95 protein-coding genes and 1 riboswitch (1 of these 96 only partly in view) are annotated in these 114,675 nt (G+C 72.3%); of the genes, 35 read left to right on the top strand and 60 right to left on the bottom strand.

All coding sequences use genetic code 11. From position 1 onward, the window contains the following. Positions 1-168 precede the first annotated feature (168 nt). Both purH and purN read right to left on the bottom strand, forming a co-directional pair. Positions 169-1,800 (bottom strand): bifunctional phosphoribosylaminoimidazolecarboxamide formyltransferase/IMP cyclohydrolase, encoded by a 1,632-nt coding sequence (gene purH / locus ACFYXC_RS11020; protein WP_388914321.1) that lies wholly within the window; start codon positions 1,798-1,800, stop codon positions 169-171. Further along, positions 1,797-2,426 carry a phosphoribosylglycinamide formyltransferase gene (gene purN / locus ACFYXC_RS11025; protein WP_388914317.1) on the bottom strand — a complete coding sequence of 210 codons (630 nt, stop codon included), beginning with the start codon at positions 2,424-2,426 and terminating at the stop codon, positions 1,797-1,799. Before purN ends, purH begins: the two co-directional genes overlap by 4 nt. Positions 2,427-2,775: 349 nt before the next feature. Between purN and ACFYXC_RS11030 the strand changes: the two genes are divergently transcribed. Further along, a complete protein-coding gene (locus tag ACFYXC_RS11030; RefSeq protein WP_389549429.1) occupies positions 2,776-3,672 on the top strand; it encodes a hypothetical protein in 897 nt (298 codons plus the stop codon). Between the two features lie 87 nt (positions 3,673-3,759). Here ACFYXC_RS11030 and ACFYXC_RS11035 read toward each other — a convergent pair whose 3' ends face one another. Further along, on the bottom strand, positions 3,760-5,808 hold the full coding sequence (locus ACFYXC_RS11035) for a DUF6350 family protein (RefSeq protein WP_389549432.1): 2,049 nt from the start codon (positions 5,806-5,808) through the stop codon (positions 3,760-3,762). 97 nt (positions 5,809-5,905) lie between these two features. On the opposite strand from ACFYXC_RS11035, the gene ACFYXC_RS11040 reads away from it, so the two are divergent. Continuing rightward, the gene (locus ACFYXC_RS11040; RefSeq protein WP_389549435.1) at positions 5,906-6,850 is read left to right on the top strand and encodes a sigma factor-like helix-turn-helix DNA-binding protein; all 945 of its coding nucleotides are present in this window, start codon (positions 5,906-5,908) and stop codon (positions 6,848-6,850) included. Positions 6,851-6,940: 90 nt separating this feature from the next. On the opposite strand, the gene sucD is transcribed toward ACFYXC_RS11040, so the two are convergent. The 6 genes from sucD to ACFYXC_RS11070 form a co-directional block, all read right to left on the bottom strand. Then, entirely contained in the window at positions 6,941-7,825 is an 885-nt protein-coding gene (gene sucD / locus ACFYXC_RS11045) for a succinate--CoA ligase subunit alpha (RefSeq protein WP_221347825.1), read from the bottom strand. Positions 7,826-7,846: 21 nt separating this feature from the next. Then, positions 7,847-9,025: an ADP-forming succinate--CoA ligase subunit beta gene (gene sucC, locus ACFYXC_RS11050; protein WP_388914304.1), complete on the bottom strand. Its 1,179-nt coding sequence runs from the start codon at positions 9,023-9,025 to the stop codon at positions 7,847-7,849. A 740-nt stretch (positions 9,026-9,765) separates the two neighbouring features. Next, positions 9,766-10,686: a hypothetical protein gene (locus tag ACFYXC_RS11055; RefSeq protein WP_389549439.1), complete on the bottom strand. Its 921-nt coding sequence runs from the start codon at positions 10,684-10,686 to the stop codon at positions 9,766-9,768. A 365-nt stretch (positions 10,687-11,051) separates the two neighbouring features. Next, positions 11,052-12,305 (bottom strand): vWA domain-containing protein, encoded by a 1,254-nt coding sequence (locus ACFYXC_RS11060; RefSeq protein WP_389549442.1) that lies wholly within the window; start codon positions 12,303-12,305, stop codon positions 11,052-11,054. Then, positions 12,305-14,779, bottom strand: coding sequence for a DUF5682 family protein (locus ACFYXC_RS11065; RefSeq protein ID WP_389549445.1), 2,475 nt, complete (start codon positions 14,777-14,779; stop codon positions 12,305-12,307). Before ACFYXC_RS11065 ends, ACFYXC_RS11060 begins: the two co-directional genes overlap by 1 nt. Continuing rightward, complete coding sequence (locus ACFYXC_RS11070; protein ID WP_388914292.1) at positions 14,776-15,951, bottom strand: AAA family ATPase; 1,176 nt, start codon at positions 15,949-15,951, stop codon at positions 14,776-14,778. The genes ACFYXC_RS11065 and ACFYXC_RS11070 overlap by 4 nt, the downstream gene beginning before the upstream one ends. A gap of 134 nt (positions 15,952-16,085) precedes the next feature. Here ACFYXC_RS11070 and ACFYXC_RS11075 point away from each other — a divergent pair, with 134 nt between their 5' ends. Beyond that, positions 16,086-17,438 (top strand): SWIM zinc finger family protein, encoded by a 1,353-nt coding sequence (locus tag ACFYXC_RS11075; RefSeq protein WP_389549448.1) that lies wholly within the window; start codon positions 16,086-16,088, stop codon positions 17,436-17,438. 61 nt (positions 17,439-17,499) lie between these two features. Next, positions 17,500-19,122, top strand: coding sequence for a DUF5691 domain-containing protein (locus ACFYXC_RS11080; RefSeq protein ID WP_389549450.1), 1,623 nt, complete (start codon positions 17,500-17,502; stop codon positions 19,120-19,122). A 334-nt stretch (positions 19,123-19,456) separates the two neighbouring features. Here ACFYXC_RS11080 and ACFYXC_RS11085 read toward each other — a convergent pair whose 3' ends face one another. Continuing rightward, the gene (locus tag ACFYXC_RS11085; protein WP_389549453.1) at positions 19,457-19,867 is read right to left on the bottom strand and encodes a cobalamin B12-binding domain-containing protein; all 411 of its coding nucleotides are present in this window, start codon (positions 19,865-19,867) and stop codon (positions 19,457-19,459) included. Between the two features lie 410 nt (positions 19,868-20,277). On the opposite strand from ACFYXC_RS11085, the gene ACFYXC_RS11090 reads away from it, so the two are divergent. Both ACFYXC_RS11090 and ACFYXC_RS11095 read left to right on the top strand, forming a co-directional pair. Beyond that, on the top strand, positions 20,278-21,216 hold the full coding sequence (locus ACFYXC_RS11090) for an esterase/lipase family protein (RefSeq protein WP_389549456.1): 939 nt from the start codon (positions 20,278-20,280) through the stop codon (positions 21,214-21,216). Between the two features lie 332 nt (positions 21,217-21,548). Then, positions 21,549-23,207 carry a M23 family metallopeptidase gene (locus ACFYXC_RS11095; protein WP_389549458.1) on the top strand — a complete coding sequence of 553 codons (1,659 nt, stop codon included), beginning with the start codon at positions 21,549-21,551 and terminating at the stop codon, positions 23,205-23,207. A 75-nt stretch (positions 23,208-23,282) separates the two neighbouring features. On the opposite strand, the gene pcrA is transcribed toward ACFYXC_RS11095, so the two are convergent. Then, complete coding sequence (gene pcrA, locus ACFYXC_RS11100) at positions 23,283-25,817, bottom strand: DNA helicase PcrA (protein WP_389549460.1); 2,535 nt, start codon at positions 25,815-25,817, stop codon at positions 23,283-23,285. A gap of 346 nt (positions 25,818-26,163) precedes the next feature. Further along, positions 26,164-26,337, top strand: a riboswitch (cyclic di-AMP (ydaO/yuaA leader). A gap of 6 nt (positions 26,338-26,343) precedes the next feature. Here pcrA and ACFYXC_RS11105 point away from each other — a divergent pair. Continuing rightward, on the top strand, positions 26,344-27,504 hold the full coding sequence (locus ACFYXC_RS11105) for an NlpC/P60 family protein (RefSeq protein ID WP_389549463.1): 1,161 nt from the start codon (positions 26,344-26,346) through the stop codon (positions 27,502-27,504). Positions 27,505-27,534: 30 nt separating this feature from the next. On the opposite strand, the gene ACFYXC_RS11110 is transcribed toward ACFYXC_RS11105, so the two are convergent. Next, a complete protein-coding gene (locus ACFYXC_RS11110; RefSeq protein ID WP_388914269.1) occupies positions 27,535-27,888 on the bottom strand; it encodes a hypothetical protein in 354 nt (117 codons plus the stop codon). A 433-nt stretch (positions 27,889-28,321) separates the two neighbouring features. Between ACFYXC_RS11110 and ACFYXC_RS11115 the strand changes: the two genes are divergently transcribed. Beyond that, positions 28,322-29,383, top strand: a complete 1,062-nt coding sequence (locus ACFYXC_RS11115; protein WP_389550024.1) for an NlpC/P60 family protein — start codon at positions 28,322-28,324, stop codon at positions 29,381-29,383. 38 nt (positions 29,384-29,421) lie between these two features. Here the strand turns inward: ACFYXC_RS11115 and ACFYXC_RS11120 are convergent, their stop codons facing one another. Both ACFYXC_RS11120 and ACFYXC_RS11125 read right to left on the bottom strand, forming a co-directional pair. Next, positions 29,422-30,174, bottom strand: a complete 753-nt coding sequence (locus tag ACFYXC_RS11120) for a LuxR C-terminal-related transcriptional regulator (RefSeq protein ID WP_389549467.1) — start codon at positions 30,172-30,174, stop codon at positions 29,422-29,424. Further along, complete coding sequence (locus ACFYXC_RS11125) at positions 30,171-31,454, bottom strand: PspC domain-containing protein (RefSeq protein ID WP_388914263.1); 1,284 nt, start codon at positions 31,452-31,454, stop codon at positions 30,171-30,173. The genes ACFYXC_RS11120 and ACFYXC_RS11125 overlap by 4 nt, the downstream gene beginning before the upstream one ends. A gap of 245 nt (positions 31,455-31,699) precedes the next feature. Between ACFYXC_RS11125 and ACFYXC_RS11130 the strand changes: the two genes are divergently transcribed. Together ACFYXC_RS11130 and ACFYXC_RS11135 are read left to right on the top strand one after the other, a co-directional pair. Continuing rightward, entirely contained in the window at positions 31,700-33,148 is a 1,449-nt protein-coding gene (locus tag ACFYXC_RS11130; protein WP_389549471.1) for a PspC domain-containing protein, read from the top strand. Beyond that, positions 33,135-33,383, top strand: a complete 249-nt coding sequence (locus ACFYXC_RS11135; RefSeq protein ID WP_389549473.1) for a hypothetical protein — start codon at positions 33,135-33,137, stop codon at positions 33,381-33,383. The genes ACFYXC_RS11130 and ACFYXC_RS11135 overlap by 14 nt, the downstream gene beginning before the upstream one ends. A 681-nt stretch (positions 33,384-34,064) precedes the next feature. Here ACFYXC_RS11135 and ACFYXC_RS11140 read toward each other — a convergent pair. Then, positions 34,065-34,598, bottom strand: coding sequence for a DoxX family protein (locus ACFYXC_RS11140; protein WP_389549476.1), 534 nt, complete (start codon positions 34,596-34,598; stop codon positions 34,065-34,067). Positions 34,599-34,799: 201 nt separating this feature from the next. Beyond that, a complete protein-coding gene (locus tag ACFYXC_RS11145; protein WP_389549479.1) occupies positions 34,800-36,101 on the bottom strand; it encodes a hypothetical protein in 1,302 nt (433 codons plus the stop codon). A gap of 198 nt (positions 36,102-36,299) precedes the next feature. Here ACFYXC_RS11145 and ACFYXC_RS11150 point away from each other — a divergent pair, with 198 nt between their 5' ends. After that, a complete protein-coding gene (locus tag ACFYXC_RS11150; RefSeq protein ID WP_389549482.1) occupies positions 36,300-37,265 on the top strand; it encodes a DUF4429 domain-containing protein in 966 nt (321 codons plus the stop codon). Positions 37,266-37,350: 85 nt separating this feature from the next. Here the strand turns inward: ACFYXC_RS11150 and ACFYXC_RS11155 are convergent, their stop codons facing one another. Then, a complete protein-coding gene (locus tag ACFYXC_RS11155; protein WP_388914245.1) occupies positions 37,351-38,145 on the bottom strand; it encodes a class II aldolase/adducin family protein in 795 nt (264 codons plus the stop codon). Between the two features lie 263 nt (positions 38,146-38,408). On the opposite strand from ACFYXC_RS11155, the gene ACFYXC_RS11160 reads away from it, so the two are divergent. Continuing rightward, positions 38,409-39,002, top strand: a complete 594-nt coding sequence (locus tag ACFYXC_RS11160; RefSeq protein WP_389549485.1) for a hypothetical protein — start codon at positions 38,409-38,411, stop codon at positions 39,000-39,002. Between the two features lie 56 nt (positions 39,003-39,058). Then, entirely contained in the window at positions 39,059-39,541 is a 483-nt protein-coding gene (locus tag ACFYXC_RS11165; RefSeq protein ID WP_389549488.1) for a pyridoxamine 5'-phosphate oxidase family protein, read from the top strand. Positions 39,542-39,609: 68 nt separating this feature from the next. Here the strand turns inward: ACFYXC_RS11165 and guaA are convergent, their stop codons facing one another. Then, complete coding sequence (gene guaA / locus ACFYXC_RS11170; protein WP_389549491.1) at positions 39,610-41,190, bottom strand: glutamine-hydrolyzing GMP synthase; 1,581 nt, start codon at positions 41,188-41,190, stop codon at positions 39,610-39,612. A gap of 523 nt (positions 41,191-41,713) precedes the next feature. Between guaA and ACFYXC_RS11175 the strand changes: the two genes are divergently transcribed. Beyond that, the gene (locus tag ACFYXC_RS11175) at positions 41,714-42,001 is read left to right on the top strand and encodes a chorismate mutase (RefSeq protein WP_388914232.1); all 288 of its coding nucleotides are present in this window, start codon (positions 41,714-41,716) and stop codon (positions 41,999-42,001) included. A 692-nt stretch (positions 42,002-42,693) separates the two neighbouring features. Here ACFYXC_RS11175 and ACFYXC_RS11180 read toward each other — a convergent pair. The 3 genes from ACFYXC_RS11180 to ACFYXC_RS11190 all read right to left on the bottom strand — a co-directional run bounded on the left by ACFYXC_RS11180 (position 42,694) and on the right by ACFYXC_RS11190 (position 45,342). Beyond that, complete coding sequence (locus ACFYXC_RS11180) at positions 42,694-43,542, bottom strand: hypothetical protein (RefSeq protein ID WP_389549495.1); 849 nt, start codon at positions 43,540-43,542, stop codon at positions 42,694-42,696. 8 nt (positions 43,543-43,550) lie between these two features. Continuing rightward, complete coding sequence (locus ACFYXC_RS11185) at positions 43,551-44,765, bottom strand: hypothetical protein (RefSeq protein ID WP_389549498.1); 1,215 nt, start codon at positions 44,763-44,765, stop codon at positions 43,551-43,553. Positions 44,766-44,856: 91 nt separating this feature from the next. Continuing rightward, positions 44,857-45,342, bottom strand: a complete 486-nt coding sequence (locus ACFYXC_RS11190; protein WP_389549501.1) for a hypothetical protein — start codon at positions 45,340-45,342, stop codon at positions 44,857-44,859. Here ACFYXC_RS11190 and ACFYXC_RS11195 point away from each other — a divergent pair. Then, a complete protein-coding gene (locus ACFYXC_RS11195; RefSeq protein WP_389549504.1) occupies positions 45,311-45,973 on the top strand; it encodes an LPXTG cell wall anchor domain-containing protein in 663 nt (220 codons plus the stop codon). The two genes, ACFYXC_RS11190 and ACFYXC_RS11195, sit on opposite strands and share 32 nt — an antisense overlap. Before the next feature lie 226 nt (positions 45,974-46,199). Here ACFYXC_RS11195 and ACFYXC_RS11200 read toward each other — a convergent pair whose 3' ends face one another. From ACFYXC_RS11200 to ACFYXC_RS11215, 4 genes are all read right to left on the bottom strand, one after another. Then, a complete protein-coding gene (locus tag ACFYXC_RS11200; protein ID WP_389549507.1) occupies positions 46,200-47,978 on the bottom strand; it encodes a GMC oxidoreductase in 1,779 nt (592 codons plus the stop codon). 98 nt (positions 47,979-48,076) lie between these two features. Beyond that, positions 48,077-49,702, bottom strand: coding sequence for a succinic semialdehyde dehydrogenase (locus ACFYXC_RS11205; RefSeq protein WP_389549510.1), 1,626 nt, complete (start codon positions 49,700-49,702; stop codon positions 48,077-48,079). Between the two features lie 158 nt (positions 49,703-49,860). Continuing rightward, positions 49,861-50,007 (bottom strand): hypothetical protein, encoded by a 147-nt coding sequence (locus ACFYXC_RS11210; protein WP_389549513.1) that lies wholly within the window; start codon positions 50,005-50,007, stop codon positions 49,861-49,863. Positions 50,008-50,427: 420 nt separating this feature from the next. Beyond that, positions 50,428-51,843 (bottom strand): diacylglycerol/lipid kinase family protein, encoded by a 1,416-nt coding sequence (locus ACFYXC_RS11215; RefSeq protein WP_389549515.1) that lies wholly within the window; start codon positions 51,841-51,843, stop codon positions 50,428-50,430. 124 nt (positions 51,844-51,967) lie between these two features. Here ACFYXC_RS11215 and ACFYXC_RS11220 point away from each other — a divergent pair, with 124 nt between their 5' ends. Continuing rightward, a complete protein-coding gene (locus ACFYXC_RS11220) occupies positions 51,968-52,801 on the top strand; it encodes a hypothetical protein (RefSeq protein WP_389549518.1) in 834 nt (277 codons plus the stop codon). Positions 52,802-52,859: 58 nt separating this feature from the next. Here the strand turns inward: ACFYXC_RS11220 and ACFYXC_RS11225 are convergent, their stop codons facing one another. From ACFYXC_RS11225 to ACFYXC_RS11250, 6 genes are all read right to left on the bottom strand, one after another. Next, a complete protein-coding gene (locus ACFYXC_RS11225) occupies positions 52,860-54,575 on the bottom strand; it encodes a serine/threonine-protein kinase (protein ID WP_389549521.1) in 1,716 nt (571 codons plus the stop codon). A 187-nt stretch (positions 54,576-54,762) separates the two neighbouring features. Continuing rightward, on the bottom strand, positions 54,763-56,385 hold the full coding sequence (locus tag ACFYXC_RS11230; RefSeq protein ID WP_389549524.1) for a protein kinase: 1,623 nt from the start codon (positions 56,383-56,385) through the stop codon (positions 54,763-54,765). A gap of 195 nt (positions 56,386-56,580) precedes the next feature. Then, complete coding sequence (locus tag ACFYXC_RS11235; protein WP_389549527.1) at positions 56,581-58,326, bottom strand: serine/threonine-protein kinase; 1,746 nt, start codon at positions 58,324-58,326, stop codon at positions 56,581-56,583. A 241-nt stretch (positions 58,327-58,567) separates the two neighbouring features. Beyond that, positions 58,568-61,366 carry a protein kinase gene (locus tag ACFYXC_RS11240; RefSeq protein ID WP_389549530.1) on the bottom strand — a complete coding sequence of 933 codons (2,799 nt, stop codon included), beginning with the start codon at positions 61,364-61,366 and terminating at the stop codon, positions 58,568-58,570. A 153-nt stretch (positions 61,367-61,519) separates the two neighbouring features. Continuing rightward, the gene (locus ACFYXC_RS11245) at positions 61,520-63,721 is read right to left on the bottom strand and encodes a serine/threonine-protein kinase (RefSeq protein ID WP_389549533.1); all 2,202 of its coding nucleotides are present in this window, start codon (positions 63,719-63,721) and stop codon (positions 61,520-61,522) included. A gap of 345 nt (positions 63,722-64,066) precedes the next feature. Further along, entirely contained in the window at positions 64,067-65,773 is a 1,707-nt protein-coding gene (locus ACFYXC_RS11250) for a glycerol-3-phosphate dehydrogenase/oxidase (RefSeq protein ID WP_388918622.1), read from the bottom strand. A 271-nt stretch (positions 65,774-66,044) separates the two neighbouring features. Here ACFYXC_RS11250 and ACFYXC_RS11255 point away from each other — a divergent pair, with 271 nt between their 5' ends. After that, positions 66,045-67,250, top strand: a complete 1,206-nt coding sequence (locus ACFYXC_RS11255; RefSeq protein ID WP_388918625.1) for a nucleotide sugar dehydrogenase — start codon at positions 66,045-66,047, stop codon at positions 67,248-67,250. Positions 67,251-67,521: 271 nt separating this feature from the next. On the opposite strand, the gene ACFYXC_RS11260 is transcribed toward ACFYXC_RS11255, so the two are convergent. The 4 genes from ACFYXC_RS11260 to ACFYXC_RS11275 form a co-directional block, all read right to left on the bottom strand. Beyond that, positions 67,522-68,646, bottom strand: coding sequence for a GuaB3 family IMP dehydrogenase-related protein (locus ACFYXC_RS11260; RefSeq protein WP_389549537.1), 1,125 nt, complete (start codon positions 68,644-68,646; stop codon positions 67,522-67,524). Between the two features lie 122 nt (positions 68,647-68,768). Beyond that, positions 68,769-70,274, bottom strand: a complete 1,506-nt coding sequence (guaB, locus tag ACFYXC_RS11265) for an IMP dehydrogenase (protein ID WP_389549540.1) — start codon at positions 70,272-70,274, stop codon at positions 68,769-68,771. 189 nt (positions 70,275-70,463) lie between these two features. Further along, the gene (locus tag ACFYXC_RS11270; RefSeq protein ID WP_388918632.1) at positions 70,464-71,051 is read right to left on the bottom strand and encodes a sigma-70 family RNA polymerase sigma factor; all 588 of its coding nucleotides are present in this window, start codon (positions 71,049-71,051) and stop codon (positions 70,464-70,466) included. A 271-nt stretch (positions 71,052-71,322) separates the two neighbouring features. Then, on the bottom strand, positions 71,323-71,934 hold the full coding sequence (locus ACFYXC_RS11275; protein ID WP_003948568.1) for a response regulator transcription factor: 612 nt from the start codon (positions 71,932-71,934) through the stop codon (positions 71,323-71,325). 380 nt (positions 71,935-72,314) lie between these two features. On the opposite strand from ACFYXC_RS11275, the gene ACFYXC_RS11280 reads away from it, so the two are divergent. After that, the gene (locus ACFYXC_RS11280) at positions 72,315-72,638 is read left to right on the top strand and encodes a WhiB family transcriptional regulator (protein ID WP_389549543.1); all 324 of its coding nucleotides are present in this window, start codon (positions 72,315-72,317) and stop codon (positions 72,636-72,638) included. Positions 72,639-72,744: 106 nt separating this feature from the next. Here the strand turns inward: ACFYXC_RS11280 and ACFYXC_RS11285 are convergent, their stop codons facing one another. Beyond that, positions 72,745-73,641 (bottom strand): LysR family transcriptional regulator, encoded by an 897-nt coding sequence (locus tag ACFYXC_RS11285; RefSeq protein WP_388918638.1) that lies wholly within the window; start codon positions 73,639-73,641, stop codon positions 72,745-72,747. A gap of 80 nt (positions 73,642-73,721) precedes the next feature. Here ACFYXC_RS11285 and ACFYXC_RS11290 point away from each other — a divergent pair, with 80 nt between their 5' ends. Together ACFYXC_RS11290 and ACFYXC_RS11295 are read left to right on the top strand one after the other, a co-directional pair. Beyond that, positions 73,722-74,399 (top strand): MOSC domain-containing protein, encoded by a 678-nt coding sequence (locus ACFYXC_RS11290; protein ID WP_388918641.1) that lies wholly within the window; start codon positions 73,722-73,724, stop codon positions 74,397-74,399. A gap of 74 nt (positions 74,400-74,473) precedes the next feature. Beyond that, positions 74,474-75,247 carry an SDR family NAD(P)-dependent oxidoreductase gene (locus ACFYXC_RS11295; protein WP_388918644.1) on the top strand — a complete coding sequence of 258 codons (774 nt, stop codon included), beginning with the start codon at positions 74,474-74,476 and terminating at the stop codon, positions 75,245-75,247. A 159-nt stretch (positions 75,248-75,406) separates the two neighbouring features. Here ACFYXC_RS11295 and groL read toward each other — a convergent pair whose 3' ends face one another. The 4 genes from groL to ACFYXC_RS11315 all read right to left on the bottom strand — a co-directional run bounded on the left by groL (position 75,407) and on the right by ACFYXC_RS11315 (position 79,509). After that, the gene (gene groL, locus ACFYXC_RS11300; RefSeq protein ID WP_388918647.1) at positions 75,407-77,032 is read right to left on the bottom strand and encodes a chaperonin GroEL; all 1,626 of its coding nucleotides are present in this window, start codon (positions 77,030-77,032) and stop codon (positions 75,407-75,409) included. Between the two features lie 103 nt (positions 77,033-77,135). After that, a complete protein-coding gene (gene groES / locus ACFYXC_RS11305) occupies positions 77,136-77,444 on the bottom strand; it encodes a co-chaperone GroES (RefSeq protein ID WP_003998759.1) in 309 nt (102 codons plus the stop codon). A 368-nt stretch (positions 77,445-77,812) separates the two neighbouring features. Then, positions 77,813-78,598 carry a polysaccharide deacetylase family protein gene (locus ACFYXC_RS11310; protein WP_389549549.1) on the bottom strand — a complete coding sequence of 262 codons (786 nt, stop codon included), beginning with the start codon at positions 78,596-78,598 and terminating at the stop codon, positions 77,813-77,815. Further along, positions 78,595-79,509 (bottom strand): polysaccharide deacetylase family protein, encoded by a 915-nt coding sequence (locus tag ACFYXC_RS11315; RefSeq protein WP_389549552.1) that lies wholly within the window; start codon positions 79,507-79,509, stop codon positions 78,595-78,597. The genes ACFYXC_RS11310 and ACFYXC_RS11315 overlap by 4 nt, the downstream gene beginning before the upstream one ends. 144 nt (positions 79,510-79,653) lie before the next feature. Between ACFYXC_RS11315 and ACFYXC_RS11320 the strand changes: the two genes are divergently transcribed. Then, positions 79,654-80,850: a methyltransferase domain-containing protein gene (locus tag ACFYXC_RS11320; RefSeq protein WP_388918656.1), complete on the top strand. Its 1,197-nt coding sequence runs from the start codon at positions 79,654-79,656 to the stop codon at positions 80,848-80,850. On the opposite strand, the gene ACFYXC_RS11325 is transcribed toward ACFYXC_RS11320, so the two are convergent. The 3 genes from ACFYXC_RS11325 to ACFYXC_RS11335 are packed head-to-tail and all read right to left on the bottom strand — an operon-like array spanning position 80,847 to position 83,742. Further along, entirely contained in the window at positions 80,847-82,034 is a 1,188-nt protein-coding gene (locus ACFYXC_RS11325; RefSeq protein WP_388919043.1) for a dipeptidase, read from the bottom strand. The two genes, ACFYXC_RS11320 and ACFYXC_RS11325, sit on opposite strands and share 4 nt — an antisense overlap. A 23-nt stretch (positions 82,035-82,057) precedes the next feature. Beyond that, positions 82,058-82,585, bottom strand: coding sequence for a 5-(carboxyamino)imidazole ribonucleotide mutase (gene purE / locus ACFYXC_RS11330; RefSeq protein WP_389549555.1), 528 nt, complete (start codon positions 82,583-82,585; stop codon positions 82,058-82,060). After that, on the bottom strand, positions 82,582-83,742 hold the full coding sequence (locus ACFYXC_RS11335; RefSeq protein WP_389549557.1) for a 5-(carboxyamino)imidazole ribonucleotide synthase: 1,161 nt from the start codon (positions 83,740-83,742) through the stop codon (positions 82,582-82,584). The genes purE and ACFYXC_RS11335 overlap by 4 nt, the downstream gene beginning before the upstream one ends. A gap of 193 nt (positions 83,743-83,935) precedes the next feature. On the opposite strand from ACFYXC_RS11335, the gene ACFYXC_RS11340 reads away from it, so the two are divergent. Next, a complete protein-coding gene (locus ACFYXC_RS11340) occupies positions 83,936-84,508 on the top strand; it encodes a GtrA family protein (protein ID WP_388919046.1) in 573 nt (190 codons plus the stop codon). Between the two features lie 235 nt (positions 84,509-84,743). Here ACFYXC_RS11340 and ACFYXC_RS11345 read toward each other — a convergent pair whose 3' ends face one another. Together ACFYXC_RS11345 and ACFYXC_RS11350 are read right to left on the bottom strand one after the other, a co-directional pair. Beyond that, positions 84,744-86,015 (bottom strand): ATP-binding protein, encoded by a 1,272-nt coding sequence (locus ACFYXC_RS11345; RefSeq protein WP_388918665.1) that lies wholly within the window; start codon positions 86,013-86,015, stop codon positions 84,744-84,746. Between the two features lie 163 nt (positions 86,016-86,178). Beyond that, complete coding sequence (locus ACFYXC_RS11350; protein WP_388918668.1) at positions 86,179-86,856, bottom strand: response regulator transcription factor; 678 nt, start codon at positions 86,854-86,856, stop codon at positions 86,179-86,181. 373 nt (positions 86,857-87,229) lie between these two features. Between ACFYXC_RS11350 and ACFYXC_RS11355 the strand changes: the two genes are divergently transcribed. After that, complete coding sequence (locus tag ACFYXC_RS11355; RefSeq protein ID WP_389549561.1) at positions 87,230-88,726, top strand: oligopeptide:H+ symporter; 1,497 nt, start codon at positions 87,230-87,232, stop codon at positions 88,724-88,726. Between the two features lie 95 nt (positions 88,727-88,821). On the opposite strand, the gene ACFYXC_RS11360 is transcribed toward ACFYXC_RS11355, so the two are convergent. From ACFYXC_RS11360 to ACFYXC_RS11375, 4 genes are all read right to left on the bottom strand, one after another. Next, positions 88,822-89,952: a hypothetical protein gene (locus ACFYXC_RS11360; protein WP_389549562.1), complete on the bottom strand. Its 1,131-nt coding sequence runs from the start codon at positions 89,950-89,952 to the stop codon at positions 88,822-88,824. A gap of 194 nt (positions 89,953-90,146) precedes the next feature. Next, entirely contained in the window at positions 90,147-90,836 is a 690-nt protein-coding gene (locus ACFYXC_RS11365) for an LPXTG cell wall anchor domain-containing protein (RefSeq protein WP_389549565.1), read from the bottom strand. 276 nt (positions 90,837-91,112) lie between these two features. After that, positions 91,113-91,616: an ATP-binding protein gene (locus tag ACFYXC_RS11370; RefSeq protein ID WP_388918677.1), complete on the bottom strand. Its 504-nt coding sequence runs from the start codon at positions 91,614-91,616 to the stop codon at positions 91,113-91,115. 279 nt (positions 91,617-91,895) lie between these two features. Continuing rightward, positions 91,896-92,357, bottom strand: coding sequence for an STAS domain-containing protein (locus tag ACFYXC_RS11375; protein ID WP_388918680.1), 462 nt, complete (start codon positions 92,355-92,357; stop codon positions 91,896-91,898). A gap of 239 nt (positions 92,358-92,596) precedes the next feature. Here ACFYXC_RS11375 and ACFYXC_RS11380 point away from each other — a divergent pair, with 239 nt between their 5' ends. Then, positions 92,597-93,508 carry an RNA polymerase sigma factor SigF gene (locus tag ACFYXC_RS11380; protein ID WP_389549569.1) on the top strand — a complete coding sequence of 304 codons (912 nt, stop codon included), beginning with the start codon at positions 92,597-92,599 and terminating at the stop codon, positions 93,506-93,508. 97 nt (positions 93,509-93,605) lie between these two features. Here the strand turns inward: ACFYXC_RS11380 and ACFYXC_RS11385 are convergent, their stop codons facing one another. Next, on the bottom strand, positions 93,606-94,049 hold the full coding sequence (locus ACFYXC_RS11385) for a DUF6069 family protein (RefSeq protein WP_388918686.1): 444 nt from the start codon (positions 94,047-94,049) through the stop codon (positions 93,606-93,608). A gap of 65 nt (positions 94,050-94,114) precedes the next feature. After that, positions 94,115-95,068, bottom strand: a complete 954-nt coding sequence (gene lgt, locus ACFYXC_RS11390) for a prolipoprotein diacylglyceryl transferase (protein WP_389549572.1) — start codon at positions 95,066-95,068, stop codon at positions 94,115-94,117. Between the two features lie 200 nt (positions 95,069-95,268). Between lgt and ACFYXC_RS11395 the strand changes: the two genes are divergently transcribed. The 3 genes from ACFYXC_RS11395 to ACFYXC_RS11405 all read left to right on the top strand — a co-directional run bounded on the left by ACFYXC_RS11395 (position 95,269) and on the right by ACFYXC_RS11405 (position 97,445). Continuing rightward, positions 95,269-96,510 (top strand): sensor histidine kinase, encoded by a 1,242-nt coding sequence (locus tag ACFYXC_RS11395; RefSeq protein WP_389549575.1) that lies wholly within the window; start codon positions 95,269-95,271, stop codon positions 96,508-96,510. After that, positions 96,507-97,151 carry a response regulator gene (locus ACFYXC_RS11400; protein ID WP_389549579.1) on the top strand — a complete coding sequence of 215 codons (645 nt, stop codon included), beginning with the start codon at positions 96,507-96,509 and terminating at the stop codon, positions 97,149-97,151. The genes ACFYXC_RS11395 and ACFYXC_RS11400 overlap by 4 nt, the downstream gene beginning before the upstream one ends. A 78-nt stretch (positions 97,152-97,229) precedes the next feature. Then, complete coding sequence (locus ACFYXC_RS11405; RefSeq protein ID WP_389549582.1) at positions 97,230-97,445, top strand: DUF397 domain-containing protein; 216 nt, start codon at positions 97,230-97,232, stop codon at positions 97,443-97,445. On the opposite strand, the gene ACFYXC_RS11410 is transcribed toward ACFYXC_RS11405, so the two are convergent. Beyond that, complete coding sequence (locus tag ACFYXC_RS11410; RefSeq protein ID WP_389549584.1) at positions 97,399-97,965, bottom strand: TetR/AcrR family transcriptional regulator; 567 nt, start codon at positions 97,963-97,965, stop codon at positions 97,399-97,401. The two genes, ACFYXC_RS11405 and ACFYXC_RS11410, sit on opposite strands and share 47 nt — an antisense overlap. Before the next feature lie 95 nt (positions 97,966-98,060). Between ACFYXC_RS11410 and ACFYXC_RS11415 the strand changes: the two genes are divergently transcribed. Further along, complete coding sequence (locus ACFYXC_RS11415; protein WP_389549586.1) at positions 98,061-98,804, top strand: SDR family oxidoreductase; 744 nt, start codon at positions 98,061-98,063, stop codon at positions 98,802-98,804. A 51-nt stretch (positions 98,805-98,855) separates the two neighbouring features. On the opposite strand, the gene hutI is transcribed toward ACFYXC_RS11415, so the two are convergent. From hutI to hutU, 4 genes are all read right to left on the bottom strand, one after another. After that, positions 98,856-100,079 carry an imidazolonepropionase gene (gene hutI, locus ACFYXC_RS11420; protein ID WP_389549589.1) on the bottom strand — a complete coding sequence of 408 codons (1,224 nt, stop codon included), beginning with the start codon at positions 100,077-100,079 and terminating at the stop codon, positions 98,856-98,858. A 65-nt stretch (positions 100,080-100,144) separates the two neighbouring features. After that, positions 100,145-101,506, bottom strand: a complete 1,362-nt coding sequence (locus ACFYXC_RS11425) for a formimidoylglutamate deiminase (RefSeq protein ID WP_388918710.1) — start codon at positions 101,504-101,506, stop codon at positions 100,145-100,147. After that, positions 101,503-102,783, bottom strand: coding sequence for an allantoate amidohydrolase (locus ACFYXC_RS11430; RefSeq protein ID WP_389549592.1), 1,281 nt, complete (start codon positions 102,781-102,783; stop codon positions 101,503-101,505). The genes ACFYXC_RS11425 and ACFYXC_RS11430 overlap by 4 nt, the downstream gene beginning before the upstream one ends. A gap of 110 nt (positions 102,784-102,893) precedes the next feature. After that, positions 102,894-104,567, bottom strand: coding sequence for a urocanate hydratase (gene hutU / locus ACFYXC_RS11435; protein WP_388918716.1), 1,674 nt, complete (start codon positions 104,565-104,567; stop codon positions 102,894-102,896). Positions 104,568-104,682: 115 nt separating this feature from the next. On the opposite strand from hutU, the gene ACFYXC_RS11440 reads away from it, so the two are divergent. From ACFYXC_RS11440 to ACFYXC_RS11460, 5 genes are all read left to right on the top strand, one after another. After that, a complete protein-coding gene (locus ACFYXC_RS11440) occupies positions 104,683-106,125 on the top strand; it encodes a diaminopimelate decarboxylase (RefSeq protein ID WP_389549596.1) in 1,443 nt (480 codons plus the stop codon). 197 nt (positions 106,126-106,322) lie between these two features. Then, positions 106,323-106,721: a hypothetical protein gene (locus tag ACFYXC_RS11445; RefSeq protein ID WP_388918722.1), complete on the top strand. Its 399-nt coding sequence runs from the start codon at positions 106,323-106,325 to the stop codon at positions 106,719-106,721. Positions 106,722-106,891: 170 nt separating this feature from the next. Beyond that, on the top strand, positions 106,892-107,674 hold the full coding sequence (locus ACFYXC_RS11450; protein WP_388919052.1) for a transcriptional regulator: 783 nt from the start codon (positions 106,892-106,894) through the stop codon (positions 107,672-107,674). A 38-nt stretch (positions 107,675-107,712) separates the two neighbouring features. After that, positions 107,713-108,195 (top strand): roadblock/LC7 domain-containing protein, encoded by a 483-nt coding sequence (locus tag ACFYXC_RS11455; protein WP_388918725.1) that lies wholly within the window; start codon positions 107,713-107,715, stop codon positions 108,193-108,195. Positions 108,196-108,230: 35 nt separating this feature from the next. After that, a complete protein-coding gene (locus ACFYXC_RS11460; protein ID WP_389549601.1) occupies positions 108,231-108,605 on the top strand; it encodes a hypothetical protein in 375 nt (124 codons plus the stop codon). A gap of 44 nt (positions 108,606-108,649) precedes the next feature. On the opposite strand, the gene ACFYXC_RS11465 is transcribed toward ACFYXC_RS11460, so the two are convergent. From ACFYXC_RS11465 to ACFYXC_RS11475, 3 genes are all read right to left on the bottom strand, one after another. After that, positions 108,650-109,234: a hypothetical protein gene (locus ACFYXC_RS11465; protein ID WP_389549604.1), complete on the bottom strand. Its 585-nt coding sequence runs from the start codon at positions 109,232-109,234 to the stop codon at positions 108,650-108,652. 138 nt (positions 109,235-109,372) lie between these two features. Beyond that, positions 109,373-110,293 carry a MurR/RpiR family transcriptional regulator gene (locus ACFYXC_RS11470; RefSeq protein ID WP_389549607.1) on the bottom strand — a complete coding sequence of 307 codons (921 nt, stop codon included), beginning with the start codon at positions 110,291-110,293 and terminating at the stop codon, positions 109,373-109,375. Positions 110,294-110,338: 45 nt separating this feature from the next. Then, entirely contained in the window at positions 110,339-111,934 is a 1,596-nt protein-coding gene (locus tag ACFYXC_RS11475; RefSeq protein WP_389549610.1) for an aromatic amino acid ammonia-lyase, read from the bottom strand. 254 nt (positions 111,935-112,188) lie between these two features. On the opposite strand from ACFYXC_RS11475, the gene ACFYXC_RS11480 reads away from it, so the two are divergent. Beyond that, positions 112,189-112,632 (top strand): hypothetical protein, encoded by a 444-nt coding sequence (locus ACFYXC_RS11480; RefSeq protein WP_388918737.1) that lies wholly within the window; start codon positions 112,189-112,191, stop codon positions 112,630-112,632. A gap of 493 nt (positions 112,633-113,125) precedes the next feature. Here the strand turns inward: ACFYXC_RS11480 and ACFYXC_RS11485 are convergent, their stop codons facing one another. Beyond that, positions 113,126-114,517, bottom strand: coding sequence for a cystathionine beta-synthase (locus tag ACFYXC_RS11485; RefSeq protein ID WP_389549614.1), 1,392 nt, complete (start codon positions 114,515-114,517; stop codon positions 113,126-113,128). Positions 114,518-114,663: 146 nt separating this feature from the next. Between ACFYXC_RS11485 and ACFYXC_RS11490 the strand changes: the two genes are divergently transcribed. Beyond that, positions 114,664-114,675 carry the start of an SGNH/GDSL hydrolase family protein gene (locus ACFYXC_RS11490; RefSeq protein ID WP_388918742.1) on the top strand. It continues 1,005 nt past the right edge of the window, so only the first 12 of its 1,017 coding nucleotides appear in the window; the start codon lies at positions 114,664-114,666; its stop codon lies beyond the right edge, outside the window.

Consider the following 114,675-nt stretch of genomic DNA (forward strand, 5'->3'; position numbering starts at 1 on the left):
GGGGGTTCCCCGCCCCCGCCCCCCCCGGGGGGCGGGGGGGGGCGCGCCGGCCCCCCCCCCCCCCCGCGCCCCCCCCCCCCGGGGGGCCCGCGGCCCCCCCCCCCGGGCCCCCCCCCCCCCCCCCCCCCGGTGCGTCCGCCCGGTACGTCCGCCCGGTGCGGACACGGCCTAGTGGAAGAAGTGCCGCGTCCCCGTGAAGTACATGGTGACGCCGGCCTTCTTCGCCGCCTCGACCACCAGCTCGTCACGGACCGAACCGCCGGGCTGGACCACCGCCCTGACGCCGGCCGCGGTCAGGATCTCCAGGCCGTCGGGGAAGGGGAAGAAGGCGTCCGAGGCGGCGAAGGAGCCCCGCGCCCGCTCGGCGCCCGCACGCTCGACCGCCAGCTTGGCGGAGTCGACGCGGTTGACCTGGCCCATGCCGACACCGACGGAGGCGCCGTCCTTGGCGAGGAGGATCGCGTTGGACTTGACGGCCCGGCAGGCCCGCCAGGCGAAGGCCAGCTCGGCCAGCTCGCCCTTCGAGAGGGGTTCGCCGGTCGCCAGGGTCCAGGAGGACGGGTCGTCGCCGTCGGCCTGGAGCCGGTCGGTGGCCTGGAGGAGCCGGCCGCCGTCGATCTGCTTGACCTCGACGGGCGTGGCCGGACCCCGGTGGGCGCGCAGCACACGGATGTTCTTCTTCTTGGCGAGGGCCTCCAGCGCGCCGTCCTCGTACTCGGGCGCGACGATGACCTCGGTGAAGATCTCGGCGACCTGCTCCGCCATCTCCTTGGAGACGGGGCGGTTGACGGCGATGACACCGCCGAACGCGGACAGCGGGTCGCAGGCGTGCGCCTTGCGGTGCGCCTCGGCGACGTTCGCGCCGATCGCGATACCACACGGGTTGGCGTGCTTGATGATCGCGACGCACGGGTCGTCGTGGTCGTACGCGGCACGGCGCGCGGCGTCCGTGTCCGTGTAGTTGTTGTACGACATCTCCTTGCCGTGCAGCTGCTCGGCGTCGGCCAGGCCGCCCCCCGCGGCGGAGTCGCCGATGGACGCGGTGTCGACGTACAGGGCGGCGCCCTGGTGCGGGTTCTCGCCGTAGCGCAGGGTGTTGCGCTTCTCGAAGGTCGAGCCGATGAACTCGGGGAAGTCCGAGTCGTCGGCGGGCGCGTACTCGCTCGCGAACCAGGAGGCGACGGCCACGTCGTACGCGGCGGTGTGCTGGAACGCCTCGGCCGCGAGCCGCTTGCGGGCGTGCAGGTCGAAGCCGCCGTCACGCACGGCGGACAGCACATCGGCGTACCGCGCGGGGCTGGTGACCACGGAGACGGACGGGTGGTTCTTGGCGGCGGCGCGGACCATCGAGGGGCCGCCGATGTCGATCTGCTCGACGCACTCGTCGGGGGTGGCGCCCGAGGCGACGGTCTCCCGGAACGGGTAGAGGTTCACGACGACCAGCTGGAACGGCTCGACGCCCAGCTCCGCGAGCTGCTCCCGGTGGGACTCCAGGCGCAGGTCGGCGAGGATGCCCGCGTGCACGCGCGGGTGCAGCGTCTTGACCCGGCCGTCCAGGCACTCGGGGAAACCGGTGAGCTCCTCGACCTTGGTGACCGGGACCCCGGCGGCGGCGATCCGCGCGGCGGTGGAGCCGGTGGAGACGAGCTCGACACCGGCCGCGTGCAGGCCCTGGGCGAGCTCCTCCAGGCCGGTCTTGTCATAGACGCTGACGAGCGCGCGCCGGATGACCCGCTTGCCGCTCCCGGCCGTACCTGTGCTGCCGGCGTTGCCTGCGCTGCCTGTGCTCTCGGCGGTCACTGGATAACTACCTTTCGTCCCTCGATGCGATAGCCGTTGCGGGCGAGCCGCCCCACGACATCGACGAGCAGCCTTCGCTCGACTTCCTTGATGCGCTCATGAAGAGCGGAACCATCGTCCTCGTAGTCCTCGTTCCGGACCTCGACCACGCCCTGGGCGATGATCGGGCCGGTGTCGACGCCGTCGTCGACGAAGTGGACGGTGCACCCGGTGACCTTCGCGCCGTAGGCGAGAGCGTCACGGACGCCGTGCGCCCCGGCGAAACTGGGCAGCAGGGCGGGATGGGTGTTCACGAACCGGCCGCCGAAGCGGGCCAGGAACTCCTTGCCGACGATCTTCATGAAGCCGGCCGAGACGACGAGGTCCGGTGCGTGCGCGGCGGTGGCCTCGGCCAGGGCCGCGTCCCACTCCTCACGGGTCCCGTAGTCCCTGACCCGGCGGACGAAGGTCGGCAGGCCGGCACGCTCGGCGCGCTCCAGTCCTGCGATGCCGTCGCGGTCCGCGCCGACCGCGACGATCTCGGCTCCGTAGGCGGCCGGTCCCTGCGACGCGACCGCGTCGAGGAGAGCCTGCAGATTCGTACCTGATCCGGAGACCAGCACGACGAGGCGCTTGGCCTTGGCCACGGCGGGGCCCTTTCTCGGGGAGTGCCTTTGTACGGTCGTACGAATGCTTCGCGCCCTCGGATACGGGGAAGTCTACGAAGCGGCCGACCGTCAGCAACGATACCGGCACACCGGACGGCCCCCACGGGACGGGGGCGGGGCCGGAAGGTAGCGTCTGGGGAGGAACCGCCCCGGGGAAGACGGTCCGCGCGGGGGAACGCCTTTCGCGTACGGGACGTTGACCTGGGACAGGGCTGACCTGCGGCAGGTACGAAGGTCCGGGGAGCCAGCCCCGGACGCGTGACCAGCTCTGTGGACAGTGCCCGCCGAACGCCACCGAGAACACCACCAAGGGGAAGACGCACACCTGATGCCGGACCGAAGTCTCCGACGCCCTCCGCTCCTGCTGCACGAGCGGCGCCCCTCTCCCACTCCGCCGCGGGAGAGCGACGACGTGCCCGCGAGCGGGCAGGGCTCCGCGGGCGGCCAGGACTCCACGGGTGGCCGAGGCTCCGCGGGCGCCCAGGGCCCCACAGGTGAGCAGGGCTCCGGTGCGCCGGACTCCGGGCAGCACCCCGGGCCGCCCCGGGCGCCGGGGAATCCCTCGGACGACAACCCCTTCGCCCCGCCCCCGGAGGGCACCCCCGACCGGCCGTGGCAGCCCCGGCGGCCCGCGGGCGACCAGGGCGGTCAGAGCGGTCAGGACGGCGCCGGGTCCCCCTGGGGCAGCCAGTGGAGCGACCGGCAGCCGGGCCGCGCGCCGGGCGGCCGGTTCGGTGACAAGCCGGGTTCCGGCTCCCAGGGCGGTTCCGGCGGCGGGCAGGGCGGCCCGGAAGGGTCCGGTGGCCCGGGTGCCGGAATGCGCTGGGATCCGTCGGACCCCGCGCAGCGGCGCGCCCGGTACGCGCTGCTGTCGGGCATGTGGGCGTTCTTCTTCGCCCTCTTCAGCTGGCCGTACGTAGCACTGCTGCTCGGCGCCCTGGCTCTGTACTGGGCGATCAGCGCGCTGCGCGAGAAGCCGCGTCCGCCGGACCCGGACACCCCGGCGCCGCCGTCGCAGAGCTCGAAACCTCAGACCACCGCGGCGGTCAGCGGCCTCGTCACGGCGTCCCTCGCGCTCGCCCTGGTGGCGACGACGTTCACGGCACAGCTCGTGTACCGCGACTACTACACCTGCGTGAACGACTCCCTCACCAACACGGCGAAGAAGTCCTGCGACGAGCTGCTCCCGGAGCAGTTGCAGGGACTGCTGGGGGCCCGCAACTGACTCCTGTGACGGTGCCCTGTGCGGTGTCAGCACAGTGGCCCGAGCCGGCGGGGTGACCGGCCCGGCCCGTCCGCGCGGAGTCGCTCATCAGTCCGGGGGGTCGACCCGGTCGACGGGGGTGGACGCCCGCTTCAGCGCTGCCCAGCGGCTCTCGCGCGCGGCGTCGTCGTCGTGCCAGAGCGAACCGAAGGAGTCGGCGGGCGGCAGGAAGTCGTACGGCTGGAAGTCCGGGTCGGAGTCGCGATCCGCGCCTGAGCCGCGGTCCGAGCCGGAGCCGTGGTCCGAGCCGGAGCCGTGGGCGGGCTTGGGGGGCGTGCGCCGCCCGAACCGGAACCGCGACGACCAGGAGGCACGCGGGCCTCGCGGCTCGCGCCCCGAAGCGGCCGCCTGAGCCGCGGCCCGTTCCGTTGCGGGATTCCGGGTCCGAGGCGGCGGCGGTCCGTGCACCGTCTGCTCTTGGGCAGCCTGCGCCCCGGCTGACGGCTGCTCCCCAGCTGTCGGCTCCTTGCGGGTTGCGGGCCCCTTGCCGGCTGTCGGCTGCTGGCGGGCTGCCGGCTGTGTGTGGGCCGCCTGCTCGCGGATCGCCCGCCCGGCAACCGCTTCCCCCTGCTGACTCCGCCCACGTCGGCCCCGGAGTGCCCGGCCCCGGAGTCCGCCCACTTCGGGTGCTGTCGCGCGAGGCGCGTGGGTCCGGGGTTCGCGGAGGCGCCAGGCGCGCAGCGCCAGGGCCGTCGGCAGGCCCACCGCCGCGGTCCAGGCCGCCGCGGCCGGGCCCGTCAGCCACCAGACAGGGCCGAATTCGGCGAGCGCGGCCACCCCGAGGGGCCCGCCCGCCAGGGCGGCGAGCACCGCGAGGGCCAGACCGCACAGGACCGCCGCGAGCGTCAGGGTCTCGGCGGTCCGCCGGCACGACCAGGCCGCGGCGCGCCGCGCGGCCGGGGAACCCGCCTCCGCTCCCCCGGCCGTGGCCCCTGCCGGAGGCGTCCCGCCTCGCCCACGCTCGCGCCGCGGCACTCCCGCCCCGACCGTGAACCAGGCCACCACCACCCCGGCCAGCAGGGGCACGGCGCCCGCCGCCCAGTTGAGCGGTGTTCCCGGTCCGGCGTCCGGAACCGCCGCCAGCAGGGGAAAGGGCGGCATCCGTGAGCCGGGGTCCGACAGCAGCGGTCCCACCGCGTGTCCGGTGCCGAGCGCGAAACCGGGACCGAGGGCGTACGCGGCCCCCCACACCGCCGCGTTCGGGACGAGCGTCAGCGCCAGCAGCAGTACCGCGATCCGGCCCGACCAACTCTCCGTGAGCTGCAGGAACGACTGCCGCGCCGGACCCCCGTGCCACAGCAGCGAGGCACCGACGAGCACGGCCCCGCCGCCCACCAGTGACGCGGCCCCGGCGGCCGCGGCACGCGCGGCGGCGGGGAGCCGGGATTCGGTGGTACGGGAGCCGGGCGTGCGGGAGCCGGTGGTGCGGGATGCGGTGGTGAAGGGAGGCAGGGGGGCGAAGGGAAGACTTTCGAGGGCGCGGCGCAGGGACGGCGGAAGAGGTCCGGACGAAAGGTGCCCGAACGGCCGCCCGTACGCCGTCAGGACGCCCACTCCCGCCGCGGTCACCACGAGCAGCGGCGGCCACAGGACGACGGACGTCCACGACGGACGCGGTTCGCCGCCCGCGGCGTACACCGTGGCGGCTGCGCCGACCGCCAGGTAGCCGAGGACGGCGCCGCTCCACGCCGTGCGGACGGAGGGCGGCGCGGACGCGGCGGTGCCGTCCGCCGCGTCGCGTCCGGCGCGGTACAGCAGCCACGCGGGCAGCACGACCAGGAGCAGCGGCGTCACACCAATGGGTGCGGGTACGCCGGACAACGTGTCCGTGCGGACGAGTTCCGCGCCGTGCGCCAGCAGCCACAGCGCGGCGGCGACGTGCAGCGCTCCGTCGGGGCCGCTGTCCGGGTAGGGCGAGCTGACCCACAGCACCGTCACGAGTACGGCCATCGCTCCCAGTCCGAGGCCCGCCGCGAGCGCGCCGCCCAGCAGGCCGGCGGCCAGTCCGGGCGACCGTCTACGCAGCCGGGCGAGCTGCGGCGGCAACGAGGGACTGCGGTCCGGGCTGCGATCGGTCATCTGGGTCACGCCCGCCATGCTCCCAACGACACGCGCTTTCCCGTCGTAACAGGCGAACCTCCGATGTGTCGCCCAATATACTTTTTATGTGCTTTTACGTACGAAAGGGTGTCCGGTGACGCAGACCGCTGCCTCTGCTGCTGACGCTGCCCCGGCCGACACCGAGGCCGACACCACCCGGGCCGACGCCGCGGCTCGCGGTGACGACTCGGCGCCGGGTGACGGCCCGGCGTCCGACGACGTCCTGACGGCGGACGACGTCCTGACGCCCGCTCAGGCTTTCGACGCCCTCTACGTGTTCGCCGCCCCCGCCCTCGTACGGCAGACGTATCTGCTCACCGGGCGGCGTGAGCTGGCGCGGGAGTCCGTGGAACGGGCCTTCCATCTGGCGTGGCAGCGCTGGCCCGAGGTGGCGGTCGACCGGGACCCGGCGGGCTGGGTGCGTGCGGCGGCGTACGAGTACGCGATGTCCCCCTGGCACCGGCTGCGGCTGCGCCACCGCCTCCCGGAGACGCCGCCCGCCGCCCTGGACGACCGCCGGCTGCTCTCGGCCCTGCGGAGCCTGCCGCCCGCGTACCGGCGGACCCTGCTCCTCTACGACGGGCTCGGGCTCGGGCTGCCGGAGACCGCGGCCGAGACGGAAGCGAGCACTCCGGCTGCGGCGAACCGACTGCTCCACGCGCGCGCGGGCATCGCCGCGCGCCTCCCGGAACTGGCGGAGAACGAGGAACTGCGGCGCCGCCTCGCGGAGCTGGGCAGCACGGAACGGCTGCGCACCGCGCCGAAGCCCGTCGCCGTCCGCGCGGACAGCGAACGCCGGGCCCGCCTCTGGACCCGCGCGGCCATCGCCCTCACCGTGCTGGTCATCGGGTCCACCGCGGTCACACTCCACCGGGCCCCCGACCACTACGAGGCCCCGCAGGCGCCGGCCAAGACGGTGCCCGGGGTTCCGCCGCGCTCAGGGCCCGCCCCGCTGTCCGCGGAGGAACTGGCACTCCGCGCCAAACTGCGCACCCTCTTCGGAGTGGGCCCGGACAGGCTCCTGCCGCAGGCCCGCTGAGAGGCGCCCGGCAACGCCGACGGGCCCGCACCCCTCAGGGGGTGCGGGCCCGTCGGCGTACCGCGAACGGTGAACGGTGAAGGTGCCGGATCAGCCGGCGAGGATGGCGCGGGCCAGCTTCGCGGTCTCGGTCGGCGTCTTGCCGACCTTGACGCCGGCGGCCTCCAGGGCCTCCTTCTTCGCGGCGGCCGTGCCGGAGGAGCCGGAGACGATGGCGCCGGCGTGGCCCATGGTCTTGCCCTCGGGCGCGGTGAAGCCCGCGACGTAGCCGACGACCGGCTTGGTCACGTTCTCCTTGATGAAGTCCGCCGCGCGCTCCTCGGCGTCGCCGCCGATCTCACCGATCATGACGATCAGGTCGGTGTCGGGGTCGGCCTCGAACGCGGCGAGCGCGTCGATGTGCGTCGTGCCGATGACCGGGTCGCCACCGATGCCGACGGCCGACGAGAAGCCGATGTCACGGAGCTCGTACATCATCTGGTACGTCAGCGTGCCGGACTTCGAGACCAGGCCGATGCGGCCCGGCTTCGTGATGTCGCCCGGGATGATGCCGGCGTTGGACTGGCCCGGCGTGATGAGACCGGGGCAGTTCGGGCCGATGATGCGGGTCTTGTTGCCCTTCGACTTCGCGTACGCCCAGAAGGCGGCGGAGTCGTGGACGGCGATGCCCTCCGTGATGACGACCGCGAGGGGGATCTCGGCGTCGATGGCCTCGACGACGGCGGCCTTGGAGAAGGCCGGCGGCACGAAGAGGACGGACACGTTGGCGCCCGTCTTCTCGATGGCCTCGGCGACCGTGCCGAAGACGGGGATCTCGGTGCCGTCGACGTCGACCGAGGTGCCGGCCTTGCGCGGGTTCACACCGCCGACGATGTTCGTGCCGTCGGCCAGCATGAGCTTGGTGTGCTTCATGCCCGTGGCACCGGTCATGCCCTGGACGATGACCTTGCTGTCCTTGTTGAGGAAGATAGCCATGGCTGTTCTGTCCCTCGTCCCTTACTTCGCGGCCGCGAGCTCGGCGGCCTTGTCGGCCGCGCCGTCCATGGTGTCCACGCGCTGCACCAGCGGGTGGTTGGCGTCGGAGAGGATCTTGCGACCCAGCTCGGCGTTGTTGCCGTCGAGACGGACGACCAGCGGCTTGCTGACCTCCTCGCCCTTGTCGGCGAGCAGCTGCAGCGCCTGGACGATGCCGTTGGCGACCTCGTCACAGGCGGTGATGCCACCGAAGACGTTGACGAAGACGGACTTGACGTCCGGGTCGCCGAGGATGATCTCCAGGCCGTTCGCCATGACCGCGGCGGAGGCGCCACCGCCGATGTCGAGGAAGTTGGCGGGCTTGACCCCGCCGTGCGCCTCACCGGCGTACGCGACGACGTCCAGGGTGCTCATGACGAGACCCGCGCCGTTGCCGATGATGCCGACCTCACCGTCGAGCTTGACGTAGTTGAGGTTCTTCTCCTTGGCGGCGGCCTCAAGGGCGTTGGCCGAGTCCTTGTCCTCGAGCGCCGCGTGGTCCGCCTGGCGGAACTCGGCGTTCTCGTCCAGGGACACCTTGCCGTCCAGCGCCAGGACGTCACCGGAGGCGACCTTGGCGAGCGGGTTCACCTCGAGGAGGAGCGCGTCCTCCGCGACGAAGGTGTCCCACAGGGTCACGAGGATCTCGGCGACCTTCTCGGCCACCTCGGCCGGGAACTTCGCCTGGGCCACGATCTCGCGGGCCTTCTCGATCGAGACGCCCTCGACGGCGTCGACCGGGACCTTCGCGAGGGCCTCGGGGGTCTTCTCCGCGACCTCCTCGATGTCCATGCCGCCCTGTACGGACGCCATGGCGAGGAAGGTGCGGTTCGTGCGGTCGAGGAGGTACGAGACGTAGTACTCCTCGACGATCTCCGGAGCCGTCTCGGCGATCATCACCTTGTGGACCGTGTGGCCCTTGATGTCCATGCCGAGGATGTCCGTCGCGCGGGCGACGGCCTCGTCCGGGGTGGCGGCCAGCTTCACGCCGCCGGCCTTGCCGCGGCCACCGACCTTGACCTGCGCCTTGACGACGGACTTGCCGCCAAGTCGCTCGGTCGCCGCGCGCGCCCCTTCAGGCGTGTCGATGACTTCACCGGCCAGCACCGGTACACCGTGCTTGGCGAAGAGGTCCCTCGCCTGGTACTCGAACAGGTCCACGCGCGTCCGTCCCTATCAGGTAATTCGCGGTTCGTTGTCTGCGTGGGCGTGCCGCGAGGGCAACGTGACTGCGCGGTCACAAGGAGGGCGTGAGCACGGTGGCCGGCACGCGGCATGTCCGTCTCGCAGGTTATCCCCGCAGGCGGCGGGGCCCTAAATCGCAGATCACACCTGGGCGGTGATTACGGTCACAGAATGCCAGCCCTGAGGGCCTCACCAGGCTGGGGTTTGCCTGGTGAGGCCCGGCAATCAACCCCTGAAACAGGTTGCAGGGGCGTGGGGCGGCCGGACCTCACCCCAATGAGGTCCGGCCGCCCCGGACCGCAGGGTCTCGGCCGCACGAACCGAACGGCTTTCGGCCGTACGGGCCTGCGCCCTGCGGAGTCCTGAGGTGTGGGGGCACAGGGGGGCGCGGGGGGCGTGAAGGGGCCGGGGGCCGGAGGGCTGCCGTACGGCCGACCGTCGGGCCGGGCCTTACGACGGGAGGACCGCGTTCGCGGCCGGTACCAGGCAGTGCCAGCCGGAGCAGAGCCGGACTGGATGGTTCCGGACAGGTCGCGGACGTCGGGTCCGGCCTCCCCGGCCACCCGGTGCGGATCGCTCGGCCCGGTCGGCCACGGCTCACACGAACGGCTGAATGTCGCCCGTCACGTCGCCCACGGGCGACGCGCCGCCACCGATCCGCTGCCGCCGCCATCGACGGCACGACGAACCGGGGCACCCGGCGGAGAGGGCCGGAGCTAGCCGGGGGACGCCGGTATGTCCCGGTGCCGGTCCCGGGTCCCGGCCGCGGTGACGTCCTCCGCGGCGCCGGGCACCAGCGCCGACCGGAGCCTCTCGCTCGACGTGACGGCCTGCGCGTCGCCGTGCCTCGGCGACCCGCTGTCGGCCGCGGAGTGACCACCGGACACGCCCGCCGGGTCGCTGTCGGGAACCTGGTGCACGGGTGCGACCCCCGAGGCTGTGACGTGCCGAGGGTGCGCGCGGAGGCGCGCGCCGCTGTCGGCCGCCGCGAAACCGCCGGCGAACCGCGGCCCGAACGCCGCCGGCGCCCCGTTCTCTTCGCGCGACTTCCCAGGCACCTGCTCCTCGACCGCCTGCTTCTCGGCCGTCTGCCCGGCTGCCTGGTCCCCGTCCGTCGGTCCGTCCGGCCGCTGTGGCGCTCCCGTACCGGCCGGCGGGGTCTGGCCGGGCATCTCGGGCACCCCGGGCACCTCGGGCAGAGGCAGCCCCGGTGCTTCCGGGAACCCGGGGACGGGAACGTCGGGCAGCGGCGGCAGGTGCGGGAGCGTCGGCCACCCCTGCGGCGGGGCCGGCTGCCCGGCGATCCCTCCGGTGATCTGGTCCACCAGATCACCGATGGGCCGACCGACGGGTCGCACGACATGCCCGGCGGCCGACGGCACCACGACATCGGTGACCGGGCGGACGGCCTGCTCGGTCACCGGCCGCAGGATCTGCCCGGTGACCGGCCGCGGGACCTGCTCGGTGACCGGCCGCAGAACGCGCTGGACCTCCACGGTCGCGGCCCGGTGGTTCGAGCCCGCCGCCACACCCTCCGCCGCGCTCGCCTGCTTCCCCCACAGGAGCCCCAGCACGAACAACCCGCCCACCAGCAGCGCCACGTGCAGCGCACGCCGACCGACGGACCCGCGCGTCACACGCGGGGCGACACCGGGCGATGCGGCTGACAGGGCCAAGGCGGAGAGCTCCCGTGCGGAGGGACGAGACGGGGAGGGAAGGACGAGACGAGGGAGGCGCAACCAGGCGGGCGGTGAAGGGGAGTCGAGCAAGGGGCGGTCGGGCCGGGTGGTCGAGCGGGGTGAAGCGGGGCGCGGTGAAGCGAAGCGGGGCGCGGCCGTGCGGCTGCATGCCCCCCGAAAGCTCGCCGATCCTCGCACGGGACTCCCGAGGTTGCGCAAGCCCCCTGTTACCGATGGATACGCATGTCCGCTTTTTCCGCCACCTTGCGCCCTTCCACCCCCCGTCCACCGTCCCTCTACCGCCCCTGTCCTCCCCGTCGCCTCTACTGCCCGGGGCTGCCCGTGTCCGGTATCGGCAGCGGGCGCTTCTCGATCGCCGCGGCCATCACCTCCGGGAAGAGGTCGGGCGTACAGGCGAACGCCGGTGCGCCCAGCCCCGCCAGTGCCGCCGCGTGCTCACGGTCGTACGCGGGGGCGCCCTCGTCGGACAGCGCGAGCAGCGTCACGAACTGCACCCCGGATGCCTTCATCGCGGCGACCCGCTTCAGCATCTCGTTGCGGATACCCCCTTCGTAGAGGTCGCTGATCAGCACGACCACGGTGTCGGCGGGGCGCGTGATCTGCGACTGGCAGTACGCGAGGGCCCTGTTGATGTCCGTACCGCCACCGAGCTGGGTGCCGAAGAGGACGTCGACCGGGTCGTCGAGCTGGTCGGTGAGGTCGACGACGGCCGTGTCGAAGACGACGAGCCGGGTGTCGATGGACCGCATCGAGGCCAGGACCGCGCCGAACACCGACGCGTACACGACGGACGCCGCCATGGATCCCGACTGGTCGATGCAGAGGACGACCTCCTTCTTCATGGACTGCGAGGCGCGTCCGTATCCGATGAGGCGCTCGGGCACAATCGTGCGGTACTCGGGCAGGTAGTGCTTGAGGTTGGCCGCGATGGTGCGGTTCCAGTCGATGTCCTGGTGGCGCGGCCTGCTGATCCGCGCACTGCGGTCGAGGGCCCCCGTGAGGGTCGCCCTGGTACGGGTCGCGAGCCGCTTCTCCAGGTCCTCGACCACCTTGCGCACGACGGCCCGTGCCGTCTCCTTGGTCGTCTCGGGCATGGCCTTGTTCAAGGACAGCAGGGTGCCGACGAGATGGACGTCCGCCTCGACGGCCTCCAGCATCTCCGGTTCGAGGAGCAGGGTGGACAGGCCGAGCCGGTCGATGGCGTCCCGCTGCATGACCTGGACGACGGAGGACGGGAAGTACGTCCGGATGTCCCCGAGCCACCGGGCGACGGACGGCGCCGACGCCCCGAGCCCGGCCGAACGGTCCTGGCCCGCCCGCGCCCTGCCGCCCTTCCCGTTCCCGTACAGCGCCCCGAGGGCGCCGTCCATCGCGGCGTCCTGCCCCGCGAGCGCGCAGCCCGTGCCGTCCGCGTCCTCGCCGCCCAGCACGAGCCGCCAGCGCCGCAGCCGCTCGTGCGCGGCACCGCCCGCTCCGGCACCGTCGTCGGTACCGGCAGCGTCCGGCTCGGCCGTTCCCGTAGGTACGGCCCCCGTGTCCACAGCGCCGGTGCTCATCACCTCACCCCCGCAAGGTCGTTGTCCGGATGGTCGTTGTCCGCGCGGTTGTCGCCCGCGTGGTCGGCGTCGTCGAGGTCCAGGCCCAGCAGCAGGCGCAGGACCGGCAGTACGGCGTCGGCGCGGTCCGTGTCGAGGTCGGGCGCGAAGCCGGGTGGCCCGGAGACGCCGGCGGCGACGCTCCCGTGTGGTCCCGGGCCGCGCCGCACCAGCTCGCCCAGGGTGCGGCGCACCCCGGGCTCGTACGCCGAGAACGTGCGGCGCAGCAGCGGCAGTACGTCGGTGAACGCGTCCGCCGGCACGCCGGTCAGCCAGGAGTCGACCAGTGCGAGCAGCCGTTCGTCGTGCACGAGGAGCATGCCGCCGCCGGATCCGCCGCCGACGAACCCCTCGATCCAGGCCGCCGCGTCGCCGGGCGCTGTCCCGGGCGACAGGACAAGTCCCATGAGCCGGGCCGCCTCCGCCTGTCCCAGTTCCCCGTCGTCCAGCAGCAACCGGACGGCCCGCCCCCGGACGACACCCGGAACGGTGTCCCGTGCCGACAGCGTGCCCAGCACGGAGTGCCACCGGCCGCGTATACCGGCGCGGGAGTCGTCCTCGCTCCCTTCGGCCAGCAGCCCCACCGCGCCGTGCACGGCGTCCACGTGCCCCCGCATCTCCTCGGCGGCCTCGGCGTCGAGAGCGGCGCACGCCGGGGGCAGCCCGACGAAGACGCGCTCGGCGAGGCCCGCGGCGACCTCGGCCAGGGCGTGCGTCCCGGTGCCCCGGACGTCGCCGTAGCGCAGGGAACGGACGAGGGCGGGCAGTGCCTGGGCGAGGTGCCCCACGTCGGCGTCCAGGGCGGCGCGGTCGGCGAGGATCCGCATCACCACCGGGAGGGCGTCCGGCAGTTCGGCGAGGAGGCAGCGCTCGGCCAGACCCGTGACGTCGGCCAGGGACTGTGCGCCGACGGCGTCCGCCTCGGCCTTCGCGGTCGCGGCGGAGATCACCGTCGTGCCCCACACCCCGGCCTCGGCGACCCGCACCGCGAGCTCCGGCTCCCAGCGCAGCCGCCAGGTCTCCCGGAACGTACCCGTGCTGCCGCGTGAGGCCGCCGGCTCTCCCCACCCGACGCCGAGGAGGCGCAGCCGGTGCAGCAGTCTGCTGCGCCCGCCGTCGGTCTCCTTGCGCAGGTCCAGCTCCAGTTCCCGCTCCTGGGCCTCCGGTTTGAGGCGCAGCTTTCGCTGGAGCCGGGCGAGGTCGCGCTGCAGGGGGACCGCGGGCGCCGCCTCGGGCACCTCGCCCAGGACGTCGCCGACGACCAGCCGGTCGTGCACGAGCGCGAGCGGTACGTCCGAGCCCTCGCACATCACGGCCCGCACGGCGTCGGTGGTCTCGGTGAGGCCGGGCAGGGGCCGGCCCCGCATCGCCGCGAGCGTGTCGGCGAGCCGCACCGCCTCGATGACGTGCGCGGACGAGACGAGCCGGTCCTCGTCCCGCAGCAGCCCGGCCACCTTCGTCATCCAGCGCTCGACGGGGCGGTCGGCGGCGGCGAACAGATGCCCGTACCAGCCGGGTGAGTCGATGCCCGCCCCGTAACCACTCACGCGGGAGAGCCGGCGGTGGGTCCAGGGCACCCAGGTCATGTCGGCCTTCACCTTGGGGAGGCCCTTGAGCAGGGCCCGGTCGGCGGCGACGGTCGTCCGCCGGCGCAGCGCGGGCACGTGCCAGGCACCGCACACCACGGCCACGTCGTCCTCGAACTCCCGTTGCGCGGCCCGTATCTGGAGGCGCATGTGGGCCTCGCGGACGAGGTCCCTCTCGTGTCCGCCCGTGCCGTAGACCTCCCGCAGTGCCTCCATGGCCTCGCCGAGCACCTCGAACGGCGCGAACGCGTCCTCTCCCCGCGCCCCCCGGTGCTCGATCACGTCCTCCCACCACCGCTCGGGGTCGTCGTACCCGGCGGTCTCGGCGAGCACGGCGAGCGGGTCGATCCGCACGGCCTCCGCGGGTCCGTGGCGCGGCCCGTCCGGCTCCCCGTCCCCTCCGCCGCCCGCCGCCTCGCCCTCCCCCGGCGCCTCCTTCTCGCTCTCGTCGTTCTTGTCGTTCTCCTTCTTCTCGTTCTCCTCCTCGCGTCCCCAGGCGAGCGTGTGGGTGGCCGGGAGGTCGATGAAGCGGGCCGGTACCTCGTGTTCGAGGGCCCAGCGGATGGCCACCCACTCCGGTGAGAACTCGGCGAACGGCCAGAACGCCGACCGCCCCGGCTCGTCCACGACGTGCGCGAGGAGCGCGACGGGCGGCCGCATGTCCTCGTCGGCGGCCAGCGCGATCAGCGCGTCCGCCTCCGGTGGTCCTTCGAGCAGCACCGCGCGCGGCCGCGCCTCGTCGAGTGCCGCCCGTACCGCCCGCGCCGAGCCGGGTCCGTGGTGTCGCACCCCCAGCAGCAGGGGTCCGGGCGCCCGAAGGCCCCCGCTCGCCGCAGCGTCCTCGCTCACGCGCTCACCTCCCTGCACGCCCGGTAGAAGTCCTTCCAGCCGTCGCGCTCGCGGACGACCGCCTCCAGGTACTCCTGCCAGATGACACGGTCGGCCGCCGGGTCGCGGACGACGGCGCCGAGGATGCCCGCGGCCACGTCGCCCGCGCGCAGGACGCCGTCCCCGAAGTGGGCGGCCAGGGCGAGGCCGCCGGTGACGACGGAGATCGCCTCGGCGGTGGACAGCGTGCCGCTGGGCGACTTGAGCTTCGTACGGCCGTCGGCGGTGACGCCGTCGCGCAGCTCACGGAAGACGGTGACGACGCGGCGGATCTCCTCGAATCCCTCGGGCACGGCCGGCAGGTCCAGGGAGCGGCCGATCTGGTCCACCCGGCGCGAGACGATCTCGACCTCGGCGTCCGCGCTCTCCGGCAGCGGCAGGACCACCGTGTTGAAGCGGCGGCGCAGGGCGCTCGACAGGTCGTTCACCCCGCGGTCACGGTCGTTGGCCGTCGCGATGAGGTTGAAGCCCCGCACGGCCTGCACCTCGGAGCCCAACTCCGGTATGGGCAGCGTCTTCTCCGACAGGATCGTGATGAGCGTGTCCTGTACGTCGGCGGGGATGCGGGTCAGCTCCTCGACCCGGGCCGTCATGCCGTCCGCCATCGCCCGCATGACCGGGCTGGGCACCAGCGCGTCCCGGCTCGGGCCGTGCGCGAGGAGCTGCGCGTAGTTCCACCCGTAGCGGATCGCCTCCTCCGGTGTGCCGGCGGTGCCCTGCACGAGAAGGGTGGAGTCCCCGCTGACCGCCGCCGCGAGGTGCTCGGACACCCACGTCTTCGCCGTGCCGGGCACCCCGAGCAGGAGCAGGGCCCGGTCGGTGGCGAGCGTGGTGACGGCCACTTCGACGATGCGGCGCGGTCCCACGTACTTCGGCGTGATCACCGTGCCGTCCGGGAGCGTGCCGCCGAGCAGGTACGTCGCCACGGCCCACGGTGACATCCGCCAGCGGGCCGGCCGCGGGCGGTCGTCCTGCGCGGCCAGCGCGGCGAGTTCGGCGGCGAACGCGTCCTCGGCGTGCGGCCGCAGTTCCTCGCTCCCGGACGCGGACGCGCCGGCCGGTGCCAATGCGGGTGTTGATGCGGACTGGTGCTGGCTCGGCTCGACGGACGTCGGGTCGACGGACACGGACATGGAGCGGTCCCCCTTGCGGCTCGGCCGGTTCGGATCTGGTTCCACCGTGCACCACGCCACTGACAATCGGCTCTGACCTGCACAGACGCTGGCGCCACGGCCGATTGTCAGTGGGGGGATCTACCGTCGGTTGCATGACTCAGCAGGGGGTGCGCTGGACTGCGGATCAGGTGCTGGCACTGGCGCCTGACACCGCGTCACGCAAGGCGGGCAGCAAGCTCGGTGCGGCCGGGCCGTGGTCGGAGGCGGGCAGTTCTGACGAGGGGACGGTGTGGGGCCTGTGCAAGGGGAGCGGCAGCAAGCCGTACCGGACGGTTATCGACATCGCGGACTCCACCGGGCCCGCGTACAAGTGCAGTTGTCCGAGTCGCAAGTTCCCGTGCAAGCACGCGCTGGGGCTGCTGCTGCTCTGGGCCGGCGAGGACGGCGCGGTGCCGCGGGGGCAGGCGCCGGACTGGGCGGACGAGTGGCTCGAGGGCAGGAGGAAGCGCGCGGACGACAGACGCGCGGCGAGCGCAGCCGGTTCCCCGCCCGCGGGTGACCCGGAGGCGGCGCGCCGCAGGGCGGAGCGGCGGGCCGAGTGGATCACGGCGGGGGCGGCGGAGCTGGAGCAGCGGCTGACGGACCTGCTGCGGGGCGGTCTGGCCTCGGCGGAGCAGTCGGGGTACGGGATGTGGGAGGAGACCGCGGCCCGCATGGTCGACGCGCAGGCGCCCGGGCTGGCCGCGCGGGTGCGGGAGCTGGGGGCGATACCGTCGTCCGGCCCCGGCTGGCCGGTGCGGCTGCTGGAGGAGTGCGCGCTGCTCCACCTCCTCGACCAGGGGTGGTTGCGCCGTGAGGGACTGCCCGACGGCCTGGCCGCGACGGTCCGTTCCCGGATCGGGCTGCCCGGTGCGGCGGACGGACCGCCGGTGCGCGACCAGTGGCTGGTCCTGGCCCAGTACGACACCGCGGACAGCCGTCTCACGACCCGCCGCATCTGGCTCTACGGGGCCGAGTCGCGGCGCACGGCCCTGCTCCTCTCCTACGGGGCCGCAGGGCGCGCACCGGAGCTGGCGCTGCCTGTCGGGCTGACGCTCGACGCGGAGGTGTCCGCGTATCCGGGCGCGGGACAGTTGCGGGCGGCGCTGGGCGAGCGGTTCGCACCCGGGGCGCCCACGGAGTTCCGCCCGCCCGGCGTGGACGTGGCGCGGGCCGTGGCCCAGTACGGCGCGGCCCTGCGGGACGACCCGTGGCTGGAGTCCCGGCCGGTGACGCTAGAACGCGTCATACCGACCCCGGACGGCGACGGCTGGCAACTGGCGGACGCCGACGGGGAACTCGCCCTGCCGCTCACCCCGGCCGCCCGGTCCCGCTCCGGCCTGTGGCGCCTGGTCGCCCTCTCCGGCGGCCGCCCGGTGACGGTCTTCGGAGAGTGCGGCCACCTCGGCTTCACGCCGCTGACGGCCTGGCCGCAGGGCCCGGGCGAGGCGGTGGCCCTGTGCTGACGGCCCGGCGCTCCGGCCTTGCCGCCCCCCTATGGCCAGACCTCGCTTGGAAGGGACGTTCATGACCAGTACACCCGCTTCCGCACAGGCGCCCGACGGGAGCCACTGGGAGGAGCTCGTGACCGTGGCGCTGCTGGGGACGGCGCGCCGTGCGCCCACCGGGGTCCCGGCCGGGCGTGACGCGCCGACGGCGTTGCTGGACGCGGCGGCCGTGGAGACCGTGCGACGGCGGGCCGGGATGCGGCCGGGGCGGGCGGCCGCCCGGCTCGAACCGGCGGCGGAGGACGCGCGTCCCGCGCTGCCGCCGGCGGCGGCACGCAGGCTGACGATGCTGCTCGCCGACCGGCCGGGGGCGGGCAGCGGCGGCCGCAGGGGCACGGCGCCCGATCTCATGGAGTTGCTGCCGCAGTGGCTCGCCACGGCGAACCGGCACGGTTACGCGGCTCCCGCGCAGGCGCTGCCCGCGCTGCTGGACGCGGCGCGGGGGCGTACGGACATCCGGCCTGCGGTGCTGGCGTTCGCGGGACCGCGCGCCCTGTGGCTGGCCCGGCTGAACGCGGACTGGCGCTTCGCGCTGCGCTCGACACCGGGCGGCGGGGCGGCCCTGCCCGGCCCCGGGGAACCGGAGCGGGTGCGCGAGTTGTGGGAGGAGGGCCTGTTCGCCGAGCGGGTCGCGCTCCTGTCGGCGGTACGGGCACGGGACGCGGCGGCCGCCCGGGATCTGCTCGCCACGACGTGGGCGTCGGAACGTGCCGAGGACCGGCTGATGTTCCTCGACTCGTTGCGGACTGGGCTGTGTGCGGCGGACGAGCCGTTCCTGGAGCGGGCGTTGGCCGACCGGAGCCGCAATGTGCGGTCCACGGCGGCGGAGCTGCTGTCCGCGCTGCCGGGCTCGGCGCTCGCCGGGCGGATGGCGGAGCGGGCGGGGTCCTGCGTCGCGATCGACCACACGCACAGCGTGCCGACGATAGCGGTGGAGGCGCCGCACGAGTGCGACCCCGGCATGGAGCGGGACGGCGTGGTCGCCAAGGCGCCGGCCGGCCGCGGCGAACGGTCGTGGTGGCTGGGCCAGGTGGTGGAGGCGGCGCCGCTCGGCACCTGGTCGCGGCGGCTCGGCGGGCGTACGCCGGAGGAGATCGTGGCGCTGCCCGTGGCCGACGACTGGCAGGACGAGCTGCATGCCGCGTGGTGCCGGGCGGCGGTGCGGCAGCGTGATCCCTCCTGGTCCAGAGCGCTGCTGGGGACACCGGCGGCACCGGAGGCGGGCGGGCCCGGAGCGGTGTCCCTCGCCGAGCGCGCGAAGCTGCTCGGCATCCTGGAGGCGTCGGAGCGGGCCGGCTGGGTGGCGGGGTTCATCGCCATGCACGGGCTGTCCGAGGCGTTCCAGCTGCTCGGGGTGTGCACGGTGCCCTGGGCGGAGCCGCTGGGCCGGGCCGTGGTGGACGCGCTCAACATCGCGCGCGACGCGGGCAGCTATCCATGGAGCTTCAGCGGGGTCATGGGCCTGGCCGAACGCTGTCTGGACCCGGCGGAGGCCATCCGCCTCGAAGCCCTCACAGCCGTCCCCGACGAGTCGGAGGACGCGGCCCCGGGCGCCGGAGGCTACTGGTCCGAATCCTTCCAACGCCTGGTGACGACGCTACGCCTGAGAGCAGCCATGCAATCAGAACTGACCCCACCCTGACCCCACCAACGGAGCCGCCCCCCCCCAGGGGCGCGGGGAACGGCGCACCCAGCCCCAGCAAACCCGCACCAACCCACGAAGCCCGACCACGCCCCACCCAGGGGCGCGGGGAACGGCGCAATCAGCCCCAACGAACCCGCACCAAACCCACAGAGCCCCACCCCAACCCGCCCAGGGGCGCGGGGAACTGCGCGATCAACTCCAACGAGCCCGCACCAACCCACAAAGCCCGACCACGCCCCACCCAGGGGCGCGGGGAACGGCGCACCCAGCCCCAACGAACCCGCACCAACCCAGAGCCACACCCAAAACGCACGCAACAAAAACGGCAGCCCTAAACCGGCTGCCGCACATTCATCCGCACCCACTCCACGATCTCCGAAGTCGTCGCCCCCGGCGTGAAGATCTCGGCGACACCCTTCTCCTTGAGCCCCGCGATGTCCGCCTCAGGAATGATCCCCCCACCGAACACCTTGATGTCCGAGGCGTCACGCTCCTCCAGCAGCTCGATGACCGCAGCGAACAGCGTGTTGTGCGCCCCGGACAGGATGGAGAGCCCGATCGCGTCGGCGTCCTCCTGGATCGCCGTACCCACGATCTGGTCGGGCGTCTGGTGCAGACCGGTGTAGATGACCTCCATGCCCGCGTCCCGCAGCGCCCGCGCGATCACCTTCGCCCCGCGGTCGTGCCCGTCGAGCCCCGGTTTGGCCACCACCACGCGGATCGGACCGGCTGCCACACCCATCACTGCCTCCATGAACCGACTGCGCCCGATCTGCCGATCTGCACAGATCCGTGCCGAGTGAACGAACGTTATCTCCAGCATCCCGCAACCGGCAGTTTCGCGGTGGAGACCGAGGGGGAAATCACACGGTGGGACACATTCGCAGCGCACCGATCCCGCACACCGCGACACACGCGTCGCCGGCGGGACGAGCGCAAGGGAAACCGCTACGAGGTCTCCGCACCTCCGCGCCGTCAGCCGCGCGACGGGGTGGTGCGGCGCATCGGCGATCGCACGACGACGGTGGCCCCGTCGCTCCACCGGTGCCACCCACGCCGCACGTGCACCGTCGCCGCCCTCATCCATCGGCTTCCCACGAGGGCACACGGGGGAACAGAGGGTTCCTGCCGTGCGCCGACGGGAGGTCGGCCATGAAGGTCACCAGGGCATTACTGGCCCTGCTTCCACCGTGCCAGCGTCTGTTCCCCGTCAGACTGGCCGGACTCTCACCGACCCTGCTCAAGGCGACGGCCCTGGAGATCGCGATCCTGGCGGGCCACCTCATCCTCTATCCGTCCGGCATCGCCCCGGAGCGCCGCCCGTCCCCGGTCCCGCCGCAGGCCCTGGCACACCTGCCCGACGCGGACCTGGACCCGGCCGCCCCCGGCACGGGTCTCGGCACGGGCCCGGCCTCCGCCGCGGACACGACCCGGCTGCCCACCCCGACCAGGCCCCCGGTCGTCCTGCTGCACGGGTTCATAGACAACCGCTCGGTCTTCGTGCTGTTGCGCCGCTCCCTGGCCCAGCACGGCCGGCAGCAGATCGAGTCGCTCAACTACTCCCCGCTGACCTGCGACATCCGGACCGCGGCCGAGCTGCTCGGCCGGCACATCGAGGAGATCTGCGAGCGCACCGGCCGCCAGGAGGTGGACATCGTCGGGCACAGCCTCGGTGGACTGATCGCGCGGTACTACGTGCAGCGCCTGGGCGGTGACGTCCGCGTCCGGACCCTGGTCACCCTGGGCACACCGCACGCGGGCACCCGCGTCGTGCCGCTGATGAACGCGCACCCGATCGTCCGGCAGATGCGCCCGGGCTCCGGCGTGCTCCGAGAGCTGTGCGAGCCGGCCCCGCACTGCCGCACGCGGTTCGTGAGCTTCTGGAGCGACCTCGACCAGTTGATGGTCCCCCTGGAGACGGCGTGCATCGAGCACCCGGACCTGTTCGTGCGGAACATCCGGGTGAGCGGCATCGGACATCTCGCCCTGCCGGTGCACCCGGCGGTCGCGGCAGGCATTCGTCAGGCCCTGGACGCCGAGGAGGAGACCACCCGCGCCGCCGCCCACACCGGCGGCCTCACGGTGGCGTGACCGGAAGGGCTCAACCGGAGTGGGCGTCATCACAACGGCGTAACCGGAAGCGGACGTCCGGATGCGATCCGCCATGAACCGGGGCAACAGGGAACGACAAAAGGCGCCGGAGAGCGCCGCAAACGGAAGCCGTGCGCCGCTCCGGAGACATCACTTCTTCGAACACCCATCGAACGCCAGGCCAAAGCTGTGCCCATACACCGCCGAAAGGCGGCCGAATGCCCGTTTCCTGCGAGGAGGAAACCTGCTGAAGATTGTCGCGCCCTCGTACCGCCGGGTACAGTCGCCGCACTGCTCTGCCAGCCCCTGTCGTCGAGGCGAAAGAGAAGTTGGTGAACGACCGTCACCCGTCGGGGACCGTAACTCCCCCGGCTCCGGCTCCCGAGGCCGCCTCGGCGCACTACGCGTCCCACGGCCAGCAGGACGCCCTGTACGGCGACTTCACCACGTATGACGCGTACCCCGCCACCGGTTTTGAAACCGCCGCCGCCGACTCGTACGGCACGCCGGGCGGTTACGACTCGACGGGCGCCTACGCGACGACCACGTTCGCCACCGACCCCCTCTTCGGCGACCTGCCCGGCAACGGAAGCGGAACCGACGGCAGCGGTGGCGGAACGGGTTCGTACGACGCCACGTCGGGCACGTCCTCCAACGGCAACTGGGCGCAGTCCACGGGCAGTCACCAGACGCTGAACTACGACCCGTACGCGGCCCAGCACCACGCCGCCCACGAGACCGGCAGCTACGACACGAGCGGTGTCTGGCCGGACGCCGGTTACCAGCAGCTCGGTGAGATCCCGGCGCAGGCCGCGGGCCCCGACGGCACAGGTCAGTGGGACGCGAACGCCTGGCTCCAGGCGGACCAGTTCGACCCCACGCAGCAGTGGACGGCGCCGACCTTCGAGACGGGCACGTACGACGCCACGGCGTGGAACTCGGACGGCGGCGAGCAGCACCAGGCGCAGACCCAGACCCAGCTCCACCCCCGGACACAGGCACCTCCGCAGGCGGAGCACGAGTCGTACGACCAGCAGGCCACCAGCGCGTTCGAGCAGGTTCCCTACGAGGAACAGGCCACCGCGCAGGGCGAGTTCGACCACTCCGGCCAGGGTGCCGACATCGCCGACGCGGACACCGAGACCCACATCCACGTGCACGACGAGCCCTCGCTGCTCGACGGTGTCGAGGAGATCGCTCCCGCCGCCCCGGGCGGCCGTGCCGCGTCCCGCGCGGCGGGCCGTTCCGCTTCCCGCTCGCGCCGCCGCCCTCCGCCCAAGCGTTCCGCGCTGCTGACGATCGCCGTGCCGTCGGCATGCGTGATGGGGGTCGCCGGTATCGCCGCCGCGTCGGTGACCGGTGGCGAGAGCGGGGACGAGGTCCGCACGACCGCCGCCGCACCGGACGCGGCCGCGGTGCAGCCGTCGGTCGCGAACAACAAGCTGGACACCCAGCTGGAGAATCTCTCCGCTGACGCGGACGACTTCGCCGACCGGGCGAGCCGCACGCAGGAACGTATCGACCTCAAGGCCCAGCAGGCCGCCGAGAAGCAGCGGGCGGCTGCCGAGGCGGCCCGCAAGGAGCGGCTGCGCCCGAAGTTCGCGCTGCCGGTCTCGCGGCACGGGCTCAGCGCCTACTACGGTCAGGCCGGCATCAACTGGATGTCCGTGCACACCGGCATCGACTTCCCGGTCTCGTACGGCACGACGGTGATGGCCGCCACGGACGGCGTCGTCCGTACGCAGCTGAACAGCGCCTACGGGAACATGATCATCGTGACGGCCAAGGACGGCACGGAGACCTGGTACTGCCACCTCTCCACCTACAAGGTGGCCCCGGGGACGGTCGTGAAGGCCGGCGACCCGATCGCGTACTCCGGGGACTCGGGCAACTCCACCGGCCCACACCTCCACTTCGAGGTACGTCCCGGCGGCGGCTCGGCGATCGACCCGCTCCCGTGGCTGCGCAGCCACGGGGTGGACCCCACGTAGGCGAGTCCCGGACCGAGCGACCGCGGACCGACTGGTCCCGCCCCGGCCCTGCCGCTTCTCCGCCTACGGCTCCTCCTACAGCTTCTCCACCGGCGCGTACCGCAGCAGCAGGCGCTTGGGCTTCTCTCCGCCGAAGTCGACCGTCGCCTCCGCGTTCGCGCCCGTGCCCTTCACACCGACGACCGTGCCGAGGCCGAACTGGTCGTGCGTGACCCGGTCCCCGACCGTCACCGACACCACCGGCTTCTCCGCGGAGCCCCGCCGCGTCGCGAAGCCGGACGCGCCCGAGGCCGCCGAGCGGGAGCGGGAGGAGGACAGCGAGGCAGCCACCCCGGCCGCCGGACCGCCGGCCACCGGGCCCATGGAACCCCTGCGCTTCCAGTCCAGATGCGCGTCCGGGATCTCTTCCAGGAAGCGGGACGGCGGGTTGTACGAGGGCTGCCCCCAGGCGCTGCGCATCGACGACCGCGTCAGATACAGCCGCTCACGCGCGCGGGTGATGCCGACGTACGCGAGCCGCCTCTCCTCCTCCAGTTCCTTGGTCTGGCCGAGGGCGCGCATGTGCGGGAAGACGCCGTCCTCCATACCGGTGAGGAAGACGACCGGGAACTCGAGGCCCTTGGCGGTATGCAGGGTCATCAGTGTGATGACGCCCGAGCCGTCCTCGTCCTCGTCGGGGATCTGGTCGGAGTCGGCGACCAGGGCCACCCGCTCCAGGAAGGCGGCGAGCCCGACCGACGTCTCGCCCTCGCCGTCGTCCCCGCCGTCGCCCTCGGTCTCGCCGCCGGCGGCCTCCTGCTCGAACTCCAGGGCCACCGAGGCGAGTTCCTGGAGGTTCTCGATGCGGGTCTCGTCCTGCGGGTCGGTGGAGTTCTGCAACTCGGCGAGGTAGCCGGTGCGTTCGAGGATCGCCTGTACGACGGTCGCCGGGCCTGCGCCGGACTCGACGATCGTGCGGAGGTCCTCCATCAGCGTGTTGAACCGCTTGACGGCGTTGGTCGAGCGGGCCGCCATGCCGTATGCCTCGTCGACGCGGCGCAGCGCCTGCGGGAAGCTGATCTTCTCGCGCTGGGCGAGCGCGTCGATCATCGCCTCGGCGCGGTCACCGATACCGCGCTTGGGCACGTTCAGGATGCGGCGCAGCGGTACGGAGTCCTCGGGGTTCGCGAGCACCCGCAGGTACGCGAGGACGTCCCGGACCTCCTTGCGCTCGTAGAAGCGGACGCCGCCGACGACCTTGTAGGGCAGGCCGACCCGGATGAAGACCTCTTCGAAAACACGGGACTGGGCGTTCGTACGGTAGAAGACGGCGACGTCGCCGGCCTTCGCGTCGCCCGCGTCGGTGAGGCGGTCTATCTCGTCGGCGACGAACTGCGCCTCGTCGTGCTCGGTGTCGGCGACATAACCCGTGATGCGCGCGCCCGCGCCCGCGTTGGTCCACAGGTTCTTGGGGCGGCGGGACTCGTTGCGCTCGATGACCGCGTTGGCGGCGGTCAGGATCGTCTGCGTGGAGCGGTAGTTCTGCTCCAGCAGGATCGTCGTCGCGTTCGGGTAGTCCTCCTCGAACTGGAGGATGTTGCGGATCGTCGCGCCGCGGAAGGCGTAGATCGACTGGTCGGCGTCACCGACGACGCACAGCTCGGCGGACGGGAGGTCGCCCTCCGTCGGCGGGACGTCCTCGGGGTGCGCGACGGGGTCGGTGGCGGTGCCGACGAGTTCCCGGACGAGGGAGTACTGCGCGTGGTTCGTGTCCTGGTACTCGTCGACGAGGACGTGCCGGAAGCGGCGGCGGTAGTGCTCGGCGACGTCCGGGAAGGCGCGCAGGAGGTTGACCGTCGTCATGATCAGGTCGTCGAAGTCCAGCGCGTTCGCCTCGCGCAGCCGCGACTGGTACATCGCGTATGCCTGGGCGACGGTCTTCTCGAAGCCGTCGGCGGCCTGGGCCGCGAAGTCCTCCTCGTCGACCAGCTCGTTCTTCAGGTTCGAGATCTTGGCGCTGAAGGACTTCGGCGGGAAGCGCTTGGGGTCGAGGTCCAGGTCACGGCAGACCAGGGCCATCAGGCGCTTGCTGTCGGCGGCGTCGTAGATCGAGAAGGACGACGTGAAGCCGAGCTTCTTGCTCTCGCGGCGCAGGATCCGTACGCAGGCGCTGTGGAAGGTCATCACCCACATCGCGTTCGCCCGCGGGCCGACGAGCTGCTCGACGCGCTCCTTCATCTCGCCCGCGGCCTTGTTCGTGAAGGTGATCGCGAGGATCTGGCCGGGGTGCACCTTGCGCTCGCCCAGCAGGTGGGCGATGCGGTGGGTGAGCACCCGGGTCTTGCCGGAGCCGGCGCCTGCCACGATGAGCAGGGGTGAGCCGTGGTGGACGACCGCCGCGCGCTGGTTCTCGTTCAGCCCGTCCAGGAGCGCGGCCGGATCGACGAGCGGCCGTGGGGCGCCGTCGCGGTAGTGGCCGTCCCTGCTGGGGGGCACGTCGAACCGCCCGCCGAACAGGTCGTCCGGAACGGGGTCCGGCGCCTCGTCCTCGGGCGGCGGCGGGGACTCCGTCTCGTGGGCCTGCGAGGGTCCGAGGTCCGCCAGGAAGCTGTCATCAAAGAGGCTGCTCATCGCTCTACGAGTCTAGGCGTCCCCACTGACACCCCGCCGCCACCGCCGGAACCTCACCGAAAATCACGGCCCGTCGACGCCCCGTGGGAAGCCCGAGAACCGCGCGACCAGCACGCACGCACCCGCGGACCCACGGATTGCTCGCGGAAATCCCTTCCGCACGCCCCTCGCGCCACTTCGGGCACATCCACCCAGAACGCACCCAAATATCGACACCGAACGACGTTCACAGCTCAGGTCACGAAAATGTATCGGGCATATCGCACATCAAACTTCACAGGTGCCACACGAATTGGCTAACTTTCGCGTAGGTCGCTCGACCCGCACCGGCGAACAACGCCGGGCCGAGCGGCCTCCGCCGAATCCGGTACGCCCTCGTGGCCACCGGAACCGGGGACCCAACCGACATTGGGGTGAATCGGCCCGGCTCCCGCACGGGAATCAGGGCCGTAGGGCAAACCTTCCGAAGCATTCGCCCGAACCCGACAGCTAACTCGGTAGGCGGATGACGGAAGGAGACGCCCTCGTGGCGCCACACCGCAAGTCGCGGTCCGCCGGTTCCATGGGCATGCGGACGCCGGCTCTCGCCACCGCGGCCCTGACCTCGGTGGCCCTACTCTCCCAGACGGCGGACGCCGCGCCCGCCGCGGAGCCCAACCCGAGCATGGAGGAAGTCCGGAAGAAGGTCGACGACCTCTACCAGCAGGCGGGTACGGCCACCGAGAAGTACAACGCGGCCAAGGAGAGGACCACCAAGCAGCGCAAGCGCGTGGGCGGCCTCCTGGACGACGTGGCGAAGCGCACGGAGAAACTGAACAGCGCGCGCGAGGCGCTCGGGACCTTCGCCGCGGCTCAGTACCGCACGGGAGCCTCGGCCCCCGACACGGCTTCCCTCCTCCTCGCGGACGAGCCGCAGGACTACTTCGACCAGACCCAGCTGATGAACCGGCTGACCGCCCGGCAGAAGCAGGCCGTCGACGACTACGCGACGCAGCGGGCCGTCACGACGCAGAAGCGGCAGGAGGCGTCGGAGGGCCTGGAGACGCTGACCGCGACGCAGAGCACGCTGAAGACGTCCAAGGCGGACGTCCAGCGCAAGCTCGCCGAGGCGCGCGCACTCCTTTCCCGGCTGACCTCGCAGGACAGGGCCCGGCTCGCGGCGATCGAACGGGAGAGGCAGCAGGAGGCCCGCCGCAAGGCGGACGAGCTGGCGCGGCAGCAGGCGGCCGACGCGGAGCGCCGGCGCCAGGAGGCGGCGGCTCAGGCCCCGCGGGGCACGGGTGCCGCCACCGGCCCGGGCACCGGTACGGGGAGCGTCCCCGGCTCCGTCGCGACCGCCACCAAGGCGGCCAAGGCGCTCGCCTTCGCCCGCGCGCAGATCGGCAAGCCGTACGTCTGGGGCGCGAGCGGTCCCGGTTCGTACGACTGCTCCGGGCTCACCCAGGCCGCCTGGAAGGCCGCCGGTGTGACCCTGCCGCGCACGACGTGGGACCAGGTCGAGACCGGCACGACGGTCTCCGTGGAGAGCGCCCAGCCCGGTGACCTCGTCTTCTTCTACGACGACATCAGTCACGTCGGCATCTACGCCGGCGACGGCATGATGGTCCACGCCCCCAGGCCGGGCGCGTACGTCCGCGAGGAGTCGATCTTCTCCATGCCGGTCCACGGCGTGGAGCGGCCGGCGTAGCTCACCGGATTCCGGAGCTCATCGCCCTGCTCAGGTCCAGAGCAGGGCGATGAAGACGTTCACCGTGGTGAGGCCGCCCACGAGGGCGAACAGGCCCTTCTCGGCCCTCTCCTCGTCGCGCTTCACATAGACGAGGCCGAGGATCACGACCAGCAGGGCCAGCTTCACGCCGATCTTGACGTTGTCGACGCTCTGGTCGTCGGCCTGGTTGAGGCCGACGAGGACCACGCCGGTGACCAGCATGGTCAGCGCGCCGTGCAGCATGACGGGGGTGAAGCGGGCGGTGCCGTCCCCCATGGCCTTCAGCTGGGTGAGGAAACCGCCCAGCAGGGCGGCGATCCCGATGATGTGCAGGGCGACGAAGACATGAATCAGTACGTCCATGAGCCCGGACCCTAACCGGACCCCGGTACGCCGCCTCGCGCCGCCCCGGGCACGGGCACCCGCCACGGCCCACTCTCTCTCCGCGCCCTCCGCACCTCGTGCTCACGGAACCCGTAGCAGTACCCCGCCCGCCGCTCCCCCACAACGCGCGCATCGGTCACCGGACCACGCCAAGTCGGCGGAGCCGGGCCCGGATCACGGTCACACCCGGTCGCTCGGTGACCGAAAATCACCATCTCCATACATGCCGTTACCAGCCACGCGCATCCAGGTTTAGCGTCCTTCCCCAGGTGACCGGCTCCCCACCACAACCGCCCGGGTCAGGGGCGGCAGTCGGCACCACCGCCAGAAAGGTCCGGCGGCGACCCGCTCCCCCTGTGCGGGCCGTCGCCGGACGTGCACCCGGCCGTACGGAAGGAACGTGGAACGATACGTGGGAGCGCACCGCAGGCCCAGACAGCGTCCACTCGGCGGCGGTACGGTCCGCACCGCCCTCACCGTCGCCCTCGCGGGCGCGGCGGGCGCGACCGGCCTCAGCGGGACGGGGGTCGCGGCGCCCGAACTGACGCCGGCGCAGGTGAAGGCCAAGGTCGACAAGCTGTACCGGGAGGCGGAGGTCGCCACCGAGAAGTACAACGGGGCCAAGGAGGAGTCCACGAAGGCGGCGGGCCGGCTCGGCACCCTCCAGGACGAGGCCGCGCGCAGGACGGACCGGCTCACCTCCGAACGGGACGCGCTCGGTTCGCTGGCGACCGCCCAGTACCGGAGCGGAGGCATGGACCCCTCGCTCGGGCTGATGCTCTCCTCGGACCCCGACCAGTACCTGGACGGGGCCGCGTTCGCCGAGCGGGCCGGCAGCAGGCAGGCTTCGGCGGTGTCGCGCGTACGCGCCCAGCTCGGCGAGATCGAGCGGCTGCGCGGTGCCGCGCGCGTCGAACTCACCTCGCTCACGGCACGGCAGGCGGACCTGGAGCGGCACAGGAAGACGGTCACCGGCAAACTGGCCGAGGCGCGCCGCCTGCTGGCCCGGCTGTCGGACGAGGACCGGACCCGCATCGGCGCGGACGCCCCGGACACCGCACGCGCCTCGCGTTCCGGCCCGGCCCCGCGCGCACTCGGTGCGGGCCCCGCCGCGACCGTCCCCGACTCCCGTGCGGCGGCGGCGGTCTCGTACGCCTACGGGAAGATCGGCAGCCCGTACGTGTGGGGTGCCACCGGTCCCGACGCCTTCGACTGCTCGGGGCTGACGCAGGCCGCGTACCGCGCCGCGGGCATCACCCTGCCCCGGACGACGTACGCGCAGATCGCCGCGGGCCGGCGCGTCGCCCGCTCCGAACTACGCCCCGGTGACCTGGTGTTCTTCTACTCGGGCATCAGTCACGTGGGGCTGTACGTGGGCAACGGGCAGATGGTGCACGCGCCCAACCCCTCGGCGCCGGTGCGGGTGGCGCCGCTCGACGAGATGCCGTTCGCGGGGGCGACGCGGGTGGCGTGAGCGGGAGTGGCGTGAGCGGGGGTGTCCGTCCGGCGCCGTCACACCAGCCGTCGTGCCGTCGCCCAGCGGGTCAGCTCGTGGCGGTTCGACAGTTGCAGTTTGCGCAGGACCGCCGAGACGTGGGACTCGACCGTCTTGACGGAGATGAAGAGCTGCTTGGCGATCTCCTTGTACGCGTACCCGCGGGCGATGAGGCGCAGGACCTCGCGCTCGCGCTGGGTGAGGCGGTCCAGGTCCTCGTCGACCGGCGGGGCGTCCGTGGAGGCGAAGGCGTCGAGGACGAAGCCGGCCAGGCGGGGCGAGAAGACGGCGTCGCCGTCCTGGACGCGGAAGACGGAGTCGACGAGGTCCGCGCCGGTGATCGTCTTCGTCACGTAGCCGCGGGCTCCGCCCCGGATCACACCGATGACGTCCTCCGCGGCGTCCGACACGGAGAGCGCGAGGAACCGGACCGGCTGCTCGGCGTCGGCCATCAACGGCGCGCAGCGGCGCAGCACTTCGACCCCGCCGCCGCCCGGCAGGTGCACGTCCAGCAGGACGACTTCGGGGCGGGCCGCGGTGATGACCGTGACCGCCTGGTCGACGTCCGCGGCCTCGCCGACCACCTCGACGCCGGTCCGCTCGGTCTGCCCGATCTCCGCCTGGACTCCGGTACGGAACATGCGGTGGTCGTCGACGAGCACCACGCGCACCCGCCGCCCGGGCGCGGAACCCGCCGGGTCGCCGGCCGCGCCCGCTCCGGACGCCCCAGCCGCTGCCGCCGCTCCGGTCGGTTCGTTCGCGTCGCTCATGTCTCCGCCCTCTCCATCTCCAGCTCGACCTCCGTGCCGCCGTCCGGCACGGCGCGCAGCCGTGCCGTACCGCCGTTGCGCTCCATGCGGCCGATGATCGATTCTCTGACGCCCATGCGGTCGGCGGGTATCGAGTCCAGGTCGAATCCGGGACCGCGGTCCCGGACCGACACGAAGACGGTCCTTCCCTCGACCTCGGCGAAGACCTGCACCGCGCCGCCCTCGCCACCGTACTTGGCCGCGTTCACCATGGCTTCCCTCGCGGCCTGCATCTGGGCGCCGGTCCGGTCGTCGAGGGGGCAGTCGCCGACGACCACGACCTCGATGGGGACGCCGTGCTTGTCCTCCACCTCCGCCGCGCTGCGCCTGACGGCCTCGGCGAGGGTGTCGGGCTCCTCCGCCTCGTCCTTGCCGGTGCCCTCCGGTTTGTAGAGCCAGTTGCGCAGGTCGCGCTCCTGGGCGCGGGCCAGGCGTCGTACCTCGCTCGCGTTCTCCGCGTTGCGCTGTATCAGGGTCAGGGTGTGCAGCACCGAGTCGTGGACGTGCGCGGCGACCTCGGCCCGCTCCTGGGCGCGGATGCGCATGAGGCGCTCCTCGGAGAGGTCCTGGGTCATCCGCACGAGATACGGACCGGCCAGCAGCGCTATCCCGACGAGGACGGCGAGCGCGGCCTGCAGGACCGAGCCGAGGTGGGCGGCCGAGCCCTGCAGCACGAATATCCCGGAGACGCCGGCGGCGACGAGCAGGACGCCGGCCGCGGAGCGGAGCAGGGTGATCGTGCGCTTGCGGCGGCCGACCTCCATCCAGCGGGCCCGGCGCGCGTTGTCCGCCTGGCGCCAGACCAGGGCCACGCCCGCGCCGACGAGGACGGTGGGCCACAGGTATGCCTTGGCGCCACCGCTCAGGTCGACGTTCCCCACGAAGACCAGGGCCACGACGACCATCGCGAGCAGGGCGACGATCTGCCCCTTGTCGGGCTTGCGGGCCACCAGTCTGCGGCGGCCGTCGGGGGCGGTCTCGGTCGCGAGGGCGGGGGGCCGCCCGGCGTCCACGCCGCCGACGCCGAGAGGGACGAAGAACCAGAACGACGCGTACAGCAGCGCCCCGAGGCCGTCCGCCATGAACAGGCCCACGAAGACGAGCCGCACCCAGGTCACGGGCAGGCCGAGGTGCCCTGCGAGCCCTCGCGCCACGCCCCCGAGCCAGCGTCCGTCGCTGCTGCGGTAGAGCTTGCGCGGGGGCCGCGGGTCCTCGACGGTCAGGGGTGCGGCGTCCGGCATGCCATCGATGTTCACATGCCGGGCGGCACCGGGCATCAGGGTCGACCCCCGAGACTCCCCTGATCTTCACATCCGTGCGGGGCACGGTGGAGGGGGCCGCGGGCGGGGCCGTGTCCAGCCGGCGCAGGGCGGGCCGTCCCCGGCCGGTGCCGCCTGGCGTAGGGGTCGTCCCCGGGGTCGAATTCAGGGTTCGGCCAGGGTCGTACCGACTCCCGCCGGGCCGTCGTGGCCGTCACCATGGACGTATGAGCGATCAGCAGCACGCGGCGGCGGGTCCGGCGCCCGGACCGGGCGCCGGACCGCAGGACTCCGTGCCCGCGGCGGACGCCCCGGCGTCGGCGGGCGAGCAGCCGCGCGCGCCGGGGGCGAGAGGGGGGCCCGAGGACCCGGCGGTGCCCGAGATCCCGCGCAGGTTCCGGCGCGACCGGCGGCACAAGATGCTGAGCGGGGTGTGCGCGGGGCTCGGACGGCAGTGCGACATGGACCCGGTGATCTTCCGGATCGTGCTCGCGGTGCTCTCGGCGACCGGCGGCCTCGGCCTCATCTTCTACGGCTTCGCCTGGCTCTTCGTCCCGTACGACGACGACGAGGAGAACGAGGTGCGCAAGCTCCTCACCGGCCGTGTCGACGGCCAGGCCCTCACGGGTGTGCTGTTCGCCCTGGTCGGCTGCGGTGTGTTCCTCTCCATGCTGAACAACGGAGGGGTGCTGACCTTCGCGGCGACGCTGGCGCTGCTCCTCGCGGGCGCCGGCTACTGGTCGCGGCAGCGCGGCGCCGAGGACCCCGAGCCCTTCCCCAGTTCCCGGCCGCGGGCGGGCAGGGCGGGTCCGATCGCCGCGCAGGCCGTCGCCGACGCGCCGCCGGAGGCCCAGGCGCCGCCCGTGCCCTCGTCCTTCCCCTCCTGGTGGCGCGAGCCGATCGTCAAGGACGGGACGTACGTGGGCGGCACTGGCTATCTGTGGGGTCCCGGGAGCACACGGGACCGTGACATCGCGGCGGCGATCACCATCGCGCACGGCGGCGCCGGCCGGGGCATACGGCCGCGGGACGTCAGGCCGCGCGGTCCTCGCGGAATCGGCGGCCGGGTGTTCGTGCTCGCCGTCGTCGCGGGCGTGCTCGGGACGAGCCTGACGTGGGAGGACCAGACCCTCGGCACCAGTCTCCAGACCGGTCTGGCCTGTGCGCTGGTCGTGCTGGGCCTGGGCATCGCGGTCAGTGCGTTCATCGGGCGCACGGGAGCGGGGACGGTCTTCCTCGGGGTCCTGACGGCGGGGCTGCTGGCGGCCTCGGCGGCACTGCCGAAGGACATCACGACCCACTGGGAGCGTACGGAGTGGACGCCCGCCACGGCCGCCGCCGTACGGGAGCAGTACGACCTCGGCTCGGGCGTCGGCACGCTCGATCTCCGCCGGGTCGACGTCGGCAGGGGCCGGACCGTCGCGACGAACGCAGAGGTGGGGATGGGACAGCTCAAGGTCCTCATACCGAAGGACGCGACGGTGAAGCTGCTGGTGGAAGTGGGCGTCGGTGACATCCAGTTGCCGGGTGACGACGAACAGGACGTGGACGTGGCGCCCGGCAAGCACAAGGAAGTGACGCTCGCGCCCGCGGTCGGCGGCAAGGGCGGCGGCACACTCGACCTCACGCTCGAAGTCGGCCTCGGACAGGTGGAGGTCACCCGTGCTGCGTCATGAGTTCAAGCCCGGCCGACTCGTCGCGGGCCTCTTCCTGGCCCTCGCGGGTCTCGTCTACGCGGGCGACGCGGGCGGCCTCTGGGAGACCCCGTGGTTCGCGGTGATCCCGCTCGTCACCGTCGGGCTCTGCCTGGCTGCCGTGACGGGGAGTCTCGCCCACGGGATACGCCGCCACCGCCGCCGCGAACGGCCCGCCGGGGCCGGGGCCGGGGCCGGCACGCGGGCCCGGGTCTGACCGGCGCCCCGCCCGGCCGACGCCGCGGTCTGACCCGCGTTCCGCCCGGCCGACGCCCCGGACCGACCCGGGCCCCGACCGGCCGACGCCCCAGACCGACGCGCCCGCCCCGGACCGACGCGCCCCGGGCTGATCCCGGCCCCGGACGCCCGGAGCGGGCAGGCGCGTTCGGCCCGGTCTGCGTCCGGCTCGGTCCGCTGGCTCGGTCCGCGTCCGGCTCGGTCGCCGATCGGGCTCGATCACCGGTCGGGGCGGAGGCGAGTCGGACGAAGGCCCCGGTTGCCGTCCGGCTCAATCGCCGGTCGGGACGGAGGCCGGTCGGCACGAAGCCCCGATTGCCATCCGGCTCAGCCGCCGATCGCGGCTAAGGCAGATCGGGACGAAGGTCCCGGTCGCCGCCCGTCGGCCGCCGGTCGAGGCGGAGGCCGGTCAGGACGACGGCCGGTCAGGGCCGAGGCCAGTCGTGACGAAGACAGGTCGGAACGAAGACAGGTCGGGACGAGGCCGCTCGGTGCGGAAGCCAGTCGTTGCGGAAGCCGGCCAGGGCAGGGCCAGTCGGGACGAAGGCCGGTCGGGGCAGAAGCCGGTCAGGACGAGGCCGGTCAGGACGAGGCCGGTCAGGACGAGGCCGGTCGGGGCGGCAGCCGGTCGGGGCGAAGGCCCGTCCAGGTGAAGGCCCGGCTAGTGCGTGCTCGGGCGGTTCCTTCGGCGGGCGCGGAGTTTGGCGTCGAGGGAGAACACGCCCGCTCCGGCGAGCACGAGGGGCAGCCAGGCCATCAGGTAGGGGAGGTCGTTGCCGTAGTAGTACGGGTCCGCGGCCCAGCTCATCGTCAGCCAGAGGCTGAGGGAGATCAGTGCCCCGCCGACCGCGGCGAGGCGGGCCAGCAGGCCGATCAGGGTGCCGATGCCCACCGCGAGCTCGCCCAGGGCGATGGCGTAGCCGAAGCCGACGGGGTTCTTGAGGGAGAGGTCGATGAGGGCGGGGACGGCCGACGAGTCGCGGACCGCGCGCATCATGTCGCCGATCGAGCCCGCCCCGGCGTCGGACATGAACGCGCTGTCGGTGAGTTTGTCGATCCCCGCGTAGATGAAGGTGACGCCGAGGAAGACCCGCAGCGGCAGCAGCGCGTAGCGCGTGGCGGTGTCCCGCCAGTCACCGCCGCCGCCGTCGTCCGCGTAGTCGGAGTGTGTGTCCATCCGCATGCCGTGAGCCATAGCCTTCCGCCACCTCTCAACCGCCGAACGGTTCACCCCTCAACAAGACAATACGTACGAGGGCGGGCTCCCGCTCACGACAGGGCGGACAAATTTCCACCACGTCCACCCGAACGTCCCCCCCTTCGACCCCTTACGATCCCCTCTCATGCCCTCTGATCCCCTTCGATTCGCCCTGGTCCTCTTCGGGGCCCTCGGGGCTCAGTCCGTCACGTCGATCTCCACGCGGTTCGTCTCCACGCCCGCCGCGGTGACGACCTGCACCTCCACCCGCCCCGGCTCCACGTCCGCGGGTACCGGCACGGTGAGTACCGCGTCGGACGGGTTGCGGAACCCGCCGGGCACCGGGACCAGCGGCACATGCACGTGCACCGCGCCGATCCGCACCACCATCCGCGACAGCCGGTCCGCGCCCTGCGCTCCGGGCGGCACGAAGCCGGCCCCCCGGATCTCGATGTCGTCCCCGGTCCGGATCGGCGCGTCCAGGTCCCCGGCCTCGCGCGCCCGTACGACGGAGAGGATCACCGGCCGCCCGCCCTCGGCGTACTTCGCGGCGACGTACGTGGCGGCCGAGATCAGCACCATGACGGCGAGACCCCACGGCAGGTCCGGCAGTTGTTCGGGCCGCCGGGCCAGCCGTACCGCCGCGAACACCAGCGCGACGGCGCCCAGCACCACGTACTGCGTGTCCGCGAAGCTGCCGCGCCCGGAGTCGTCGGTCAGCAGGTCGGCGGCCCGGGGCCGGTCGGCGCGTACCTTCTGCAGCCGCTGCCCGAGGACCCGAAGCCCCACCACCCGCCGCACCAGGACGGCGATCGCGCACACCACGGCGAGGACGGTCACGATGCCCGCCCCCCGGGCGAGTTCGAGGCCCGCGATGAGGGAGTCCCGCTCGGCGTGCGAGGACGCCCCGGCGAGCCGTCCGGCCAGCACCAGCACCGCGTAGACGACGAACAGCACCCAGCCGGCGGCCACCACGCGGGAGGTGGAGAGCCGGTTGTCCTCGCCGATGACCGGCGCCAGCACCCCTCCCCGCGCCCGGTGGAACCACGACGCCACGGTCAGCAGCACGGCCACGACGACCGCCGCGAGCAGCCCCGCCGTGCGCGCGGACGTCCAGCCCGCCCCGATCGCGGTGAGCGACTGCACCAGCAGCAGGACCGCCACAAGTCCCCACACGGCCAGGACGGTTCGCCGCCACACGAGGCCGAGCCAGACCTCCCCCTCGGCCCGGCCGCGCTCGGCGACGAGGCCGGCGGACTGGGTCAGCGCGTCCGACACCCACTGCCGCGAGGCTCCCGCCGAGTGGGCGACCGCGGCGGGCAGCCCGTGCCCCGACGCCAGTTCGTCCCGCTCGGCGAGGAACGCGGCGACGGCCCGCCGGTGCCCCTCACGTGCCCCGTGCGGACAGCCCCCGCAGGTACAGCCGCCCTCGTGCCCGCCCCGCAGGGCACCCCGGCCGGCGTCACGCCCCGTGCCCTGTCCAGCCTCCTGCACCGCCACGCCCGTTGCCGCCTTCCGCACCGCTCTTGTCGAATGTCCATCGCCCGTACACGCGCCCACCGCACACCCGCGCAGCCGTACAACTGCCTTGTGACGACGACGCATTGTGCCGTACCCCACACCCCCCGCGTCCGCCAGGTCCGGTCAGCGCCGGTGAACCCCGCACGCCCGTGTTGACCCGCCTGCGAGAATTTCCGTATGGCCGAGATCATCCAGCGCGACGGGACCTGGGTCTTCGACGGCAGCACGGTTCGGATCACCCCGGGACTGCACCGTTCCGTGCCGCTGTTCCGGCAGACGTACGGGGAGATCGCCGTACCCCTCGAAGCGGTCGCCGGCGTCGTGTACGAACCCGAACGCAAGCGCGGTCGCCTGCGGCTGAGACTGCGCGAGGGCGCCGACCCGCTGCTCCAGGCGACCGGGGGCCGGCTGCCCGACGCGGCCGATCCGTACCGGCTGGCGGTGGACATCGACCGTTCGGGGGTCGCCGAGTACGTCGCCGAGGAGATCCGGCACGCCCTGCTGATCGAACAGATACCCAAGGAACCGGCCGCGGCGTATCTGCTGCCCGGCCCGCCCGTGCCCGTCTCGGTCCGTTCCAGCGACGGCACGGTCTCCTTCGACGGGGCCGGGGTCCGTATCGACTGGAGCGACACCTCGGACCGGGTGAAGCGGGCGACGGGCCCGCGCATCATCGCCCTGCCGGACCTCGTACAGGTGGAGTGGCTGCCCAACTCCGGCTACGAGGACGGTTTCCTGCGCTTCGTGACGCACGACTCGGTCTTCTCGAAACTGCCGCCGGAGAAGGACCCGTTCGCTCTCGACCTGTGGGGCAGCGCGCGCCGCGATCTGCTCACGGCCCTCGTCGCGACCGCGGTCACGGCCCGGCTCCCGCACCCGTCCACCCGCGTCGGCGAGCACGCCCGGGCGGATCCGTCCGCGCTCCCGCCGGCCCCCGAGGACTCCGTACCGTCGCGCCCGCCGCCCCGGACGCCTCGAAGGTCCCCTGTGCCCCACACACCCCGCCCGCTCCAGGGGCCTCCTCAGGACATTCACGACATCCTCCTGCGCCGGCTGCGGGAGCTGGGTGAACTGCACCGCGACGGGGTGCTCACCGACGAGGAGTTCGCGATGACGAAGGCGGCCGTGCTGCGCGACTTCTAGCAGCGCGAGCCGCGTGAGCGGGGTGCGTCCGGTATGCGGGGCGCGTCCACCGAGTGGCGCGCGTCCGGACAGCTGGTGCGGCACGTCAGGACAACAGATCCGGTTCGCTGCGGCTGATGTCCTGCCACAGCGGCTGGTAGTTGATCCACGCCACCAGGTCCCCGCCGGCCTGCTCCCGCGTCGCGACCGCCTGCTTGTGGTCGATCAGCACCGGCCGCCCCGCCGCCCGCGCGGTCAGCTGCACCTGGCAGGACCGTTCCATCGACAGGAACCACCAGGCCGCCGCGTCCACCGAGTCGCCGACCGTCAGCAGCCCGTGGTTGCGCAGCACGAGTGCCTTGTACGAGCCGAGCGCCGAGGCGATCCGCCGCCCTTCCTCGGCGTCCACGGCGACGCCCGAGTAGGCGTCGTACAGCGCGTGGTCCTCGTAGAACGCGCAGCTCTCCTGAGTGATCGGGTCGAGCAGGTCGCCGAGCGCGGCCAGCGCGCGCCCGTGCACCGAGTGGCAGTGGGCGACCGCGACGACGTCGGGCCGGGCGGCGTGCACCTGGGCGTGCACGGTGAACGCGGCCTGGTTCACGTGGTAGCGCCCCTCCAGCACCTGCCCGTCCCCGTTGGCCAGGACCAGGTCGCCGACGGTGACGTGCTTGAAGGGCATCCCGAACGGGTTGACCCAGAAACAGTCGCTGTACTCGGGGTCGCGCGCGGTGATGTGACCGGAGACCCCGTCCTCGAAGCCGAGCCGCCCGAAGAGCCGCAGCGCACCCGCCAGGCGCTCCTTGCGGTGCCGGCGTTCGTCGTCGAGCGACTCGTGCATGGGCGGCATGGCGAACCGCAGCCTGTCCGTGGGAAGCGGCAGGGGCGGCTTGGGGCCGTGCATATGTCCTCCAGCCCTGAGGAAAGGACTCCGTACGTCGTTACGGGCGGGAAGTTACCGGCGGTCCGCACGGGAGAACAGAGATGTCGGAGAAGAGGGTGCACAACCGTTGTACGGGGTTACTGGTCTGCCTGACCGGAGCCGACACCCGCGTCGGGCATTCGGCGCCGACGCCCTCTGGAGGGACCCCCCGTGCACCGCCTTCCCCACACGCTCCGCGGACCGCGCCCCGCGACCGCATCGCCGTCCCGAGTCCCGCTCCGCCCATGAAACGAGCCGAGCGCCTCATCACGGACATGCTCCGACAGATCGCCACGCGCGATGTGGTGGTCCTCGACGACCTCGGCGGATCCCCCCGCCGCCTCGCCGCCCTCACCTACATCGCCGTGCAGTACGGCTTCCGGTACGAGGGCACGAACCGACTCGGCCAGACACTCCAGGTCCGGCTGGTCCGGGATCCCCGCCCCGAGGCCCGCGAGCGCAGCACCGCGGCTCTCGGCCGGCTCGCCGCCGGACGCGCCCCGGGCATGCGGCCCGGCACACTGAAGCCGTTGCCGGACGTGGCGCCGGTGGTGAACCTGCTCAGGGCCCGCATCGAGTTCGACGCCATGGACGAGGATCTCGACCTGCGCCGCAAGGCCGTGTTCATGACCGCCAGTGCGGCCCTCATGGCGGTGGTGCTGATTCCGGCCGGCTGGCGGGCCTCGCTCGCCGCGAGCGCCACGATGGCCGCGGTGTTCGCGGTGTTCCTGCGTCTGGAGTCGGTGCGCAAGGACCGGCTGGCCCGGCGGCTGCGGTCGGCGGGCCGGAGCGTCACCGGGCGCACCGCACGCGGCTCGCTGCCGAAGAGACGACACTGAAAAGCCGACGCTGAAAGACGACAGAAGATGTCGGGTATCGGCGTCAGACTCGTCGCATGACTCGTACGACGTCGAACTGGGCGGCCTTCGTCGCCGCGGAACCGGAACTGGCCAAGGCCGTCGAGGAGCGGTTCGCGGCCTTCACGCACCATGTCGTGGCGACCCTCCGCAAGGACGGATCGCCCCGCACCTCGGGCCTGGAGGTCCGGTTCCTCGGCGGGGAGGTGTGGCTCGGCATGATGCCGGACTCCGTCAAGGCGCTGGACCTGCGCAGGGACGCGCGGTTCGCGCTGCAGGCGAATCCCGGTCCTGGCACGGGGATGGGCGGCGGCGACGTACGGATCGCGGGCCGGGCCGTCGAGGTCCACGATCCGGCGGTCAGGGCCGGGTACACGGAAGAGGTGGAACCGCCGGAGCCGTTCCACCTCTTCCGCACCGAGCTGACGGAGGTCGTACGGACCTACGTCGAGGACGACACGTACCTGGTCGTCGAGATCTGGAAACCGGGCGTGCCGGTACGCACGGTCCGGCGGACCTGATCCCTCCAGGACATGGCCTGGAGGGATCAGAAGGGCTCAGAAGGGTTCAGGACGTGGGGGTGGGGGGGTTACTCCCACTCGATGGTGCCCGGCGGCTTCGACGTCACGTCGAGGACGACCCGGTTGACCTCCTCGACCTCGTTCGTGATGCGTGTCGAGATCTTAGCGAGGACGTCGTACGGCAGCCGCGACCAGTCGGCCGTCATCGCGTCCTCGGAGGAGACGGGCCGCAGCACGATCGGGTGGCCGTACGTGCGGCCGTCGCCCTGGACCCCGACGGAGCGGACGTCGGCGAGCAGCACGACCGGGCACTGCCAGATGTCGCGGTCGAGGCCGGCGGCCGTCAGTTCCTCGCGGGCGATGGCGTCGGCGTCGCGGAGCAGGTCGAGCCGCTCCTTGGTGACCTCGCCGACGATCCGGATCCCGAGCCCGGGCCCGGGGAACGGCTGGCGCTGGACGATCTCCTCCGGCAGGCCGAGCTCCTGTCCGACCATGCGGACCTCGTCCTTGAAGAGCTGGCGCAGCGGCTCGATCAGCTGGAACTCGATGTCCTCGGGAAGCCCGCCGACGTTGTGGTGCGACTTGATGTTGGCGGTTCCCGTGCCGCCACCGGACTCGACCACGTCGGGGTAGAGCGTGCCCTGGACCAGGAAGGCCACCTCCGGGCCCTCGTCCGCGATGATCTCCGCCTGGGCCTGCTCGAAGACCCGGATGAACTCGCGGCCGATGATCTTCCGCTTCTCCTCGGGGTCCGAGACGCCCTTGAGCGCGTCGAGGAAGCGCTTCTCCGCGTCCACGACCTTCAGCTGGACGCCGGTCGCCGCGACGAAGTCCTTCTCGACCTGCTCGGTCTCGCCCTTGCGCATCAGTCCGTGGTCGACGTACACGCAGGTCAGCTGCGAGCCGATGGCCTTCTGCACGAGGGCCGCGGCGACCGCGGAGTCCACGCCGCCGGAGAGGCCGCAGATGGCGCGCTTGTCGCCGACCTGCTCGCGGATCAGCGCGACCTGCTCCTCGATGACGTTGCCGGTGGTCCAGTCCGGGCTCAGGCCGGCGCCCCGGTAGAGGAAGTGTTCGAGCACCTGCTGGCCGTGCGTGGAGTGCATGACCTCGGGGTGGTACTGGACCCCGTACAGCTTCTTCTCGTCGTTCTCGAAGGCCGCGACCGGGACGACGTCCGAGGAGGCCGTCACCGCGAAGCCCTCGGGGGCCGCGCTGCAGGCGTCGCCGTGCGACATCCACACGGACTGCTCGTCCGGGGTGCCCTCGAACAGGGTCGAGCCCGACTTCGAGACGTGCAGCGGTGTACGGCCGTACTCGCGGGCGCCCGTGTTGTCGACCGTGCCGCCGAGGGTGGTCGCCATCAGCTGGAAGCCGTAGCACATGCCGAAGACGGGGACGCCGGCCTCGAAGATCGCGCGGTCGAGGCTGGGGGCGCCTTCCGCGTACACGGACGAGGGGCCGCCGGAGAGGATGATCGCCGCCGGCTCCTTGGCGAGCATCTCGTCGACCGGCATGGTGCTCGGGACGATCTCGCTGTAGACCCGGGCCTCGCGGACTCGGCGGGCGATGAGCTGGGCGTACTGCGCTCCGAAGTCGACGACCAGGACGGTGTCGGGGGCGGGGGCGACGGGGGACGCTTCTGGCACGGTTTGCCTTCCGGCGGTTTTGCGGGGCTGTGGGTCTGATTCTAACGGGGGTGACGGGGCGAGTGCCCGCGCCGGGTTTCTCGCCCCCGCCGCCCCTACCCGTTCCCGTACCCGACTCGGGGGCGCTGCCCCCGAACCCCCGGTCCTCAATCGCCGGACGGGCTAGATACTTCTAGCCCGTCCGGCGATTGAGGACGAGCGCGCAGCGCGATTGCGGGGGCCTGGGGGCGGCAGCCCCCAGGGTCGGGACGGGAAGGGGCGGCGGGGGCGAGGGCGTGGGCGTGGGCGTCTCAGGATGCGGGCCGGGTTGGCCGGTCCGGCCCGGCCGGGCATACTGCTCCCATGCTCACGCACCAGACCTTCGTCTTTACCTATGGCATCCGGCCCACCGGCTGCCATGGTCGTGCTGCTTGAGCAACTGACAAGCGACTTCCCAGGCGCCCCGGGCCGACAAGGCCCGGGGCGCCTGCGTTGTCCGGACCTTGCCGCTCCGGGGCACCCCACCCGAACAGGAGCCCGGCAGATGAGCACCGCAACCCCCGACAGGACCGGCGCCCGCACCGAAGAGGCCGCCGGCGTGATCACCGGCGCCCGCGAACGCATCGACGCCCTCGACGACCGCATCATCGGCCTGGTCCAGGAACGCATGGCCGTCTCGGCGGTCATCCAGGAGGCCCGGATCACCTCCGGCGGCCGCCGCGTGAACCTGTCGCGCGAGATGGAGGTGCTCGGCCACTACAGGGAGGCCCTGGGCAGGCCCGGCACCTCGCTCGCCATGACGCTGCTGGAGCTGTGCCGCGGCCGCGTCTGAGCGCGAACGGCACGGCGCACCGCTTCCCGTACGGCAGTACGCCTGTACGACAGCCGCGTACGACGGACGTCCGGTGCACGCACGTACGCATGCCTCCTCACTCGTACGGCGCGTGACCGTCCGGCGGCCACCCCCGTTGTCCCGGTGTCCGTGCCGGCCAGGGACGGGCCCGGAGAACCACGCGTGGCTCCGCCGGGACGAGAGGCGTACGGATGTGCGCCGTGGGACCTCGTTCCGGAGAAGTGACCGGACGGCAGGGGACAGCGGCCCGGTCACGTCAGAGAAGGTCGGCTCCGGGGACGCCCGGAGCCGACCGGCGGAATCTGTGCAAGGGGCGGAATCTGTCCAAGGGCGGTCGAAACGGTTGCGGAGGCCGTGGCCCATCGAGCACGATGCTGGAACAACCCCGAGTCCGCAGCAGACATCCGTATTGCACCGCCCTACCGCCATTGGTCGACACCACTCGCACCCCCCCCGGTGCGCCGGGGCGCCGACCGGCGGACAAGCCAGAAGCGGCGCTACCCCCCCCGGCGCCGCTCCCCAGGCACCGGCGCTGCCCTGACGTCGGTGCTGACCACGAAGGGCCCCGCGGATCGTCCCGCGGGGCCCTTCGCCCGTCGTCCCTCTGCGCCATATCCCAGGACTGCCCGTCAGGACTGCCTGTCGGGACTGCCTGTCCGGCCCGGGGCACGTCAGCCGGCCGTCCTCGCCAGCTTCGCCAGCTGCGCCTTCACGAGCTTCACCGGCACCTCGGCCTTGTCCGCGTCCAGCATGTTCATCGAGCTGAAGGCCACCAGCGTCGTACCGTCGCGGACGACCGTGTACGCGGCGGGGACCTCCGCCCCCTCGATCGAGGCGACCAGCCGGAACGCGACGGACGCGTCACCGAGGTCCGGGGCGGCCAGCGCCTTCACGTCCCGGTAGTCGTAGTCGGCGTGCCGGTACGCGGTACAGTTCTTCGCCGCCGAACGCAGGCTCTTGATCACCTCGTCCGCCGCGTCGGACCCGCCGGACCCGCCGGGCTCGTACGAGAGGAGGGTGAGCGTGGTCACCGAGGCGTCCAGGTCGTCCTTCGAACCGACACCGCGGCTGACTCCGGCCTTCGGGACGGGGTCGGTGGTGAACAGGAACATGTCGGCGATCGGCTGGCACGCCGACGGGGTCGCCGGCACCGACTGTCCCAGCAGTTCCGCGCCGTCCGACTCCTTGACCTCGTAGCCCTTGACGTCCTCCGTCACGAGGGCGGCCTTCTTCAGTTGCGCCTCACTCAGCGGACCGGCCGCCTTCCGCGCGTCCGGGGTGCCCGGCGTGCCCCGCCCGTCCGGGGCGGCGGAGGTGCCGTCGGCCCCGGGGCTGCGAGGGGCGGGCCGCCTCGCCTTCCTCTCGCCGTCCGCCGTCCGCTGGCCCGCCGTTCGTTCGGCCGCCGCCGGACGCGACGGCTTCCCGTCCTGGCCGGTGGACCCCGAACCGCACGCCGCCGTGCAGCCGAGGACGGCCGCGACCGACACGGCCACGAGGGGCCGCGAGATCCCGATGTTCATCCTGGTCATCATGTCCGCGACACCGTCCCACACGTCTCGGCTCCGGAGTCGTCGATCTCCCGGCTTCGGTCGTACGGGTCGACCGGGGGCCCGCTCGGGGGCGGGTCCGTGGCCTCCGTCGTGGCCAGCCGCGGGTGCAGGAAGCCGTCGTGGGCGAGGCAGGCGGAGTTGAAGATGTCGTTGTCGTTGCTGACGACCGCCAGCCTGCCCGGTGTGACCTGGTACTTCGCCGGGTCGGCGAGCCGCAGGTCGATGACCCGGCGGACGATGGTGCGGGCCACCTCGGTGGAGTCCGGGTCGGCCGGGGCCACCGCGTAGACGAAGGTGTAGTCGGTGTGGATGTCCACCGCCCCGTCCTCGCCCGCCTCGAAGGTCGTACGGCCACGGGTCTTGACCACGTCACCGACGAGCCGCACCTCGTCGGGGTCGAAGCGGCTGACGAAGTGCAGCGGATCGTGGCCCTTGCCCGGCTTGCGCAGCTGGGACCGCAGGTCGTCGATCATCTCGGGCTGCTTCGGGTCGAGCACCTTGTCGAGCACGGTCTCGGGAGTGCCGCCGAGCAGCGTCACGCGGTCGAGGTTCGCGTCGACGAGCAGCGCCCTGGTCTGTTCCAGGGCCCGGGCGACCTGGTCCTTCGAGAACACGCCGACCGCCTTCGCCTCCGGCAGGACGATCCCGTCGGCGCCGTCGGCGTACCGCACGGCCGGGGAACCGGCGAAGGGCTCGTCCAGGGTGGGCGTCCCGGGCACGGAGCCCGGGGCCGCGGTCTCGGGGGCGGTCTCCGCGGGCAGCGGAGCCGCGGACCGGGAGCCCGCGGCGGAGTCCGAGGCGGTGCCGAAGGGGTCGCCCGGCAGCAGGGACGGCTTGATGGCCACGACGGCCACCGCCGCGGCGAGCACGACACCGATGGCCGTCCACACCTTGCGGCGCCGGGCTCCCGGTCCGTGCGTCCCGTGTCCGGCGGGTCCGGTACGCCAGCCCTGGGGGAGTTCGCCGCGGGCCTCCTGCTGCCGCAGCCGCTCGGTCACCATGCGGGCACGCGCCGACGGTTCCTTGGGTGCCTGAGAGGCCCGGATGTCCTGCTCGCTGTCCTGGACGAACCGCGCCCACACGTCGTCCGGTACGGACGGGTCGGGATCCACGCCCGCTCTCTCCGCGGGCACTCCGGGTATGCCGGGCACCTCGGGTTCCCCGGGTGACGTCCCGGACGGCTTCTCACTCACGGCGCTCGTGCCTCTCCCCCATCGACAGCCCAAACGAAGGTCAGTTGTATGGCGTGGACACGGATGTTCACAAGTCGAACTCAGATGTGACTCAGCGCACATAAAAATTGTGTGAGTTCCAGGACAACCCTTCACAGGCGTCACAGGTCTCACTTGCGGAATCAACGGCCATACCCGCGACCGCCACGCGTTGGCCTCCCAAATCTCGCGCCGCTGCGTAGCGGCGCACCGGACTTTCCGAGGTCTTCATGAAGATTCGCCGTGTCATGGCCGCTGCCGCCACGACGGCTGTCATAGCCCCGCTCGCACTGCTGTCGGCTCCGGCCGCGTTCGCGACCACCCCGACCCCGAGCGCCTCGGTGTCCGAGTCGGCCAGCCCGTCCGCGTCCGTCTCCGAGTCGGCCTCCCCGTCCGCCTCGCCGAGCACCTCGACGTCGGAGTCCGCCACCCCGTCGGCGAGCCCGAGCACGTCCGCGCCCGCGTCGAGCCCGGCGCCGAGCACCTCCGCGCCCGAGCCGTCGGAGACTCCGGACCCGGAGCCGTCGGTGTGCGAGGAGACCTCGGTCGACGTCAGCATCACCGGCCTGCCCGGCAAGATCGCCGTGGGCAGCGGCTGGCACAAGTTCTCGCTGAACGTCCTGAACTCCTCGGACTCGACGCTGCAGAACCTCGACTTCCTGGCCGGCGCCTCCGCCGACGTGGACGGCACGGACCTCTTCAAGAGCAAGCAGGTACAGCTCCAGGCGTGGAACCCGGACGCCAAGGTCTGGGAGAACCTCGACGAGGAGGGTTATGCGGTCGGCTTCGTCGGTTACACCGACGAGCTCAAGCCCGACTACGAGGTCAACGTCCCGCTGCGTATCAACGTGAAGGCCGACGCCCCGGTCGGCGCGGGCTTCTCGCTCGGCGCGACCATCTACGGCGACGACGACGCGCAGTGCACCGGCTTCGGCGAGGTCGCGTACAAGTTCCAGATCGTGGCCGCGGGCACGGACACCGACGGCACCGAGCCGCAGGAAGGCGGCAAGGCGCCGATCTCGGACCAGAAGCCCGACCGGACCAACACGCCTGAGGTCACCGGCAGCCTCGCCGAGACCGGCTCCGACTCCGCGCTGCCGACCATCGGTCTCGTGGGTGGCGTCGCGCTGCTCGCCGGTGCGGGTGCGGTGGTCGTCGCTCGTCGCCGTAAGGCCGGCGCCGACGCGTGATCGCTGCCCGCGAGGGGGCGGGGTTCGGCTGCGGGCCGGTGGGGGCCGCTCGCGCCGTTCCCCGCGCCCCTTGCGGGGCCCGGGTCCCTCACGGGGCCCGTTGAAGACGCGTGAGGCGTGAGGCGCTGTATGCGCAACGGACGAAGGACCTGCACTCGGAGGGGGGCGCAGGTCCTTCGTCTTTCTCTCTTCGGTTCTCTTCGGTTCTCTTCGGTTCTCTCGGTGGCTACTTCTTCGGTGGCATCGCGGGCATGCCGAGGAACGGGAGTTTCAGGGCGCCGAAGGCGTCCGCGGGGACCGCCGGCGCGAGCGGTTCGACCGGCTTCAGGCGCTCGTACGCGGTGCCCTGCGCGGGACGCGGGTCCGCCTCCCCGTTGTTGGGCCAGTACGACATCGCGCGCTCGGCCTGAGCCGTGATGGTCAGCGACGGGTTCACGCCCAGGTTCGCCGACACCGCGGCGCCGTCGACGACGGAGATGCCCGGGTGCCCGTACAGCCGGTGGTAGGGGTCTATGACGCCCTCGTCCGCGGACGCGCCGATCGGGCAGCCGCCCAGGAAGTGGGCGGTCAGCGGCATGCCCATCAGCTCGCCGACGTTCGAGCCCGCGAAGCCGTTGATCTCGGCGGCTATCGCGTCGGCACCCGCCGACGCCGCCTTGATCTGCTTCGGGTTGGGGGCGCCGTGGCCCTGGCGTGCCGTCAGCAGCCCCTTGCCCGCGCCCTTCGGCTTCAGGTACGTGGTCAGGGAGTTGTCCAGGGACTGCATCACGAGGCCGATGATGGTCCGCTCCGACCAGCGGCGGTTGGACAGCGAACGGGCCATCCGGCTGGGGTGCCGCACCGCGTTGGCCAGCCAGGCGAGGACGCGGGAGGAGCCCTCCGTGTACGGGACCTGGAGGATCGACAGGCTGCCCATCGAGTTCGAGCCCCTGCCGTAGCGGACGGGCTCGATGTGGGTGTTGGCGTCCGGGTGGATCGAGGAGGTGATCGCGACCCCGCGGGTGAAGTCGACCTTCGCCTGACCGGTGGCCTTGCGGTACCGGCGGTTGTCGGTCTGCGCACCCACCAGCGCCTCGGAGTTCGTACGGGTCAGCTCGCCCAGCCTCTTCGACAGGTGCGGGAGCCGGCCGCTCGCCTTCATCCGGTGCAGCAGGGTCTGTGTGCCGTACGTGCCGGCGGCCAGGACGACCCGGCGGGCCCTGAAGACCCGGCCCTCGTCCTTGCGCCCGCGGTCCGTCGGGAGCGTCGAGACGGCGTACCCGCCCCGCGAGTCGTCCGTGACGGCCACGACGGTGGTCAGGGGGTGCACGACCGCGCCCGCCTTCTCGGCGAGGTACAGATAGTTCTCGTTGAGGGTGTTCTTCGCGCCGTGCCGGCAGCCCGTCATGCACTCGCCGCACTCGGCGCACGCGTTGCGGGCCGGGCCCACGCCGCCGAAGTACGGGTCCTCGACCTGTTGTCCCGGCCGCGCCTCCACAGTCCCGTCGGCGTCCCTGCCGTCGCCGAAGAACACACCGACCGGCGCCAGGTGGAAGGTGTCGCCCACGCCCATCCGCTCGGCGGCCGCCTTGAGGTGGACGTCCGACGGGGTCATGGTCGGGTTGAGCCGTACGCCGAGCATCCGCTGCGCCTGGTCGTAGTACGGCTGCAACTCCTCCTGCCAGTCGGTGATGTCCTTCCACTGCGGGTCCTCGAAGAACGGCTTCGGCGGTACGTAGAGGGTGTTGGCGTAGTTGAGGGAGCCGCCGCCGACGCCCGCGCCCGCCAGCACCATGACGTTGCCGAGGAGGTGGATGCGCTGGATGCCGTACATACCGAGTTTCGGCGCCCACAGGTAGTTCTTGAGGTCCCAGGAGTTCCTAGGCAGCGTGTCGCGGGTGAAGCGGCGGCCGGCCTCCAGGACGCCGACGCGGTAGCCCTTCTCCGTCAGGCGGAGGGCGGTGACGGATCCGCCGAAGCCTGATCCGACCACGATGACGTCGTAGTCGTAAGTGTCCTGAGGCACGTGTGCTCCTCGTCGAGTGTCCGTGCGGGTGGTATGTGGCTGGTCGCGCAGTTCACCGCGCCCCTCTTCAGGGCGCCTGCCTGGAGTTTTCGGGGCGCCTACCTGAAGCGGAGCGCCTTCATGAGCCTGAGACTGCGGGTCATGAACCGGGCGTACTTCTCGTCGTCCATGCCGAGGGACGGGGCCATCGGCAGCAGACGCTGCTGGGCCACCGTCTGGGCCTCCGTGTACTTGAGGATGCCCTCGGAGCCGTGGCGGCGGCCGAGGCCGGAGTCCTTCATGCCGCCCATCGGCGACTGGACGCTGCCGTACGCCGGCCCGTACCCCTCGTTGATGTTGACCGTGCCGGTACGCAGCCGGGCCGCGACCGCGGCGCCCCGGCGGCCGTCCTTCGTCCAGACCGAGGAGTTGAGGCCGTACGCCGTGGCGTTGGCCGCCTCGATCGCCTCGTCCTCGTCCGTGAACCGGTAGACGGAGACGACCGGGCCGAAGGTCTCCTCGCCGCAGACCGCCATCGGCGCCTCGACGCCGTCGAGGATCGTCGGCTCGAAGAAGTACGGGCCGATGTCCGGGCGCGCGACCCCGCCGGCCACGACCGTCGCGCCCTTGGCGACGGCCTCCTCGACGTGCCGTGTCACGGTCTCCAGCTGGCGTTCGCCGACCAGCGAGCCCATGTCGGCGCCGTACGCGAGGGACGTGCCGAGCCGCATCGCCCTGGTCCGCGCGGCGAACCGCTCCAGGAACGCCTCCGCGACCGACTCGTGGACGTACAGCCGCTCGATCGAGATGCACAGCTGGCCGGCCGACGAGAAGCAGGCGCGGACCGCGCCGGCCGCCGCCTTGTCGATGTCGGCGTCCTGGAGGACCAGCATGGCGTTCTTGCCGCCGAGTTCCAGGGAGACGCCGACCAGCCGGGCCGCCGCGCTCTGGGCGACCTCACGGCCCGTGCGGGTGGAGCCGGTGAAGGAGACGTAGTCGGCGTGCCTGACGACCTCCGGGCCGATGACGGGACCCTCGCCGAGGACGACCTGGAAGACGTCGGCCGGCAGACCCGCCTCGATCAGCAGGTCGCGGGCCCACAGAGCGGTGAGGCAGGTCTCGGTGTCGGGCTTCATCACGACGGCGTTGCCCGCGACGAAGGCGGGCAGCGCGTCACCGACGGAGAGCTCCAGCGGGTAGTTCCAGGGGACGATCTGGCCGACGACACCTCGCGGGTGGCGCAGCTCGGTGACCTTGGTGAGGGTCGGCATGGCGCCCGCGTGCCGTTTGGGGCGCAGATAGAAGGGGGCCCTGCGGCCGTAGTGGCGGGCCGCGACGGCGACCGCCTGGACCTCTTCGTGGGCGTGCAGCCGGGCCTTGCCGGTCTCCAGCTGGATCAGGTCCAGCACCTCGGCCTGGCGGGCCAGCACCAGGTCGTGGAAGCGCAGGAGGACGGCCGCGCGCTCCCTGACGGGGGTCAGGGCCCAGACGGACTGCGCCGCACGGGCCCGCCCGTACGCCTGCTCCACGTCCTGCGGGGTGGACTCGGGCAGGTCGGCCAGCTTCTCGCCGGTGAAGGGCGTGTGGCTGGCGGTACGGCCCGAGCCGGCCACCCCGCGGGTGAGCTGGGCTATGAGCTCGGGCGTGACCACGTCGGCCGCCGTGCGGGCGCCTTCGGGGGCGGGCGCGAGAGGGTTGGTGCCGGTCGTTGCCGGGGCCTGTGCAGGGGCCTGCGAGTCCGTCATGAGCGGCAGGGTATGCCCGTTCGGGCACTTTGGGTACCCGCCGGTAACAGGGTTTCACCGACTACACACACGACGCCAGTGATCACTGGCAATGATTGGCCTGATCAGGATGTTGTCCGACAGCGGTCAGGGCAGGGCGGAGACTGCGGAGTCCGTGGTCACGGCTCGATCTCCAGGCGTTCCCGCCCTCCTTCGAACACCGCCGTGCCCCTTTTCTCGTCCGGGGTGCCCTTGGGCATGTCCACCCACAGCTCGTACATCCGGCTGTCGTCGGTGAGGATCATCAGCCCCATGACGCGGGTCACGGTGCCCTCGGTGTCGTAGCCGAACCTCGATGACCTCGTCGTTGTCGAAGAGCGCCAAGCGCGGCTGGTCGTCGGCGCCGCCCTGCTCGTGGAAGCGAGGTACTGCTGGTGCGCCCAATGTCCCGTGCCTACCGCGCGAAGGAGGAACTCGTCGATGTCGACCCCGACGTCAAACCGCCCGCCGCCAGGCCGACCGCCGTCAGGCGGGTCGCCGACGAACCGGCCGCTGTCAGGCGGGTCGCAGACGACCGGTCGCCGCCAGGCGGGTCACCGCCGGACCGGCCGCCATCAGGCCGGTCACCGACGGCCGATCGCCGACATACCGGCCGCCGTCAGGCCAGCCGCCGACCGCCGGTCACCGCCAGGTCGGCCGCCGCCGGACCGGCCGCCGTCACGCCGGTCGCCGACGGCCAGTCGTCGTCAGGCCGTCGGCGGGGTCCGGTGTTCGGGCGCGGTCTCTTCCTTCGGCAGGGCCCGCTGTCCGGGCAGGGCCGTGCGGCCCACCGCCGCCGCGAGTTTGCGCAGCCGGCGCCAGTCCAGGGGCGGCTTGGTCTCCGGGACCCCCGGCCGGTTGCCGGGGACGCGCACCCGCAGGGCGCCGGGCTCGATCCGGCACCGTACCGGCGTGGGGAGGACGAGCGCCTCGCCGTCCACGCCGACCTCGATCTCGGCGCGGTCGGCGTCCACCAGCACCTCGCGGGCGGTCAGCACCGTGAGCCCGGTGGAGTGCCGGCCGAGCAGCAGTCCGGCGGCCTCCGCGGCGTTCTCGACCCTGATGCCGAGGACGCCCAGCACGCCGGACTCCAGCCGCTCGCGGTAGCCGAGCCCGGCCGGATCGTCCACGCGGTAGGGGTTGTTGCTGACCAGCAGGGCCTGCGGCGCGTCGATGACGGCGGCCCCGGTGCCGCCCTCCCCCTCCAGGCGGGCCGTCAGCCGCGGCCCCCGCTGGTGCGTCAGCAGTTCGGGCAGCAGCTCCAGCGTCGTACGGACCTTGTCGTCCCGGTACTCGGGGCTCTGCACGACCACCGCGTACGCCCCGAACGAGGCGTTGTTGACGAAGGGGTGCGTGTCGGCGAAGCCGAGGTCGACACGGAGTTCGACCCCCTCGTCGGTGAGGGCGTCGAGGCTCGCCGCCGGGTCGTTGCGGTCGAGACCGAGGTCCATGGCGAAGTGGTTGCGCGTTCCGGCGCTGACGACGAGGAACGGCACGCCGTGCTCCGCGGCGACGGCGGCGACCAGCGCCTGCGTACCGTCCCCGCCCGCGACCCCGAGCAGGTCGGCGCCGTCCGCGACGGCCCGGCGGGCGAGTTCGCTCACGTCCTCGCGCCGCTCGGGGTCGAGGAGGTGGACCCGGGCGCCGAGCCGCTCGGCCTTCTCCTTCAGCCCGAACCGCTCGACCTTCCCGCCCCCGGACCGCGGATTCATGATGAGGAAGGCCCGGACGGGCGCGGGAGTCCGGTGCTCCGGCACGGTCACGGTGTGCGACCTGGTGCTGCTGAGCGCGAACTTCCCGGTCCAGACGGCGAACCCCCACAGGCCCAGGGACACGCTGACGACCCACAGCAGGTTCTCGGCGGCGAAGAACCACACGACGGCGGCGGGCGTCGTGACGGCCAGGACCACGGCCGCCGCGCGGGCCGTCCCCCGCAGGGTCAGCACCCACCACAGCGCGGCCACGGTCAACGCCGTGCCGAACGCCCCGACCGCGACGAGCAGCAGGCTCTCCACCCTCGCGTACCCGAGCGGCAGCAGCACCGCCACACCGGCGGCGGCCAGCGAGCTGCGGGCCGCCCACCGCTGCCGGGCATGCGCCCGCCCGTCAAGATCCAGGCTCACGCCCGCCGCCTCTCTCCGCGTACCGAGGGCAGCAGTATGCCGGTCCCGGAACCGACTTGACGTTTCCTTGACCGAGCCACAGACTCCTGCTTCAGCTCAGTACCACCGAAGGAACATTCGAATAATGAAGAGATTCGCGCTGCCGCGTACCGGCGCCGCCGCCGTCGTGTCGGTCCTCTCGCTCGCCCTGGTGACCGGCTGCTCGGACAGCGGCTCCGACTCCGGGTCGGACTCGGGCTCGGGCGACAAGGCGGGCGCCAAGGACCCGGCGGCGGCGAAGGTCCTCAGCGACGGCGAGCTGGAGAAGCTGATCGTCGCCACGGCCGACGTCAAGGGCTTCAAGATCGGTCCGGCCGACGGGTCCGAGCAGTTCGCGTCCTCCAAGAAGGACATCGAGGTCGTCGACGAGAAGTGCGCGCCCCTCGCGTACGTCATGGCCGGCTTCGCGCCGGGCGACGAGGTCTCGTACGTCAACCGCATGGCGCAGGAGGACCCCGCCGCGAAGGCGAGCGCCTCCCCCACCAAGGACCTGGAGGACATGACCGAGGAGGAGCTCGACGACGCGATGAACTCGATCACCGACGCCCTCGGTTCGACGATGACCGTCGTGTCGCTCTCCTCGTACGAGGGGGACGGCGCCGAGAAGACCATGTCCTCGGTCTCCGCCGCGATCGACGGCTGCGGCGGCGGGTTCACGGCCACGGCGAAGGACGAGCCGCAGAAGTTCAAGAAGATCGCCGGCGAGAAGGCGTCGGGCAAGGGCGACGAGTCGGTGGCGTTCGCGGCGACCGCCGACGCCGACGGCAGCCCGGTCGTGCACGCGGAGGTCGCGCGGCACGGGAACACCGTCGCCACGTACTTCACGCTCAGCCTGGCGGCCTTCGCCGACGACGCCAAGGTCTCCGACTACGAGATCCCGGCCGCGCTCGTCGAGGCGCAGACGGCCAAGCTCGGCTGACGGCGGCCGGCCGGGGGGCGGGCGCGGACACGCCGGACCCGCCCGCCCTCCCGCCGGTTCACAGCCTGTCGATGTCCAGGTTCGCGATGGCCGTCCTCGCGACCTCGCGCCCGCGCTCGGTGAAGTCGCCCTTGCCCGGGTAGCCGATCATGAGCTTGTACATGTCGCCGGACCCGGTCCGGTAGTAGAGGACCTGCATCTCGCGCGGACGCGGGTCGGTGGTGTCCGTGCTCGAGTAGACGACCGTGTTCCTGGCGGCCTTGCGGTCCTTGTACGTGACGTCCGCGGGATCGCTCCTGGGCGCGGGGTCGGAGTCCATTCCCAGCCCGTAGGCGCCGTTCTGCTTGTAGGCGGTGTCGTCCTCGTACATCTCCGCCGACGCCGTCGAGGCGATCTCGTCCGTGGTGTCCTCGCTCTTCCTGTCCAGCGAGAGACTGACCCACAGGGTGCCGCTCGGGTCGGTGAACTGCACCCAGTGCTCGTCCTTGGGCGCGTCCGGCTTGGGCACGGTCTTCTGATACCCCTCGGGTACGGCCACCGTCGCGCCCAGCGCCTTCAGGTCCGCCTTCCTCCAGCCGTCCGGCAGGGGGCCCGCGAACGGGTCCGCGACCATCAGGTACGCCGCCACCGCCACCGCGACGACCACGGCGCCGAGGCCGGTGCCGATGCCGATCCACGCCCTGCGGCCCAGGCGGCCGGCGCGGTGCGGTCCCCCGCCGGGTGCCGCCGTCCGCACGACCTGCGTGGGCTCAGGCCGGGGAGGCCGCGCGGCCTGCTCCAGGAGCGTGCGCACGCGGGCCGCGTCCGGGCGCCGGTTCGGGTCCTTGTCGAGGAGGCCGCCGATGACCTCCGCGAGCGGTCCCGTGGCCGCGTTGGGCGCGGCCGGCGTGGCGTTGAGGACGGACTGCAGCGTCGCGGGTGTGTTGCTGCGGCGGAACGGCGAGACGCCCTCCGTGGCCGCGTACAGGACCACGCCCAGCGACCACAGGTCCGACGCCGGGCCCGGGCGCTGGCCCAGCACCCGCTCGGGCGCGATGAACTCGGGTGAGCCGACGAAGCCGCCCGTGTCGGTCAGGTTCGTCTCGCCCTCGATCTGGGCGATGCCGAAGTCGGTGAGGACCACCCGGTCGCCCGTGCCGAGCAGGACGTTGTCGGGCTTGACGTCGCGGTGCAGGATGCCCGCCGCGTGCGCCGACTCCAGCGCGCCGAGCACCTCCAGGCCGATTCTCGCCGCCTCCCGGGCGCCGAGCGTGCCCTCCTGGAGGGCGGCGCCCAGCGAACGCCCCCGGACCAGCTCCATCACGATCCACGGCCGGCCGTCCACGACGGCGACGTCGTGGACGTTCACGACCGCCGGGTGGTCGAGCCGCGCCGCGGCGCGTGCCTCGCGGCGCATCCGCTCGTAGACATTGGCTCGTTCGCGTTCGGGAAGATGGTCCGGTACGCGCGGCTCCTTGACCGCGACCTCCCGGTCCACCGTCTCGTCCTTGGCCCGCCACACGGTGCCCATCCCGCCGTGGCCGAGCTTGTCGAGCAGCCGGTACCGGCCCGCGACGAGCCGGCCGGCGCCGGGGTCCTGCGGCGGCCGGGACGACGGGGACGGCGGGACCGGCCGAGCAGTCCCCGGGTGGGGCACCCGCGCGTCGGGCACCACCTGGGCGGGTGTGGCGTACGGGTTCCCCGGGTGCGGTACGGCGACCGGCGGGCGCGGCGGTTGCAGACCGAAACTGGTGGGCTCGTCGGGTCCGTAAGGGGCTCCCCCGTTGCTGCTCATGGGGTCCATCCTTATCGCGGCGGGCGCCTCCGCTCCACCCTGGGCGCTTTCCGGTCACAGACCCGTGACGCACGGCGCGCCTTATGCGCCGTTTATGTGGCGATGCGGCGCATGAACCGGGCCGTACGGCTCATCGACCGGCGTCACTCGGCCCGTCCGCCGACCCCGTCCGCCGGCCCCGTGCGGGTCAGGAACCCGTGCGGGTGAACGTGTCGACGGCCACGTCGAAGTACTCCCGCGCCTCCCGCGCCTGGCCCGTCGGAGCCGACACCAGCACGTCGTACATCCGGCCGCCCTCCTCCCAGCACAGCTGGTAGGCGTGCCGCGCCCCCTCCGCCGCGCTGAACCCGTTCCAGGTGAACTCCCAGAGCGCGGCGGGACGTCCGGAACGGGTCGTCTCGGTGACCCGGCCGTCGCGGTACCCGGGGTTGGTCTCCGGCCCCCCGGCCGCCGCGCGTTCCATCACCGCGAGCGGGCCGCCGGGCTCCGGATCGGACACCTTGACGCCGATACGGAAGGTCTTCGCCGCCGACAGGTAGGAGATCCGCTCGCCCTGCGCCTCGCGGGTGAAACCCACGGGGACCGCGAGCGAGAAGCCCGTGTCCTTGGCCAGACGGTATCCCGTGGGCACGGTACGGCCCGCGGAGGCCGTCGGCCGGGAACCGGTGACGGTGGGTCCGGGGCCCCCGCTCGTCGCGGCCGTACGGGACGAGGAGGCCGAACCCGTGGGCAGGCCCACTCCGTTGCCGCCGTCGCCCATCAGCAGCGCGGCCGCCGACACGCCCGCCACGGCCATCGCCGCGACGAGGGCGGTCGCGATCAGCACGTTGCGCATCGAGGAGGAGACGGCGAAGGAGGGCCTCGGCGGGAGCGCGGGCCCGGACTCCGGGGCCGCCGGCGCCGGGGTGCCGGGGTCGCGCCCGGCATCCCACCGCACCGGCGGACCGCCGGGCGAGGACAGCGGCATACGGCCCGTGTCGAGGAACGTCCGCAGCAGCCGCTGCGCCTCGGCCGCGCCCATCCGCCGTTCGGGATCGCGTTCGAGGAGCCCGAGGATCACCGGGAGCAGGGGTTCGGCGGCCGGGGGCGGATAGATGTCGTCGACCACGACCGCGTGCAGGATCCCGCCCAACGAGTCGCGCCGGAACGGCGATTCACCGCTGAGCGCCGTACAGAGCAGCGCCCCGAGCGACCACAGGTCGGACTCGGGACCGGTCCTGACGCCCGACATCCGCTCGGGTGCGGTGTACTCGGGCGACCCCACGAACGACCCGCTCTCGGTCAACGTCGTCGCGCCCGCGACCTGCGCCGTCCCGAAGTCGGTGAGGACGACCCTGCCCTCCAGGTTGAGCAGCACGTTGCCGGGCTTCAGATCGCGGTGCAGGACACCGGCGCCGTGTGCCTTGCTCAGCGCGCTGAGCAGGTCGATCCCCATCCGCGCCGCCCCGACGGCGTCGACGGGGCCGTCCCGGGAGATGCGGTCGGCGAGCGAGCCGCCTTCGAGGAGGTCCATGACGATGTACGGGCGTTCGTCCTGCTCGACGACGTCGTGCACGACGATGATGTGCGGATGCCGCAGTTGCGCGATCGCGCGTGCCTCACGCAGGGTGCGCTCCCGCTGCAGCCGGGCCTCCTCCGCCGAGAGCGAGGTGTCGACGGGGAGTTCCTTGACCGCGACCTGCCGGGCGAGCAGCTGGTCCGTGGCCTGCCACACGACACCCATGCCGCCTCGGCCGAGTCTGGCTCCCAGGCGGTAACGGCCCGCTATGACACGGGCGTTGTCCTCCGGTCTCTGCCCCTCGGTCCCCATGCGCCCCATCATGCCGCACCGGACTTACCCCTTCCGGGCCCACGCACCGGCCCTGGCCGACAACCGACGTACCCCACCAGGTACGCACCCGGCGAAGAGCCCCGCAAGAGGCACCGCGCAAGGGACGCCCCGTGACGGGCGCCCCGCGAGGGGCGCGGGGAACGGCGCGTTCAGCCACGACACACCCGTGGACACCTACGAACCCGGCGCCCGCCACCCGCGCAGAATCGTGTCGAACCGCGCCCGGGCCGTCTCCCAGTCGCCCGCCGGCGCCGACATGTAGATCACGTACTCGACCCCGTCACGGCTGTAATACGCCTGCTCGATCGCCCGGCGAGGCCCGGGAAACTCCGTGTCCTTCGGCAACGCGGTCCAGGTGAAGTCCCACAACGCCCCCGGACGGTCGCGGAACGTATTGGCCTCCAGACCGATCCGCCGGTAGTCGCTCAGCCACTCCAACTGCTGTTCGAGATCGACGAGATGACGGTACGGGCTGTCGAAGTCCGGCCCGTCGTCGACGGCGATGCGCACGAAGTGCTCCCCGCCGTCGGGCGTGTAGTCGATCTGGCCCTCATCGACCTGACGCTTCCAGCCCTTGGGCAGCACGAGGCTGAAGCCCTGCGCGTCGTCGACACGCTCCCAGCCCTCGGGCACGTCACCGGTCCCGGTCCCCCCGGTCTGCTTCCCGTCGCCCTCCCCGGTGGAGGGGGAGGGGGAGGGGTCCGTCGACGACGAGGGAGAGGAGGACGACGAGGACGTGGAGCGGTCCGAGGACCTGGACGAGTCGCCGTCCCCCCGCCCCTGCGCGTACAGCATCGCCGCCACACCACCGCCACCGACGAGCGCGGCCGCCAGCACGACCGCGGCGACCGTCCGGAACCGACGGCGCCCGGTCCCGCCGACCACGGCGGGCTGGTGCGCGGTGGCGACGGCCGGGTCGGGCGCGGGCCGGCCGTGACCGCCGTACGTGTCACGGCCGGCCGGCCCACCGAAGGCGCCCTGCGCGTACGGGCCGCCCTGAACCCCGTGCGCCCCCGAGGCGCCGACGCGAGTGGCTTCCTCGGGTCCGGGCCCGGGCCCGGACAGCCCGTGCTGCGTGGGCACATACGCCTGCGCCGAACTCGGCGTCCGTCCCTCCGCCACCTCGGCGAGCAGCTGCTCGGTCTCCTCGGACCCGGGCCGCTCGGCGGGATCCTTGCGCAGCAGGGCGGTGATGACGGAGGCGAGCGGGCCCGCGTGTTCCAGGGCCTCCGGCTCCTCGCCGACCACGGCCTGCATGGTGGTCAGGGGCGTCGTCCGCCGGAACGGCGACCTGCCCTCGACGGCGGTGTAGAGCGTCGCGCCCAGCGCCCACAGGTCGGCGGACGGACCCGGATCCTGCCCGCGGATGCGCTCCGGCGCGAGATAGTCGACCGAGCCGACGATCTCCCCGGTGCGCGTGATCGTCGTGTCCCCCTCGACCTGCGCGATCCCGAAGTCGGTGAGCAGCACGCGCCGGTCGTGGGAGAGCAGGACGTTGCCGGGCTTGATGTCGCGGTGCAGGACGCCCGCGGAGTGCGCGGCCCGCAGCGCGCGCAGGACCCACAGTCCGACCCGGGCCGCCTCCCGCGGCTCGATGCGCCCCGACTCCTTGACGGCGTCGGCGAGCGAGCCCCCCTCGACGAGCTCCATCACGATCCATGGCCGGCCGTCGTGTTCGAGCACGTCGTGCACGGTGACGACGGCCGAGTGGTTGATGCGTGCCGCCGCCCGTGCCTCGGCCCGGGTGCGGGCGAGGAGGACGGCCTGCTCGCTCTCGGACACGTAGAGCGCGGCCGTCAGTTCCTTGATCGCGACGGCGCGGTGCAGCACCTCGTCACGCGCACGCCACACGCGGCCCATGCCGCCACTGCCGATGGAGTCGACGAGCCGGTAGCGCCCCGCCAGAAGCAGGCCCTGCATCTGATTCACGTTTCCCCGCAATGGTCTTGACAGGGTCAGACTAAGGACCGGCACCCGCCCAGGGAACCGGCGGGGTCCTACGGAGACAGCACTGTGACGGTCGCCGCGCAGTTGAACGAGCGGTTGCCGCCCGGTGATCAGGCGTTGTGCGCCGAGCGCGGGCCGCAACCCACGGATATCCCGGCCGAACCGTCGTCACGGACGTACAAGGGCGCTGTCAGCACAGTGTCATGACGCCACATCAGCCGGTGATCTGGTAGGTCGACGACGCCTGCTCGTACAGCCGCGTCACCTCGTCCCGCTCGGCCTCAGGACCGCGCACCTGGAGCACGTGGTACCGCCCGCCCGCGATGATCACGAGGTTCCGTACGAAGACTTCCTGGCCCGACGCGTCCTGCCAGGTGAACTGTCCCTCGGCCATGGCCCGTCCGCCCACGTCGATCCGCCGCATCCCGCTGGACGTGGCCCAGGTCGAGTCGCGGAACGGCTGCAGCTCGCGCTCGTCCTCGCGCTGGTAGGTCATCGGGTCGGTGCCGTACTCACCGGTCGTGTCGCGTCCGGGGACGACGAGCAGCTCGAATCTGCCGTGCGAGTAGACGACCTGGCCGCGTCCGTTCTTCCCGGTCCGCTCCCAGCCGTTGGCGACGGCGACGCGGAACCCTTCCGCGTCCTTGCGCAGGGTGAAGCCCTGCGGCAGCTCGGGGCCGGTGGTCTGGGTCGTGGAACTGGACGAGCGCGTCGGGCTGCTGTCCCCGCTCGGCGTCTTCTCGTCCTGCGGATCGGTCCCCGAGTTCCCGTCCGGGCCGCCGCCGGTGTCCGAGGACGGCCCGGGGCTGACGACGTCCCCCGCGGAACCGGTGCGCTCACCGCCGCCGGAGTCGGTCTTCGGCATGAACGCCACGGCGTACGCGACGGCCGCGACCATGGCGAGCAGGATCAGCAGCAGCAGGGTGCGGCCGAGCCGCCGGGGCTTGACCTCCTTGCCCTGCTTGCCCCGCTTGTGCCGGCCGTGCGGGCTGGTGGCGGGCAGCCCGGCACGACGCCTGCGGACGATCTCGCCCCGGCGGCGTACGACGGGGAGCCGGGTGGGGTCCATCGGGGGCGCCGCGACGACGTACGTCCCCGCCTCGGGCTCGGGCGCCGACCGGACCAGAGACCGCAGCCAGCCCCGGAGCTCCTCGAAGTCCAGCCGCTCGGTGGGGTCCTGGCGCAGCAGTGACTCCACGACCGGCCTGAGCGGACCGCACTCCTCCGCGAACGCGGGCGGCTCCGCGCACACCAGCTGCACCAGTTCGGCGGTGCTCTCCTCGGGGTAGGGCGCGTGGCCCTGGACGGCGCGGAACAGCAGCGCGCCCAACGCCCACAGGTCGGTCGCGGGACCGATGGGCGCCGCCAGCTGCCAGTTCTCGTGCACGGGCCCGGCCTGCTCGGGCGCCCAGCGCTCGGTGACGGGTCCCACGACGGCCATCCGTGCCTGCCGGGCCCGCTCCGCCGCCAGCGCGGTGGCCGGTCCCCGTCCGTCCGGGGCCGGGGCCGGGGTGGGAGTCAGCTGACTCCACGAGGTGGGGGCCGCGCCCGCGCCGGGGTCCGTACCCGTGCCGGTGGCGCGGTCGGCCGACGGCGCGTACCCGGCGCCGTACGCGGCGGTCTCCGCCGTCCACGCTCCGGTCGCGTTGCCGTGGCCGCCGGCACCGCCGTGGTTGCCATGGCCGCCGTCGCGACCGCCCGGCAGCGCGGGGGTACGGTCCTGCCCGGGGGTTCCCACCACGGGTGCCGGGCCGCGCGGCGCGGCACCGTGCCAGGAGCCGGCCGTGCCCGACGGCCGCACGCCGTACGGGTCGGCGATCTGCCCGGGCGGCGAGGTGTGCTCCACCCCCCGCCCCGTGATCTGCCCGGAGAGCTGCCCTGCGGCCGGACCCTCGATCTGCGCCGGGACCTGACCTGTGCCGTGCCCCGCGCCAGGTCCGGGCGCTCGGCCGGAGATCCCGCCGGTCCCGGTGTCGCTCCCGGCGGGCCGGGGCCGCGCGGCGGGCAGCGCCGCGTTCCGGCCGTCCCGCTGCTCCTCCTGCACCCGGGCCGCGGCCCGCGCGCCCGCGCGATAGGCCGCGATGGCTCCGGCCCGCGCGGCCCGTACGTCGCCGCCCGCGTCCAGCGCCCGCTGCGCCATGTCCGACGCCTGCGCCTGGGTCCGTGCCTGCGTGACGGGCAGCGCGCCGCCGCCGCGGACGGCCTCCACGGCGGCACGGTCACCGTCCGGTCCGCGCGCTCCGGGAACCGTCTGCCCACCGGACCATCCGGCGCCACCGGCCCGGCCGAGCTGCGCGGGGGCGCCACCGGGCGGGCCGGCCGGCCCGGACGAACCGGACGGGCCCGCCGCATCGCCGCCCGTCGTCCCGGACCCGCGTGTCCCGGTCTCGCCCTCGGCGGCCGGCACCGGGTCGTATCCGCACAGGGCCTCCTCCGCGGCTCCCGCGGCGAGCCCCGTGAGCATCACGCGCCCGTCGTCGCAGACGAGTACCGTGCGCTCGGTGATGTTCCGGTGCACCCAGCCGTGCGCGTGCAGCACCCGCAACGCGGTGAGCACGTCGGAGGCCACCTCGGCGGCCCGGTACGGACTCAGCGGCCCTTCGGCGAGCAGTGCCGAGAGCTGCCGCGCGGGCACCGACTCGCTCACTATCCACAACGACCCGCCTTCGGCGAACACGTCGAAGACCTGGTCGAGCCGGGGGTGGTCGGGTATCTGCGCCGCGGCCTGCGCCGCCTCGATCGCCCGTCGCACGGCGGGTTCGGCGGGCCGCCGGGTGGTCCGTGCGGAGGGTCCCCGCACACCGGCGTCCCGTGCCACGAACCCGTCGGGCAGCCCGTCCGCGTCGAGCACCTCCGCCTCGACGACCTCGGGCAGCGGCACCTGACGGACCACGACCTCCTGGCCGCTGTACGTGTCGAAGGCCAGTGACTCGGGGGCGAACTCGTACTCGTCCGACGGGGGGAGCGGCAGGCGGTAGCGGTCGGCGAGTACCCGTCCCGCATAGTCGTCCACGGTGCCTCCCCCGCCGCCCGGTTGGTCAATTCCGTTCGTTCCGCGTCCCGTTGTGGCCGCCGTTGTGGCTGCGTACGGTCCGCAACCACTCACGATACGTGCCGGAGGCAACTCACCATGAGGAGATACGAGATCTCAATTGTCTCGTGACCCTCAGGACTTCGGTGTGAACGACGTCGTCAGCGTCCGCCACGTCTCCTTACGCAGCTCGGTGTCCCATTTCGAGCCCTTCGCGGTGTACATGAGTCCATATCCGAGGCTGTCGTTGACGACGAACCCGCGGTCAATGGACCGGTATTCGGTGCCGCTCTCCACGTAGGTGAATTCCCAGTCGGCCGTGTTCCAGCCGCGGTAGTCCACCTTCTCTATTCGGATCCGCTGATACTGCGCCCGCTGCATGTACTGCTCTTGGTTCTTCCAGTCGGCCACCGGGTCGGCCTTGGGCGTCGAGGTCCAGCCGACCAGCAGCTTCTGCCCGTCAGGGCCGGCGAAGCGGGCCCCGGCCGCGCTCGTGGACTGGTATTTCCAGCCCTTGGGCAGCCCTATCGAGAAGCCCTGTCCGTCCTTGTGCGTCGACTCGGCCCCGCTGCCCGAACCGCTGTTGGAGCCGCCGCCCGAACCGCCCGAACCGCTCGACTCGCCGGTGGCGCTCGCGCTGGGCGAACTCTCCTTCGCCCCGCCGCCGCCGGAGGAGTCCGACTTCTCGTCGTCGCCCTTGTCCGTGCCGCTGTTCTCGTCCTGTCGGGTGTCGCTTCCCGCGTTCGCCCCGCTGGACGTGGAGGTGCCGTCCCCGCCCTTGTTCTCGTTCGAGCCCGAGTCGTCCCCGCCACCCAGCGTGACGGCGAGCACCGTGCCGAGCACGGCCAGCGCCACGACGACGGCGATGATCATCAGTGTCCGCCGGGACACCGCGTCGGTGAGCGACGCCCTGGACGTGGTGGTCCGCGGGGGCGCGCCGCCGGAACCGCCAGAGCTTCCGCCCACCGCACTGGAGTTCAGTACGGAAGCGGCAGGCTCCTGCTTCTTCGCGGCAGCGGGCGCGGTGGCCGCGCCCGCTCCGGCGGCAACGGCGGCGAAGCCGGACCGGGCGCCCGAGCCGGAGCCCTGACCGGATCCGGCTTCGTCCCCGGCTCCGGTTTCGGTCCTGGTCCCGGAATCCGTACCGGAACCAGCACCGGATTCGGAGGCCGGCGTGGCGGCCGCGGGAGCCTCGGACGCCGGGGCGGCCGCGGCGGTCTTCCCGCCGGGCGCCTCAGCCGGGCGGTCGGCGGCGGCCCCGGCGCCTGCGGTCCCGGCACCTGCGGCTCCGGCGGCCGCGGCGGCGACGGCCGGCGCACCGCCCTTCCCCTTACGCACCGAGCGCAGCGCTCCGAGCAGCCCGTCCGCCGGTTCCTCGCTCTTCCTGCCGCCGCCCGGGCTCTTCTTCTTCGACGAGCTCTCCGAGGGGAGGTCCGGCAACGGCACGACCTTCGTCGCGTCCACCGGCTCGTCCCCGGGCTCGGGCGTGTTGATCACCTCGGTGAGCATCGCCCGCGCCCCGGCGTCGTCGAGCCGCTGCTCGGGGTCCTTCACGAGGAGCCCGTAGATGACCTTCTCCAGCGGTCCCGCGTTCTTCGGCTGCTCCACCGGTTCCGTCATCACCGCGGTGAGCGTCGCGATGGCGGACCCCTTGTCGTACGGCGGCACGCCTTCCACCGCCGCGTACAGCAGACCGCCGAGCGACCACAGGTCGGCCGCGGGGCCCGGTTTGTGTCCTCGCGCCCGCTCCGGCGAGATGTACGAGGGCGCGCCGACCAGCATGCCGGTCGAGGTGACGGACGGGTCGCCCTCGACCTGGGCGATGCCGAAGTCGGTGAGCACGACCCGGCCATCGTCGTCGGCGATCAGCACGTTCGACGGCTTCACGTCACGGTGCAGGATGCCCTCGCGGTGCGCGGAGCGCAGCACGTCGAGAATGGCCAGCCCCACCTCCGCCGCGCGCTTCGGCGTCAGCAGCCCGTCCTCACGGATCACTTCGGCGAGCGACTTGCCCTCGACGAGTTCCATCACGATCCACGGCCGGTTGTCCTCGTCGACCACGTCGTAGACGGTCACCGCGCTGTTGTTCCGGATCCGCGCGATGGCCTTGGCCTCGCGGAAGGTCCGGGTGATCAGCCGGCGCTTCTCGTCCTCCTCGATGCGCGGCGGCAGCCGCAGTTCCTTCACGGCGACCGTGCGCCCGAGCGTCTCGTCCTGCGCCCGCCACACCGTGCCCATGCCGCCCCGGCCGAGGACTCCTCCCAGCCGGTACCGCCCGGCGAGGAGACGTTCACCATCGTCCTGACGGGATGCTCCCACCTGCTCCGCCTCCGACATGCGTCCCCTCATGCAACCCGCCCTGACAGAGCCTCCATTGTCCCCCACTCGGACACCGCCCGGTGCCCCGGGTGTCCCTCGTGGAAGCAGCGCTTCCCCGAACCGTCCCGCATCCGGGCCCCACCTGCCGTCAGGTCCGGGCCGTCCCCCGCCATGAGCTGCGACGAAGGAGGATCACGATGCCGGAAAGCAGGACCCGACTGCCGCCCTGCCAGTCCGTTGAAGGTTCGCCTACCCAGTTCGACCCGGCGGAAGCGGAAGTTGTCGCGAAACCGGCCACCGCCGCACGGGACGCGCCCGCCTGACGCGGTGACAGGTCCCGCTGCCGGGCCCGCCCCGCGCGTCCTACAGCGGCACGATGTCCGGTGCCCCGAGCCGGGCCGCGTCGGCCGTCAGGTCGTCCGGCTGGCGCTGCGACTCGCGCTCCGCCTCCACCCGTTTCTGATAGTGCTCGACCTCGCGCTCGATCTGGTCCTTGTCCCAGCCCAGCACCGGCGCCATCAGCTCCGCCGCCTCCCGGGCGCTGCGCGTGCCCCGGTCGAAGGTCTCGATCGAGATGCGCGTCCGCCGCGTCAGCACGTCGTCCAGATGGCGCGCTCCCTCGTGCGAGGCGGCGTAGACGATCTCGGCGCGCAGGTAGTCCTCGGCGGCGGGCAGCGGCTCGCCCAGCGAGGCGTCCGCGGCGATGAGGTCGAGCACCTCCTCGGCGAGCGACCCGTACCGGTTCAGCAGGTGCTCCACGCGCACCACGTGCAGGCCGGTCCGCGCGGCGATGCGCGCTCGCGCGTTCCACAGGGCCCGGTAGCCCTCGGCGCCGATCAGCGGGACGTCCTCGGTGACGCACTCCGCGACCCGCTGGTCGAGACCGTGCACCGCCTCGTCCACCGCGTCCTTGGCCATCACCCGGTACGTCGTGTACTTGCCGCCCGCCACGACCACCAGCCCCGGCACCGGATGCGCCACGGTGTGCTCGCGGGACAGCTTGCTCGTGGCGTCCGACTCCCCCGCGAGCAGCGGCCGCAGGCCCGCGTACACACCCTGGACGTCGTCCCGTGTCAGCGGCACGGCGAGGACCGAGTTCACATGCTCCAGCAGGTAGTCGATGTCGGCGCTGGACGCCGCCGGGTGCGCCTTGTCCAGGTCCCACTCGGTGTCCGTCGTCCCCACGATCCAGTGCCGGCCCCACGGGATCACGAACAGCACGGACTTCTCGGTGCGCAGGATCAGCCCGCTCGTCGAATGGATCCGGTCCTTCGGCACGACCAGATGGATGCCCTTGGAGGCCCGGACGTGGAACTGGCCCCGCTCCCCGACCATCGCCTGGGTGTCGTCCGTCCACACCCCGGTGGCGTTGACCACCTGCCTGGCGCGGATCTCGTACTCACCGCCGCCCTCGCCGTCCTGCACGCGGGCGCCGACGACCCGCTCGCCCTCGCGCAGAAATCCGGTAACCCGCGCGCGGTTGGCCACTTTCGCCCCGTACGCCGCCGCCGTGCGCACCAGGGTGGCCACATAGCGGGCGTCGTCCATCTGGGCGTCGTAGTACTGCAGGGCACCGACGAGGGCGTCCTTCTTCAGCGCGGGGGCTACGCGCAGCGCGTGGCGCCGGGAGAGGTGGCGGTGCACCGGCAGGCCGCGTCCGTGGCCGCGCGCCATCGACATCGCGTCGTAGAGCGCGACGCCCGAACCGGCGTACAGCCTCTCCCATCCCTTGTGCTGCAGGGGATACAGGAACGGGACGGGCTTCACGAGGTGCGGTGCGAGGCGCTCCAGCAGCAGCCCGCGCTCCTTCAGCGCCTCCCGCACGAGGGCGAAGTCGAGCATCTCCAGATAGCGCAGGCCGCCGTGGACGAGCTTGCTCGACCGGCTCGACGTGCCCGACGCCCAGTCACGCGCCTCGACCAGGCCGGTGGACAGGCCGCGGGTCACGGCGTCCAGGGCGGTGCCCGCGCCGACCACGCCCGCTCCCACGACCAGCACATCCAGTTCGTGCTCGGCCATCGCCGCGAGTGACTCGGCGCGCTCCGCCGGTCCCAGTGTCGCTGTCCGCACAGTTGCCTCCCGCTGTCGTCCGCGCCGGGCTCACCCGTCCGGCGAGGCCCTGCTCACATTCCCCATGCCCAGATTCTGACCGCGTTGCCCGACATCGGCCACCACCGGCGGTCCGCCTGTGGATATCTCTCGGCGACTTGCGGAGAAACACAACCGAGCAATCCCGCATATCGGTCATATTTACTCCTAGTCTGACATTGCGCTCGCCCGTTCTGTCCACAGGGCTTGCCCTCTCGTCCCACTCCGGCTACAGGGAAGGACGGCCACCGCCGTGCCCGCAGATCTCGCCGTCATCGGTCTCGGCCAGCTCGGCCTGCCCCTGGCCCGGGCCGCCGCCACCACCGGCATCCCCACCCTCGGTTACGAGTGCGGCGACCCCGCACCACTGGTCGCCGCCGACCTGCGCCGGATGCTCTCCACGGGATTCCGGCGGGCCACCGACCCGGCCGAACTCGGCCGCGTGCGCACCGCCGTCATCTGCGCTCCGACCCCGCGCGGCGCGGACGGGACGCTCGATCTGGGGCAGGTGGCCGCCGCCGCCCGCTCCCTGGCCGCGCACCTGCGCCCGCACACCACGGTGATCCTGGAGTCCCCCGTGTACCCGGGGACGACAGAGGAATTCCTCCGGCCGCTCCTGGAGGAGGGCTCCGGACTCCGCGCGGGCCGCGACTTCCATCTCGCGTACTCGCCCAGCCGGGTCGACCCGGGCAACCGCGACCACGGCCCCTCGAACACCCCGAAGGTCATCGGCGGGCTCACCCCCGCCTGCACCGAGTCGGCCGCCGCGTTCTACGGCCGGCTGACCGACAAGGTCGTACGCGCGCGTGGGCCCCGCGAGGCGGAGACCGTGCAGCTCCTGGAGACCAACTACCGGCACGTCAACATCGCCCTGGTCAACGAGATGGCCGTCCTCTGCCACGACCTCGGCGTCGACCTGTGGGACGTCATCCGCTGTGCCGAGACCAAGCCGTTCGGCTTCCAGGCGTTCCGCCCCGGCCCCGGCGTGGGCGGTCACGCCGTCCCCCGCGACCTGGCGGGCCCCCGGACCCGGGCCCTGCGCATGGTCGAACTGGCCCAGCAGGTCAACGACCACATGCCCCGATACGTCATCCAGCGCGCGGCCGCCCTCCTCAACGAACACGGCAAGTCGGCCCGCGGCGCGCGCGTGCTGCTCCTCGGCGTCACCTACAAGGCCGACCACGCCGACCAGCAGGGCTCACCCGCCCAGGAGATCGCGACCCGCCTGATGGAACTCGGCGCCACCGTCAGCTACCACGACCCGCACGTCCCGTCCTGGAACGTCCTCGACCGCCCGGTCCCCCGAGTGGACTCCCTCTACGAGGCAGCAGCGGACGCGGACCTGACAATCCTCCTCCAGCAACACCGCACGTACGACCTACAGGGCCTGTCGGTAAAGGCCCAACTCCTCCTGGACACCCGAGGAGCGACCCCTACGGGGGCGGCGCACAGGTTGTGAAGGGGGCGCCCGCTCACCATCCGAGAATCCACCTCCTCCGGCACTTCACCGTCCGCAGACGGATCCGGTCCCAGCGGGTGGGCTTGCGGTGGCGGCCCATGGGCGGCCCTCTTCCACGACGCCACCCATCGGCCGAAGGCCACCGTGCGCCCCCGAACGCGGAACACGCCCCCACCGGGGCGTTCGGGCACGCAAAGGGGCCCGGTCACTCACCCCTGTGAGTGACCGGGCCCCTTCGTTCGTCTCCGCTCAAGCCGAGCGCAGCGTCACGTCAGCGCTTGTGCTGGGCGTCCGCCACCGTGACCTCGACCCGCTGGAACTCCTTCAGTTCGCTGTAGCCGGTCGTGGCCATCGCGCGGCGCAGGGCGCCGAAGAAGTTCATCGAGCCGTCGGGCGTGTGCGAGGGGCCCAGGAGGACCTCCTCGATGGTGCCGACGGTGCCGAGGTCGACCTTCTTGCCGCGCGGCAGCTCTTCGTTGACGGCCTCCATGCCCCAGTGGTTGCCGCGGCCGGGCGCGTCCGTCGCGCGGGCCAGCGGGGAGCCCATCATCACCGAGTCCGCGCCGCAGGCGATCGCCTTGGGGAGGTCGCCGGACCAGCCGACACCGCCGTCCGCGATCACGTGCACGTACCGGCCGCCGGACTCGTCCATGTAGTCGCGGCGGGCGGCGGCCACGTCGGCGACCGCGGTCGCCATCGGGACCTGGATGCCCAGCACGTTGCGCGTGGTGTGCGCGGCGCCGCCGCCGAAGCCCACCAGCACACCGGCGGCGCCCGTGCGCATCAGGTGCAGGGCCGCCGTGTACGTGGCACAGCCGCCGACGATGACGGGCACGTCCAGCTCGTAGATGAACTGCTTCAGGTTCAGCGGCTCGGACGCGCCGGAGACGTGCTCCGCCGAGACCGTCGTACCGCGGATGACGAAGATGTCGACGCCGGCGTCCACGACGGCCTTGGAGAACTGGACGGTGCGCTGCGGGGAGAGCGCGGCCGCGGTGACCACGCCCGAGTCGCGCACCTCCTTGATGCGCTGCCCGATCAGCTCCTCCTTGACGGGAGCCGCGTAGATCTCCTGGAGACGGCGGGTCGCGGTCCCGGCGTCCAGGTCCACGATCTCGTCGAGGAGCGACTGCGGGTCCTCGTGCCGCGTCCACAGGCCCTCCAGGTTGAGGACGCCCAGACCGCCGAGCTCGCCGATGCGGATGGCGGTCTGCGGGGAGACGACCGAATCCATGGGAGCGGCCAGGAACGGCAGCTCGAAGCGGTAGGCGTCGATCTGCCAGGCGATCGAGACCTCCTTCGGGTCCCGCGTACGGCGGCTCGGGACGACGGCGATGTCGTCGAAGGCGTACGCCCGGCGGCCGCGCTTGCCGCGCCCGATCTCGATCTCAGTCACGTGTGTGGCCTTTCCCTCTTCGGTTCTGCGCGTTCCAGTATCCCCGACACATACGGCACATACGGCGAGGGCGGTCCCGGAAGCCCCGGGACCGCCCTCGAACGTGTCGCTGCGGGCCGCCGCTACTGGCCGCGGCTGTAGTTCGGTGCCTCGACCGTCATCTGGATGTCGTGCGGGTGGCTCTCCTTGAGGCCCGCCGAGGTGATCCGGACGAAGCGGCCCTTGGTCTCCATCTCGTCGATGGAGGCGGCGCCGACATAGCCCATGGTCTGGCGCAGCCCGCCGACGAGCTGGTGCAGCACGTTCCCGAGCGGGCCGCGGTACGGGACCTGGCCCTCGATGCCCTCGGGGACGAGCTTGTCGTCGGAGGCCACCTCGGCCTGGAAGTAGCGGTCCTTCGAGTACGACCTGCCCTGGCCGCGGGACTGCATGGCGCCCAGCGACCCCATGCCGCGGTACGACTTGAACTGCTTGCCGTTGATGAAGAGCAGCTCGCCCGGCGACTCCTCGCAGCCGGCGAGGAGGCTGCCGAGCATCACGGTGTCGGCGCCGGCGGCCAGCGCCTTGCCGATGTCCCCGGAGTACTGCAGACCGCCGTCGCCGATCACCGGGACACCCGCGGCGCGGGCCGCGAGGGCCGCTTCGTAGATGGCGGTGACCTGCGGGACGCCGATGCCGGCGACCACGCGGGTCGTACAGATGGAACCCGGTCCCACGCCGACCTTGACGCCGTCGACACCGGCGTCCACCAGGGCCTGGGCGCCGTCACGGGTGGCCACGTTGCCGCCGATCACGTCGACGCCGACGCTCGACTTGATCTTCGCCATCCAGTTGAGGGCGTTGCTGTTGTGCCCGTGCGAGGTGTCGACGATCAGGAAGTCCACACCGGCCTCGGCGAGCGCCTGCGCCCGCTCCAGGGCCTCGGGGCTGGCGCCGACGGCGGCACCCACGAGCAGCCGGCCCTCGGCGTCCTTCGCGGCGTTCGGGTACTTCTCGGCCTTGACGAAGTCCTTGACCGTGATGAGGCCCTTGAGGAGGCCCGCGTCGTCGACCAGCGGGAGCTTCTCGATCTTGTGGCGGCGCAGCAGCTCCATCGCGTCGTTCCCGGAGATGCCCACCTTGCCGGTGACCAGCGGCATCGGGGTCATGACCTCGCGCACCTGACGGGAGCGGTCGTTCTCGAAGGCCATGTCGCGGTTGGTGACGATGCCGAGCAGCTTCTTGTTGCCGTCGGTGACCGGCACACCGCTGATGCGGAACTTGGCGCACAGGGCGTCGGCCTCGGCGAGCGTCGCGTCCGGGTGCACCGTGATCGGGTCGGTGACCATGCCGGACTCGGAGCGCTTCACGAGGTCGACCTGGTTGACCTGGTCCTCGATGGAGAGGTTCCGGTGCAGTACGCCGACGCCGCCCTGGCGGGCCATGGCGATCGCCATCCGGGACTCGGTGACCTTGTCCATCGCCGCCGACAGCAGCGGGATGTTCACCCGCACGTTGCGGGAGATGCGGGACGAGGTGTCGACCGCGTTGGGGAGCACTTCCGAGGCGCCCGGCAGCAGCAGCACGTCGTCGTAGGTCAGCCCGAGTGTCGCGAATTTCTCGGGCACTCCGTCGACGTTTGCAGTCATGACACCTTCCCCAAATGGCCTTGATCGGTGCGGATGCCCATGCTAACGGGAAGCGGGGCCCGCTCATTCCACGGTCGCTCCACGGTCACGGGCGGGCCACGGCCTCATGTCTCCGTACGGACCGGACAGCGGCGCCGTTCACCCCCGTACCGACGCCGGCCGCCCCCGCGACGACCGCGCCGGAAGGACCTACTGCTCCGCCAGTGCCCGCAGGCGGCTGAGAGCCCGGTGCTGGGCGACCCGGACCGCGCCGGGTGACATTCCCAACATCTGTCCGGTCTCCTCGGCCGTGAGGCCCACCGCGATCCTCAGCAGCAGCAGCTCCCGCTGGTTCTCGGGGAGGTTGGCCATGAGTTTCTTGGCCCACTCGGCGTCGCTGCTGAGCAGGGCGCGCTCCTCGGGGCCGAGCGAGTCGTCCGGCCGCTCGGGCATCTCGTCCGACGGCACGGCCGTCGAGCCGGGGTGACGCATCGCGGCCCGCTGCAGGTCGGCCACCTTGTGCCCGGCGATGGCGAAGACGAATGCCTCGAAGGGGCGCCCGGTGTCCTTGTAGCGCGGCAGCGCCAGCAGCACCGCGACACAGACCTCCTGTGCCAGGTCCTCCACGAAGTGCCGCGCGTCCCCCGGGAGCCGGGACAGCCGCGTACGGCAGTAGCGGATGGCCAGCGGATGGACATGGGCGAGCAGGTCGTGCGTGGCCTGCTCGTCGCCCTCGACCGCACGATGGACGAGCGCACCAATCGCCCCTTGGGCATTGGTGGCCTCGTCGTCACGCATCGGTCCATGGTGCCTTGGCGTCGTTCGATCCGTGGCACCGCGTCCGTAGTTGTGCACCGAAGCGTTATGAGCAGGTGCGCCGGAACTCATCTCCTGCGCCCTCCCCTCCCGCTCGACCGACTCGTTCCCGAGGAACTCCACACCTCAAGGATGCGGCATCCGCCGGGAAACGGGGATCGACTGTCCGAACGGCCCCGTCCGATCCCCTGTCGGGCCCGGCCCCACCCGCCCTTGGGCGGGCGGGGAAACCCGTACCCCCGCGGCGGTTCACCTAGCGGACCAGGCCCCATCGGAACCCGAGCGCCACCGCGTGCGCGCGGTCCGAGGCACCGAGTTTCTTGAAGAGCCGGCGGGCGTGCGTCTTCACCGTGTCCTCGGAGAGGAACAGTTCACGCCCGATCTCCGCGTTCGACCGGCCGTGACTCATGCCCTCGAGGACCTGGATCTCCCGTGCGGTGAGCGTCGGCGCCGCGCCCATCTCGGCCGACCGGAGTCTGCGCGGGGCGAGCCGCCAGGTCGGGTCGGCGAGGGCCTGGGTGACGGTCGCCCGCAACTCCGCGCGGGAGGCGTCCTTGTGGAGATAGCCGCGGGCGCCGGCGGCGACCGCCAGGGCGACACCGTCCAGGTCCTCGGCGACGGTGAGCATGATGATGCGCGCACCGGGGTCGGCGGACAGCAGCCGACGGACCGTCTCCACGCCGCCCAGACCGGGCATGCGTACGTCCATCAGAATGAGGTCCGAACGGTCGGCACCCCAGCGGCGGAGGACTTCCTCGCCGTTGGCCGCCGTGGTCACGCGCTCTACGCCGGGCACGGTCGCCACCGCGCGGCGGAGCGCCTCTCGGGCAAGCGGGGAGTCGTCGCAGACGAGGACGGATGTCATGGCCGTCCTCCGCAGCTGATGCGCGTCACCTTGAGCCTCCAGGCTGGTACGAAATCGTCACCTGTGCGGTCGACCGTCTCGGACGCCTGCCCGAGCTCTTGTTCCTTCAACCGCCTCGCACACTCAACGACGGTCACCCGAAAGAGTTACGGGGCCGTGAGCCACGTTCGGCACTCTACGTGAGGGCGCGGACACGGCGCAGACACCCGCGACAGACCCACAAGGTTTCATCACAAGCAATGCCCCATTTAGCCGCTTTTCGTTCCATTTGCTGGTGTCTGAGGCTAGATTCCCAATGAGTCATATTTTCATCTCCTTAGATCATAGATGTACGGTGATGGGCACGTAACCGACCAAAACGGCTACAAGAGGACACAGCAATGGCAGATTTCTCCCGCCTTCCCGGACCGAACGCGGATCTGTGGGACTGGCAGCTCCTCGCGGCCTGCCGTGGGGTCGACAGCTCGCTCTTCTTCCACCCCGAGGGCGAGCGCGGTGCGGCACGGAGCGCTCGTGAGAACTCGGCCAAAGAGGTCTGCATGAGGTGCCCGGTACGGGCGCAGTGCGCGGCGCACGCCCTGGCGGTGCGTGAGCCGTACGGCGTGTGGGGCGGCCTGACCGAGGACGAGCGCGAGGAACTCATGGGCCGGGCGCGCAACCGCCTGGTCTCGGCGTCGGGCGGAGGCGAGCCGTCACCCCACTGAAGGAACGTTTCTCCGTACCGACACGCCCGCACATGCCCCTGTTTTCCGTCCCGAACCGCATACGGCCGTCCCACGGGGCCCCGTCCCGGCGGACCGGTCCGCCCTCTCAGCGGGCCGCGGCCCTGGCCAGTTGGTCCAGCGTCGCCGCCACGGCGGGCACCTGCGCCAGATCCGGCAGGGTGAGCGCGACGATCTCCCGCCGCAACGCCGGCTCCACCGTCACCGTGCGTGCACCCTTGGGGCGTACGGACTCGATGGCCAGCTCCGGCAGGACCGCCACCCCGAGGCCCGCCCCGACCAGACCGACCACCGCCGGATAGTCGTCGGTCGCGAAGTCGATCCGGGGGGTGAAACCCGCCCTCTCGCAGACCTCGACGAGCTGGCCCCGGCAGCGGGGGCAGCCGGCGATCCACGGCTCCCCGGCGAGATCGCCGATGGCGACCGCTCCGGCCCGGGCCAGCCGGTGCCCTTCCGGGACCAGACCGACGAGCCGGTCCCTGAGCAGCGGGCGGATCACCAGGTCGTCCCACTCCTCGGCGCCCGCCGCGCTCTCGTACCGGAAGGCGAGCGTCACGTCGCAGTCGCCCTCGCGCAGCATGTCGACGGAGCGCGGCGGCTCGGCCTCCTCCAGGGAGACCCGCGTGCCGGGGTGTGCCGCGCGCAGGGCGGCGAGCGCCGTCGGCACCAGCGTGGAACTCCCGCTGGGGAACGAGACCAGGCGCACCCGGCCCGCCCGCAGACCCGCGATCGCGGCGACCTCCTCCTCCGCGGCGGTGAGCCCCGCGATGATGCCTGCGGCATGCCGGACGAGGGCCTCGCCGGCCTGGGTCAGCCGCATCTCGCGGCCCGTGCGGACGAGCAGGGGGGTACCCACGGATGTCTCGAGTGCCTTCATCTGCTGGCTGACGGCGGGCTGGGTGCAGCCCAGTTCGCGCCCCGCCGCCGAGAAGGAGCCGGTGGCGGCGACGGCACGCAGGACGCGCAGATGGCGGGCCTCGATCACCCTCCGAGCATAAGCGCATCTTGGACACGGCCACCAATATCGCGTCGACGCTTTGGCCCGGCATCGCCTAGCGTGCCGTCATGAAGCTTCTCTCTCTGAATCTGGGCCGGGCCCGGGCGGTCGGCTACACCAGCCAGGCCGAGGGCCTGACCGGTATCGACAAGCGGCCGGTGGACGGACCCGTGCGGGTGGCCGCGCCCGGGCCCAAGGGTGTCGGCGGGAGCGGTCTCGCCGGGGACGCCGTGTGCGAGCGGCGCCACCACGGCGGGAACGACCAGGCCGTGTACGCCTTCGCGCGCGAGGACCTCGACGACTGGGAACGCGAACTGGGGCGCGACCTGACCAGTGGGGTGTTCGGCGAGAACCTCACGACGGAGGGGATCGACGTGTCCGGGGCGAGGATCGGGGAGCGCTGGCGCGTCGGCTCCGAGGTCGTCCTGGAGGTGACGTCCGGGCGGGTGCCCTGTCTCACCTTCCAGGGCCACCTCGGCGAGAAGGGCTGGGTCAGGCGGTTCACGCAGAAGGGCGTGACCGGCGCGTACCTGCGGGTGATCGAGCCCGGGGAGATACGGGCGGGCGATCCGATCGAGATCGTGCACCGGCCGGACCACGAGGTGACCACCGCCTTCTCGTTCCGCGCGGCCACGCTCGAACGGACGCTGCTGCCCCGGGTGTTGGCGGCGGGGGACGCCCTGCACCCGGAGATACGGGACATGGCGCGGAAGTACGTCGAGAAGCACGGCGGCGGCGAGGTGTGACCGGGGCGGTACGGCGGCCGTTTCTGGGGTCGTCCCGGGCTGAACGACGTGCCGCGGGTCACTAACCTTGGGCCATGACAACGGCTCTGATTACGGGATCGACAGCGGGTATCGGTGCCGCCTTCGCGCGGCGGCTGGCCTCCGACGGGCACAACCTGGTGCTGGTGGCGCGTGACACGAAGCGGCTCGGCGAACAGGCGACGGAACTGCACGACCGGCACGGCATCGAGGCGGAGGTGCTGACCGCGGACCTGGCGACGGACGAGGGCATCGAGGCGGTGGCCGCCCGCGTCTCGGACCGCAAGAACGCGGTCGATCTGCTCGTCAACAACGCGGGCTTCGGCAACAAGGGCGTGTATCTGGACGTACCGCTGGAGGACGAGCTGCGGATGCTCAAGGTGCACTGCGAGGCGGTGCTCCGGCTGACGTCGGCGGCGTCCGAGTCCATGCGCACCCGCGGACGCGGCGGTGTCGTCAACGTGGCGTCCATGGCCGCGTTCACCCCGCGCGGGACGTACGGGGCGTCGAAGGCGTGGGTCGTGCAGTTCACCCAGGGCGTGGCACGGGACCTCGTGGGCAGCGGCGTCCGCCTGATGGCGCTGTGCCCCGGGTTCGTGCGGACCGAGTTCCACGAGCGGGCCGGGGTGGGCACGGAGAACATCCCCAACTGGATGTGGCTGGACGCCGACAAGGTGGTCGCGGCCGGTCTGGCCGATCTGGCCCGGGGCAAGTCGTTGTCCATCCCGGACGCGCGCTACAAGGTCCTGGCCGGCTTGTCGAAGCTGCCCCCGCGGGGACTGGCCGGCGGGGTCAGCGCGAAGACGGGACGCAAGTACGGGCCCAAGTGATCCGCCGGAACCTCCGGCACGCACCACGAAGGCCCGGCCCCCGCCTGAGCGGGGAGCCGGGCCTTCGCCTGGAGCCACCGTGCCCCTCAGGGGCACGAGGAACTGCGCGAGCAGCCCTTACCGGGCCCGCGGTTCACCACCGCGGGCCCGGCGGAGCGCCTAGTGGGAGTGGCCGTGGCCGCCGTGACCGGCGTCGGCCTCTTCCTCGGCCGGCTTCTCGACGACCAGGGTCTCGGTCGTGAGGAGCAGGGAGGCGATGGAGGCGGCGTTCTCCAGGGCGGAGCGGGTGACCTTGACCGGGTCGATGACACCGGCCTTGACCAGGTCGCCGTACTCGCCGGTCGCGGCGTTGAAGCCCTGGCCCTTGTCGAGCTCGGCGACCTTGGAGGTGATGACGTAGCCCTCCAGGCCGGCGTTCTCGGCGATCCAGCGCAGCGGCTCGACGGCGGCCTTGCGGACGACGGCGACACCGGTGGCCTCGTCGCCGGTCTTGCCGAGGTTGCCCTCCAGGACCTTCACGGCGTGGACGAGCGCGGAGCCACCACCGGAGACGATGCCCTCCTCGACCGCGGCGCGGGTCGCGGAGATGGCGTCCTCGAGACGGTGCTTCTTCTCCTTCAGCTCCACCTCGGTGGCGGCGCCGACCTTGATCACGCACACGCCGCCGGCCAGCTTCGCGAGGCGCTCCTGGAGCTTCTCGCGGTCCCAGTCGGAGTCCGTGGACTCGATCTCGGCCTTGATCTGGTTGACACGGCCGGCCACGTCGGCGCTGTTGCCGCCGCCGTCGACGATCGTCGTGTCGTCCTTGGTGACCGTCACGCGGCGGGCGGTGCCCAGCACGTCCAGGCCGACCTGGTCGAGCTTGAGGCCGACCTCCTCGGCGATGACCGTGGCGCCGGTGAGCGTCGCGATGTCACCGAGCATGGCCTTGCGGCGGTCGCCGAAGCCGGGGGCCTTGACGGCCACCGCGTTGAAGGTGCCGCGGATCTTGTTCACGACCAGGGTCGACAGGGCCTCGCCCTCGACGTCCTCGGCGATGATCAGCAGCGGCTTCGAGGCGTTGGCCTGGATGACCTTCTCGAGCAGGGGGAGCAGGTCCTGGATCGAGGAGATCTTGCCCTGGTGGATCAGGATGTACGGGTCGTCGAGGACGGCCTCCATACGCTCCTGGTCGGACACCATGTAGGGGGACAGGTAGCCCTTGTCGAAGGCCATGCCCTCGGTGAAGTCCAGCTCCAGGCCGAAGGTGTTGGACTCCTCGACGGTGATGACACCGTCCTTGCCGACCTTGTCCATCGCCTCGGCGATGAGCTCGCCGACCTGGCTGTCCTGGGCGGACAGACCGGCGACGGCGGCGATGTCGGACTTCTCGTCGATCGGGCGGGCGGTCGCGAGGAGCTCCTCGGAGACCGCGGCGACGGCGGCGTCGATGCCCTTCTTCAGGAGGGCGGGGGACGCGCCGGCGGCCACGTTCTTCAGGCCCTCGCGTACGAGCGCCTGGGCGAGCACGGTGGCGGTGGTCGTACCGTCACCCGCGATGTCGTTGGTCTTGGTCGCCACCTCCTTCACCAGCTGGGCACCGAGGTTCTCGTACGGGTCGTCGACCTCGACCTCACGGGCGATGGTGACACCGTCGTTGGTGATGGTGGGGGCGCCGAACTTCTTGTCGATGACGACGTTGCGGCCCTTGGGGCCGATCGTCACCTTGACCGTGTCGGCAAGCTTGTTGACGCCGCGCTCGAGGGCACGACGGGCGTCCTCGTCGAACTTCAGGATCTTCGCCATGGAGCTGATTCAGTCCTCTCGAAAAAACGAACAGCGCCCCCAGCACCCGGCTTTTTAGTACTCGCGGGGGCCAGGGGCGCAGTTCAAAGCAAACCTGGGTGAATTACTTCTCGATGATCGCGAGCACGTCGCGAGCCGAGAGGACGAGGTACTCCTCGCCGTTGTACTTCACCTCGGTGCCGCCGTACTTGCTGTAGAGCACGATGTCGCCGGTCTTCACGTCGAGCGGAAGACGCTCGCCGTTCTCGAAGCGGCCCGGACCCACGGCAAGGACGACGCCCTCCTGGGGCTTCTCCTTCGCGGTGTCCGGAATGACCAGGCCAGAGGCGGTGGTCTGCTCGGCGTCGAGCGGCTGGACCACAATGCGGTCCTCGAGCGGCTTGATGGCAACCTTGGAGCTGGTGGTCGTCACGATCCGACCTCCCCCTTCGGAGATCTCACGGGGTTAACTGTCTGAGGTGGCGACCAGGTGGATCCGTCGTCGCGGGTGCCGGACCTGCCCGTCGCTATTGGCACTCTCCTGCGGTGAGTGCCAGAGCTGAGACTATGACTGTGATTAGCACTCGGTCAAGCGGAGTGCCAGTTGCCTCCGGCGGATGGCGGCGATCCGGGCTCGGCCGGGCCCGGGTGAACGCCCCTGGGGCTGCGCCCCCGGACCCCCATCGGTTTCGTCTGCGGGCCCGGCGGGGGCTGATCGCGCAGTTCCCCGCGCCCCTAGGTGCCTAGGGGCGCGGGGAACTGCGCAACGGGGGTCCGAGGGCGGAGCCCGCACGAGGATTCCTAGAGGTAGTCCTCCAGGCGGGCCACCGTCAGGCCCGCCTCCTGGACGCGGCGCAGCAGCGCGACCGTCGCAGCCGTCAGGCTCGTGCCGTCCCGGCCCTCCGGGGACGGGGACGGGAGGATGTCGCCGGCCCGGAGCGGACCCCCCTCGCGCGACAGGACGACCGCCGCGATCCCGCAGTCCCCCGCCGCCCGCACCGTGTCGTCGTCGTACTTCCCGTACGGCGGCCGGAACAGCCGCGGCCGGATCCCGAAGCGCTGCTTCAGCTTCTCCTGCTGGCCGCAGATCTCGGCCCGCTGGCCCGCGTACGGCAGGCCGGGCAGGTACGGATGGTCGAGGGTGTGGTTCTGCACGCTCGCGCCGGCCGCGCGCAGCCGGCCGAAGTGCGCGTACCCGGGCCCGGCCACGCTGTCCGTGAGGAACACCGTGACCGGTAGCCGCAGGTCGCGCACCAGGTCCACGAACCGCGGGTCCTTCTCGGCGCCGTCGTCGAAGGTCAGGAAAACGACCTTGTCGCGTGTGGGGACACGGTCCACGACGGGCGGAAGCCCCGGCCCGGCGGCGCGTACCGCGGGCCGCCGGGCGGGCGGGCGCGGCGCCGGGGCGAGCGGGGCCCGCAGGCCCCAGCGGCGGTACGCGTCCACCGGCGGCCCCTGCGTGCGCACCTTCCGCCCGGCGTCCTCGCCCGGCCGTGCGCCGGGCTCCACGGACCGGGCGCAGCCGGCGAGGGCGGACAAGCAGAGCGCGCCCGCGAGCAGAGCGCCGGTGACCGCCCGCTGCCTCACAGGTAGTCCTCCAGGCGCGCCACCGCGTACCCCTTGTCGGTGACCAGGTTCAGGAAGCGGCGGACCATGTCGGGCATCGTGCCGTCCCAGTCCTCCTCGCCGCGGAAGTGGCTGAGGACGATGTCCCCGGGGCGCAGGTCCCGGTTCCACTCCCGGTAGTCCCAGCGGTCGACGAAGACCTCCTCGTTCCAGAGGGGCACCGCCTTGATGCCGCAGGCTCTGGCCGCGCGCAGGGTGTCCTCGTTGTAGTTGCCGAAGGGCGGGCGGAAGAGGGCCGGGCGTTTGCCGTACCGCTTCTCGATCACGTCCTGCATGCCGCAGATCTCCCGCTTCTGCGCGTCGTACGAGAGGTCCGGCATGTAGCGGTGGCTGAGGGTGTGGTTGTTCAGGACGACACCCGCGGCCTGCATCTTCTTGAAGTAGCCGTAGTCCTCCTTGACGAGGTAGTCGCTGAGGAAGGCGGTGTACGGGATCTTCAGTTCGCTCATCATGCGCAGGAACGCCGGGTCCTTCTCGGCGCCGTCGTCGATGGTGAGGAAGACGACCTTGTCCTTGGTGGGGACGGTGGTGAAGACGGGCGGCAGACCCTCGTGGTCCTCGACCGCGAAGCCCTCACGGGTGGTGATGCGGGGCTTCTTCGCGGGATCGGGGGGCGGGGGCGCGGGCAGGGGCGGCTCGGCCAGTCCCCACTTCAGCGCGGCGCGGGCCTGCCGCTCCTGGCGGAGCTTGCCGGCGGCCTGCTGGCCCGCGGCCGGCTCGGCGTTCCCGGGTGCGGGGCTCCCCTCCGAGCAGCCGGTCGCCAGCGCGGTGGCCGCGAGGAGGACGAGTGCGGTGCGCACTGCGTGGTGCCGGTGGATCGCGCGCTGCGGGCCGGTGGGGGCTGGTCGCGCCCACGCGGCGGAGCCGCACATGTCGGAGTCCCGCGCCCTTTCAGGGGCGTCGTCATTTTGTCGTACAAGTTGCATGGATCTGGATCTTCACAGGTCAGACACCCCCTGGCCCCCCGACACAGGGAGTGCGCGCCCGCCGTCCACCGACTGGCCCACAATGGGGCCGTGAACGACCTTGATCCGCTCGACTCCTTCGCCGCTCTGCTCACCTCCGAGGGACGTGACCTCCTCGACGAGGTGCGCGGTACCGACCCGGCCCGCGAGCTGGCCGTGGCGACGAGGCTGCGGCGCGAGCACCCCGTCGGGCTGGTGTCGGCCGCGATCGGGCAGGCGCGGCTGCGGCAGCGGGCGGTCGTGAAGTTCGGAGCGGCGGACGCGGACCGGATGTTCTTCACGCCGAACGGGGTGGAGCAGTCCACCCGGGCGAGCGTGGCCGCGTACCGTGCCGCGCGGTTCCGGGCGCTCGGCGTGCGGTCCGTGGCCGACCTGTGCTGCGGCATCGGCGGTGACGCGATCGCGCTCGCCCGGGCCGGCATCCGGGTCCTGGCCGTGGACCGGGACCCGCTGACCGCGGCCGTGGCCCGCGCGAACGCCGAGGCGCTGGGGCTCGACGGGCTGATCGAGGTGCGCGAGGAGGACGTCACCGAGGTGGCCACCGCCGGGTACGACGCCGTCTTCGTGGACCCGGCCCGCCGGGGCGGACGGGGGCGGATCTTCGACCCCGAGGCGTACTCGCCGCCGCTGTCCTGGGCCGTCGAGGCAGCCCGCACAGCGCCCGTCGCCGCCCTGAAGGTCGCTCCGGGCATCCCGCACGAGGCCGTGCCCGCCGGCGCCGCGGCCGAGTGGATCTCGGACTCCGGGGACGTGAAGGAGGCCGTGCTGTGGTTCGGCACACGGGAGGCGGGATCCGTCCGCGCGACCCTGCTGCCCGGACCGCGCACCCTCCACGGTCGCGGACTGCCCGATCCCGCGGTACGGCCCGTGGGGCGTTTCCTGTACGAGCCCGACGGCGCCGTCATCCGCGCGCACCTCGTCGCAGAAGTGGCCGCGGAACTGGACGGCGGCGGGCTGGTCGACGAGACGATCGCCTACATCACCGCGGACTCCGCGACGGCCACCCCGTACGCCACCGCCTACGAGATCACCGACCGGCTCCCCTTCGGCGTCAAGAAGCTGAAGGCTCTCCTGCGGGAGCGGGAGGTCGGCGTCCTGACCGTGAAGAAGCGCGGCTCGGCGGTCGAGCCGGAGGAGCTGCGGCGCAAGGTGAAGCCGCAGGGGCCGCACTCCGCGACGGTGTTCCTGACGCGCGTGCAGGGCGCCCCCACCATGCTCCTGGGGCACCCCGCCACGCTCGCGGACTAGCCGTCCAGCTGCTCCAGGGTCGCGTTCGACGGGCCGCGGCGGGACTGCTCGTCGCGCGCCACGTCCTCCGCGGCGCCCAGCACCCGTACCGAGTTCTGCCAGGTCACCTTGGCCAGGTCCGTCCTGGACCAGCCGCGGTCCAGGAGCTCCGCGATCAGGTTCGGGTAGCCGGACACGTCGTCGAGGCCCTGCGGGGTGAACGGGGTGCCGTCGTAGTCGCCGCCGATGCCGAGGTGGTCGACACCCGCCACCTCGCGCATGTGGTCGAGGTGGTCGGCGACCGTCGAGACGGTCGCGACGGGGCGCGGACGGGACTCCTCGAAGGCGCGGTGGACCCGCATCGCCTCGGCGGTCGAATCGAGGGGGTGGAAGCCCTTCTCGCGCATGTTCTCGTCCGCGGCGACCGTCCAGTCGACGGCCGCCTGGAGGACGAACTTCGGCACGAACGTCACCATCGCCACCCCGCCGTTGGCGGGCAGCCGCTCCAGCACGTCGTCCGGGATGTTGCGCGGATGGTCGCAGACCGCGCGCGCGGACGAGTGGGAGAAGATCACCGGCGCGGTGGACGTGTCCAGCGCGTCCCGCATGGTCGTGGCGGCCACATGGGAGAGGTCCACCAGCATGCCCAGGCGGTTCATCTCGCGGACGACCTCGTGGCCGAAGGGCGACAGACCGCCGACGGCCGGCTCGTCCGTCGCCGAGTCCGCCCACGCGATGTTGTCGTTGTGCGTGAGGGTCATGTAGCGGACCCCCAGTTCGTACAGGCCGCGCAGGGTGGCGAGGGAGTCGTCGATCGAGTGGCCGCCCTCGGCGCCCATCAGGGAGGCGATCCGGCCCTCGGCGCGGGCCGCCTCCATGTCGGCGGCGGTCAGGGCGGCGCGCAGGTCCTCCGGGTGGCGCTCGATGAGCTGCCGTACGCAGTCGATCTGCTCCAGGGTCGCCGTGACCGCGCCGGGCAGGTCCGAGCGCACGTACACCGACCAGTACTGCGCGCCGACGCCGCCCGCGCGCAGCCGCGCCAGGTCGGTGTGCAGGTGGGCGCTCTGGTCGGCGGCGATGTCGCGGGCGCCGAGGTCGTAGCGGACCTGCTCGCGCAGTGCCCAGGGCAGGTCGTTGTGACCGTCGACCACGGGAAACTCGGCGAGGAGCGCACGGGCGTCGTCGAGAGAGGGTATGTCTGCCATGTCTGTCATGCCTGCCATCTCCGTCACTTCCCGAAACCGAAGCCGTTGCCCGCGCCGCCCTCGACCTTGGAGCGCAGCCGCCTGCCCTTCTCGGTGGCCTGGTCGTTCAGCTCCTGCTGGAAATCGCGCATCCGGCCGAGCAGCTCCTCGTCCTGGGTGGCCAGGATCCGGGCGGCCAGCAGACCCGCGTTGCGCGCGCCGCCCACCGAGACCGTGGCGACCGGGACACCGGCCGGCATCTGGACGATCGACAGCAGCGAGTCCATGCCGTCCAGGTACTTCAGCGGGACCGGTACGCCGATCACGGGCAGCGGGCTGACCGAGGCGAGCATGCCGGGCAGGTGGGCCGCGCCGCCCGCTCCCGCGACCAGCACCTTCAGGCCGCGGCCGGCCGCCTCCTCGCCGTACGCGATCATCTCGCGCGGCATCCGGTGCGCGGAGAGCACGTCCACCTCGTACGCGATCTCGAACTCGTCGAGGGCCTGCGCTGCCGCCTCCATGACGGACCAGTCGGAGTCCGACCCCATGACAATGCCTACGACAGGGCTCATTCGGTGATCGTTCCTCTGAGGTAACCGGCTGCGTGACGGGCGCGTTCCAGCACGTCGTCCAGGTCGTCGCCGTAGGTGTTGACGTGGCCCACCTTGCGGCCGGGCTTCACGTCCTTTCCGTACATGTGGATCTTGAGCTGGGGGTCACGGGCCATGCAGTGCAGGTACGCGGAGTACATGTCCGGGTAGTCGCCCCCGAGGACGTTCACCATGACCGTCCAGGGCGCGCGCGGGCGGGGGTCACCCAGGGGCAGGTCCAGGACCGCGCGGACGTGGTTGGCGAACTGCGAGGTGATCGCGCCGTCCTGGGTCCAGTGACCGGAGTTGTGCGGGCGCATGGCCAGTTCGTTGACGAGGATGCGGCCGTCGCGGGTCTCGAAGAGCTCGACGGCGAGGTGGCCGACGACGCCCAGGTCCTTCGCGATGCGCAGCGCCAGTTCCTCGGCCCGCAGCGCGAGCTCGTCGGAGATGCCCGGCGCGGGCGCGATCACCGTGTCGCAGACCCCGTCGACCTGCTGGGACTCGACCACGGGGTACGCCACGGCCTGGCCGTGCGGCGACCGTACGACGTTGGCGGCCAGCTCGCGCGCGAAGTCGACCTTCTCCTCCGCGAGGACCGGGACGCCGGCCCGGAAGGGGTCCTCGGCGTCGGCCGCGGAGCGTACGACCCACACGCCCTTGCCGTCGTAGCCGCCGCGGACGGTCTTGAGGACGACCGGGAAGCCGTCCCCCTCGGCCCCTTCGGGAAGCCCTTCCGCCGCGAACGCGGCCACGTCGGCCGGATCGCTCACGATCCGGTGCCGTGGGCACGGCACACCGATCTCGACGAGCTTCGCGCGCATCACGCCCTTGTCCTGGGCGTGCACGAGCGCGTCGGGTCCGGGGCGCACGGGAATGCCGTCCGCCTCCAGTGCCCGCAGATGCTCGGTGGGTACGTGTTCGTGATCGAAGGTGATCACGTCGCAGCCCCGCGCGAAGGCCCGCAGCGTGTCGAGGTCGCGATAGTCGCCTACGACGACCTCGCCGACCACCTGCGCCGCAGAATCCTGGGGGGTGTCACTGAGGAGCTTGAACCTGATGCCGAGCGGGATGCCTGCCTCGTGTGTCATACGAGCGAGCTGACCGCCGCCGACCATGCCGACTACCGGGAACGTCACGCTCCCAGGGTATCGGCCATATCGAGCCACTCCCGTCGCCGGCATGATCATCGCAAGCTCCGCCTGCTCGTCACATCACGGCCACATCTTCCCGTGCGGGCCGGGCACCCGGGGGAACCGCTGGTTAGCATGGCGGAGTCGACGAAGGTTGACGAAAATGACGTATCCGACGAGACGGGGGCTGGGCGACACCATGGGCAAAGGTGGTAAACGCAGGGCTCATGCCAGGCCGCCCAGTGCCGTCCGGATGCGAATCGACCGGCTGACCAGGGAAGTCGCCAAGTTCGGCGCGGTCGGCGGGGCCGGTCTGCTCGTCAACCTGGTCACCTTCAACCTGGTGCGCAGTACGACTGATCTGCAGGTCGTACGGGCCAGTGTCATCGCCACCGTCGTCGCGATCGTCTCGAACTACATAGGTTTCCGCTACTTCACGTACCGCGACCGCGACAAGAGTGGCCGGACCAAGGAGCTGACGCTGTTCGTGCTGTTCAGCGCGATCGGCCTCGTCATCGAGAACGGCATCCTCTACGCCGCCACGTACGGGCTGGGCTTCGACAGCCCTCTGGCGAGCAACGTCTTCAAGTTCGTCGGCATCGGCATAGCCACGCTCTTCCGCTTCTGGTCCTACCGCACCTGGGTCTTCCGGGTCGCGCCGGCGCACGAGGCGGTGGCCGGCGCCGAATCGTTCCTGGAGGATCCGGCGCCGTATCTTCTGGACGAGGAGCGTCCGACGCGGGCGTTTCGCCAGGTACAGCGAGTTCGCTGACGCCGCGGGTGTTGTGGGCGCCGTATGTGTTGTGGGTGTCCGGGGCTCGTGGGTGGGTGCGGCGCCGCTGGGGCTGGTCGCGCAGTTCCCCGCGCCCCTTGAAGGATTGCGCCGTTCCCCGCGCCCCTAAAAGACTGCGGCGTTCCCCGCGCCCCTCGAAAGACTGCGGCGTTCCTCGCGCCCCCCTGAAAGACTGCGCCGTTTCCCGCGCCCCTGAAGGCAAAGGACTGCGTTTTCAGCGGACCGTGGGTTCTCCGCCTTGTCGGGGGGAGCGGAGTGGGGTGCGGGAGAGGAACAGGCCGAAGACCGGTGGGTGTGCTTGGAGCATCTCCAGGCGGCCTCCGTCCGCCTCCGCGAGGTCCCGGGCCACGGCGAGGCCGATGCCCGTGGAGTTGCGCCCGCTGATGGCCCGCTCGAAGATCCGCGCGCCCAGGTCGGCCGGCACACCCGGCCCCTCGTCGGTGACCTCGATCACCGCCTGGTTGCCGGTGACCCGCGTGCGCAGGGCGACCGTGCCCCCACCGTGCATCAGCGAGTTCTCGATGAGCGCGGCCAGGACCTGGGCCACCGCCCCCGGCGTCCCGACGGCCTGCAGATCGTGCTTGCCCGAGCTGACGATGGCGCGGCCCGCGTTGCGGTAGGCCGGGCGCCACTCCGCGAGCTGCTGCTTGATGACCTCGTCGAGATCGAAGGTGACGGCCGAGCCGGTCCGCGGGTCACGGGCGTTCGTCAGCAGCCGTTCCACCACGTCGGTGAGCCGCTCGACCTGGCCGAGCGCGATGGCCGCCTCCTCCTTCACCGTGCTCGGGTCGTCGGTGAGCGTGATCTCCTCCAGCCGCATGGACAGCGCGGTCAGCGGCGTGCGCAACTGGTGCGAGGCGTCGGCCGCCAGGCGCCGCTCGGCGGTGAGCATGCGCGCGATGCGCTCCGCCGAGCTGTCCAGTACGTCCGCGACCCGGTCCAGCTCCGGGACGCCGTACCGCTTGTGACGCGGCCGGGGATCCCCCGAGCCGAGGCGCTCCGCGGTCTCCGCGAGGTCGGTCAGCGGGGAGGTGAGCCGGTTGGCCTGGCGCACCGCGAGGAGCACCGCGGCGATCACCGCGAGCAGGGCCACCGCCGCGATGATCAGCAGTGTCCGGCCGACCTCCCGGGTGACGGCCGAGCTGGCCTCCTCCACCGTGACCGTCTCGCCCTCCTCGCCCTTGCGGCTGGCCGTGATCACGTCACCGGTGGGCTCGGTGCCGATACGGATCGGGGCGCGGCCCGGGATGTCGATCCGCGCGAACCGGTCGCCCGTGACCTGGTCCTTGAGGACACTGGCGTTGATCTGCTCGTGGCCGATGAGCCGGCTGTCGACGATGCTGACCAGCCGCACCGCTTCGGAGTCCACCCGTTCCTGGGCGCTGTTGCTGATCGTGCGGGTCTCGACGATGACGAGCGAGACCCCGAACACGGCGATCACGACGAGCACGACGGCCAGCGTGGAGTTGATGAGACGACGACGCACAGGTCCCTCCGGGCAGATGACTTCCCAACCAGTGTGACCCGGCGGGAGCGCCCCTCGGGGGCGCGGGGAACTGCGCGACCAGCCCCCACCGACCCGCAGTCGCCCACGTCCCGGGGCACACCGGTGACAAGGCGCCCCGGCCGGGCTCAGCGGAGCGGGACGGTCAGCTCTTCTCGAAGCGGAACCCGACCCCGCGCACGGTGGCGATGTACCGCGGATTCGCCGCGTCGTCGCCCAGCTTCTTCCGCAGCCACGAGATGTGCATGTCGAGCGTCTTGGTGGACGACCACCACGTGGTGTCCCAGACCTCCCGCATCAGCTGGTCGCGCGTGACGACCCGCCCGGCGTCCCGCACCAGTACCCGCAGCAGGTCGAACTCCTTCGCCGTGAGCTGGAGCTCCTCGTCGCCCATCCACGCCCGGTGCGACTCGACGTCGATCCGCACCCCGTGCGTGGCGGGCGGCTGCTGGGGTTCGGCCGCGCCGCGCCGCAGCAGGGCCCGGACCCGGGCCAGCAGCTCGGCGAGACGGAACGGCTTGGTGACGTAGTCGTCGGCGCCCGCGTCCAGACCGACGACGGTGTCCACCTCGTCGGCGCGCGCGGTCAGGATGAGGATCGGCACGGTCTGGCCCTCGGCGCGCATCCGCCGGGCCACCTCCAGACCGTCCATGCCGGGCAGCCCGAGGTCGAGCACGACCAGATCGATACCGCCCTGGATGCCGGCGTCGAGCGCGGTGGGTCCGTCCTCGCGTACCTCGACCTCGTACCCCTCCCTGCGCAGGGCGCGGGCCAGGGGTTCCGAGATGGACGCGTCGTCCTCGGCGAGCAGTACTCGGGTCATGAAGTGATGGTAGTCCGCGGTGGACCGGCGCAGTGAGGGTGATCGACAACTGCGCGCGCTCCGAACCGTACGGACCGTCCGACCCTTTGGTTGAGGATGTAAATCTGTGAACAGCCTTGGATTCGACTGCACGGTTCCATCAGAGCCTGTGATCCATCTCTCAAGTCATGGCATATGCGGCATTGGCATGGCGTGTGGCCTTATGGTGACCAGACGCCTGTAGCACCACACGGGGACCTTTGGCGAAAGCTTCACGCTGAAGGTCTCTTTTGTGTGCGGGCTGGTGTCTACACGCGCACCCCTCCCCCGAACCCCACCCGGGCTCGAACCGGAGATCCGCACCGCACCGCGCCCCGACGAGCAAGGAACGACCATGGCGTCCAGCCTGACGAAGGACTCGGTCTCACCGGGCACCCCCGGTTCCGAACACACCTTCTTCGGCCACCCCCGCGGACTGGCCACACTCTTCATGACCGAGATGTGGGAGAGGTTCTCCTACTACGGCATGAGGGCACTGCTCCCGCTCTACCTGGTCGCCCCCGGCGGCCTGAACCTGAGCGCGACCACCGCGACCGCGATCTACTCGGTGTACCTGTCGCTCGTGTACCTGCTCGCCCTGCCCGGCGGCTGGTTCGCGGACCGCGTGCTCGGCCCCCGCAGGACCGTGGCCGTCGCCGGACTGGTCATCATGCTCGGCCATCTGACGCTGGCACTGCCCTCGTCCGGCACCTTCTACGCGGGTCTCGGCCTCGTGGCGATCGGCTCGGGGCTGCTGAAGGCCAACATCTCGACGATGGTCGGCCACCTCTACCAGGGCCCGGACGACCCGCGCCGCGACGGCGGTTTCACCGTCTTCTACATCGGCATCAACCTGGGCGCGTTCGCCGCTCCGCTGGTCATCGGCACCATCGGCGAGAACGTCAACTGGCACCTGGGCTTCGCGCTCGCCGCGCTCGGCATGGCGCTGGGTCTGGCCCAGTTCCTGATGGGCCGCCGCCACCTCGACGCGCGCTCCGACGTCGTCCCGACGCCACTGTCCGCCGAGGAGAGGGCCTCGACCCTGAGCAAGGGCCTGCTGTGGCTGGCCGTCGCCGCGGTCTTCTACGGCGTCGTCGGCTTCTCCGGCCATTACACGCTGAACTGGATCCTGGTCCCGCTCACGCTCATCGGCCTGATCGTCCCGATCTGGGTCATCGCCCGCATCAAGCGGGACAAGTCGCTCGACCGCGTCGAGCAGTCGAAGATGTCCGCGTACATCTGGTTCTTCGTCGCCGCCGCCGTCTTCTGGATGATCTACGACCAGGGCGGCTCCACGCTGTCGATCTTCGCCGAGTCGTCGGCCGAGAACAGCGTCTTCGGCTGGGAGTTCCCGGTCTCCTGGTACCAGTCGGTCAACCCGGTCATGATCATGGCGCTCGCCCCGGTCTTCGCCTGGGCGTGGCTGGCGCTGAACCGGGCCGGCAGGGAGCCGAGCACGATCGTGAAGTTCGCGTCGGGTCTGGTGCTGGTCGGCGCCTCGTTCTTCCTCTTCCTGGCCCCGCTGACGATCGCCGGGGACGGTCAGAAGGCCGCCGCGATGTGGCTGGTCGCCATCTACTTCGTCCAGACCGTCGGCGAGCTGACCGTCTCACCGGTCGGCCTCTCCGTCACCACGAAGATGGCCCCCGCGAAGTACGCCTCCCAGATGATGGGCGTCTGGTTCCTCGCGGTCACCGCGGGCGACGCCACGACGGGCCTGCTCTCCATCGCGGGCGTGGACCTGAACGGCAAGGGCATCGTGGCCCTGGAAGCCACCCTCGCGGTGATCGCCGGAACAGCGGTCTACATGTACCGCAACAAGGTCAAGTCCCTCATGGGCACCGTCAACTAGCCCCACCGGCCCCGAGGGGGCGCGCCTGTAAGGGGCGCGGGGAACTGCGCGACCAGCCACAACGCCCCCGCACCCCTCACCCCTACGGCGCCCTCTCAAGGATCGCGGTGCTCTTCGGCCCCGGTGGCCCTTGGATCGGTGTCGGGCGTGAACCAGGGCAGCCCCGTATGCGTACGGGCCCGTGTACGCGCACCGGCGCCGGTGCGTGTATCGGCATCCGTGCCGGCACCGGCGGGCTCCCTGGAGACCGGCGGACGGCGCATCTTCGGTACCCGCAGGGCGACTTCGGGCAGCCGCAGCCCCCCGCGGCGGACACCGTGCGCGCCCCGTCCGGGTCGCCCCGGACGTCCGTCGCGGCCCGCTCCCGGGCCGGAGCGGCCGCCACGAGCGGCGGACGGTGGCCGCATCCGGTCCACCGCGGCCATCCCCATCCGGAACAGCGCGGCCGGCACGACGACGCAGACCAGGACCCAGAACAGGGTCACACCCCAGGGGCGGCCCACGCCCCACGGCTGCTCGGCGAGCACCTTGCCGCCGAACTTCAGGGAGACCGTGTAGTCGCCGTGCGCACCCCCGGTCAGCTCCACCGGCAGGGAGATCCGCGCCTTCTTGCCGGGGCCGATGGTGCCGCGCCACTGCTGTTGCTCCCACTGCGGGGCGAACACGCCGTGCGAGGTGCCCACATGGAAGACCGGGTCCTTCACGGCGGTGGTACCGACGTTGCCCACGGTGAGGACGAGTGTGCGGGCGGGCGGTGCCCCGAACCAGGTGAGCAGGCCGCTCGAACCGTCGAGCCGGGTGTCGGTGAGCACCGAGAGCCGCTCGCCGGCCTGTCGTGCGGGCAGCGGCTCGACCTCGTGTCCCGCGACCAGGAAGGGGGCGTCCGCCGCCGCCTTCGCGCCGGTGACCGTCGCGACGTGCACCACGCAGGGGCAGGGTTCGGGCGGTTCGGCGACCGGCAGCTTCTTGCTGAACCGGCCCTTCGCGTCGGTGGTGACGGCCCGCCCGTCCGCGTTGGCGCAGGAGTCGGTGCCGCCGATGACCCCCCGGTCGGTCGAGGACCGGCCGCAGACGAGCATCATCAGCAGGGCGCCGGCCCGCCAGCCGGTACCGGTCACCGTGATCGACCCGCCCGTTCCCGCCTGGGACCTGGACAGTTCCACCGTCGGCTTTTCCGCCGCGAGGGCGGTGCCGCCCGCCGGGGGGAGCAGGACGAGGGCGAGCATGGCCACCAGCGCGGGGACCCGCGCTCCCCTGCCCGCACGACACCGACGCGCCCCTCGGACCGGGCCGCTCGCGTCACCGCTCCCGTCACCGTTCACGTCGCCGCTCCCGTCGGCTCGACTTCCGTACGCGGCTGCCGGGCGGCCCGGGTCTGCCGGGACCGCCTCCGACGTCGTACGGACCAGTGGGCGGCGGTTCAGCCGCGGGCCTGGTTCCTGCGGGTCAGCCACAGCACGCCCGCCGCGCCGGCCAGCAGCACGGTGCCGCCGAGCGTGCCGAGTGCGACCGCGGAGTCCATGGGGCCGGTCCGCGGCAGTTCCTCGCCGCCCACTGGGGCGTCCTGCGAGGAGCCGGTGGTGCCGCCCCCGGCAGCCGTCACGTCCAGCTCCAGCGAGGGCTTCGGATCGTTGGAGGGCGTGCACGTGGTGGTCGTACCGAGGGCGCCGATGGTCAGCACGCCCGCGGTGAAGGTGACCTTGCCGGTCCCCTTCGGGGTGTACGTCCCGGTGAGGTCGGTGATCTTGATGGGGGTATCGGCCGGGATCGCCTCCGGGTTGGCGGGACCCTTGACCGACACGGTGCCGCTGTCGGCGCCGCCGACCTCGATGACCGCACTCGGATTCATCGCGCCCTTGCCCAGTTCCACCGGGCTGGAGGAGACGCCCTTCTCGAAGGTCATCGTCAGCCGGTAGCCGCTGCCGCTCCTGACGCTCCTGATGTCGATCGGAGAGACGGCGGACTTGTCACCGATCGGGGTCTTGCACTGGTAGTTGACGTCCACCACGTCGGCCCGGGCTGCGGGGGCGGCCAGCAGCACGGCCGAGCCGGCCAGGGCCGCGGCGGACGCGAGCGCCGCGGTTCGTTTCTGGTACGTCCGGTATGACACGGTCCCCTCATTCCCGAGGCGTTCTCGATGCCGTTCCTGACGGAACATCAGATCGGCCGTCAAGGTACGCCCGGGCCCTTACGGAGGGAAGACACAACGCGCGCCCAAAACAAGCAGCCCCCACCACGGGGCATCCGGAAGGGGCGCGGGGAACGGCGCGACCGGCCCGCGAACACGGCCAGACCCCGCGGACGGCCACGCCTCACACGGCGGACGCTGCGCGAAGGAGCGTCACGTGGAGGAGCGTCACGCCGAGGGGCATTGCGCGGAGGAGCGCTACGCGGGGGCGCCGAGCTCCGCCCAGACCGTCTTCCCCGCGACTCCCGCCGTACGGATGACACCCCAGTCCAGGCACAGCCGCTGCACGATGAACATCCCGTGGCCGCCGGGGCGGCCGGCTCTGTGCGGAGTCCGCGGCGCGGGCTGCCCCGCGCCCCGGTCGGAGACCTCCAGCCGGAGGACCTTCTTGTCGTAGGAGATCCAGAGCTCGTCGGGGCCCTCGGCATGCAGGCAGGCGTTGGTGACGAGTTCGGAGACGACCAGCAGGACGTCCTCCGCCGCGGCCCGCTGGTCGGCGGTGGCCGCGGGCAGCCAGCCCCACTCGTGCAGCGCCTGCCGGGCGAAGTCACGCGCGAGCGGGACGACTCCGCTCTCGCCGTCGAAGCTCAGCCGGCGGGCCCGACGCCCGGCGGGCGTACCGCCCGGAGAGGTCCCGGAAGCGCCGCCGTCGCCCGGTTCCGGGCCGCGGTCGCCCGGCGGGTAAGGCCGGGTGGTGCTCATCAGCGCTTCACCTCACCGATTCACCAGTTCATGATTCAAGACGTAAGTTCCCAGCACACTCAGCACGCCGGGAAAGCTCAGGACACTCGGGATCCGGGAGTCGTCCGGGACTGCCGCGCGCTTGCCGTTCGGCCTGTTGACATATTCAGGATGTCTCCTGCCCGACCGAACCGTCAGAACACCCACTTATCCGGTACGGATGATGTGACTCTGATAACGCGTTGATCACAGACGGGCACTCCGGGCTCAACTCTGCCGCAGGACAGGGCATCGGGGCGGCTATTCACCCTGATCGGCCGCGGGCCGATCGGGCCCGGACGCGCCGGCCTCGGGCGCCACGGCGCCGCCCGCCCCGGACCCGTCCTTGCCACCGCTGTCCCGCAGGGCCTCTTCGAGCGTGTCGTGCACGGTGAAGACGGCCTCCGCCCCGGTGATCTCGAAGACCCGGGCCACCACCGGCAGCATGCCCGCCAGATGGACGCCGCCACCCGCCGCCTCGGCCCGCAGCCGGGCGCCGAGCAGGACGTTCAGCCCGGTGGAGTCGCAGAACTCCAGCCGTGAGCAGTCCACGACCAGACGCGCGAACCCGCGGTCGAGGCATTCCTCGACCGGTTCGCGCAGAAGATCCGCCGTATGGTGATCCAACTCACCCGCCGGGGTGACGACGGCACTAGTGCCCTCTTCTCGCACCTCGACCAGAAGCCGGCCCGACTGTGCGCTGCCGACCGTCCCGCGGTCCATGCCGTCTCTCTCTTCCGACCGTTGTGGTTGCTGATTGACGCTCTCGAACCCTACGCCTTCCCTGCACACTCTGACACCCGAACAACCGCCAAGAATCGGACATTTCACCGCATAACTCACTTGCGAGAGAGTCACGAAAGCGGGTAGGGCTAGTAGTGACAGTTTTCGAGACGGCCGGCTTTGGAGGCGCCGCACACCGCAGTGCACGTATCGGCATCGGCAGCCATATGCCGAGAACGATGGAGGACATCATGTCACCCCGGCTCGACGAATCGCATACCCAGAGGGCGACGTCGACACGCCCCCTGGAAGAAACGGAAGACGAGTCCGCCGTCGAGAACGCCGGCCTGGCCGGACTTCCGGTGATCCCCCCCTTCGCCGAGGTGGGGCCGGTGGACGCGCGGGCCCTGTCCAAGACCCTCTTCGAGCGGCTGGAGTCGCTGGAGGAAGGGACGTCCGAGTATTCGTACGTCCGCAACACCCTGGTCGAACTGAACCTCGCCCTGGTGAAGTTCGCCGCCTCCCGGTTCCGCTCCCGCAGCGAGCCGATGGAGGACATCATCCAGGTCGGCACCATCGGCCTGATCAAGGCGATCGACCGCTTCGAGCTCAGCCGTGGCGTCGAGTTCCCGACCTTCGCGATGCCGACCATCGTCGGCGAGATCAAGCGCTTCTTCCGTGACACGTCATGGTCCGTACGCGTGCCGCGCAGGCTTCAGGAACTCCGTCTCGACCTGGCCAAGGCGGGCGACGAACTCGCACAGCAACTGGACCGCGCTCCGACGGTGGGAGAGCTGGCGGAGCGTCTGGGGCTGTCGAACGAGGAGGTCGTCGAGGGCATGGCGGCGTCCAACGCCTATACGGCCAGTTCACTGGATGCCCAGCCCGAGGAGGACGACTCCGAGGGCGCGCTGGCGGACCGTATCGGGTACGAGGACCACGGGCTGGAGGGCATCGAGTACGTCGAGTCGCTCAAGCCGCTGATCGCCGGGCTTCCGCAGCGCGACCGGCAGATCCTGTCCCTGCGCTTCGTCGCCAACATGACCCAGTCGGAGATCGGCGAGGAACTGGGCATCTCGCAGATGCACGTGTCGCGCCTGCTGTCGCGGACGCTGGTGCGGCTGCGCAAGGGCCTGACCGTCGAGGAGTGACACCTTCGCCGCACGTGGTGCGCGGGTGAATGCGCGCGGGGTCGAACCGGCCAGTCCGGTTCGGCCCCGCGCGCCTTCACCGCTCACTGCTCACCGCTCACCGTCCAACGTGCGGCGTTCGCCGTACCGAGTCCAGTGGCATGACCCTGCGGTACACCGGCACCGCGATCACCGCGACCGCGAGGTGCATCACGAGCAGCGCCGCCACACCGGTCACCTCGCCCTCACCGAACAGGAAGAAGTCCGGGACGAGGGAGATCACGACGACCGACGGGACGAGTCGGCGGAGCAGGCGTTCGGGCTCCGGGGAGAGCCTGCGGACGACGCCCCATCCGACGGCTCCCGCCAGCACACCCAGGGCGGTCGGAAAGACGTAGGACGGAAACTCCAGCGGCTCGAAGTCGTCCGGCGCGCCCATCGCCAGCGCCAGCACGGCGATCAGCGCGTTCACCGAGGAGGCGAGCAGGAAGGCGACGAGGACGCCTCCCGCCACCACCAGCGGACCCGGGCGTGAAGGCAGGGTCTCGGGAACAGCGGACATGGCAACTCCAGTTCGTGGAATTCGCGGAACTCATGACATTCATGAACGCGTGAAAGGGGACGTGGTCAGTTCCTGGGACCGCTGGTCGCGTCCAGGCGCGGAAGGGGACGGCCGGGCTCGGAGTCGGCGCCGCCGTGGCCACGGCCGGAGCCGGCGTCCCGGCGGCCACGGTCGGAGCAGGCGTCCCCGCGGCTACGGTCGGGGCCTGCGTCCCCGCGGCTGTCGGCCGCTCGTCGGGTCGCCGCGAGGAGGTGGGCGAGGGCGGCCGCGAGGACCAGCAGCGCGGTCCAGCCGTTCAGGCGCAGGCCGAGGATGTGGTGGGCCTCGTCGATCCGCAGGTACTCGATCCAGAAGCGGCCGGCACAGTAGGCGGCGGCGTACAGCGCGAAGGAGCGGCCCCGGTCGAGGCGGAAGCGGCGGTCCGCCCATATGACCAGGGCGGCCACACCGAGACACCACAGCGACTCGTACAGGAACGTGGGGTGGTAGGTGGCCAGGCCGGAGGTGGCACCGGGCCGGTGCGCGCGGTCGATCTCCCACGCCCAGGGAAGGGTGCTGGCCCGCCCGTAGAGTTCCTGGTTGAACCAGTTGCCCCAGCGGCCGACGGCCTGCCCCAGGGCGATGCCGGGGGCGACCGCGTCGGCGAACGCGGGCAGGGGGACACCGTGGCGGAGGCAGCCGATCCAGGCTCCGACGGCACCGCCCGCGAGGGCGCCCCAGATGCCGATGCCCCCGTCCCAGACGAAGAGGGCCCTGAGCGGATCGCCGCCCTCGCCGAAGTACGGCTCGCTGGACGTGACCACGTGGTAGAGCCGGGCGCCGACCACCCCGAAGGGGACCGCCCACAGGGCGACGTCCGCCACGACGGCCTTCTCGCCACCGCGGGCGGCCCAGCGACGGCCGCCCAGCCATACCGCCGCGGCGATTCCGAGGATCAGCATCAGTGAGTAGCCGCGCAGCGGCAGCGGACCCAGGTGGATCTCGCCGATGGGCGGGCTGGGAATGAAGGCCAGGGGCACTGGTGGTTCCTCGCGGGGTGCGGTGGAGCTCGGCGGCCGGGTGCGGAACCGATCTTCACCGCCCGCACGGGCTGGCACATCGACCGGTCGACGCATCGTCCGCCCACCGATCGGTGGACCCCGTCCGCACCGGACGGTGGACCCCGTCCGCGCCGGTCGGCCGATCCTCCGGCTGCCCGGCCGCACGTACGCTGAGGCCCATGACACCGCGACAGGTACGGCAGGGGGCACGGTGGAAGGCCGCCGCGCAGCACGCCCTCTTCGCCGTCGTGCTCGTCCTGTCCGTACTGGGTGCGCTGGCCGGGACGGACCCGACGGCCGGCACGGCACTGCTGCGGATCGGCCCGGCGGTGGGACTCGCGGTCTGGTACGCGTACTGGATCGCGCTGCGCGGCGGCACCGGTCGCCCTCCGCTGCCCTACCTCGTCGGGGCGTTGGCGGCGTGGGTGGCCATGTCCGTGGTGGACTTCGCGCTGCTCCCGGTCGCCGTGGCGGTGCTGGCCCCGTACTGGCTGCGACGGGCCTGGTGGTCGGCCGGCGGGGTGCTGGTGCTGGGCGGCGCCTGGTCGTGGCAGCGCTTCACCACCGACGGCCCCGCCGACGTGCGGACACTCACGGGCTGCGCGCTCGGCGTCGCGCTGGCGGTCACCATCACCTGCTACGTCGCCACCCTCGACCACGAGAGTCACAGGCGCCAGCGACTCCTGGACGAACTCACCGCCGCCCAGGCGGAACGAGCGGCGGCGGAACGTCAGGCGGGCACCCTGGCCGAACGCCAGCGACTGGCCCGCGAGGTCCACGACACCCTCACCCAGGGCTTCGCGTCCATCGCCATGCTGCTGGACGCCGCACGCGACGACCTGCCACCCGCCTCTCCGGCGGCCCGCCGCGTCGGGCAGGCCATGCGGACCGCCCGGGACAACCTGGCCGAGAGCCGCCGCCTCGTGCACGCCCTTCGCCCGGCGCCGCTGGACGGTACGCACCTGGCGGAAGCGGTCCGCGAGCTCACCGCCCGGCTGGCGGAGGAGACCGGCATCGAGGCTTACACGATCGTGACCGGCCGGCCGGTCGCGCTGGCCGCCGGCAGCGAGGGCGAGGTGCTGCGGATCGTGCAGGAGGCGCTGACCAACGCCCGGCGGCACGCCCGTGCGGAGAGCGTGTCCGTCACGCTGTCCTACCTCGGCGACGTCCTGGCCGTGGACGTCCAGGACGACGGCAGCGGTTTCGCGCCCGCCGCCCGGCATGCCGGGATCGGCCTGACCACCATGCGTGAGCGCGCCGCCGCCCTGGACGGCACGTTCACGCTGGAGAGCGTCGCGGGCGAGGGTACGACCGTCGCCGTCACGGTGCCGCTCCCGACCGAGCCCTCGGTCCCGACCGAGCCTCCGGCCTCCGCGCCATCGCCCGCAGTCGGTCCCGAGCGGATGGCCCCGGCGTCATGAGCGCTTCGGTCACTCCCCCGATCCGCGTCCTCCTCGCCGACGACCACCCCGTGGTCCGCGACGGGCTGGCCGCCATGCTCGCCACCCAGCCCGACCTCACGGTCGTCGGCGAGGCCGCCACCGGTGCCGAGGCGGTGCACCGGACCGCGTCCCTCGCGCCCGATGTCGTCCTGATGGACCTGCAGATGCCCGGCATGGACGGCACCACCGCGACCGCCGCCATCCGCGCCGCCCATCCCGAGGTCCGGGTCCTCGTCCTGACCACCTACGACACGGACGCCGACATCACCGCCTCCATCGACGCCGGCGCGGTCGGCTACCTCCTCAAGGACACCGGCCGGCACGAACTGTGCGAGGCCGTGCGCACCGCCGCCCGGGGAGGAGCGGCACTGTCCCCCACGGTGGCCGCCAAGGTCCTCGCCCATATGCGCGGCGACCGGCGAGCCGGTCTGTCCGGCAGGGAACTCGAAGTGCTGTCCGCCGTCGCCCGCGGGCAGAGCAACAAACAGATCGCCCGCGCCCTGCGCCTGTCCGAGGCGACGGTCAAGACTCACCTGCTGCACATCTACACCAAGCTCGACGTCACCGACCGCACCGCCGCGGTCACCGCCGCGCTGGGCCGCGGAATCATCCGAACCTGACGAACACGGACATGTCCTTGGAGCCCGCGGCGTCACGGGACTTCGTCCACCGTGTGAGCAAGGAGATGTGAGCCGCACATGAAGCATGTACTGCGTTGGCAGAGGTTCACGTTCTCCGGTGGCGGCGACGGCAACACCTGCATCGAGATCGCGACCACATCCACCGCGCTCCACCTCCGCGAGAGCGACTCCCCCGGCACCGGACTCACCACCTCGACCGCCCCCATGGCCCACCTCATACGCGGGCTCAAGACAGGTCGGACCCGTCCCGTCGGCGCAGGCCGTCGAGGATGACGTTCATCAGGGGCCGCGCCGTCGATTCCCATTCGTCCCGGTCCAGCCGGCCCAGGTAGGCGATGAGCAGGAGGGTCCCGCGGGCGTCCACGTCCGTACGGATGGACCCCGCCGCCTTTCCCGCGTCCAGCAACTGCCGCAGGGCGCCTTCGACGGGGTTCTGGCTGTGGGCGACGAGGTTGTGCCATGCCGCCGGTTCGAGCGCCGCCAGAACGCCGTACTTGATCTCGGCGTAGTCGATCACCCGGTCGAGCCAGTGACGCAGGGCCTCCACGGGCTCGTGTTCCGCGAGGAGGGCGGAGGCGGCGGTCACGAGTTCCTCGACGTCGCGCCGGTAGACCTCGGCGAGGAGCGCTTCGCGGTTGGGGAAGTTCCGGTAGAGGGTCCCCTGCCCCACACCCGCGCGCTTGGCGATCTCCTTCAGGTGGACATGGTCGGACTCGGCGAGGGCCGCACGGGCGGCCTCCACGATGCGGGTCCGGTTCTGTGCCGCGTCCGGACGGCGCGCCGACGTGTTCATGGACCTCTCCTGACGTTCCGACCATCACAAGTGGACACGGGTCCGGTAGGGTGGGCAATGCACCGGACACGTGTCCACTTTAGCTGGAGGCAGCAGTGCTCTCTCTTGAAGACAAGATCGTCGCGATCACCGGAGCAAGCGGCGGCATAGGCGAGGCCACGGCCCGTCTCCTCGCCGGGCGCGGCGCCGCGGTCGTCCTCGCGGCGCGCCGCGGTGAGCGCATCGAGGCCATCGCGCGGGACATCCGGGAGGAGGGGGGCCGTGCCGCCGCGTGCGTCGTCGACGTCACCCGCGCCGAAGACCTGCGGCGCCTGGTCTCCACCACCGTCGACCGGTACGGCCGCATCGACGTACTGGTGAACAACGCCGGTATCGCCCCGCTCAGCCCGCTGGCCGAGCTCGACACCGAGAACTGGTCGGCCATGATCGACGTCAACCTCCGCGGCACGCTCAACGGCATCGCCGCCGCCCTGCCCGCCTTCCGCGAGCAGGGATCGGGCCACCTCGTGAGCATCGTCTCCGTGGCCGGCCTGTACGGCGCGTCCCCCACGATGGCCGTCTACGCCGCGACCAAGAACGCGGTCCGCACCGTCCACGAGGGGCTGCGTACGGAGTCCACCGACGGGGTGGTGCGCACGACGGCCATCTCGCCGGGATACATCCGCACCGATCTCGCCGACTCCATGACCGACCCGCGCGTCCGTGAGCGGATACGCGAAAGCATGGACGCGGTGGGCATCTCTCCGGGGGCGGTCGCCCGTGCGGTGGCCTTCGCCGTCGAACAGCCCGGCGACGTCGAGATCGGCGAGATCAACGTCCGTCCCACCGTCCAGGCGTGACACTCGCCGTCACCGGTCGAGCAGGACGGCCGCCGTCTCCTTCCGTACTGCTCAGCGCCCGGTGCCGAGCCCTCGTCCGGCCACCTCCACGCCCCTCCGCCACACCGCTGTCACCAGCGGCACCCCCGGCCGGTACGCCAGATGCACGTGGCTCGGGGCGTCGAGGAACGTCAGGTCGGCGTACGCGCCGGGGACCAGGCGGCCGACGTCCTCGCGGCGCAGGGCCGCGGCCCCGCCCGCCGTGGCCGACCACAGCGCCTCGTCCGGGGTCATCCCCATGTCCCGTACCGCCAGCGCGATGCAGAACGGCACGGACGACGTGAAGGACGAGCCCGGGTTGCAGTCCGTCGAGAGGGCGACGGTGACGCCCGCGTCGAGGAGGCGGCGGGCGTCGGGCCACGCGGCGCGGGTGGAGAACTCGGCGCCGGGCAGCAGCGTCGCCACCGTGCCGCCGCTCGCGAGGGCGTCCACGTCCGCGTCCGTGAGACGCGTGCAGTGGTCGGCGCTGGCCGCGTCCAGCTCCACCGCGAGCTGCACGCCGGGGCCGTAGGAGAGCTGGTTGGCGTGGATGCGGGGGTGCAGGCCCTTCGCCCGGCCCGCCGTGAGGATCGCGCGGGCCTGGTCCCCGTCGAAGGCGCCCTCCTCGCAGAACACGTCGATCCAACGGGCGTACGGGGCACACGCGTCGAGCATCTCGCCGGTGACGAGCGCGACGTACGCGGCGGGGTCGTCCGCGTGGTCCGGGGAGACGATGTGCGCGCCGAGGTAGGTGACCTCGTCGGTGTGCGCGGCCGCGATGCGCAGGGCCCGTGCCTCGTCCTCGACCGTCAGCCCGTAGCCGGACTTGGTCTCGAACGTGGTCGTGCCCTGGCGGAGCGCCTCGTCGAGGTAACGGGTGAGGTTGCGCTCCAGTTCCTGGTCCGTCGCGGCGCGGGTGGCGGCGACGGTCGTACGGATGCCGCCGGCGCTGTAGGCCCGGCCGGACATCCGGGCGTTGAACTCCTGCGTGCGGTCGCCCGCGAAGACGAGGTGCGAGTGGGAGTCGACGAAGCCGGGGATCACCGCGCGTCCACCGGCGTCGACCCGATTGTCAGTGGCGGGTGCTTCTCTTGAGTCACCGGTCCACGCGATGCGGTCGCCGTCGACGACGACGGCCGCGTCCTGGATCAGACCGAGGGGGGAGTTGTCACCGAGGGAGGGGTCGTTGGTGACCAGACTGGCGATGTTGGTGATGAGGGTCGTGCCTGCGCTGGTGGTGCCGGTCGTGCTGCTCATGGCGTCCTTGAGGGTGATCGGCGCGATCTCGTCGATGAGGTCGGGAGCTGGGGCCGGGACGGGCGTCAGGCGCGCAGGGCCTCGATCGCGTCCGCCAGGGCGCGGGGCACGTCCGGGACGAGGGTGTGCGCCCCGTCGCGTACGACATGCCGGCCGCCCACGACCGTATGGCGCACGTCAGCCGCTGTCGCGGCGAATACGGCCGTCTCGGCGCCGAGCCGCGGCAGCGTCCCCGCTGTTCTGACCGAATCGAGCGCGATCGTCGTGAAGTCGGCGAGCGCGCCCTCTTCCAGGGTGCCCGCGTCGGACCAGCCGAGGGCCGCGTGACCGTCCGCGGAGGCGGCCCGGAGCAGGGCCGCCGCCGTCCAGTGGCCCCGGGTGCGGCTGCGCAGGCGCTCGTTCAGCTCCATCGCGCGCGCCTCTTCGAGCAGGTCGACGACGGCGTGGCTGTCGGAGCCCAGGGACAGCGGGGAGCCCGCCCGCTGGAGGGCGACGGCCGGCCCGATGCCGTCGGCGAGGTCGCGCTCGGTGGTCGGGCACATACAGGTGCCGGTCCCGGAGCGGCCGAGCAGCGCGATGTCCTCGTCGGTGAGATGGGTGCTGTGCACGGCCGTGGTGCGCGGGCCGAGCACCCCGTGGTCGGCGAGCAGCCTGGCGGGCGTGCGGCCGTGGGCCGCTAGGCAGGCGTCGTTCTCCGCTGTCTGCTCGGACAGGTGCACGTGGAGCGGGGCCCGCCGCTCCTCGGCCCACCGCGCCACCGTCGCCAACTGCCCGGCGGGCACGGCCCGTACGGAGTGGACGGCCGCCCCGATCCTCGCGTGATCCCGGTCCTTGAGAACTGAACAGCGTGTCGCCCATGCCTCCGCGGTGCCGTCGGAGAAGCGGAGCTGGTGGCGGTTCGGGGGCTGCCCCCTGCGCGCGTCGAGCAGACCGGCGGCGAGGTAGACGGTGTCCAGGAGCGTGATGCGGATGCCCGCCTCCGCGGCGGCCTCGACGAGCGCCTCCCCCATGGCGTTCGGGTCGGCGTAGGGGGTGCCGCCGGGCGCGTGGTGCACGTAGTGGAACTCGCCGACGGCCGTGACGCCCGCGAGGGCCATCTCGGCGTACACCGCGCGGGCGAGGGCGTGGTAGGTGTCCGGGGTCAGCCGGTCCGCGACGGAGTACATGATCTCGCGCCAGGTCCAGAAGGTGCCGGAGCCGACCTGGACGGTGCCGCGCAGGGCCCGGTGGAAGGCGTGGCTGTGGGTGTTGGCGAGGCCGGGGAGCGTCAGGCCGCGCAGGATCTCCGCCCCGGGCGGCGGGCTGTCGGCGCCGGTGCGGACGGCGGCGATCCGGCCGTCCGTGCCGACGTCGAGGGTGACGCCCGGCTCCACGTAGGAGTCGAGCCAGGCGTGCTCCAGCCAGTACGTCGTGCCTCGCGCGCTCACTTGCAGGCCAGCCCTTCCAGTACGTCGGCGAGTGCGGTCACCCCGGCGACGCAGTCGTCCTCGGCGGCGTGCTCGGCCGGCGAGTGCGAGACGCCCGTGGGGTTGCGTACGAACAGCATGGCGGTCGGGACGGAGGCGGAGAGGATTCCGGCGTCGTGTCCCGCGCCGGTCCCCAGGACGGGCACCCGCAGATCCGCGCTGTCCTCCTTGCCCAGGAGGCGGACGATCTCGTCCCGCAGGGCGTGCTCGAACTCGACGACCGGGGTGAACGACTCCCGGACGACGTCGAGGTGGACGCCGTGCGCGTCGGCGTACTCGCGGGCGGCCTTCTCGATGCCGTGGACGACCGTGTCGAGGGCCGCCTGGTCGGCGGCGCGGGAGTCCAGCCAGCCGCGTACGAGGGAGGGGATGGCGTTGACGCCGTTCGGCTCGACGGAGATCTTGCCGAAGGTGGCCACGGCGCCCGCGAGCTGTGCCTCCCGGCGGGCCGCGAGCACGGTCTCCGCGTACGACAGCATGGGATCACGGCGGTCCGCGAGGCGGGTGGTGCCCGCGTGGTTGGCCTCGCCCCGGAAGTCGAACCGCCACCGCCCGTGCGGCCAGATGGCGCCGGCGACGCCGACCGGGTCGCCGGTCAGGTCGAGGGCCCGTCCCTGCTCGACGTGCAGTTCGACGAACGCGCCGATGCGGGCGAGGCGTTCGGGGTCGGGACCGATGGTGTCCGGGTCGTACCCGGCGGCCTCCATGGCCTGCGGCAGGGTGATCCCGCCGGCGTCGGTGAGCCGGTGCGCCTGCTCGACGGTGAGGTGTCCGGCGGCGAGCCGCGAGCCCACGCAGGCCAGCCCGAAGCGGGCGCCCTCCTCGTCGCCGAAGTTCACGACGGCGAGCGGTTTGGTGAACCGTGCGCCCCGGCCGCGCAGTTCGTCCAGCGCGGCGAAGGAGGACACGACACCGAGGGGTCCGTCGAAGGCGCCGCCGTCCGGCACCGAGTCGAGGTGCGATCCGGTGACGACTGCGTCCCCCGCCGAGGGGTCACCGAGCCAGGCCCACTGGTTCCCGTTCCGGTCCAGCTCCAGGACGAGCCCGCGCGCCTCGGCCTGTTCCCGGAACCAGTCCCGGCAGTCGGCGTCGGCCCCGGTCCAGGCGAACCGCCGGTAGCCACCGGAGCCGGGGTGGCGCCCAATGGACCCCAACTGCCGCCACATCTCGAGAAAGGAGGAGGGCCCGGTCCCTTTCAGCCCGTCCGACGCCTGCGGACGAGGCTGTGCGGCAGGCATCTTCAGCCCGTCCGGCGTGTGCGGACGAGGCCGTTCAGGCCGGTCGGGGGTCAGGGGGCGGAGCCCCTGGCCGGGCCCGGGGGTGGGGCCCCCGCCGGACGACGACCCGCTCACTCGCCCTCCCGCATGGGAACCCGCACGCCGCGCTCGTCGGCGACGGACTCCGCGATGTCGTACCCGGCGTCGACGTGCCGGATGACACCCATTCCGGGGTCGTTCGTCAGCACGCGCCGGATCTTCTCCCCGGCCAGCGCCGTGCCGTCGGCCACCGTCACCTGGCCCGCGTGGATGGAGCGCCCCATACCCACGCCGCCGCCGTGGTGGATGGACACCCAGGACGCCCCGGAGGCCACGTTCACCATCGCGTTCAGCAGTGGCCAGTCGGCGATGGCGTCCGAGCCGTCGAGCATGGCCTCGGTCTCGCGGTACGGGGACGCGACGGAACCGCAGTCGAGGTGGTCGCGGCCGATGGCCAGGGGAGCCGCCAGCTCACCCGAGGCGACCATGTCGTTGAAGCGCTCGCCCGCCCGGTCACGCTCCCCGTAGCCGAGCCAGCAGATGCGCGCGGGCAGCCCCTGGAAGTGCACCCGCTCGCCGGCCAGCTTGATCCACCGGTGGAGGGACGCGTTCTGGACGGAGTCGCCCTCGGGGAAGAGGTCGAGGATCGCCTTGTCCGTCTTGTGGATGTCGGACGCCTCGCCGGACAGGGCCGCCCAGCGGAAGGGGCCCCTCCCCTCGGAGAACAGCGGCCGGATGTACGCGGGCACGAAGCCGGGGAAGGCGAAGGCCCGCTCGTAGCCGGCTAGTTGCGCCTCGCCGCGGATGGAGTTGCCGTAGTCGAAGACCTCGGCGCCGGCGTCCATGAAGCCGACCATGGCCTCCACGTGCCGGGCCATGGACTCGCGGGCCCGGGTGGTGAAGCCGGCCGGGTCCTTCGCGGCGTACGCGGCCATGTCGTCGAAGTCGACGCCGGAGGGCAGGTAGGCCAGCGGGTCGTGGGCCGAGGTCTGGTCGGTCACGATGTCGACCGGGGCACCCTCGGCGAGCATGCGCGGGACGAGGTCGGCGGCGTTGCCGAGCAGGCCGATGGAGAGCGGGCGGCGGGCGTCGCGGGCCTCGACGGCGAGTTGGAGGGCGTGTTCCAGGGAGTCGGCCCGGACGTCCAGGTACCGGTGTTCGATGCGGCGCTCGATGGCGCGCGGGTCGACGTCGACGCAGATCGCGACGCCGTCGTTCATCGTCACGGCGAGCGGCTGGGCGCCGCCCATGCCGCCGAGACCGGCCGTCAGGGTGATGGTCCCGGCGAGCGTGCCGCCGAACTTCTTCGCGGCGACCGCGGAGAAGGTCTCGTAGGTGCCCTGGAGGATGCCCTGGGTGCCGATGTAGATCCACGACCCGGCGGTCATCTGCCCGTACATGGTGAGGCCGAGGGCTTCGAGGCGGCGGAACTCCTCCCAGTTCGCCCAGTCGCCGACCAGGTTGGAGTTGGCGATGAGGACGCGCGGCGCCCACTCGTGGGTCTGCATGACGCCGACCGGGCGGCCGGACTGGACGAGCATCGTCTCGTCCTGCTTCAGCGTCCGCAGCGTACGGACCATGGCGTCGAAGGAGCGCCAGTCGCGGGCGGCCTTGCCGGTGCCGCCGTAGACGACGAGTTTGTCGGGGTGCTCGGCGACCTCGGGGTCGAGGTTGTTCTGCAGCATCCGCAGGGCGGCTTCCTGCTGCCATCCCAGGGCGCTCAGTTCCGTGCCTCGCGGTGCTCGGACAGGGCGGGGTCCTGACATGGTCTGCCTCCCGGCGAAGCGGCACAGTGGATATTCACATCCTGAGCTCCTGAATAGAGCTAGTCAATACCCCCCGGGGCCAGCAGGGGCGCCGCACGGGTGTTTGGCTGAATGCATGGCTGCATACGACACGGGCACAGCGGACAGGGACACGACGGGCGATCGGCCGGACGGGGGCACGGGCGCGGGCATCGACCGGGGACCGGACAAGGACACGGAGGCGGCCGCCGACGGGGCCGCGCGGCGTCACGACGCCGTGCGCGCGGCCGTGGAGCAGGGACTGGTGGGTCCGGACACTCCCCTCGTGGGGCTCCTCGACATCGCCGGCATCCGGGCATCGGCGGCGGCCCTGCGGGCGGCCTTCGACGCGGTGACGGCTCCGGGTACGCCCGTACTGCACGCGTTCGCGGTGAAGGCGACCCCGCTCGTGCCGGTGCTGCGGCTGCTGCACCAGGAGGGCATCGGCATGGAGGTCGCGAGCCCGGGCGAACTGGCCCTGGCCCGCGCGGCCGGGGTGCCGCCGGCCCGTACGGTCCTCGACTCGCCCGCCAAGACCCCGGCCGAGCTGCGGGAGGCCCTCGGCCTGGGCATCGCGGTCAACGCGGACAACCCCCAGGAGCTGGCACGCCTCGACGGGCTGGTCCGGTCGGCGACACCCCTCTCACCTTTGGGACTGCGAGTGAACCCCCAGGTGGGCGGGGGTTCGATCGAGGCCCTGTCCACGGCGACGGCGACCTCGAAGTTCGGGGTCGCGCTGCGGGACGAGGGTGCGCGCGAGTGGGTCGTGCGGGCATATCTGGACCGGCCGTGGCTGACCCGGCTGCACACGCACTCCGGTTCTCAGGGGATGCCGCTGGAGCTGATGGCACGCGGGGTGGCCGAGGCGTACGGGCTCGCGGAGGAGGTCAACGAGCGTGCCGGACGGCGGCAGATCGACACGCTCGACATCGGCGGCGGGCTGCCGGTGAACTTCGGCTCGGACGCCCACACCCCTGCGTACGGGGAGTACGCGCGGCTCCTCGCGGCGACCGTGCCGGGGCTCTTCGACGGACGGTACGGGCTGGTCACGGAGTTCGGGCGGTCACTGCTCGCCAAGCACGGGATCGTGCTGGCGCGGGTCGAGTACGCCAAGTCGGCGGGCGGCCGGGCGATCGCGGTGACGCACGCGGGAGTACAGGTGGCGGCCCGCACGGTGTACGCGCCCCGGTCGTGGCCGCTCAGGGTGGCCGCGTACGACGCCGAGGGGCGCCCGAAGGCGGGGCCCGACGTGGTGCAGGACGTGGCGGGGCCCGCCTGCTTCGCGGGTGACCTGCTGGCGGAGGGCCGGTCGATGCCGCCGCTCGACCAGGGCGACTACGCGGCCGCGCTGGACACGGGGGCGTACTACTTCGCCCACCACTACGGCTACAACTCGCTGGCCCGCCCGGCCGTCCACGGCTTCGGTCCGGACGGAGCGGGCGGGGTGCGCTTCGCTGTGGTCCGCACGGCGCAGACCCTCGACGAGATCGTGGCCGAGTCGGGAGGAGCGCACGCGGAGTCACTGACCGGCGCCTTCTGAGGTGCCCGCGCCGTCCGGGCCATCCGGAAGCTCCGGGCCGCAAAGACCGGAAGGTCTGATAATCAGCTGGGCAATCGACCCACACTAGCCAGCAACTGGCATGTTCCACAGGAAAATGCCCTATCTCTCACCTGTCGTGCACACCGTGCGTAGCTTCTACGTCACTCAGCTGAACCGACGGGCGGGAGGGAAGCACCGTGCCCGGAATCGACGAGTGCCTGCTGGAGGCCATGAGGCTGCCCGGAGCCCGGGGAGCCTCGGTGGTCGACTGGACCAGCGGGCTGGCTCTGGGCACGGTCGGGGACTCACCCAACGGCGACCACGAGGCGACCGCCGCCGAGTCGGCGGAGCTCGCCCGGATCGCCGCGGAGCACAAGGCGTTCGCACCCGAGGAAGGAGCCGACTGGTCCGGCGGTCAGCCGCCGGTGGAGGACCTCATCATCAGCAACAGGGACAGCTACCACGTCCTGCGTTTCGTCCGGACGACCTTCGACAGCAGCGTGTTCCTGCATCTGTGGCTGGGACGCTCGGACGGCAATCTCGCACTGGCCCGTATCCGCCTGGGCGAGATGGCGGAGCGGCTGGTGGTGGGGTGACCACGATGGAGGCGACCCCCCTGCCGGATCTGCCGGACCTGGGCAGATCCGGCCGCGGTCCCGACGACCGCGCACAGGACCGCACCGACACCGGGAGCCCACAGGACCGCGCCGGCGCCGGGAGCCCGCGGATTCGCGCCGACGCCGGGGCCCCGTCCGTGCTCAGCCCCATGCTGAGCCGTCTGGCGCAGGAGCGGGCCACCGGTGTCCTGACGCGGGAGCGCGGCGTGCTGTACCTGGTCGAGGGCCAGGTGGTGCACGCCGAGAGCCCCGCGACGCCCGGGCTCGACGTGCTGCTCACCCGCCGCGGGGCGCTGGGTTCCGAGGGCTGGTGGGAGGCGGTCTCGCAGGCGGGGGCCGAGCGTCGCGTCGGACGGTTCCTGGTGGACAGCGGCCGGCTCGCCGCCGGCGCCCTGGAGCTGTGCCATCTGGGCGCGCTGTACGACGCCGCGTTCTTCACGCTCGGCACCAGCAGCGGACCCGCGCGGTTCCGGTACGGGGTCGCGCACTGGATCGGCCCCGTACGGCCGGTGTCCGTGGACGCGGTGGAGCGCGAGACGCTGCGGCGCCGCGCGCTGCTGCACCGCATCTGGCCGGACCCCGGCACGGACACCGCGGAACTGGTCCGGACCGGCCGTGCCGTCGACGCGGTCCTCCCCCCGCGGCAGCGCACGGTTCTCGACCAGGTGGACGGGGCGCGGACGGCCGCGGACATCTCGCTGGTCCTCGGCCGGCCGGGATTCCACACCCTGGTCGACGTCCGCAGGCTGACGGCGGCCGGGATCGTGACACCGCGGGTGCGGACGGTGGAGTCCCCGACCCCGGGCGCCGGCCCATCCGCTCCGTCCCCCGTCTCCACCGCGACCATGCGGGCGGCCCAGGCCGCGCAGGCGTCGGCGGATCCCGACGTGGCCCTGCTGCGCCGGCTCAGAGACGCATTGGAGGCCCTGTGATCCGCGCGCTCCGACAGCGTGCCGAAAGGAGACAGCTGATGGCGGCCGAGGCGGAAGTCCGCGACGAACTGCACCGGTTACGGGCCCGGGTGCCCCAGCTGACGGGTGCGCTCGCGGCCAGCGTCGACGGTCTCGTGCTGGCCCAGGACACTCCGGGCGTGGAACCGGAGGGGCTGGCCGCGCTCACCGCCGCCGCGCTGGGGGTCGCCCTGCGCATGGCCGACGCCACCGGACGGGGCGACTTCCGCGAACTGCTGCTGCGCGGCGAGCACGGCTACGTGGCGACCTACGCGGCGGGCCCCTCCGCCGTCCTGACCCTGCTGGCCGGCGACCGGGCGAACGTCGGCCGGCTGCACCTCGAAGGGCGCCGGGCCGGTACCCGGATCGGCGAACTCGTCGAGGCCGCCGCGGAGGCCCAGCCGGCCCCGGTGGCCGGGCCCGCGCCGAAACCCGCCACCCCCCGAACCAGAACCGCGCGCACCGCGCGCACCATCACCGGGCCGACCGGCGAAAGCCGTTGAGCACGGTTCACCGAACCGAAAGGACGGGCACGACCATGGCCAACACCGAGACCGCACTGAAAGAGGCACTCGCCTCCATCGAGGGCGCGACCGGCGCCGCTCTCGTCGACTACACCACCGGCATGGCGCTGGGCACGATCGGCGGCAGCAAGAGCTTCGACCTCACGGTCGCGGCGGCGGGCAACACCGACGTCGTCCGCGCCAAGATCCGCACCATGGAGCACCTGGGCCTCAAGGGCGAGATCGAGGACATCCTGATCACGCTGTCCGACCAGTACCACCTGATCCGGCTGATCAAGGGCCGCGGCGGCAACGGTCTCTTCCTCTACCTGGTGCTCGACGGCAAGCGCGCCAACCTGGCGATGGCCCGGCACCAGCTGAAGCGGATCGAGAGCGACCTGGAGGTCTGAGGTCCCCGCGGGGATCCGCGGGGACCTGCGTAGACCCGCGGGGGTCAGACCAGGACCCCGCCCCGGCGCCGCGCCCCACCGGGCGCGGCGTCGCCCGCGGCGATCCCGGTGGCGCGGTAGCCCTTGACCGGCCTGCCCGCCGGAACGCCCGCACCCCGCCCGAGCCAGTCGACCCGCACCCACAGGAGCGACTCGGCCGCCCGTTCGAGCCGGCCGATCCAGGCCGCCTTGAGACGCAGGCCCACCCCGGCGCCGGCCAGCAGCATCCCGCCGGCGGCCGGCACGGCGAACGCCGAACCGAGCGCCGCGGCGAAGGCGAGCAGCACCCACCACCGGTGCCCGCGGCGCCAGTTGCGTACGGACACGGCGCGGTCCTGGAGCACGTCGTGCTTGCTCGCGCGGGCGGCGCCCCGGGCGAGCGCCGCGTACCGCTTGCGCCGGGTCAGCAGGACGGCCGCCGCCGCGACGAGGAAGAGCGCGGCGCCCGCCAGCACCCCGATCCGCCGTCCCGTGATCCCGGGCACCAGTACGCCCACGCCCGCCGCGACGACCCCGAGCCATCCCAGCGGTGCCGCTCCGGCCCGTACGACGACGGCCACCCGAGCCAGTCCCTGCCCTCCGCGCGCCACGATCCGCCTCCTCACCAGACGCTGCAATTGGCGGGCAGAGTAGCGGCCGAACGTGAGACGAATCTGAGAGAGCGCCGAGAAAATCCGCCGGTTTCTCCCACCCGGCTCTCCCGCCCACCCCCGTCCGCCGCCTGCCTTCTACTCCACGAACAGCCCCCGCGCCGCGGCCCGCGCATCGAACTCCTCCAGGCGCGCCTGCGCGTCCGGCAGCCCGTCGCACATCGCCTCCAGCAGCACGCGCCCCAGCAGCATCGGCGCACAGGCCGTGTCGAAGGCGAGCCCCGTCCCGACCGCGGCGGGCAGCAGCAGGTCGGACACCTTGGCGACCGGCGCGAACGCGGAGTCCGCGACGGTGACGACACTCAGCCCGGCCTCCTTCGCGTACGCGAGGGTGTCCACGACCTCCCGCGGATGGCGGGGCAGCGCGAAGCACAGCAGGGTGGTGGCGCCGGCCCGCACCGCCGCGTCGATCCGGTCGTGCGCCATGGTCCCGCCCTCGTGCAGCAGCCGTACGTCCGGATGGACCTTGGCCGCGAAGTACGCGAAGCCGTACGCCTGGGACGCGGCGGCCCGCAGGCCGAGCACCGGCAGCGGGCGCGAGGCGGCGAGGAGCCGGCCCGCCCGCTCGACGGGACGCGGGTCCGCCAGCACGGAGGCGAGATGGCGGAGGTTCTCGATCTCGGCCTCGACGGCCTGCTGGTACTCGTTGTACGAGCCGGTGTCCGCGGTGGGTTCGGCCGGGGCCACCTCGCGCAGGTGCTTGCGCAGGGCCGGGTAGCCGTCGAAGCCGAGGGCGACGGCGAAGCGGGTGACGGAGGGCTGGCTGACCCCGGCGAGTTCGGCGAGCTCCACGCTCGACAGGAACGGCACGTCGGCGGCCCGGCGCACCATGCAGTGGGCGATGCGGCGCTGGGTCGGGGTCAGCCGGTGCCCCTCGAAGAGCGACTGCAGGCGGCCGGCGGGACCGTCGCCCGCCTGCGGACCGCCGCCGCCCGCGCTCCGGTCGTCCGCGCCCGCCGTGTCCTCCGGGCCCCTGTCCCTGTCCCTGTCCGCGTCCATGTCCCTGCCCATGCCCATGTTTCACGCCGGTGTTCCCGTCCACGCTCATGCCCCGCTCCCACTCCAGATGTCCGTGAACCGGTCGAGCAGCGCGGCCGCCGCCGTCACGTCGTCCGTGAGCGGCCGGTCGGCCGGATCCGCGTCGAGCACCGGCTCGGCGATCTCCAGCGCCCTGCCCACCGGCAGCTCCGGGTCGGGACGCAGGCCGCGCTGGCGCAACGCGCGGACGGCGGCGACGAGTTCGCAGCCGACGACGAGACGGTACGCGTCGCACGCCCGCAGGGTCTGCCGCGCGGCGAGCGAGGCGAAGCTCGCCTGCTCCTCGACGCCCCGGGAGAGCACGGCGTGGCCGAGCGAGGCGGGCGCGGAGAAGGCCCGCAGATCTCCGAGGGCGGCCCCGGCGGCGTACTCCAGGATCATCACGCCGGAGGAGGCGGGCTCGTGGTCGGCGAGGAAGGGACGCAGGCGGGTGTAGGCGGGTTCGTTGAGGGTCGACAGGCGGGAGGTCGACAGACGGGCCACCTGGGTCAGGGAGAGCCTGAAGTGGTCCAGTGCGAGGGCGAGCTGGGCCTGGTAGAAGCCGCCGTGGTGGTAGGCGGCCATGTCCTCGGCGCAGATCAGCGGATTCTCGGCGGCCGCGTTGATCTCGACGGTGAGGACCGCCTCCAGTGCGTCGGCCGCGTCCTGGGCGGGGCCGTGGATCTGGGGCAGGCACCGGAAGCCGTACGGGTCCTGGATGCGGCCGAGCGGCGGCGTCGGGCGGTCGACCGCGCCGATCAGCTCCCGCATGCGCCGGGCCACCTCGGACGATCCGCGGTGCGGCCGGGCGGCGTGTACGGGAGCCGCGTACGCCTCGTGCGAGCCGTCGACCGCGACCAGTGACAGCGCGGCGACGACCTGGGTGGCCCCTATGAGTCCGCGCAGCTCGTGCAGGGCGAGCGCCGACTGGCCGAGGGTGAGGGCGTTGCTGCTGATGAGCGCGAGGGCGTCGTTGTTGTCGAGCGGCTGGGGCTCGGGCGCCCGCACGGTGTCGAGGACACCCGCGCCGCCACCGGACCGGCCACCTGACCGGCCACCCGGCCGGCCGGCCGGCCGGAAACCGGCCGCGCCCGGACCCCGCCAGGGGTGTTCCCCCGCCAGCGCCAGGCCCACCTGGGCCAGTGCGGCGATGTCGCCGGTGCCCACCGAGCCGAACTCGTTCACGACGGGGTACGCCCCCGTCTCGAGCGCCTCGCACAGCGCCGTGACGACGCTGGGGCGCAGACCCGCCCCGCCCGCGAGGAGCTGGTTCGCCCGCACGGCGAGCATCGCCCGGACCTCCCGGGCGGGCAGTTCCTCGCCGACGGCCCCGGCGTGGCTGCGCAGCAGGCGCAGGCCGTGCTCGGCGGCGGCCTCGGTGGGCACGTCCTCGTTGCGGTTGGCGCCGACCCCGGTGGAGCGGCCGTACACCCGGCCGGTCGCGGCGATCCGGCGGGCGGCGTCCCAGGACTCCTCGACGCGCTTCATCGCCTCGGAGCCGGGGACGGGCCGCGCGGACCCGTCGGCGAGGCGGACGACGTCGGTGACACCCGTGCTGTATCCGTCCAGCACCACGAGGCCGGTCGTCACCGCGGTCGGTGTGTCCACATCCCGAGACGGCATAGAGCGCGAACTCCCCTCAGTCCGGGCGTGGGGGTCTTGCCTGACGGCCACGGGCAGCCGCCTTCACCACCGCGCGTCGGCGGGCTATTCAAGTACGGAGAACTCTGCATGACCATATGCAGCCGGGCAAGGGCCGACCTCCCCCGAACCTCCGTGATCACGCCCACGGCCGGGTCCCGGTGGGGCGGAGCCCAGGGGGGACAGGGGGGCTAACCCCCGTGCCAAGCGCGCCCCGCCTGCCTACCGTGGACCCCATGACCGGTATGGAAGCGCGCGACACCGAACTCAAGAAGGAACTCGACGCCACCTTGCACATACGCAAGGAACTGGGCGAGGAGTACGAGTCCGCGCTGGTCGACTCCTTCCTGGAGAAGGTCGAGCAGCGCCTGGACGGCGCGGTCGACCGCCGGGTGCGCCGACAGCTCGCGGAACAGCAGATGGTGGTGGCCCGGGACGCCCGTTCCCCGCAGGGGTCCTCGGACTCCTGGGGCGAGCGCTTCGGGTTCGGGATCGTCTCCCTCGTCGTCGCCATCCCGCTGTCCGCCATCGGCGGCGCGATCGCCGACCTGCCCGGCCTGCTGGTCGCCTGGACGGGCATCGTCGGGGTGAACGTGGTCCAGGCCGCGCGCCTCTCGCCGAACCTCTTCGGCCGGGGCGAGGAGAAGCCGGAGTCGGAGAAGTCCGACGTGGACTGGTAGGTCCGCAGCGGAGCCACAGCCGACCACGGCCCATCACGCACGCTCACGGCCCGGCACGACGGTCACGACCCGACACGGGCGACCACGGGCAGCACGGGACACCGAAGGGCCCGGTACCTGTCAGGTACCGGGCCCTTCGTGAGCTTGCGCGGGGACCGCCGCACCCCCGTTGCCGGGGGGCGGGACGACGGCGGTCCCCGCGAGGGACGCGGGCCGGGTCAGGGCCGGGCCACGCGCCCGTGGCGTCCAGGGAGGCCCGGGAGCCGCTCCGGTTGTCCTTGGCGCCGTTTCGGTGCCGGCCGGGGCGGGGAGCCTCTCCCCGTGCTGCACGCCTGGGAGGCACTCCGTCGCCCTTGCCGACATCCCTTACTGTGCCGGACCCGTGTTAAGCGTGTGCTGCGCGGACGTGACGCGCTCGTACCACTTCCACGAAGTTCCTCCGTGACCGCGCACGCCGGAGGTTCCCGCCGGCGTGCGCGGTTCACCGGGCGTCCTACTGCCGTCCACCCTTGGCGAGGAAGGACAGCAGGTCCTGCCGACTGACGACTCCGGTCGGCTTGCCCTCCACCAGGACGATCGCCGCGTCCGCCGCACCGAGCACGCTCATCAGGTCGCCCACCGGCTCGCCGGAGCCGACCTGCGGCAGCGGCGCCGACATGTGCTTCTCCAGCGGGTCGGTGAGCGAGGCCCGCTGGGTGAACAGCGCGTCGAGCAGCTCCCGCTCGACCACGGAACCGACGACCTCGGCGGCCATCACGTCCGGGTGTCCGGCGCCCGGCTTCACGATGGGCATCTGCGAGACGCCGTACTCGCGCAGCACCTCGATCGCCTCGCCGACCGTCTCGTCCGGGTGCATGTGGACGAGCTGGGGCATGGCGCCGTGCACCTTGTCGCTGAGGACGTCGCCGACGCGGGCGCTCGGGCCCTCGTCCTCCAGGAAGCCGTAGTCGGCCATCCACTCGTCGTTGAAGATCTTGCTGAGGTAACCGCGGCCGCTGTCGGGGAGCAGGACGACGACCACGTCGTCCGGGCCGAGCCGCTCGGCCACCCGCAGCGCCGCCACGACGGCCATACCGCAGGAGCCGCCGACGAGCAGGCCCTCCTCCTTGGCGAGCCGCCGGGTCATCTGGAAGGAGTCCTTGTCGGAGACCGCGACGATCTCGTCCGCGACCGTGCGGTCGTACGCGGTCGGCCAGAAGTCCTCGCCGACGCCCTCGACGAGGTACGGCCGCCCGGAGCCGCCGGAGTAGACGGATCCCTCGGGGTCGGCGCCCACGACACGCACCTTGCCGTCGCTGGCGTCCTTCAGGTACCGGCCGGTCCCGGAGATGGTGCCGCCCGTCCCCACGCCGGTGACGAAGTGGGTGATCCGCCCCGCCGTCTGCTCCCAGAGCTCAGGGCCGGTGGAGTGATAGTGCGAGGCGGGATTGTCGGGGTTGGAGTACTGGTCGGGCTTCCAGGCTCCGGGCGTCTCACGGACCAGCCGGTCGGAGACGTTGTAGTACGAGTCGGGGTGCCCGGGGTCGACCGCCGTGGGGCAGACGACGACCTCGGCCCCGTACGCGCGCAGTACGTTGATCTTGTCGGTGCTCACCTTGTCGGGGCACACGAAGATGCACTTGTAGCCCTTCTGCTGGGCCACGATGGCCAGACCCACACCCGTGTTGCCGCTGGTCGGCTCGACGATCGTGCCGCCCGGCTGCAGTGCGCCGCTCTTCTCCGCGGCCTCGATCATGCGCAGGGCGATGCGGTCCTTCACGGAGCCGCCGGGGTTGAAGTACTCGACCTTCGCGAGGACGGTCGCCTGGATGCCGGCGGTCACGCTGTTGAGCCTCACCAGCGGGGTGTTGCCGACGAGACTGATCATCGAGTCGTGAAATTGCACCGTTGTCTCCGGAGCTGCAAAAGAAGTGGTCGGGGTGGTCCCGTCAGCCTAAGCCCCTCCTCGGCGTTCACACCGCGTGGAGATTGGCCGACCGTCTGTACGGGGCAAGGAAGTGGTGTACGGCTACAAGGAGGTGGCGGCTTCGCATGTCGAGCTGG

It is taken from the genome of Streptomyces sp. NPDC002701, assembly GCF_042889045.1.
Lineage (GTDB): Bacteria > Actinomycetota > Actinomycetes > Streptomycetales > Streptomycetaceae > Streptomyces.

Bases quoted from the DNA above. Each gene is read 5' to 3' on its own strand.
- ACFYXC_RS11370 (WP_388918677.1), bottom strand. From the start codon at position 91,616: ATGAGCACCACCCGGCCTTACCCGCCGGGCGACCGCGGCCCGGAACCG.
- ACFYXC_RS11440 (WP_389549596.1), top strand. From the start codon at position 104,683: ATGGCTGCATACGACACGGGCACAGCGGACAGGGACACGACGGGCGAT.
- ACFYXC_RS11220 (WP_389549518.1), top strand. From the start codon at position 51,968: ATGAAGAGATTCGCGCTGCCGCGTACCGGCGCCGCCGCCGTCGTGTCG.
- groL (WP_388918647.1), bottom strand. From the start codon at position 77,032: ATGGCGAAGATCCTGAAGTTCGACGAGGACGCCCGTCGTGCCCTCGAG.
- ACFYXC_RS11350 (WP_388918668.1), bottom strand. From the start codon at position 86,856: ATGACCCGAGTACTGCTCGCCGAGGACGACGCGTCCATCTCGGAACCC.
- ACFYXC_RS11245 (WP_389549533.1), bottom strand. From the start codon at position 63,721: ATGTCGGAGGCGGAGCAGGTGGGAGCATCCCGTCAGGACGATGGTGAA.
- ACFYXC_RS11070 (WP_388914292.1), bottom strand. From the start codon at position 15,951: ATGTCCGTGTCCGTCGACCCGACGTCCGTCGAGCCGAGCCAGCACCAG.
- ACFYXC_RS11325 (WP_388919043.1), bottom strand. From the start codon at position 82,034: ATGGCAGACATACCCTCTCTCGACGACGCCCGTGCGCTCCTCGCCGAG.
- ACFYXC_RS11355 (WP_389549561.1), top strand. From the start codon at position 87,230: ATGGCGTCCAGCCTGACGAAGGACTCGGTCTCACCGGGCACCCCCGGT.
- guaB (WP_389549540.1), bottom strand. From the start codon at position 70,274: ATGACTGCAAACGTCGACGGAGTGCCCGAGAAATTCGCGACACTCGGG.
- ACFYXC_RS11120 (WP_389549467.1), bottom strand. From the start codon at position 30,174: ATGAGCGACGCGAACGAACCGACCGGAGCGGCGGCAGCGGCTGGGGCG.
- ACFYXC_RS11235 (WP_389549527.1), bottom strand. From the start codon at position 58,326: ATGCAGGGCCTGCTTCTGGCGGGGCGCTACCGGCTCGTCGACTCCATC.
- ACFYXC_RS11075 (WP_389549448.1), top strand. From the start codon at position 16,086: ATGACTCAGCAGGGGGTGCGCTGGACTGCGGATCAGGTGCTGGCACTG.
- ACFYXC_RS11280 (WP_389549543.1), top strand. From the start codon at position 72,315: ATGGCAGATTTCTCCCGCCTTCCCGGACCGAACGCGGATCTGTGGGAC.
- ACFYXC_RS11035 (WP_389549432.1), bottom strand. From the start codon at position 5,808: ATGGCGGGCGTGACCCAGATGACCGATCGCAGCCCGGACCGCAGTCCC.
- ACFYXC_RS11225 (WP_389549521.1), bottom strand. From the start codon at position 54,575: ATGAGCAGCAACGGGGGAGCCCCTTACGGACCCGACGAGCCCACCAGT.
- ACFYXC_RS11150 (WP_389549482.1), top strand. From the start codon at position 36,300: ATGGCCGAGATCATCCAGCGCGACGGGACCTGGGTCTTCGACGGCAGC.
- ACFYXC_RS11060 (WP_389549442.1), bottom strand. From the start codon at position 12,305: ATGAGCACCGGCGCTGTGGACACGGGGGCCGTACCTACGGGAACGGCC.
- ACFYXC_RS11275 (WP_003948568.1), bottom strand. From the start codon at position 71,934: ATGACATCCGTCCTCGTCTGCGACGACTCCCCGCTTGCCCGAGAGGCG.
- hutI (WP_389549589.1), bottom strand. From the start codon at position 100,079: ATGAGCAGCACGACCGGCACCACCAGCGCAGGCACGACCCTCATCACC.
- ACFYXC_RS11085 (WP_389549453.1), bottom strand. From the start codon at position 19,867: ATGGGTGTGGCAGCCGGTCCGATCCGCGTGGTGGTGGCCAAACCGGGG.
- ACFYXC_RS11385 (WP_388918686.1), bottom strand. From the start codon at position 94,049: ATGTCCGCTGTTCCCGAGACCCTGCCTTCACGCCCGGGTCCGCTGGTG.
- ACFYXC_RS11315 (WP_389549552.1), bottom strand. From the start codon at position 79,509: ATGTGCGGCTCCGCCGCGTGGGCGCGACCAGCCCCCACCGGCCCGCAG.
- ACFYXC_RS11205 (WP_389549510.1), bottom strand. From the start codon at position 49,702: ATGACGGACTCGCAGGCCCCTGCACAGGCCCCGGCAACGACCGGCACC.
- ACFYXC_RS11470 (WP_389549607.1), bottom strand. From the start codon at position 110,293: ATGGACGCGGACAGGGACAGGGACAGGGGCCCGGAGGACACGGCGGGC.
- ACFYXC_RS11455 (WP_388918725.1), top strand. From the start codon at position 107,713: ATGGCGGCCGAGGCGGAAGTCCGCGACGAACTGCACCGGTTACGGGCC.
- ACFYXC_RS11160 (WP_389549485.1), top strand. From the start codon at position 38,409: ATGAAACGAGCCGAGCGCCTCATCACGGACATGCTCCGACAGATCGCC.
- ACFYXC_RS11080 (WP_389549450.1), top strand. From the start codon at position 17,500: ATGACCAGTACACCCGCTTCCGCACAGGCGCCCGACGGGAGCCACTGG.
- pcrA (WP_389549460.1), bottom strand. From the start codon at position 25,817: ATGAGCAGCCTCTTTGATGACAGCTTCCTGGCGGACCTCGGACCCTCG.
- purE (WP_389549555.1), bottom strand. From the start codon at position 82,585: ATGAGCCCTGTCGTAGGCATTGTCATGGGGTCGGACTCCGACTGGTCC.
- ACFYXC_RS11180 (WP_389549495.1), bottom strand. From the start codon at position 43,542: ATGAACATCGGGATCTCGCGGCCCCTCGTGGCCGTGTCGGTCGCGGCC.
- ACFYXC_RS11290 (WP_388918641.1), top strand. From the start codon at position 73,722: ATGAAGCTTCTCTCTCTGAATCTGGGCCGGGCCCGGGCGGTCGGCTAC.
- ACFYXC_RS11480 (WP_388918737.1), top strand. From the start codon at position 112,189: ATGACCGGTATGGAAGCGCGCGACACCGAACTCAAGAAGGAACTCGAC.
- ACFYXC_RS11380 (WP_389549569.1), top strand. From the start codon at position 92,597: ATGGAGGACATCATGTCACCCCGGCTCGACGAATCGCATACCCAGAGG.
- ACFYXC_RS11340 (WP_388919046.1), top strand. From the start codon at position 83,936: ATGGGCAAAGGTGGTAAACGCAGGGCTCATGCCAGGCCGCCCAGTGCC.
- ACFYXC_RS11295 (WP_388918644.1), top strand. From the start codon at position 74,474: ATGACAACGGCTCTGATTACGGGATCGACAGCGGGTATCGGTGCCGCC.
- ACFYXC_RS11190 (WP_389549501.1), bottom strand. From the start codon at position 45,342: ATGCTGACGTCGACCGAGGTCTCCTCGCACACCGACGGCTCCGGGTCC.
- ACFYXC_RS11230 (WP_389549524.1), bottom strand. From the start codon at position 56,385: ATGGGGACCGAGGGGCAGAGACCGGAGGACAACGCCCGTGTCATAGCG.
- ACFYXC_RS11400 (WP_389549579.1), top strand. From the start codon at position 96,507: ATGAGCGCTTCGGTCACTCCCCCGATCCGCGTCCTCCTCGCCGACGAC.
- ACFYXC_RS11130 (WP_389549471.1), top strand. From the start codon at position 31,700: ATGAGCGATCAGCAGCACGCGGCGGCGGGTCCGGCGCCCGGACCGGGC.
- ACFYXC_RS11125 (WP_388914263.1), bottom strand. From the start codon at position 31,454: ATGCCGGACGCCGCACCCCTGACCGTCGAGGACCCGCGGCCCCCGCGC.
- ACFYXC_RS11165 (WP_389549488.1), top strand. From the start codon at position 39,059: ATGACTCGTACGACGTCGAACTGGGCGGCCTTCGTCGCCGCGGAACCG.
- ACFYXC_RS11360 (WP_389549562.1), bottom strand. From the start codon at position 89,952: ATGCTCGCCCTCGTCCTGCTCCCCCCGGCGGGCGGCACCGCCCTCGCG.
- ACFYXC_RS11475 (WP_389549610.1), bottom strand. From the start codon at position 111,934: ATGCCGTCTCGGGATGTGGACACACCGACCGCGGTGACGACCGGCCTC.
- ACFYXC_RS11405 (WP_389549582.1), top strand. From the start codon at position 97,230: ATGAAGCATGTACTGCGTTGGCAGAGGTTCACGTTCTCCGGTGGCGGC.
- ACFYXC_RS11155 (WP_388914245.1), bottom strand. From the start codon at position 38,145: ATGCACGGCCCCAAGCCGCCCCTGCCGCTTCCCACGGACAGGCTGCGG.
- ACFYXC_RS11395 (WP_389549575.1), top strand. From the start codon at position 95,269: ATGACACCGCGACAGGTACGGCAGGGGGCACGGTGGAAGGCCGCCGCG.
- ACFYXC_RS11430 (WP_389549592.1), bottom strand. From the start codon at position 102,783: ATGCCTGCCGCACAGCCTCGTCCGCAGGCGTCGGACGGGCTGAAAGGG.
- hutU (WP_388918716.1), bottom strand. From the start codon at position 104,567: ATGTCAGGACCCCGCCCTGTCCGAGCACCGCGAGGCACGGAACTGAGC.
- ACFYXC_RS11270 (WP_388918632.1), bottom strand. From the start codon at position 71,051: ATGCGTGACGACGAGGCCACCAATGCCCAAGGGGCGATTGGTGCGCTC.
- ACFYXC_RS11140 (WP_389549476.1), bottom strand. From the start codon at position 34,598: ATGGCTCACGGCATGCGGATGGACACACACTCCGACTACGCGGACGAC.
- ACFYXC_RS11175 (WP_388914232.1), top strand. From the start codon at position 41,714: ATGAGCACCGCAACCCCCGACAGGACCGGCGCCCGCACCGAAGAGGCC.
- ACFYXC_RS11090 (WP_389549456.1), top strand. From the start codon at position 20,278: ATGAAGGTCACCAGGGCATTACTGGCCCTGCTTCCACCGTGCCAGCGT.
- ACFYXC_RS11375 (WP_388918680.1), bottom strand. From the start codon at position 92,357: ATGGACCGCGGGACGGTCGGCAGCGCACAGTCGGGCCGGCTTCTGGTC.
- ACFYXC_RS11030 (WP_389549429.1), top strand. From the start codon at position 2,776: ATGCCGGACCGAAGTCTCCGACGCCCTCCGCTCCTGCTGCACGAGCGG.
- ACFYXC_RS11450 (WP_388919052.1), top strand. From the start codon at position 106,892: ATGCTGAGCCGTCTGGCGCAGGAGCGGGCCACCGGTGTCCTGACGCGG.
- sucD (WP_221347825.1), bottom strand. From the start codon at position 7,825: ATGGCTATCTTCCTCAACAAGGACAGCAAGGTCATCGTCCAGGGCATG.
- ACFYXC_RS11460 (WP_389549601.1), top strand. From the start codon at position 108,231: ATGGCCAACACCGAGACCGCACTGAAAGAGGCACTCGCCTCCATCGAG.
- ACFYXC_RS11410 (WP_389549584.1), bottom strand. From the start codon at position 97,965: ATGAACACGTCGGCGCGCCGTCCGGACGCGGCACAGAACCGGACCCGC.
- ACFYXC_RS11110 (WP_388914269.1), bottom strand. From the start codon at position 27,888: ATGGACGTACTGATTCATGTCTTCGTCGCCCTGCACATCATCGGGATC.